Below are 115,343 nucleotides of genomic sequence, written 5' to 3'. Positions count from 1 at the left end.
TTATTGTTATGCGAGTGTGGGATTTTTAGAACAAGAAAAAGAAAAAGCCAAAAACGAAAAACGCCCTTTCAGGTATTTAGATGAATGGGCGGCTTTAGAGAAAAACCAGCACAATACCCCTGTGGTGCGTTTAAAAGCCCCAAATCATGCGGTGTCTTTTAACGATGCGATTAAAAAAGAAGTGAAATTTGAGCCTTATGAATTGGATTCTTTTGTGCTTTTAAGAAAGGATAAGAGCCCTACTTATAATTTCGCTTGTGCATGCGATGATTTGCTTTATGAAATCAGTCTTATTATTAGGGGCGAAGATCATGTGAGTAACACCCCTAAACAAATCTTAATCCAACAAGCTTTAGGCTCCAACAACCCTATTATTTATGCACATTTGCCCATTATCTTAGATGAAGCAAGCGGTAAAAAGATGAGCAAAAGGGATGAAGCCTCTAGCGTGAAATGGCTTTTAAATCAAGGGTTTTTGCCGGTTGCTATTGTGAATTACCTCATCACTATTGGTAATAAAGTGCCTAAAGAAGTTTTTAGCCTTGATGAAGCGTTAGAATGGTTTAGTTTAGAAAACCTTTCTAATTCCCCAGCTCATTTTAATTTAAAATATTTAAAACACTTAAACCACCAGCATTTAAAGCGTTTAGATGATGAAAAATTATTAGAGCTTTCTCAAATAAAAGATAGGAATCTTTTAGGGCTTTTAAGATTATTCATAGAAGAATGCGATACGCTTTTAGAATTGAAAGAAAAAATTTCGTTGTTTTTAGAGCCAAAAGATATTGTTAAAACTTATGAAAACGAAGATTTTAAAGAGCGCTGCTCAATACTTTTTAACGCCCTAAAAAGCATGGATTTTCAAGCGTATAAGGATTTTGAAAGTTTTAAAAAAGAAGCCATGCGATTAAGCCAGCTTAAAGGTAAAGATTTTTTTAAACCTTTGCGCATTCTTTTAATTGGGGATTCGCATGGCGTTGAATTGCCTTTGATTTTCCCTTATATTCAAAGCCATTATCAAGAAATTTTAAGGCTAAAAGCATGATATTTTCCACTCTTCTTAATGCGATAGCCGTGATTTTAAGCTCGCTCATTACAATTTATATATGGGTAGTGATCATTTATTCGCTCATAAGCTTTGTGCAGCCCAATCCGAATAACCCCATTATGCAAATCCTCGCTCGCTTGTGTGAGCCGGTGTTTTATTTTTTGCGCTCTAAATTCAAGTTGGTGTTTAACGGGTTGGATTTCGCTCCTTTAGTGGTGGTCATTGTTTTGAAGTTTTTAGATTTGACTTTAATCCAATGGCTTTTTATGCTCGCCAAAAGTCTCTAAAGAAAAGCATGCGTTTTTTTATTTTATTTTTTATGGGTGTGCTTGGCGTTGGTTTTTCTCAAACCGAGTTGAATTTAAAAGATTTAGAGAAAAAGCCCATTGGGATTGTTAGGGATTATTATTTATGGCGTTATATTAGTGATAAAAAAACTAGTTTAGAAAACGCTAAAAAAGCCTATGAATTGACTCAAAATAAAAATAGTGCCCTGCAAAAAGCCATGCAAGAAAAAGGCTCGGACAATTCAGAGAAGATCCCTGATGCCAAAATGCCTGAAGATATTTATTGCAAGCAAATTACTTTAGAAAGCATGCTAGAAGAATTAGACACTTTCCAAAATAGCTGTATCGCTATCGCTTTAAAATCAAAAATCAAGGATTTTGATAAAATCCCTATTCAAACCCTTAAGCCCTTACAAGCTAAAATCAAAGAGGCTTATCCTGTTCTTTATGAAGAATTAGAAATTTTGCAAAGTAAGAATGTGAGCGCTTCTTTGTTTAAGGCTAATGTGCAAGTGTTTAGTGCGCTTTTTAATCATTTGAGTTACGAAAAAAAGCTCCAACTCTTTGAAGAGCATATCCCTATTAAGGAATTAAACCGCCTTTTAGATGAAAATTACCCAGCATTTAACCGCTTGATTTATCAAGTTATATTAGATCCTAAATTGGATCATTTTAAAGACGCTCTAGCTAAAAGTAACGCCACCCACAGCAACGCACAAACCTTTTTTATTTTAGGGATTAATGAAATTTTACGCAAAAAACCCTCTAAAGCGCTCAAATATTTTGAACGATCCGAAGAAGTTGTCAAAGACGATGATTTTTCAAAAAATAGAGCCATCTTTTGGCAATACCTAGTCTCTAAAAAGAAAAAAACTTTAGAACGCCTTTCACAAAGCCCTGCCTTAAACCTTTATAGCTTTTATGCAAACCGCAAACTCAAAGCTGCACCTAATTACCGCATCATTTCGCATATCCAAAATTTAAGCCAAGAAGCCCCTCCCTTTAACACTTACGATCCTTTTTTATGGCAAATTTTTAAGGAAAAAACTTTGAGTTTGAAAGATGAGGGGGCGTTTAATGCGATGCTAAAGAGCTTGCATTATGAAAAAAGCGCTCCTGAATTAACCTATTTTTTAAGCCAACGCAATAAAGAAAAGCTTTATTATTATTTATCCCCTTATGAGGGTATTATTGAGTGGCAAAGCGTGGATGAAAAGGCGATGGCGTATGCGATCGCTAGGCAAGAAAGCTTTTTGCTCCCGGCGGTCATTTCGCGCTCCTTTGCTCTAGGACTTATGCAAATCATGCCCTTTAATGTAGGGCCTTTCGCTAAAAGCCTTGGCATGGATAATATTGATCTAAACGACATGTTTAACCCCAATATCGCCCTTAAATTTGGCAATTATTATTTGAACCGTTTGAAAAAACAATTCAACCACCCCCTTTTTGTCGCCTATGCTTATAACGCTGGGCCGGGGTTTTTAAGGAGATGGTTAGAAAGCTCCAAACGATTCAAAGGAAAAAATCGCTTTGAGCCTTGGCTTAGCATGGAGCTTATGCCTTATAGCGAAACCCGTATGTATGGCTTTAGGGTCATGCTCAATTACTTGATTTATCAAGAAATTTTTGGGAATTTCATCCCCATTGATGCATTTTTAGAACAAACTCTTACAAAGGACAACTCATGATTAAAAAATGCCTTTTTCCTGCCGCCGGCTATGGCACACGCTTTTTGCCGATCACTAAAACCATCCCTAAAGAGATGCTACCCATTGTGGATAAACCTCTCATGCAATACGCTGTGGAGGAAGCGATGGAGGCAGGCTGTGAAGTGATGGCGATTGTGACAGGAAGAAACAAACGCAGTTTGGAAGATTATTTTGACACGAGCTATGAAATAGAGCACCAGATCCAAGGCACCAACAAAGAAAAAGCGTTGCAAAGCGTTCGTAACATTATAGAAAAATGCTGTTTTTCCTATGTGCGCCAGAAACAAATGAAAGGTTTGGGGCATGCGATTTTAACCGGAGAAGCCCTTATAGGCAATGAACCTTTTGCAGTGATTTTAGCCGATGATTTATGCACTAGCCACAACCACCCAAGCGTGTTGAAGCAAATGACTTCACTGTATCAAAAATACCAATGCTCTATCGTGGCTATTGAAGAAGTGGCGTTAGAAGAAGTTTCAAAATACGGCGTGATTAAGGGCGAATTGTTAGAAGAGGGGGTATATGAAATTAAAGACATGGTGGAAAAACCAAGCCAACAAGACGCCCCAAGCAATTTAGCCGTGATAGGGCGCTATATTTTAACCCCGGATATTTTTGAGATTTTGCACGAGACTAAACCGGGTAAAAACAATGAAATCCAAATCACAGACGCCTTGCTCACTCAAGCCAAAAGAAAACGCATCATCGCTTACCAGTTCAAAGGCAAACGATACGATTGTGGGAGTGTGGAAGGCTATATTGAAGCGACAAATGCCTATTATAAAGAACGCTTATAAACCTTAATCCATGGGCAGTTTGACTTATTACGCTTTCATGTATTTGATCCTGTTTGTATGCTTGCTCCCTGTGTTATTGTTGGGGCTTGTTTGGAGGCTTTTTCGCACCCCTTTAAAACAAGAAATACCCAATATAAGCGTCTCTTTAGAAAGTTTGAGCGAACAAGTGAAAAACCTCAAAAGCGAGTTAGCTTTGCAAAAACTTAAAAATAGCTTTAATGAGCGTTTTAAGATTTGCCCTAAAGATAAAGAGACTCTGTGGTTAGAAACGATCCAAAATTTAGTTTCTTCAGAGTTTTTTGAATTGGAAAGTGCCATCAATTTTGGGCAGGATTTAGAAAACGCTAACCCCAACTACGCGCAAAAAATCGCTAACACTACCGGTTTAGCCCTTAAAAATAAAAAAGAAAAAGGATAGAATTGGACTTTTTAGAGATTGTAGGACAAATCCCTTTAAAAGGGGGGGTAGAAATTTCTGGGGCTAAAAATTCCGCGCTCCCCATTTTAGCCGCCACGCTTTTAAGCCAACAAGAAGTCACAATCAGCGCTTTGCCCCAAGTGGCTGACATCAAGGCAATGGCGTCCTTGTTGCAAAATTTAGGTGCAGAGTTAGATTGGTTTAATTCTCACACGCTCAAACTTTGTGCTAAATCCCTACGCCATACCGAAGCCACTTATGATTTGGTGCGTAAAATGCGCGCTTCTATTTTGGTTTTAGGCCCATTACTAGCACGCTTTAAGGAATGTTTAGTGAGTTTGCCCGGTGGGTGCGCCATAGGGGCTAGGCCTGTGGATTTGCACTTAAAAGCGATGCAACAATTGGGGGCTGAAATCACGATTGAGCAAGGCTATATCCATGCAAAGGCTGCAAAGGGTTTAAAAGGCAATGATATTTTATTTGATAAAATCAGTGTTACAGGCACAGAAAATGCCCTTATGGCAGCAAGTCTGGCTAAAGGGATTACGCGCATCATTAATGCGGCTAAAGAGCCAGAAATCGCTCAATTGTGCACATTTTTACAAAGTGGGGGCGTAGAGATTGAAGGCATTGGCAGCAGCGAGTTGAAGATTAGAGGGGTAGAAAGCGATGCTTTGAATTTAAAAGACATTCAAATCATACCCGATAGGATTGAAGCAGGCACTTATTTATGCGTAGGGGCTATCACTAACAGCCAGCTTAAAATTAATCATATCATCCCTAACCACCTCCAAGCGATCACAGACAAGCTTATAGAAATTGGTTTCCCGCTAGACATCCAACAAAATTCCATAGAAATTTATCCGACCAAAAAACGCCAAGCTTTTGAAATCACCACGAAAGAATACCCAGGCTTTCCCACAGACATGCAAGCACAATTCATGGCGTTAGCCACGCAGTGTTTGGGGACGAGCGTGATTGAAGAAACGCTTTTTGAAAACCGCTTCATGCACGCAAGCGAATTGCAACGATTGGGGGCAAATATTAGCCTAAAAACCAATATTGCTACCATTCACGGATCCACAGAGCTTACCGGGAGCGATGTGATGGCAACCGATTTAAGGGCTTCTTCAGCTCTCATTTTAGCCGCTTTAGTGGCTAAAGGCGTGAGTAGGGTGCATAGGATTTACCACTTAGATAGGGGTTATGAGAGATTAGAGGATAAAATCAACGCTTTAGGGGCAAAAGTGTTGCGTTTAAAAGAAAAATAACCCAAGATTTGGCTACAATAACTAGAATATTTTTTAACGATACAAGGAGCTTTTATGCGTATTGAGCATGATTTCATTGGAGAGATGGAAATTAGCGATGAGGTTTATTATGGGGTTCAAACTTTAAGGGCGAGTGAAAATTTTTTCATCACCAACGACAAGCTTTGCAGTTATCCTATTTTTATCAAATCTTTCGCTCAAGTCAAAAAAGCGGCCGCTTTAGCAAATGCGCAATTAGGCTTGATTGATGAAAAGGTTAAGGTTGCGATTTGCCATGCGTGCGATCTATTGATTGATGGCAAGCACCATGATCAATTCATTGTGGATATGATTCAAGGGGGGGCTGGCACGAGCACGAACATGAACATGAATGAAGTCGTTGCTAATTTGGCTTTAGAATACATGGGGCATAAAAAGGGCGAGTATCAATTTTGCCACCCAAACGATCATGTCAATCGCTCTCAATCCACCAATGACGCCTATCCTAGCGCGTTAAAAATTGCGATTTATGAGCGTTTGAGTAATCTAGTCAATCCCATGAAAGCCTTAAGGGATGCTTTCACTCAAAAGGCTAAAGAATTTGCTCATGTGATTAAAATGGGGCGCACCCAGCTTCAAGACGCTGTGCCTATGACTTTAGGGCAGGAGTTTGAAACTTATGCTTTGATGGTTGATAGGGATATTGAGCATGTTTTAGATGCTAGAAATTGGGTAAGAGAGCTTAATTTGGGTGGCACCGCTATTGGCACAGGGATCAATTCGCATCCGGATTATCGCAACTTGATTGAAAAGAAAATCCAAGAAGTGACAGGTCGTCCTTTTATCATGGCTAATAATTTGATAGAAGCCACTCAAAGCACTGGGGCGTATGTGCAAGTGAGTGGGGTGTTAAAGCGTATTGCAATCAAACTTTCTAAGGTTTGTAACGATTTAAGACTGCTCAGTTCAGGGCCTAGAGCCGGACTGAATGAAATCAATTTGCCTAAAATGCAACCTGGAAGCTCTATTATGCCGGGTAAAGTCAATCCGGTGATCCCTGAAGTGGTCAATCAAGTGTGCTTTGCGGTCATTGGGAATGATTTGAGCGTGGCGTTAGCCGCAGAAGGGGGGCAGTTACAACTCAATGTGTTTGAGCCGGTTATCGCTTACAAGCTCTTCCATTCCTTTGTGATTTTAGGGCGTGCGATTGAAACTTTAACGACTAAATGCGTGGAAGGCATCACGGCTAATGAAAAGATTTGCAAAGATTATGTCTTTAATAGCATTGGTATCGTTACCGCACTCAACCCTCACATTGGCTATGAAAAATCCGCTATGATCGCTAAAGAAGCCTTAAAAAGCGGTCGTTCTATCTATGACATCGCTTTAGAAAAGAAAATCTTAACTAAAGAGCAGTTAGACGATATTTTTAAGCCAGAAAACATGCTAAGCCCTCACGCTTTCAAAAAGCATAAAGATTAAACGCTTTGCAACACTCACGCCTTCAAGTTTTACGCTCCCTTTATATGGAGCGTCTTTTAGGTGAAACTTACACTAACATCAATCTTACAAAACCCCAAAACAAGCCCCTTAACAAACAAGTCCATGAGGGCATAGAAAATTGCAATTTGTGCAAACGCTACCAACATTCAAAACCGGTAGTTGGGCTTTTAAACGCTCAATCTAAGATCGCTTTTATCACGCTCACCCCCATGCTGGATAGTCAATTAAATTTTTTAAACAATTTAAAAGCGCTCATGCTAGAGAGCATTATCCAAAAAGTGTTTGGCTATTCTTTAAAAGATTGTGCTATTTTATCGCTCCTTAAATGCGACTCTAACAGCCTCAATCTAGAAGAAGAAATCAACGCATGCCTGCCCCATTTAACCTGGCAATTAGACAACAGCACCTCAAAAATCATTATCATATTTGGCGAGATTTTGCTCAAACGCCTTTTAAACCTTTCTAAAGAAGAATCCTTTGGGCGCATCGTGTCTTTAAAAACAAAAAACTTTTTAAGCACCTATGCTTTAGAAGACATGCTCAAAAACACCACGCTCAAAAAAGAAGCGCTCACGCATTTTAAAATAGCACTCCAATTTCTTAATCGGTTTTAAAAATACGCCCTATTTTTTCAACCAACCTTCTTGCCGCGCGCAGTAAGGGTAAGGTTTTTTGGTAAGTTTTGTGATAGATTTTAAAAGAGGTGGTTTGAGACAATTCCAATAAAGGTAAGGCGCTCTTGAAGAGATGGTCATAATCATTCTTCAAACCATCATAATCATTCTTCAAACCATCATAATCATTCTTCAAACCATCATAATCATTCTTCAAACCATCATAATCATTCTTCAAACCATCATAATCATTCTTCAAACCATCATAATCATTCTTCAAACCATCATAATCATTCTTTAGCCGCAATAAATCCGCTCTCAAATTATCAATTGACACTAATGGCTCATGCAAATCACGATAAAGAGTGGAAGGGTTATTGTGGTAAATCGTGTCATTTTCTAAAATCGCTTTAAAAAAATCCAAGATTTTTTTAAAACTCAAATCTTGGTAAAAACAAGCTTTCCCATCAACCGCATTTAAAGGGTTTTCATAAAGCATCTCTAAATAAGCGTTTTCGTGGGTGTGCAAGTATCTTACATAATCAATCGCTTCATCAAAATCTTTAAAATCATGCACATTCACAAAACTTTTAGGGTTAAAGTCTTGCGCCACGCTAGGACTCCCCCAATAAATAGGGATAGTGTGGCTAAAATAAGCGTCAATGATTTTTTCAGTCACATAGCCATAGCCTTGAGCGTTTTCAAAACAGAGATTAAACTTGTGTTGGCTTAAAAACTCGCTCTTGTTTGTGACATTATAGCCTAGAGTGTTTTTCACTGCTCCTCCCCCAGTAACTGGCTCAACAGAATTTAAAGCCTCACAGAAAGCGTTCCTTATAGGGGCGTTAGCGTTACTCGCTACAAAACTTGCAAACCCTCTTTTAAAAGGGTCACTCTCGCCTTTCACTACAGAGCATAAATGAGGGTGGTATTCTTTAAAACGATGGGTAGGCTTTTTTAAAGCATAAAGGCTATCAGATTTAAGAGTGTAGGGTGCAGTGGTGTCATTCACGCTTTGAGCCTTATCATGCAAACGGGCATAATACAAAGGCATCCTTAAATAACGCTCTTTAAAATCCAATCCATCAAAGCCTATGGCGTAATCAAAGAGGTTGAAATTGGGCGCTTCATTTTCGCCGGTGTAAAACACTCGTTTAGTGTTTTGATACGATAGGATTTTTCTAGCTTGTCCAAGGGGGTTGCTAAAAACTAGGTCTGCAGGCTTTTTAGGGTTTCGGTGGTAAGTGATTTCGTAATATTGGCTTAAAATAAAATGCAAGATGAAACGCCTAAACCCTTTGGTTTCTTTTTTGTCTGAAGGCCACCAATTCGCTATGGCTATATTTAAGGGGGGCTTGTGGTCTAATGCATCCGAATAAGCGCTGTCTGTATAAGCGTCTAGTAGGGGTTGGAACATTTGTATGCTTGTGTATCCTTGTATTATAAAAGCTTTATTTTAATGAAATATGGCTTAAAACAACTTTATCTTTAATTTTTAAAAACAAATTGTGGTTATTTGATTTTAAATTTTTTTTAAGAAACTATCGCTTGACTGAAATCAAGCCCTTTACTATTGTAAAAAATGCTTTTAACCTTTTCAAATCAAAGGCTTGATTAGCGCTAAATCAGGCTCATTGATGCAATGCGTGGCGTGTTGTTTTAAGATTTCTTTAGCGTTGAAAGCGATTTTTATGCGGGCATGTTGGAACATGCTCAAGTCATTCGCCCCATCGCCCACGACTAAAGTGCGATCTTTACTGATATTTAGTAAGCGTTGTAAAGCGAGCAACATTCCGCCTTTAGAGTGCGAAAACATCATATGCCCAGTTACTGAGCCGTTTAAGGCGTCATTTTCCACGATGAGCGTGTTGCTAAAAGCCGCATCTAAATTTAATAAATCCCTATAATAATTCGTCGCTAGATCAAAACCCCCACTAAAGCAAACCACTTTGTAGTTTTTCTCTTTTAAAGCGCTAATGAGCTCAAGCGCCCCTTCAGATAAAGGCAGACTTTCACAAACTTCTTTGGCCAGTTTTAAAGGCATGTTTTTGAGTTTGGAGACCCTTAAAATAAGACTCTTGTGAAAATCTGTCTCGCCATTCATGGCTTTCAAAGTGATTGTATTCACTTCATCAAAAACCCCCCACGCCCTCGCTAAAGACTCAATCGTCTCAGCATTGATAAGCGTGGAGTCAAAATCAAAAACGGCTAGTTTTTGCACCCAATGACCCTAAAATTAAGATTTCCTGCCTTTAGCGATCCCTTTGATATACTGATCAGCCAAATACAAGCCGTGGTTTTCATTACCAATCAACTCAATTTTATCCAAAATATCCTTGAAAAGCACTTCTTCGTCATGCTGTTCAGCCACATACCATTGCAAGAAATTGAAAGTCGCATAATCGTTGCTTTTTAAAGCGTGATCCACGATGTTAGCGATAGACTTGCTGATGTCTTGCTCATGCTTGTAAGCTTTTTGGAAAATTTGAGTCAAGCTTTCAAACTTATGCTCAGGCGCGCTGATGCTGTTGAAATGTGCAGGCACATTGTTTTCGTTCAAGAAGACAATAAGCTTTTTAGCATGCTCGTATTCTTCAGCCGCATGGTCAAACAAGAAAAGCCCTGCACCATCTAAGCTATGGGTATAGCACCAAGAACTCATGCTCATATACAAGTTAGAAGAGTTCATTTCTTTATTAACTTGTTCGTTCAATAATTTAATGGTATCGTGTGATAACATAAAATCTCCTTTGTGTTGAATTAAATTTGTCTCATAATTATAGCATAAATGATAATAAAAAAGTAAACGAGTGCATGAAAATTTTCAAAATTCAGTAAAAATGAGAAAAATACAAGCCAATGGCTCAATAAGGCTTGGATTTTATCACAAAATGTAATCACAAAATGTATATGATTAAGAATTAGTTTTAACTAAAAAAGGAGGTTTGAATTTTAATTTTTCGCAAGCTTTTTATTGTTGATTATAAAAAATGCCTTTGAGCGTTTTTTAGATTTTATGATTAACGCTCAATGAGAGCAAAGCCAAAATCTTTATTTTTTCCAATAGATTTTAAAATCAAGTTTTTAACTTGATACTAAACCTATTCAATAATTTTAGGCACTACGAAGTAATGACCTTGGCTGTGTTTGTTCTGACTTAAAATATCTTTGGCTGTGTTTTGGTTGTTTGGCTCATCTTCTCTTAAAGGGGTGCATAGCTCTGTATCTGCTATCATCTCATTAGTCTCTAAAGTGAAAATATTTTCCACAAAGCCTAAAACCTCTGCCAAATGGCCTTTAACACTCTCTTTATGTTCGTCTTTAATTTCTAACATGCTCAATTTTTCCAAGCGTTGCAATAATTTATCATCAATTTGCATTGTTTTCCTTTAGTTTAAAATAAGGGTTCGTCCATCGTTGCTGGGGCTTTGATGCCCATGAGTTTCAACACGCTGCTAGCGATGTTATTTAAGGCTCCGTTTTTAATGGATTTTATTCCATTCCCTAAAACAAAGCAATACACGCTTCCGGCGGTGTGGTTGGTTAAGGGGTTTTGGTTTTCATCTTTCATGTGTTCGCAATTCCCATGATCGCTTGTTAAAAGCATGGCGTAATTTAATTCTTTAGCTAATGAAAGGATTTCCCCTAAACTCGTATCCACCGCTTCCACCGCTTTAACGCTCGCTTCAAAATTCCCCGTATGCCCCACCATATCGCCATTAGCAAAATTCACAATGATCAAATCTGTGCCTAAACGCATTTGCTCTAACACCGCAAGGGTGACTTCTTTAGCGCTCATTTCAGGCTTTAAATCATAAGTAGTGACTTTTGGACTTTGGATAAGCACTCTGTTTTCATTTTTAAAGGGGGTTTCCACTCCACCATTAATAAAAAAGGTAACATGCGCGTATTTTTCAGTCTCAGCGATATGGCTTTGGGTTAAGTTGCACTCAGAAACCACTTCAGCGAGCGTGTTTTGAATGCTTTCTTTAGGGAATAAAATAGGGTAGGGGAAGTTTTTATCATAAGGCGTCATGGTAGCGATATGAAGTTTTTTAAAAACTTGGCGTTTGAATCCATTAAATTCCTTTTGACCTAAAGCGCTCGTTATTTCCCTAGCCCTATCATTCCTAAAATTGATAAAAATAAAGCTTTCATCATCTTGCATGCCGCAATAATTTTTAAAACAAGTAGGCATGATAAATTCATCGGTAATATTTTTATCGTATTGGCTTTGAATATACTCGCTAGGGCTTAAAGGCGTGGGGTCAGTAAGCCCCATTAGGCTATTATACGCAAGCTTTATCCTTTCAAAGCGGTTGTCCCTATCCATCGCATAAAAACGACCGCTCATCGTAGCGATTTGAATGCTTTCATTGCAGATGTTTTGCATTATTTCTAAATAAGTTAAAGCGCTTTTAGGGGCGACATCACGCCCGTCGGTGATTAAATGCAAATAGACTTTTTTATGGAATTTTTCACACTCTAAAGCCAGAGCGATAAAATGCTCAATGTGTGAATGCACGCCTCCATCGCTCATTAAACCCATAAGATGCACCACAGAGCTTTTTTGGATCGCACTTAAAAAAGCGGTGTTGTTTTTTAATCCATCGTTTTGAAGGCTTAAAGAAATTTTGACTAAATCTTGATACAGCACCCTACCAGCCCCAATGCACATATGCCCCACTTCAGAATTCCCCATTTGCCCTTTAGGTAAGCCCACGCTCAAGCCATGCGTATCAATCAGGCTGTAAGGCAAGGTTTTAAACATCAAGTCATAAGTGGGTTTTTTGGCATGGAAGAAAGCGTTATAATCGCTATCTTTACGATACCCAATGCCATCAGTGATAATTAGAAGAGTTTTTTGCGCCATTTTTTAACTTTTAAAGCTCTTGCAAGATGGTGATGCGGTTAGCTAAAATCGCATTCCTTTGCCCTGGAGAGCAATTTTTGCACACTTCTTTATTTTTGGAATTTTTGGAAGCGGTTTTGGTGTTAGTTTTAGCGTTGCTTTTAGTATTGGTTTTTTGAGAGCGTTGGTTGGTTTTAGCTGATTTTTTGGGATTTTTAGGTTTGGTGTTTTCAAAATTAGCACTACTAGCTTGAGCTAAATACAAAGACTTATGCTCTATTTTTTTGGTTGCTTGGTTGTTTGTTAATTTGGTTGCCTCTTTTATCTCTTGAGTTTTTTGCGTTGTGTTTTCCATTTTGGCTAAAGTTTGGGGCATAGAATTGCCAACAGGGTCCAAATCCAAATTGCTGTTTGCACTCGTGTGCAAGGCTTCTTCATTGTTAGAATAAGAATCAAAGATTTTAGATTCTTTCAAACGCCTGATTTTATCTTGTATGTCTTCGTAATATTTTTCAGCTTCAGCGTTAGATTTTTCATTCCTTTCCCAGCGACTGCCCTTGTTGTAAGATTTAATCATGTTTTTTAAATTGTCGTGGTAGCGCGTTTTCCAATACATTAACTCTTTGAGGGCCACTTCAGAAGCGAAGGCATCGTTTTTGATGAGCAATTCCCCCATCACATTGCGTAAAAAGGGGCTGTTATTATGCCCATAGCTTTTTAAAACGCTAGGGATATACGCATGATAGACGCCCACACTCGGATCGGAAAAATTGATTTTATAAGTCCCTGCACATGATTCTTTCCACGCAATGCTTGCCATTTCATAGCCTAAATTTTCTTTAGAGCCGAACTGGTAGGCGGATTTTAAAACTTCTTTTTGCTTGGCGTTAAAGTCTTTAATGCTATCGCAATTAGTCATCATCACATCAGCAACAGGCGATTTGGACTTATTTTTAGCCCCTTTAGCGGAGCTTTCTCCTGCGGCTAAATTTATGCTTAAAAACACGCTTAAGGTTGTGCCTAGCAACAAGGCTTTAAAAGGGGTGTGAGTGAGTGGGGTTAAATGTTTCAAAACGCCTACCTTTTGTATTGAGAAATAAATTAAAATAAGAACAAAATCAAGTATAATTCTAACACAATTTAGCTGACTTAAAGAGTGATTTTGTTTTTAGGGAGAATTGAGGTTTTGCATTTAGATGAATTATTAGTAGAAATTTTGACTGAAGAATTGCCCGCACAAGCGTTATTGAATGAATATAAAGAGATGCCTAAAAAACTCCACGCTCTGTTTCAAAAACATGCCATAGAGATGCAAAATGAAGTGCAAAATATAGAGATTTTTTACACCCCTAGGCGTTTGTGTGTGTTTGTTAAAGATTTCCCCCTTTTAACTAAAGAAACCAAAGAAGAATTTTTTGGCCCTCCTGTTGAAATTGCATGCAACCATAAAGACAAAGCACAAGGGCTGAATGCATTAGGTTTAGGGTTTTATCAAAAATTAGGATTAAAAGATCACCAACATTTCCAAACCGCTTTTAAAAACAATAAAGAAGTGCTTTATCACGCTAAAATCAACCCTAAACAGCCCACAAAAAACTTAATCATGCCCATTGTTCTAGAGTTTTTAGAAAGTTTGAATTTTGGAAAATCCATGCGTTGGGGTAGCGTGGAAAAAAGCTTTATCAGACCCATTCATAATATTTGCGTGTTATTTAATGGGGAAAATTTTAATAATATTAAAATCAAAGGGTATGGTTTTAAAACCAAGCAAGCCACAAAAACGCACCGACAAGAGGGTTTTGATTTTATTGGAGTGGACAGCCCTAAAGAATATTTTGAAGTTTTAGAAAAAAACCATGTCATTTTAGACCCTAAAAAGCGCGAAGCGAAAATCTTACAAGAAATCAAAGAGCTAGAAAAAAAGCATCAAATTATTGTAGAGGTGGATAGGGATTTATTAGATGAGATCGTAGCGATCACTGAATACCCCACTGTGCTTTTGGGGGAGTTTGACAAGGCGTTTTTAAAATTACCCAGTGAAATTATCACCACTTCCATGAAAGAAAACCAGCGCTATTTTGCAACTTTCAATCAAGAGAGCCAAGAAGAAAGTCAAAAATTGCACAACGGCTTTATCGTGGTGAGTAACGCTATCAATAAAGACAAGCAAAAAATCATTGCAGGCAACCAAAAGGTTTTGAAAGCCCGCTTGAGCGATGCGGTTTTCTTTTATGAAAACGATCTTAAAAAGCCCTTAGACAACACCCCTTTAGAGAGCGTGGTTTTTGTGCAAGGTTTAGGGACTTTAAAGGACAAAATGGAGCGAGAACTAGTCATCGCTCAATATTTGACGCAAAAATACGCTCCATCATTGAATATGCCTTTAGAAAAAGCCCTTGAATTGATTGGTCGGGCTATCAAAATCGCTAAAGCGGATTTGCTCAGTGAAGTGGTGTATGAATTTACAGAGCTTCAAGGGATCATGGGCTATTACTACGCTTTGAAACAAAATGAAAACGAATTAGTCGCTTTGAGTTTGAAAGAGCAGTATTTGCCCACAAGCGAAAACGCCCCCTTGCCCTCTAGCGTTTTTAGTGCGATCGTTGCTTTGAGCTTGAAATTAGACAGCTTGTTTTCTCTTTTTAGTGTGGGTAAGATCCCTAGCGGTTCTAAAGATCCTTTTGCTTTAAGGCGCTTGAGTTTTGGGCTATTGAAAATCATCGTGCATTATGGATTAAAATTTGATTTAAAAATGGATTTAAAAAATCTCTTTGAAAAAGTGGGCGTTTATCAAAGCTTTGATTTAGAAGTTTTAGAGAAGTTTTTACTAGAGCGCTTTAATAACTTGATAGATTGTAACCCCTCTATTATAAGAAGCGTGTTAAACACTAACGAGCGAGATATAGTTGCAATCATTCAAAAAGTCAAAGCCCTAAAACGCTTTTTAGACGACCCTAAAAACGCCCAAAAAAAAGACTTGCTTTTTAGCGTTTTCAAACGCTTGGCCAATATCAATAAAGATCAAAACCCTAACCAAACAAGCGAATTTTCTACCAATCTTTTTAAAGAGCCGCAAGAGCATGCCCTTTTTAAGGCGTTCAACGCAATCACAACAAGCGCTTTTGAGAGTTTGGATAGCAAAATAGAGGCTTATTTTAGTTTGCATGCACCTTTGGAAGAATATTTTAAAAGCGTGTTAGTGATGGATAAAGATTTAGAAATCCAAAAAAATCGTAAAAATTTCTTATGGAATGTGTATCAAAGTTTCTTAGAAATTGGGGATGTTAAAGAAATTGCGATTTAAGGTTTTCAAACGCCATCAAACAATGAGGCGTTTTTGTTTGAGAGTCGCTTTTTTGATAAGCATGTGCAGTGGGAGTACAATTAGTGCTAAAACCTTTACTTTGCAAGAGTTTTTTAAAGAAGTAGAAACCAATTCTATGGAATTGATCGGTAAAAAAGCCGATTTTAAAAGCCGTTTGAATGAGCAACGATCCGTGAATGCGTGGGATTTCCCTTATATCTCAAGCGAAATCTCTATGGTGAAAAACTTTCAAGGCATTGTAGAAGCGCAACCTAGAACCGTTTTGATGGTAAGACCCAAGCTCCCATGGGTGAGCTCGCTTTTATCCAAAAGCCTTTCTATTAAGACCATTCAATACGACAAAAGCTATCAATTGAGTAAAAACCTCGCTTTTATTGGCGCTAAACGCCTTTATTTGACTTATGTGATGACTAAAGAAAAGTATCAAGTGTATGTGCAACGAGAGGCGAACTTTTATTCGCAGCTCAAAATCGCTAAAGAAAAGGTTAAAGCCGGCAGCATGAGTGAAAAAGATTATATTAATTTCAATAATTCTTATTTAGAATCCAAACTCGCTAAAACCAATGTGGAAACCAAGCTTATAGATTTAGAAAAGATGCTAGACACGATGCTTGCAATTGTGGAGCCGGTTAAAGAGGGGGCACATTTTGACACTTATTTGAACCATTTGCATGATGTTAAGGTGATTGGTTTGGATTTCCAATATGTGCATTTAGAACCTGAATCTTTAAACTTCAAATTGGATCGATCGTTGTATGTGGATATTTTGGATTTGAGCGCTAAAGATTATCAAGTGAATGCGAAATTAGCGACTAGGGGCGTGTTTAATGAATTTGAGTTTGGGCTTGGCGCTGAAAGCTATAACTCTTCAACCAATCTTTCTATGGAATTGCGTATCCCTTTGCCGGTCACGCCTAAAAATATCTATCAAAAGCGCAAATTCTTGGACTTGCAAAGTGGTGCACTCGCACAAAATGAAGTGATGAAGCGAAACATACGAATTAACGCCAAATCTTATTTAAACCAACTTAAAAATAAAGAAGAATACATCAAGATCCAAAAAGAAGCCATTGAAAACAAAAAGCGTTTGATGGAAATGGGGCGCATTGCTTATGAAGCCCAAAAAATAGGGCTTTTTGAATATTTGATTTATCAAAATTCTTACATGGACGCCCTCATCACTTTGGCTGAAGCTAAGATTGAATACATTAATATTAGTGCGCTTTTAGAAGAGACTTTAGGGGAGAGTTTGACAAAATTAGGAGAATTGCATTGAAGCATGCGTTATTGTGGCTCATTTTAATGAGTGTTTTTTTAAAAGCCAAAGAGTATTCAGAAATTGTGTTAGAAGAAAAAAACTTGCAACCCATGGGCTTAAAAGTTGTCAGCTTGGATAAGGGGATTTTTAGCAAAGGGCTTCCTTTTAACGCTTATATTGACTTTGACAGCAAAAGTTCTGTGGTGCAGAGCTTGAGCTTTGATGCGTCTGTGGTTGCGGTTTATAAAAGAGAGGGCGAGCAGGTGAAAATGGGGGATGCGATTTGCGAAGTGAGCTCTATTAATTTGAGCAATTTGTATTTTGAATTGCAAAACAATCAAAATAAATTAAAGATCGCTAAAGATATTACTAAAAAAGATTTAGAGCTTTATAAAGCTGGCGTGATCCCTAAAAGGGAGTATCAAAATAGCTTTTTAGCTAGCCAGGAAATGGGCTTGAAAGTGGAGCAATTAGAGAGCGCGTTTAAAAGCTTTGGCGTGGATCCCAAAAACCCTAAAGGGCAGTATGGTTTTAGGATTGTGGCTAGCGATAGCGGTCTTTTAGCGCTAGCGCCTAAAAATGTGGGCGAAAAGATTTTGGCTTTCAATAGTTATGTGCGCATTTCAAAAAGCGATGATTTGATCGCTCAAATCAAATTGCCTGTGGATATTTCTAAAACCATTAAAAAAGATTCGCTGGTGTATAATGAAGAGGGATCAGAGATTGGCAAGATCCAAAGCGTTTCGGTGGTGTTAGACAAAAGCTCTAACACGATTTTAGCCACCGCTCTATTAGATGAGGGCAATTACCATGTGGGAGAAATGGTGGAAATATATATCCAAGGCTCACAGCCTAAAGACTCTATTTTGATCCCTTCAAACGCTTTGATAAGGAATGGGAAAGATTATTTGGTGTTTGTTAGGACGCCTAAAGGTTTTAGACCTGTGGTGGTTCAAGTTTTAGAAGAGAGGAATAAGATTTTTATCGTGAGCGCTAAAAATTTGCACTCCAATGACAGCGTGGCAGTGGGATCTTTGATAGGGTTAAAAGGCATGATTAATAGTTTAGGGGAAGAGTGATGCTAGCCTCTATTATTGAATTTTCCTTACGCCAGAGGGTGATCGTGATTGTTTGCGCGATCCTTATTTTATTTTTTGGGACTTATAGTTTTATCAACACGCCCATAGACGCTTTCCCAGATATTTCGCCCACTCAAGTTAAAATCATTTTAAAACTTCCGGGCTCTAGCCCTGAAGAAATGGAAAACAATATCGTGCGCCCTTTAGAATTGGAGCTTTTAGGCTTGAAAGGGCAAAAATCTTTAAGAAGCGTTTCAAAGTATTCGGTTTCAGATATTACGATAGATTTTGATGACAGCGTGGATATTTATTTAGCGAGAAATATTGTCAATGAGCACTTGAGCAGTGTGATGAAAGATTTGCCTGTGGGGGTTGAAGGGGGCATGGCGCCTATTGTTACGCCGTTGTCAGACATGTTTATGTTCACCATTGATGGCAATATCACCGAAATAGAAAAACGCCAGCTTTTGGATTTTACTATCCGTCCGCAGTTAAGAATGATTAGCGGTGTGGCGGATGTCAATTCTATTGGAGGCTTTAGCAGGGCGTTTGTGGTGGTGCCAGATTTTGACGACATGGCAAGGCTTGGGATAAGCATTTCTGATTTAGAAGAAGCTTTAAGAGTGAATTTAAGAAACAGCGGAGCTGGGCGCGTGGATAGGGATGGCGAAACCTTTTTAGTCAAAATCCAAACCGCCTCTTTGAGTTTAGAAGATATTGGCAAAATCACCATTTCCACTAATTTAGGGCATTTGCACATTAAGGATTTTGCAAAAGTCATCAGCCAGTCTCGCACCCGTTTAGGGTTTGTCACTAAAGATGGAGTGGGTGAGACCACAGAGGGCTTGGTGCTTTCATTAAAAGAAGCTAACACGAAAGAAATCATCGCTCAAGTGTATCAAAAACTAGAAGAAATAAAACCCCTTTTACCGAATGGCGTGTCCATCAATGTTTTTTATGATCGTTCAGAATTCACGCAAAAAGCCATTGCGACCGTTTCTAAAACGCTTATTGAAGCCGTTATTTTGATTATTATCACGCTTTTTTTGTTTTTAGGGAATTTGAGGGCGAGCGTGGCTGTGGGGGTGATCTTGCCTTTGAGTTTATCGGTGGCGTTTATTTTTATCAAGATTAGCGATTTGACTTTAAACTTGATGAGTTTGGGGGGGTTGATCATTGCCATAGGCATGCTTATTGACTCAGCCGTGGTGGTGGTAGAAAACGCTTTTGAAAAATTGAGTGCCAACACTAAAACCACTAAACTCCATGCGATCTATCGTTCATGCAAAGAAATCGCCGTTTCAGTGGTGAGTGGGGTGGTGATTATTATTGTGTTTTTTGTGCCGATTTTAACCTTACAGGGTTTAGAGGGTAAGATGTTTAAGCCTTTAGCGCAAAGCATTGTGTATGCGCTTTTAGGCACTTTAGTTTTATCTATTACCATCATTCCTGTGGTAAGCTCTCTTGTCTTAAAAGTCACGCCCCATAGCGAAACCTTTTTAACGAGATTCTTAAATAAAATTTACGCCCCTTTATTGGAATTTTTTGTATATAACCCTAAAAAAGTGATTTTAGGGGCGTTTGTCTTTTTGATCGCTAGTCTTTCTTTATTCCCTTTTGTGGGGAAGACTTTCATGCCCGCTTTAGATGAGGGCGAAGTGGTCTTGAGCGTAGAAACCACCCCCTCTATCTCTTTAGATCAATCTAGGGATCTCATGTTAAACATTGAAAGCGCGATTAAAAAGCATGTCAAAGAAGTTAAGAGCATTGTCGCGCGTACAGGGAGCGATGAATTGGGGCTAGATTTAGGGGGGTTGAATCAAACCGATACCTTTATTTCTTTCATTCCTAAAAAAGAATGGAGCGTTAAAACCAAAGACGAATTGTTGGATAAAATTTTAGATTCTTTAAAGGACTTTAAGGGGATTAACTTTTCTTTCACCCAACCCATTGAAATGAGGATTTCTGAAATGCTTACAGGGGTTAGGGGGGATTTAGCGGTTAAGATTTTTGGAGATGATATTAGCGAATTGAACGAATTGAGTTTTCAAATCGTGCAAGCTTTAAAGGGGATTAAAGGCTCTAGTGAAGTTTTAACCACGCTCAATGAGGGCGTGAATTATTTGTATGTCACCCCCAATAAAGAAGCGATGGCGAATGTGGGGATTAGTAGCGATGAATTTTCCAAGTTTTTGAAATCCGCTTTAGAGGGTTTGATCGTGGATGTGATCCCCACAGGGATTTCACGCACCCCAGTGATGATCCGTCAAGAGAGCGATTTTGCAAGTTCTATCACTAAACTTAAAAGCTTGGTCTTGACTTCCAAATACGGCGTTGCAGTGCCTATCACTTCTATCGCTAAAATTGAAGAAGTGGATGGGCCTGTTTCTATCGTGCGCGAAAATTCAAGGCGCATGAGTGTGGTGCGCAGTAATGTTGTGGGGCGCGATTTAAACTCTTTTGTAGAAGAGGCTAAAAAAGTGATCAGCCACAATATCAAACTCCCCCCAAACTACTATATCACTTATGGGGGGCAGTTTGAAAACCAGCAACGGGCCAATAAAAGGCTTTCTACCGTTATCCCTTTAAGCATATTAGCGATTTTTTTCATTCTTTTTTTCACTTTTAAAAGCATTCCTTTAGCCTTGCTTATTCTTTTGAATATCCCTTTTGCGGTTACCGGAGGCCTTATTGCATTGTTTGTGGTAGGGGAGTATATTTCAGTGCCAGCGAGCGTGGGATTTATCGCTCTTTTTGGGATTGCGGTTTTAAATGGCGTGGTGATGATAGGTTATTTTAAAGAGCTTCTCTTGCAAGGAAAAAGCATAGAAGAATGTGTTTTATTAGGTGCTAAAAGGCGTTTGAGACCGGTTTTAATGACCGCTTGCATTGCAGGTTTGGGTTTGATACCATTATTATTCACCCATAGCGTGGGATCAGAGATTCAAAAACCTTTAGCGATAGTGGTGCTTGGGGGATTAGTCACTTCAAGCGCTCTAACCTTACTCTTACTACCGCCAATGTTCATGCTCATTGCTAAAAAGATTAAAATCGTGTGAGTTAAAAGGGATTAAAATGTTAGCTTTAGAAATTTATATTGATATTTGCCTGAAAGACGCTTTAATAGATTATTTATTTGAAAAAGGCTTTGATGATTTTTTTTATGTGGAATGCTATAAATACGCCGCTTCTTCGTTGCTTTTAAGCCAAAAAGAGCAGGTGAGCGGTCGTAAGGACTACGCTAAATTCAAGCTTTTTTTAAGCGATGAAACCGCTTTATCTTTAGCCCAAGCTTTAAAAAACCAATTCGCTTCTAAAGAAATAAAATTGTTTTGTTCTCAAACGCATGAGTTGTAATGCATGGGTTAATCAAACGAAATTCTAAGTAAAAATATGCTATAACACAAACAAATAAATGAGATAAGATATATGCTGTAACTTTTGATCTTGACGCAAATTGCTTGAATGAAAACGGAATGAATCTGTCAAAAGTTTATTCTGATATTCGTAAATTCATGGAACAACACGCTTTAAATGGCAACAAGGTGGCATGTGTTTTGGCGATGAGACAATCAACGCTGTTACTTGTGTCGCTACGGTGCAAATTTTAGCTAAGCAAATACCATGTTTTGCAAATTGTGTTAAAGATGTCAGAATGTTAAAAGTAGAAGAAAACAACGATTTAATGCCAGCTATTAAAATCGTTCTGTAAGCATGGCTTACTTGCGAGTTTTGACAAGCAAGAAGAGGATTCTTACACTATTTGACGCAATCAAAAAATAATTCATTCAATATTAAATCTAATCCGTAAAAATCAAGTCTAATACAAGCCATTAAATGGTGTTAGAAGCTTGTAATGGTTTTTATTCTTAAAAATTCGCCTTTTTTTAGGGATTTTTGCGTTTTTATTTAAATTTTAGTCATTAGAAAGGATTGATTGATGTTTTTACGAGCACAGACAAGTTTTGTAAAGTTTTTAGAACAGGTTTTAGAAGTTTTAAAAGAAGTAGAGATCAATAAACAAGAATGTTTTACTCTTTAGAGAGCGTTCAAAAACAACATCCTGTGATACCTATTGTGGGGAATTTAGTGCAGGCACAAGCTCGCTGTTAAACCGCTTTTTAGATAGGAGCATTTTGCTTACCGGTATCACGCTAGAGACTTCTTTAGCCGCTGAGTTGTACTATACGCGAATGAATATATAGAAGCTTTTTTAACTAATAATGAAAAAGCAGAAAGTTTTGAATTGAGTGAGCAAAGTTTTTAGACAATATTTGAAGAGCAAATCCAAGATCACCTTGATTTGACAATGCGCTTCATTTGTTCCAATAAAGACAATAACACCCTTTTAGAGGTTGCGGATAAAATAGACGCTGAAAGGCTTTTTAGCGATTTGTATTTGAAACGATTGAAATTTTTAAACGCCCAATTACAAAATAGCTTAAAAAGCGTGATTGAAAGCTTTGACTGCTCTAAAGAAAAGGCGTTAGAAGAAATCAAAGCTTTGGATTTAAGAATTAAAGACATTGAAAAAACCTATGAAAAATTAAGGGCTAATTTAGAAGAAGAATATTTTAGCGTGGCTGTAGGGGCTGTTATCAAGGAAGTGATAGAAGATGTTAGGGAGCAAAAGCCTTATTTAGCCACTTCAACCAACAAGCCTAACGAACTCAATAGCGAAATAGGAAGCGTCATGCAACAAAGCTTGATCAAAAACGATAAATTAGAGATTGAAAAAATCAATCTTTCCTTTTCAAAAGATTTTCATGTTGAATTTGCTAGATTGCAAAAACTAGACAACACGCAACTTTCTAACAAATTGTCTGTGAGTTTAGAGCATGCAATTGAATTGGGGACAACACTTTAAGTTTATTTTTATCCAAGAACCTTGCTACAAGACCGTTTGCACTGATTTTAAAAGGGTTAAAACCTCTTTTAAAAGATTTATTGACATTCTTGCCTAATATCATTTCTTCATTCTTTAAATAATGAGGAAAAAGAGCGAGAAAAATTAGAGTGCTTGATTGAAAAAAAGTGATACTAGAGGTTGAAAATAGTCTTAAAGAAGTTTTACCAAGCTTGTTTAATGAATGCTTGGAAAAAGCTCTCAAAACTTTAAAATATTAATGCGAATTAGAAATCATGCATAAAAAAGAAGAAATCGTGCTCGCTCAAAAAGAAAAAGAAAAACACCTAAACGATCTAGAAGATCAAAAACAAATCTTAAACAATAAGATCAACGCTTTAAGCGATCTAGAACAACAATATTTAAAGGATTGATGATGAACGAACAAGAACTTATCAAAAAAGCACCTTAATTGAAAAAGTCATCAAAGAGCAAGGTTTGAAAGAAAGAGCAGAGCCTTTTATAAGCGAACTGACTGTGAATAAAACAGAAGTTTTAGAGCAAACTCTAAAAGATATGCGGTCTAAAAATAGGGATCTTAAAGTCGGCATTATCGGGCGTGTGAAAGTGGGTAAAAGCTCGCTGTTAAATGCTTTGATTTTTGAGGGTAAAGAAGTCTTACCCAAAGCGACAACGCCCATGACTGTCAGTCTTACCATTTTAAAATACGTTGAAACTTTAAGCACTCAGGTAGAGCTTTACAATGAAAATGATATTGCAGAGCTTAAAAACGACTATGAAAGGTATGAAAGAGAGTTTAAAAGAATTGTTGATGAAAAAATGAACAAGATTAGAGAAAAGCAAAATCCTTTAAATAGGGTTAAAGCATGGGCTAAAATTCTATACATAAAGACAAAAAAGAAGCACTAAAAGAGAGAATTTAAGCGAAGAATAAATGTTAGCAAGTGTCAAAAGAATCGCTAAAAATGAATTAAAAAAGAATGACAAGCTCGTCTCATCGCATGATCAATACGAAAGAATGAAAAAAGTGGGGTCAATCTTAAAAGTATAGACACGCGCATTCAAGCCAATAGTTTAGGAGAGCTTAATCAAAAAATGCATCAATTCGTAGGCGCGAATGGGAGGTATATGCCCTACACTAAAGCGGTGCAAATTTTTTCAAATAACCCTAACCTCAAAAATTTAGAAGTGATTGACACCCTGGGCATGAATGATCCGATCGTTTTAAGAGAGGAGCGCACCAAAGCTTTATTGAAAGATTGCGATGTAGTGTTTGTGGTAAGCCCTTCTTCTCAGTTTTTAAGCGAAAGCGATATGGATTTGTTTGACAGGGTTTCTAATAAAGAAGGCATTCAAGAGATTTATTTTGTGGCAAGCTGTGGCAAGCTAGATAGATAGCGTTTTTTGTAACGATAGTGTAGTGCAAAATTCTAAACACCATCTCCCTACAGCTTTAGCAAATGTGCAAAAATCCCTTTCATCTCATTTGAATGAAACCATGAAAGCACTAAAACAAGAATACCCTAATCAAGAAAAGATTTTTGAAAATGCGATCAACGATGGCGTCATTGTAACTTCAGGGATTTGCTTTAGCATGCACAAAGATTTTAAAAATCAAGATTCTTGGGAAAAAGAAAAAGAAGAATACCAACTTGCGTTTAGAAATTTAAAAGGTGATTACCCTAACGCTTTTAATAGTAATAGCGAGTCTGAAGAAAGCCTACTATTTTTAAGCAATATGGACACGATTAAAGAGCGTTTAGAAAACGCTACCAAAGAAAAAGAAAGAATCATTTCTCAAAAATTGCAAGAATTTGTAGAGAAAAAAGCAAACGGTCTTCATTCATTAATAACGAAGCTATTAGAAGACATAGAAGAAGAAAAAACAAAATTCAAAGCACTGATAGTGGCAAGATCTGTAAGCAGATAGAGACTTATGAAAAACTCTCTGACAGGATTGAGGTGAATTTTAGAGACATATATGAAGATTTTATCGTTGAATTTATCAACAGTATTAAAGATGGCTTGAATGAGGCGTTAAAGGGATTTATCAAAGAGGCTAAAAAGGATAATAAAAACCAAGAAGGTGAAGAGAGCGAATATGAATTCAAAAAAGTTAAACAAGATTACTTGTGGGGAGGTGTTAAAAGATTTTTGGCTATGTGTTTAACGATAAGTGGTGTTATGATGAAAAGGATCCCATAAAAAAACAACAACCATTAAAGCCGGAGCGGTGGTTGATTACTTAACAGAGATGCATGATAATTGCCAAAAGGCTTTAAACGACAGCGTTGGATCTTTAAAAATTGGTTTTAAAGAAAAACTCTACGATAAAGTCTTTTCTCAATTGTGCGAGATTGTCCCTAATAAGGAAAAGATTGATGAGGTAGCTTTTAAAAAAAAGCGTGCATGCTGTCTTGGATCGCATTGAATTTAAAGAGTTTGATTGCACCGACAAAATCCCTAGCGAGATCAAAGAGAAAATGGGTAATTTAAAAGGCGATGAAGCCAATCAGTTTATAAAAAGCGTGGAAAATCATGTGAGGGGTTTTGAAGAAACAACTAAAAGCGATGTGAAAGACTATATCGCAGTTTTAAAAAAGAATTTAGAAAAACAAAATTTCGCCGATGGGACCTTTCAAAGCTTAAAGAAAGCATTCAAAAACTGCAAAATCAAGTGGAAAACAAAGAACAATCAATCGCTCAATTAGAAACACAAATTAAAGCTTTAAAGGAGATTCAATGAGTGTTGATTTTTTAAACGACAATGATAGGGACAAAAACCATCACAATCTAGGGAGATCAGAAGAGCGCTACGATTTAATCGCTCGTATTTTAAACGCCAAAATAAAAAATCAAGGGCTAATTAAATACCAACAAATCTTAAAACACGAGTTTTTAGAGTTCGCTAATGAAGTAAATTCGCTTAAAGAAGAGGTCATGGCGTTACTCATGCTCCAAGAGATTGAAAAAGAATTGCAATTAGTGGCGAGCTTCCCTAGTTTGTTTCAAAAAAATATGATTGCGGTAGGGGGAGAGTTTAGTGCGAGCAAATCCACTTTTTTAAATAATTTGTTAAAATTGAATTTAAAACTCTCCGAAAGTATCAACTCTACTACAGCTATCCCTACTTATTGCTTAAAGGGTGAAAAACAAGTTTTGATGGGGCGTTCTCAAAATGGGGGCATGGTGGAATTACCCAATCTCCCTTTATAATCATGAGTTTTTAAAAGACTTTAACCTTAAAGAGATCATGCCTTTCATGCTTTTAAGCGCTCCCAGCATGCCCTTTGAATTTCTATGCCTTATAGACACCCCTAGCTATAACTCCCCTAATCAAGGCTATACTGCTGAGGACAAACAAGCCTCTAAAGAATACTTAACTCACGCTAAACACATCCTATGGCTCATTAGGTGCGAGGATGGGGGCATTCAAGGTGATGATTTAGGCTATTTGCAAGAATTATACGACGAAGAAGGCAAGAAAGTTTTTATCGTATTGAGTATGGTTGATGATATACGCGAAAAAAGCCAATTAGAAAAAATCGCTACTAGAACTAAAGAAAAATTAGAAGATAAGGGCATTGAGTTTTTGGGGATTTGCACTCACAGCTCTACAAGGTATCAAGAATATAAAGAGTTTAGTGAAAAAGCCCCATTTTTGATTCGCTTGAAGAATTTTTGCATTCTTTAAATAAAAGGAGTGAAAAACAAAAGGAAATTTTAAAATATTTATATAGAGTGTATTCTCATGTATGAAGACGCTATTAAACAAGATGCTAGAAAGTTTAAACACTACCAAAAAACTTTGAAGTCTATCAGATTGGATTTAATGCAAAAAGGTCTTGATGATTTCAATGATAAAATCTTTAATAAAATTGAAACGCTCAAAGATAAATTTTCTCAACAAGAACAATCCAAAAAAGAAAATTTAGAGCGACTAGACCTAGTGATTAATCTGTTTAAAGAAAGCATTGATGTAGTCTTTAATAGCGTGAGCTCTTTTACTTTGAAAAAATACAAAGAAGAAAACAATAAAGGAGAGAACGATGAATAAAATTACAAAGAGTTTGAAGAAATCAAAGAAATGATATTATTCTTCAGAGATTTTCAAAAGTTTTCTATGCAGTGCAACTATAACCTAAGCAGAAAAGAAATCCGAGACAATTTAGAAAGAATAGCTCGCCATGATGTCATGCTCCAACTAGACTATTCACTAGAAAATTTTTATGAATTTAAGAGATTTAAAAAAGTTAATGGGAAAGATTATCAAAACCTCTTAAACGATAAAAAGCTTCAAAACAAGTTGCAAAGATGGAGGAAGTCAAAAAACACACCAAACTACAAAGAGTTTGAATCGGAGATATTTTAGGAGAAAATTATGAAGAGTTTGGATGGAGTAAGGAAGAGAAAGTAAATATTACTTCTTATTATTAGTAAAAAAGTAGAAAAGATTGCGTTAAGTAGCAATTAATTAAGAATTTAAAAATTAAAAAATTTTTTAAACCACCCTTTTTAATCAAAAATAGACTTATTATTGTAAAATGACAAGTTATACAATCAATTAAATTAGGAATTTAATGGAAATTTCAGTGTTTGGTGGCGGAGCGTGGGGGAGGGCTTTAGCCTTTGCTTTTGGAGAAAAGAATGAAGTTAAAATCATTTCAAGGCGGGATTTAAACGAGCCGTTAAAAAAGCTCAATGACGCCTTGATCTCTAAAGGCTCTGCTCCTATAGAGCAAGTAGATTTAGAAACAGGCTTAAAAGCATCCCTATATGTCGTAGCCATTAGCGTGCAGCATTTAAGAGAATGGTTTCAAAACGCTTCTTTACCCAAAAACGCTAAAGTTTTAATCGCCTCTAAAGGGATAGAAGTTTTAAACAAGGCGTTTGTGAGCGAGATCGCAAAGGATTTTATTGAGCCTAACCATTTGTGTTTTTTAGCCGGTCCGAGTTTTGCGGCTGAAATCATTCAAGGCCTGCCTTGCGCGCTAGTCATCCATTCTAATAACCAGGCTTTAGCGCTAGAATTTGCCAATAAAACCCCCTCTTTTATCAGAGCTTACGCCCAACAAGATATTATAGGAGGTGAAATCGCTGGAGCGTATAAAAATGTGATAGCCATTGCTGGGGGGGTTTGTGATGGCTTGAAACTAGGCAATAGCGCTAAAGCGAGTTTGTTGTCTCGTGGTTTAGTGGAAATGCAACGCTTTGGGGCGTTCTTTGGGGGGAAAACAGAGACTTTTTTAGGTTTGTCTGGGGCTGGGGATTTGTTTTTAACCGCTAATTCTATTTTATCTAGGAATTATCGTGTGGGTTTGGGACTAGCCCAAAACAAGCCTTTAGAGGTGGTGTTAGAAGAATTAGGCGAAGTGGCTGAAGGGGTGAAAACGACGAACGCCATTGTAGAAATCGCTAAAAAATACGGCATTTATACGCCCATTGCGAGCGAATTAGCCTTGCTTTTAAAGGGTAAAAGTGTGCTAGAGAGCATGAACGATTTGATTAGACGCGCTTAAAGGAGAGAGCATGCAAGATTTTTCAAGTTTATTATTAAAATTACAAGAATATTGGAAGAATCAAGGGTGTTTGGTGATCCAGCCTTATGATATCCCTGCAGGTGCGGGGACATTCCACCCGGCTACGCTTTTAAGGAGTTTGGATAAAAAGCCTTGGAATGTGGCGTATGTTGCACCCTCTAGAAGGCCTACTGATGGGCGTTATGGGGAAAACCCTAACCGCTTGGGGAGTTATTACCAATTCCAAGTGGTCATCAAGCCAAGCCCCTCTAATATCCAAGAATTGTATTTAAAGAGTTTAGAGGTGTTAGGGATAAACCTTAATGAGCATGATATACGATTTGTAGAAGACAATTGGGAGAGTCCCACTTTAGGGGCATGGGGGCTTGGTTGGGAAGTGTGGCTTGATGGCATGGAGGTAACGCAATTCACTTATTTCCAACAAGTGGGTGGCATTTCTTGTAACCCTATCCCTGTAGAAATCACTTACGGATTAGAAAGATTGGCGATGTATGTCCAAAAGGTGGAAAATATTTTAGAGATTGAATGGGCTAAAAAGGATAATGAGAGCGTGCGTTATGCACAAGTGCATTTAGAGAGCGAATATGAATTTAGCAAGTATCATTTTGAAGTAGCGAGCGTCAAAAGGCTATTAGAAATGTTTAAAAACGCTCAAACAGAAGCCTTGCATTGCTTGGAAAACAAGCTCCCTCTACCGGCTTATGATTGGGTGGTGTTATGCTCGCATTTTTTCAATATTTTAGACGCTAGAAAGGCGATTTCTGTGGCTGAAAGGCAAAATTATATCTTACAAATTAGGGATTTGGCTAAAGGGTGTGCAATTCTTTATAAAGGGCAAGAAGAAGAAAGAGAAGAGCGCTTGAAAAACGCTCTCTCAAAGGCTTAAAATGGCGTTAGTCAAAGAAGTGTTGGAAGTTTTAGGGTGTGTTTCGCCTTTTGAACTTCAGGAATCATGGGATAATAGCGGGCTGAATTTAGGGAGTGAAAATAATGAATTTAGCCGCATTATCGCATGTTTAGAAATCACGCTTAACATCGCTCTAAACGCCCAAGAAAACGCTTTAATCATCACGCACCACCCCTTAATTTTCAAGCCCTTAAAAATGCTAGATTATGAGACTTATCCGAGTAACATTTTAAAAATCTTGATCCAAAAAAATATTTCAGTCATTAGCATGCACACCAATTTTGACAAAACGCATTTAAACAAGTATTTTGCCCACACGCTTTTAGGGTTTGATGATTTGATAGAAAAAGGTCTTATGTTAATGAAAGAAGATGTTAATATAGAATTTGATGCGTTGGTAGAAAAAATTAAATCTTCTTTGGGGGTGGAAAAATTAGCGTGCACTAAAGGCTCTGAAATCATTAAAAATTTAGCGTTTGTGTGTGGGGCGGGAGCGTCCATGTTTTATTCTTTAAAGGTGCAAACTTGTTTAATTACAGGCGATGTGAAATACCATGAAGCTATGATCGCTCAATCTTTAGGCATAAGCTTGATTGACGCCACGCATTATTATAGCGAGAGAGGGTTTGCACTCATTGTGGCTGAAATTTTGCATTCTTTTGATTATTTGGTTACAATAGAAAGCTTTAAAAACCCCTTGCAAATCATTTAAAGGAAAGCTATGAACACCCATCTCAAACAATTGATTGAAATTTCGCATTTGGATAAAGAAATTGACTCTTTAGAGCCATTGATTAGAGAAAAACGAAAAGACTTAGACAAGGCATTGAATGATAAAGAAGCCAAGAATAAAGAAGCCTTGAATTTAGAAGAAGAAAAATTAGCCCTAAAATTACAAGTTTCTAAAAACGAGCAAACCTTACAAGACACCAACGCTAAAATCGCTAATATCCAAAAGAAAATGAGCGAGATCAAATCTGAAAGGGAATTGCGTTCTTTAAACATTGAAGAAGACATTGCTAAAGAGCGCTCCAATCAAGCCAATAAAGAAATTGAAAACTTGCAAAATGAAATCAAGCATAAAAGCGAAAAACAAGAGAGTTTGAAAAAAGAAATGTTAGAGCTTGAAAAATTAGTGCTTGAATTAGAAAGCTTAGTAGAAAACGAGGTGAAAAACATCAAAGAAACCCAACAAATCATCTTTAAAAAGAAAGAAGAATTAGTGGAAAAAACCGAGCCTAAAATCTATAGCTTTTATGAAAGGATTAGAAGATGGGCAAAAAACACTAGCATTGTGACAATCAAAAAACAGGCTTGTGGGGGTTGTTTTATCCGCTTGAATGACAAGATTTATACTGAAGTGCTAACGAGTGGGGATATTATCACTTGTCCGTATTGTGGGCGTATTTTATACATTGAGGGTGCGTATGAAAACAGCACTCAACTTCCAAAAGAAAGCCAAAAAGAAAGCCAAGAATCAGTTTGATTGTTTAAGTTTTTCTATCTTTTATGTTTGACTTTAGGGCATCTTGTGGGTGTGCCTTTCATCTTTTTTTGGAGTTTTAAAGAAAAATACCGCCATTCTTTAAAGGCTCGTTTTTTTTTAAAAGACAATCTTTTAAAAAGCGAGCCGGTTTTTTGGTTCCATGCATGCTCTTATGGGGAAGTCAAATCATTAGAGCCAATCATTCAAGCTTTAAAAGAGCCGATTTTAATTAGCGTTACCACTAATACCGGTTTTCAATTAGCCGTTCAAACTTATCAGCATTCCAAACATATAGAAGTGCATTATCTGCCTTTTGAAACTTTATTATTTGCATGGAAAAAAAACTTAAAACGCTTAAAAACTTTAGTGGTTACAGAAGCAGAGTTGTGGTTTAATGTGTTTGATAGCGCTCAAAAATTAGGGGCAAAAACCATGCTCATTAACGCTCGCATCAGCGTTCGCTCTTACCCTAAATACCAGCGTTTTTCGTTTTTTTATGTGCTTTTATTCAAACGCATTGATTTGATTTTAGCGCAAAGCAAGGATGATAAAAAACGACTATTGAATTTAGGGGCTAAAAAAGTGGTGGATTTTTTGAATATCAAGCGTTTTTCAAAGCCTGTGATCACTTCGTTTTACCCCAAAAACCCTAGCGTTTTAAATGTTATCTTAGCCAGCACGCATGAGGGTGAAGAAGAGTTAGGATTAAAAGCGTTTTTGGAATTTAAAAAGACTTTTAAAAACGCAAGACTGATCGTCGTGCCGCGCCACCCAGAGCGTTTTAAAAGCGTGCAAAATTTATTGCAAGATGCTTTAAAAACGACACCTTTTAGTTTGGAATGCTTTTCTTTAAAGGGTTTTGTAGAATGCGATATTTTGTTGGTGGATAGCTTGGGGGAATTGAATAACTTTTATGCGATCGCTGATGTGGTGATCTTAGGGGGTTCGTTTGTCAAAATGGGGGGGCATAACCCTTTAGAGCCGGCGTTTTTTAACACGCGCTTGATCACAGGGGAATATCTTTTCAACCAAGTAGCGTTGTTTGAATTGGTTAAACCTTATAAAATCGTTCAAAAAGAGAATCTTTTAGACGCTCTTTTGGATTATGAAAATTTGGGCGTGGTGCGTTTTTTAGAAAATGGGCATGATTTAAACGAATTGCTCGCATTCATTAAAGGATAATATTAAAAAGGATAAATATGGAAAAAGCTTATAAATTATTGAGCGTTCAAGAAAACATTTCGCACAAAAAAGCTAAAGCTTTGATTGATTTGGGGTTAGTGAGCATAGGGGGAAAAAAATTGAGCGTTGCTAGAAAGGAATTACCCCAAAACATGCACTTTAATGTCCAAAAAATTGAAAAGCCCAGCGTGATTTTTGAGGATGAAAACATTCTAGCCCTTTTTAAACCCCCTTTTATAGAGAGCTATGATTTAGTTTCTTTTTTCAAGGATTGGACGCTGTTGCACCGCTTGGATAAAGAGACAAGTGGGGTGATTCTATTGGTGAAAGAAAATTCAGAATTCCACTTGAAAGCTAAAAAGGCTTTTAAAGAAAGGGCTGTTAAAAAAGAATATTTAGCACTCGTTCAAGGGATTGTAGGAGAAGAGAAAGAAATCAACGCCCCCATTCTTACCATCAAAACCACTAAAGCGTTTAGCAAGATCTCTAAAAAAGGGCAAGAAGCGATCACAATAATCACGCCCTTAAAAATCATCAATAAAAAAACCCTTTTAAAAGTGGAAATCAAAACCGGAAGAACCCACCAAATTAGAGTCCATTTAAAGCATATCAACCACCCCATTATGGGCGATACGCTCTATAATAATGAGCCAAGTTCAGCCAAACGCTTGATGCTCCATGCACATAAAATTGCGTTATTGGGGTATGAATTTGAAGCAATCGCTCCTAAAGAATTTGAATTTTAAGGATTATCATGAACGCTTGGAATACGATTTATGAGCGCTTTAACCCCATCGCTTTTAGTCTTGGTAGTATTGAAGTGCATTGGTATGGTTTGGCGTATGCGTGCGCGATTGTGATCGCATTTTACATGGCGTTAAGAATGATCCAAAAAGATCCCAAACGATTCCCAGTTGCAAGAAAGGATTTTGAAAGCTATTTTTTATGGGCGGAGCTTGGCATTGTGTTAGGGGCAAGGATAGGATACATTCTTATTTATGAGCCTAATTCTAGTTATTATTTGACGCATTTTTGGCAAATCTTTAACCCTTTTGATAGTCATGGGAATTTTATTGGTATTCGTGGGATGAGCTATCATGGGGGGTTGGTGGGGTTTTTGATCGCTTCATATCTTTATAATCGCAAGGATTTGAAAAAGCTTTTAATTTATTTGGATTTGATTGCGATTAGCCTGCCTTTAGGGTATGTTTTTGGGAGGATTGGGAATTTTTTAAACCAGGAGCTTGTAGGAAGGATTGTCCCTAAAGATAGCCATTTAGGGCAAATGATAGGCATTGTGGTGGATCATGAATTGCGTTATCCTAGCCAATTGATTGAAGCGTTTTTAGAGGGGGTTATTGTGTTTTTAATGGTAATGTGGGCTAAAAAACACACCAAAACGCATGGGTTGCTCATCGTGGTTTATGGCTTGGGGTATTCCTTGATGCGCTTTATTGCGGAATTTTATAGAGAGCCGGACAGCCAATTAGGGGTTTATTTTTTGAATTTGAGCATGGGGCAAATTTTGAGCCTGTTTATGGTAATTGTTTCTTTAGGGATTTTATTGTATGCTACAAAAAATTCTAAAAAAATAAAGGAAAATTAATGAAGTTTTTGAATCAAGAAAAACGGAAACAATTATTAAACGAGCGCCATTCTTGCAAAATGTTTGATAAACATTACACATTTTCTAGCGAAGAATTAGAAGAAATCGCTGAGATCGCTAGACTATCGCCAAGCTCTTACAACACACAGCCATGGCATTTTGTGATGGTTACTAACAAAGATTTAAAAAATCAAATTGCAGCACACAGCTATTTTAATAAAGACATGATTGAAAGTGCTTCAGCGTTGGTGGTGGTGTGCTCTTTAAAACCTGTTGAATTATTGCCTAACGGTCATTACATGCAAAACCTTTATGATGAGCCTTATAGATCTCGGACGCTTCTCTCTTTTGCTCAAATGCTTGATTTAAGGTTTAATCACAGCATGCAAAAACTAGAAAGCTATATTTTGGAGCAATGCTATATTGCAGTGGGGCAAATTTGTTTGGGCGTGAGCTTGATGGGATTGGATAGTTGCATTATTGGGGGTTTTGATGCGTTAAAAGTGGGGGAGGTTTTGAGTCAGCGTATCAATGATCCCAAAATCGCATGCTTGATTGCATTGGGTAAGAGGGTGAAAGAAGCGAGTCAAAAATCACGAAAACCCAAAAATCATGCAATCACTTGGCTATAATTTTAGGCAAATCATAAGTTTTTTAGCTACAATCACAAAAAATTAAGGGGTGGTATTTTGTTAAAGAGAATTATATTAAGCGTTACTTTAGGGGTATTTTTAGGCGTTTCGTTGAACGCTAAAGGCTTGTTAAGAGACGATGAGATCTTAGTCTCTGATTTAAAGGGCATGCGATCACAATTGTCTGACGCACCTGCTTGGGTTTTTGAAGACCCTAAGGTCCCTTATGAAGAAATGGGCGTGGCGTATATCCCTGTCAATAACAAGTATTTAGGGATTGAGCAGGCGACCTTAAACGCTAAATTGAACCTTATCGTGGATTTTAATGAAATCATGGTAAGGTATAGAAAACGCTTTGCAGAGCAATTCCATGAGAGCGATGAAGCGGTTAGGAATATCAACTATGCTCTTTATAATTACCTAGCGACTAAGATTCAAGTGTCTGACACTTACACGAATTTAAAAGCTCAAGTGGCTGTGGTGAAAATCAAGCTAGAGGGTTGCCAGATTGAGCAAATCAAAAGGTATTTGAAAGCGAGCGTTGAAAACCTTAACGATAATGAAATCGCTTATATCACTAAAGTGGTTCAAAAAGAGCTTGGTCATGTTTGTGTATTAAGGTAGTTTATAAAATCCTAGTGAGCATGTTTAGAGCATGCTCTACGCTTTTATTTTGGATACTCTCTCTATCGCCTTCAAAAAAACAACGATCAATCAGAGCGTGAGATCCTAATCTTTGCACACCGATATAGATTGTGCCTACCGGATTAGCCTTGCTCCCCCCATTGGGGCCAGCCACCCCACTGATCGCAAGCGCTAGATCCACTTTAAAGTTTAAAAACACGCCGGATAGCATTTCTTTCACGCATTCTTCACTATAAACCCCAAAGACTTTTAAAGTTGTGGCATTGACCTTTAATAATTCGCGCTTGACTTCTTCATTGTAACACACAACGCCCCCCATAAAAACCGCTGAAGCCCCACTAATGGAAGTGAATGCATGCGATAATAACCCCCCAGAGCAACTTTCAGCCACTGCGATTTTTAAATTTAAAGATCTCAAGCGCTCTATTAAAGCGTTTGTACTCTTTTTATTGTCGTCTAATTCCACAATGTTAGAGTTAAAAAGCGTTTTAAGATAAACCCTTGCTCGCTCTACATTTTCGCCTTCTAATTCAATACAATCTTCTTTGACTTGAGAAAAAAGTTTCAATCGCTTCAATTCCTTTTCAATCAAAATAAAACCGCTCTCATTATCCATATTCAAAAATTTAAATTTCATTTTCAACCTTTTAAAACCCTAAATTAAGCGTGTACCACAATTCTTCCACTTCTTCTATTTCTAAAAAAATCGTGCTTTGAGTGCGAAAAAAAGCTTGGATTTTTTCTAAATCCAAGCTTTTAGCTTTCAAACAAGAGGGGTGCGCTAAAATAAACCCTTGCGCTAAAGCGACAGAATTTTCTAATTTCTTGCCGCATAAAAAACAAGAATTTTGACTTTGCAAGCGCCCTTCAAAATTCAAAAGCACCGCATACATTTCTAAAATCACTCTTAAGGGGTGCTGTTTAGAGAGTTTGTTAGCTCCATCATCTAAAGTGTCAAAATAAATGCTATCCAAAGAATGCACGCCCTCTAAATGCTTGAATAATAAAAAACAAAAGCGTTGCCAAAAAAACAAGCACTCCATTTCTCTTTCCCAAATATAGCCTAAATGCAAAATATTCCTTAGTTTGGGTAAAAACTTATCATCGTTTTCTTCTTCAAAATCAATCTTACGCCCCACATTCAGCACGCTGTGGCGTTTGCCATAGAAACGATAGAGGGTTTTGAGTTGGTTTTTAGTCAAAACGCACACGATTAAATCTTCATCTCTTATGCTTTGTATTTGTAAAAGAAACCCTTGCATCACTACTCTTAAGCTAATTTTGTTTTATTATAAGCAAAACTTGGATACAATCACTAAGTAAAACTGCAAAATTAAGGAAAAACATGGGATTTGCAGATTTCTTTAAAAACTTTAAGATAAATAAATTGCGAGAAGTACCGAGTAAGAACGAACAACCAAGCCATTGGGTGAAATGCCCTAAATGTTATGCGTTAATGTATTATAAAGAAGTGTTTGGCAAGCATAATGTGTGCTTGAAATGCCATTACCATTTCCGCATGAGTGCGACTGAAAGGATTGATCTTTTATGCGATGTGGGGAGTTTTCAAGAGTGCGACAAGTATTTATGGCCTAATGACCCTTTAAATTTTATTGATAAAGAAAGCTACAAGCAACGCATTAAAAAATACGAAAAAAGGACTAACCGCCCAAGCTCCGTGATCAGCGGTGAGGCTAAAATCAACCGCATGCCTTTACAGATCGTGGTGTTTGATTTTAGCTTTATGGGGGGGAGTTTAGGCTCTGTGGAGGGCGAAAAGATTGTAAGAGCGATCAATCGTGCGGTCACTAAAAAAGAAGCGTTATTGATTGTTTCAGCGAGTGGGGGGGCTAGGATGCAAGAATCCACTTATTCGCTTATGCAAATGGCTAAAACGAGTGCGGCTTTGAATAGGTTAAGTGAGGCTAAGCTCCCTTTTATTTCGCTTTTAAGCGATCCCACTTATGGGGGCGTTAGTGCATCTTTTGCTTTTTTAGGGGATTTAATCATCGCAGAGCCAGGGGCGATGATAGGTTTTGCAGGGCCTAGGGTGATTAAGCAAACTATAGGGGCGGATTTGCCTGAGGGCTTTCAAACAGCGGAATTTTTACTAGAGCATGGCTTGATTGATATGATTGTGCACAGAAAGGATTTGAAGAAAACTTTGAGCGATTTAATCGCTATGATGATGCATAAGACTTCAAAGGTTTTTTAGAGTTTTAAGATTGATGCGTTGTGTGGTGTATTCTATCGCTAAAAGTTCGCCTTTAGAATTGGTGAAAATTTATCAAAAGCAATGCAAACAATTTGGTTGCGAGTTGGAATTAGTGGATTTATTCCCTAAAAACATAGCCAACGCTCAAAAAATTTCTAAAGAACTCGCTCAAAAAAGCTACTCTCTAGCCTTTGAGCCGTATTTAAACCCTAAAGCAATAAATATTGCCTTACACCCTAAAGCTGAGAGAGGCGATAGCTTTGCGTTTAGTAAAATGTTAGAAAATTATCTCAATATTAATTTCTTTATCGCTGGAGCGTATGGCTTTGAAGAAAAATTTTTAAAAGATTGTCAAGCTTGGAGTTTGAGCGAGATGACTTTTAGCCATGAAGTGGCTAAGATTGTTTTATGCGAGCAAATTTATAGGGCTTTAAGCATTATTTTTAGGCATCCATACCATAAATAGGAGGTGCACATGCGTTTTTACATTATCTTTGCATTTTTGTTTATTGTGGGTTTTGGCGTGTTTGTTTATAGTATTGATCCGCAAGCTTATGCTTTCAATTTAGGGAGTTATAGTTTTAACCTTCCCATAGCGGTATGGCTTATGGGTGTTTTGGGCATGTTCGCTTTTTTTTCATGGGTTTTTTTATTCAAACACAATATTAGCCAAAAAATCCGCCTATACCATGAAAAAAGGGATTTTGACAAATTGCTCAAACAAATTCTATCCCAAGACACTCAAAAGACTTTTTTAAAAACGAAATTTAAAAGCGATCTTGCTAAAAACCTTTCTCAAATCTTAGCCCGCTATGATTTAAAAGCTGATTTAAACACGCCAAATAGTGGGTGCGAAAAAGTGGATAACCTTTTTAAGCATTACCACAATATAGAAAACAACACCCTTGAGCCTAAAGATCACACCAAGCACTCTTTAGCTTATGAGCATGCTTATTTTTCTAAACGCTTGAAAGCTTTCATTGATAACGATTTAAAAAACGCCTTTGAGGTTTTAACAAACGAGCAAATCCCTTTAGACTTGCGCCGCTATGCATTCATAGAAATCGCTCAAAAAGGGGATAAAAAAGAGATTTTAAAGGCTTTGAAGACGATGCAAGATGACTTGAATAAAGAATGCGTGAAATCTTTTCTAAAAGCCTTTTTTGAAAAATCCTTAAACACAGATACTTTAAAGATTTCAGAGCTTTGCAAAAAGGTGGGTTATGATAAGAATGATTATTTAAAGCTCGCGCAAAAAGCGCAAAAATTCCTTGTCCCAGATAAATGGTTCCAGTTTTTTGAGATTTTAAGCCAAGAAGACGACAAGGCTCAAAAAGCTTTTTTGTTTGTGTTATTAGAATTAGAAATGAATGATCTAGCTAAAGAGCATCTAGAGATCTTGCCTTTTGAAGATTACATGCTTTTAAACGCTTATATGGATTTGAAAAAAGAATCTAAAAAAGCCTATAAATTAGAAGCGTTTTTGTAAAGGCTTTGTTTATTTTCTTTAAAAAAGTGTTAATCATGGATAAAAAGAGTGATTTTAAGGGTAAGCTTGCCTAAATTACACTAAAATAACAAGCGTTTTAACTTACTCCACGATAAAAGGATAATGAATGAAAAAAATGGTTTTGGGATCGCTTTTGTTAGCGGGGCTTTTGCAGGCGGTGAGTTTGGATCTCACTTCGGCTAAAACGACATGGACAGCCTTTAAAAATAAGTCTAAAGCACCGGTGAGTGGGACTTTTGATCACATCACTTACAAATTAGGCAAATCGCAAAGCAGTTTAAAAACCCTTTTAGAGGGGGCGAATGCGAGCATGGATGGCTTGAAAGTCAATTTGGGTGATGAATTGAAAAATAAGAATGTCCAAGAGGCTTTTTTCGCTCTTTTTAAAAGTACTCAGATTAAAGTCACTTTTAGAAATGTTGTAGAGGGCGATCATCTAGGTTCGCTCACCGCTTATGTGAGGATGAATGAAAAGTTGGTGAAAGTGCCTATGCAATACACCATCACAGACAATAAGCTCGTGATTAAAGGGGTGCTAGACATTTTGAATTTTGGCTTGAAAAACGAATTAGCGAGCTTAGCCAAACGATGCGAGAGTTTTCATGAGAGCTTGACCTGGTCGCAAGTGGAGATCCAATTTGAAAGCATGATCAAGGGATAATTTAAAATCATGGAGTTGTTGCATAGTATCAATGATTTTAATGAAGCCAAACAGGTGATCGTTGGGGGGGTCAATTCGCCTGTGAGGGCGTTTAAGAGTGTTAAAGGCACTCCGCCTTTTATCTTAAAGGGTAAGGGGGCGTATCTTTATGATGTGGATAACAACCATTATATAGATTTTGTGCAAAGTTGGGGACCTTTGATTTTTGGGCATGCTGATGAGGAGATTGAAGAAAATATCATTAAAGCGTTAAAAAAAGGCACTTCTTTTGGTGCTCCCACAGAGTTGGAAACCACTTTAGCTAAAGAAATCATTTCTTGTTATGATGGCTTAGATAAGGTGCGTTTAGTCAATAGCGGCACGGAAGCGACGATGAGTGCGATACGGCTCGCTAGAGCTTATAGCCAAAAAGACGATTTGATTAAGTTTGAAGGGTGCTACCATGGGCATAGCGATTCTTTGTTAGTGAAAGCGGGTAGTGGGTGCACTACTTTTGGCTCTCCTTCTTCTTTAGGCGTGCCGAGCGATTTTAGCAAGCACACTCTAGTGGCTCGTTATAACGATTTAAACTCTGTTCAAGAATGCTTTCAAAAAGGCAATGTGGGTTGTGTCATCATTGAACCCATTGCAGGAAATATGGGGCTAGTGCCAGCCCAAAAAGAGTTTTTGGTGGGGTTAAAAGCCTTGTGTGAAAAATACCAAGCGGTGCTAATCTTAGATGAAGTGATGAGCGGTTTTAGGGCGAGTTTGAGCGGTTCGCAAGAATTTTATGGCGTTGTGCCGGATTTAGTAACCTTTGGTAAGGTGATAGGTGCAGGGCTTCCTTTGGCGTGTTTTGGGGGGCGTGCGGAAATTATGGACTTGCTTTCGCCCATTGGGGGGGTGTATCAAGCCGGTACTTTAAGCGGTAACCCTTTGGCGGTGTGTGCGGGATTGAGCACGTTGTATAAAATCAAAAGAGACAAAACGCTTTATTCTCGCTTGAACGCTTTAGCCATTCGTTTGACTCAAGGTCTAAAAAAGAGTGCAAAATCTTACAACATCGCTTTACAAACGCTTAATAGAGGGGGTATGTTTGGCTTTTTCTTTAACGAAAATGCGGTGTGCGATTTTGATGATGCTTTAAAAAGCAATACAGAAATGTTTGCGAAATTCCATCAAAAAATGCTCTTTAAAGGCGTGTATTTGGCATGTTCAAGCTTTGAAACCGGCTTTATTTGTGAGCCTATGACTGAAGAGATGATTGATTTGGTGATCGTAAAAGCGAATGAGAGTTTTGATGAAATCATAAAGGGCGTGTGAATTTTTGAAAAAGCCAAAATACTACAAGTTTATAGAGGGGGCGAATTATTTGAGCTTGGGGCTTTCTATGGTTGTAGCGATCCTTATAGGTGTGGCTATAGGCTATGGGCTTGAAAAGCTCACTCGCATTTCGTGGCTTTTTTGGCTTGGGGTTGTCTGGGGCGTGTTAGCGAGCTTTCTCAATGTCTATAAAGCTTATAAAAACATGCAAAAAGACTATGAAGAATTAGCTAAAGACCCTAAATACACGCATAAAACTAAATAAATCAAAAAGCCTATGTGTCAAATCAAATGCCTGTTTATTTTGTTTGCTATTAATATAATTAGTGCGATCATTGTTTGTTTTTTTAAAGAATTTCATGGGGTTTTGAATTTTGAAGGGGGGTTTTTAGGGTTTTTTATCGTGGCGTTGTCTTCGTATTGTGGCGTTAAAAAGCGTTTGGATTTAAGAAAACAAAATTCAGAAAAAGAAGAAAAGCAAAAATTCCAAAAATTCGCCCTGGGTTTGGAAATGTCTTTCAATGTGTGGCGTTTAGGAGGGTATGGGGTTTTACTAGGCATTTTAGGAACGCTTCTAGCGTTTAATCTTTTTAATGGACTATTTTTTCTTATAGGCGTGTTTGTGAGTTCGCTCTCTAGTGCGTTATTACGATTTTTAAAAAATAGGTAAGTTTATCGCTGTTTTGATAAGTTTTGACACGAACTCATATTGATTTTAACCCCTTTAACCCTCTTTTAATTCCTCTTCTTATAGAATAAAACAAAAATGGGAGTGGATTTTGAAAGAACAGGACTCAGCCAAAATACCAAGAATCCTAAAAACCGCTGTGATTCAAATGCAATCCAAACCCTGCACTTTGAATGAAAACTTGCAACTAGCCCTTGATCTAGCCAAAGAAGCCCACAATAAAGGTGCAAATCTCATTGTCTTGCCTGAACTTTTTGATAGCGGATATTGCGTGAATGATAAAGATAGTGGATTAGGGATAGATTTTAAAGCCATAAAACATGGCGAGAAAACGCTAAAAAACGAGACTTTAAGAGCGTTAAGCGATTTTGCAAAGTCTAGTAAAGTGCATGTGGTGGCATGCAGTATTGAAAAAAATAATAGAAAACTTTATGACAGTGCTTATATCGTTTCACCAGAAGGTAAAATCGTTGGTAAACACCGTAAGATCTATTTGTGGGGCGATGAAAAATCGCACTTCAAAAGGGGCAAAAAATACGAAATTTTCACGCTTGATTTTGGGGATTTTAGTGCGAAAGTGGGTTTGCAAATTTGCTATGAAATCGGCTTTGGCGTGGGCGCGAACATTTTAGCGTTACAGGGGGCGGAGGTTTTAATCTATCCTAGTGCATTTGGAAGAGCTAGGGCTTATAATTGGGATTTATTGAGCAAAGCTAGAGCGTTAGAAAATGGCTGTTTTGTGTGTGCATGCAATCATAGTGGGGAAGAAACGAACCCTAAATTAAAACAAACGCTAGAGTTTGCGGGAGATTCACGCATCATCGCACCCAATGGAAAAATCATCGTGCAAGCTACTAAACCCAACGAAGTCATTATCGCCGATCTTGATTTAAACGAGGTCGCATCGCAACGCCAAAAAATCCCTTATTTACAAGATTTTGACACCAAACTCACTAAAAAGGGGTTTGGAAAACTCACTTAACAAGGAGTGGTTATGGCAAAAGAAATTTTAGTGGCTTATGGCGTGGATATTGATGCGGTGGCTGGTTGGCTAGGGAGCTATGGTGGGGAGGATTCGCCTGATGATATTTCGCGTGGGCTTTTTGCAGGGGAAGTGGGGATTCCACGGCTTTTAAAATTGTTTCAAAAATACCACCTTCCGGCGACTTGGTTTGCACCTGGGCATTCTATTGAGACTTTTCTAGAGCAAATGAAAATGATCGTAGATGCTGGGCATGAAGTGGGTGCGCATGGGTATTCGCATGAAAACCCTATCGCTATGACGGCCAAGCAAGAAGAAGATGTCTTGTTAAAAAGCGTTGAATTGATTAAAAATCTCACCAGCAAAGCCCCCACAGGCTATGTGGCACCGTGGTGGGAATTTTCTAATATCACTAATGAATTGCTTTTAAAACACGGCTTCAAATACGACCACTCGCTCATGCACAATGATTTCACGCCCTATTTCGTGCGCGTGGGGGATAGTTGGAGTAAGATTGATTATAGTTTGGAAGCCAAGGATTGGATGAAGCCTTTAATTCGTGGGGTTGAAACAGATTTAGTGGAAATCCCTGCGAATTGGTATTTGGACGATTTACCGCCGATGATGTTTATCAAAAAATCCCCCAATAGCTTTGGTTTTGTAAGCCCACACGATATAGGGCAAATGTGGATCGATCAATTTGATTGGGTTTATCGTGAAATGGATTATGCGGTATTTAGCATGACGATCCACCCTGATGTGAGTGGGCGTCCGCAAGTGTTGCTCATGCATGAAAAAATCATTGAACATATCAATAAGCATGAGGGCGTGCGTTGGGTAACATTCAATGAAATCGCTGATGATTTCTTGAAACGAAACCCTAGAAAAAAGTAACGATTGAATCGCATTGGTGCAATGCAATTTGCACCAATTGCTACAAATAAACTTTCAATTCATTTTCCATTAGTTTTATTGTTTTCTTTAAAACTTCTTCTTCTAAAGGTTTGAAATTTTTATGTATGGGTTTATTTATGTCTCTTTCGCCTTTTAGCAAAGTTACTATATTTAGATCTACATTTTCAAAATAGCTCATTATAGAATGCGTGGTTTTTGATCCAAATATGGTTTCTGGTAAGGCCGAATAATCGCCACCTAATTGGCTTTCTAGTTGGAACAAATAACAAGATATATTTGGATATAGAGTCTTAAGTAGATGAAAATCTACTAGGATTCGCTTTAGCATAGCGTTTTCTGTATATGCTTTACATTCTATTCCTATAACAAATTGATTATCCACAAATATATGCTTGTCAACGCTCAATCCGTAATGATAATCCATTTTATGCTTCAATATATATGCCCTTACTTGTTTGTCTGCTATGCTTTCTATGTAGCTATCTTTGATGGGAATTTTTATTTTATTAGAATTTATTTCAAGCCTATTAGCTTTACCACCAATATTTTGCCATGCTATTTTTACAATCTCTTCGCTGATATGTTCTTGCAATTTGCTTTTAACGCTTCTTATAACTCCGCCATACGCCCTACTATCTTGATTCCGAGCGTCTTTATCAATCACTTTAACCACAACACTATAATCTTGTATAATATCTTTTATAGAACTCAAATTATATCTCTCACATTAAATAAATCTGTTGCTTCTTTTAACCTTGCTTTTGCTACTTCACAATATTTCTCGCTAATGTCTATACCTATAAATCTGCGCCCTAATTGTTTGGCGACTTTTGTGGTCGTCCCTGCACCATTAAACGGATCGAGTATAATATCATTTTGATAGGAAAATAGTTTTAAACACCGTTTTACTAATTCTTCTGGGAACATTGCATCATGCCCATATTGCTTCATGTTGCGTTCTGGTGCAAAATTCCACTTGCCATAAACCCACTTTTTAAATTCATCATCGGTTATATCAATGTTGTTTTTATCGCCCTCTTTTTTTAGATTATTTTTGCAAAAGATTTCTATAAACTCCCACGAATATTTTAAATATGGGGCAGCAGGGCTTTTCCAGCTTCCCCAAGTGCAGTATTTGCAATTGTAGTTATTCTTTTCCCATAAAATTTCGCCTTTCCAAATGAGCCCACTATCTATAAAAGATTTGCTTATAAAATGGTGCGTAGGGATATAATCGCTAAACATAGGTTGGATATTGACAATGATTCGCCCTCCACTTTTAAGCACACGAATGCACTCTGTAAAAATGGCAAAAAGTGTGTTGAAATACTCTTGCCAAAGATTTGCATCCTGCGTTGCGTTGTAATTGATGCCAAAGTTGTAAGGCGGTGAAGTTAGCACTATATCTATGCAATTATTTGGGAGCTTTTTTAAAAACTCCAAGCTATCCGCACAATAGATTTGATTAAGATAGCTTTGAATTTCATTAGTCTCTTTGCTAAACTCTTTTTTGTAAGTTTCGTAAGCCAATCTTGTTTTTGTATTTTGTTTTTTATGGGCGACTTTTTTGGCTTTGTTGAAGCTCTTAAATACGATTTTGCCATTTTGACTAGAAAACGAGCGGATCTTATATAATTCCTCTAATGTCTTTTGAATCAGCGTGTTTGGTGCAGTCAATTCAAGCTTTTTTAAATCCACAATGTCAAAATAAAGCGTGATATTTGAAGTACTGACAACCGATTCAATACCGCAGGATTGCAACAACGAAAGCGCGTCTGTTATCTCATTTGGCGCGTAAATATTTTCTAGCGTAAGAGTTCTATAATCCTGCATCAAATTCCCCATAATAAAAAAGTGCAATTATAATCAATATCATACTTAACTACAAATTTTTTGCACTTTGTGTTATGTTTCCTCACCTAATCTGTAATTGTCTGTGAGAAAGCTTTGGATTTTCAGTAGAATTGTAGCATGATTTAGTTTTTGGAGGTTGAAAATGTGCGTTTTGTGTGGGGAGCTTATTAACTCTTTTCATTGGACCGATGCGAACGATGGGAGTAGTGGGAGTTTGAGAGTGCAAAATGCACTTATTAGTGCTAATGAAAACGTCAGAGAACGCAAAAGAGCGAGGCTCAAATGGGTGGGATTGCTCAATAAAGTCTTGGCGTTTTATGGGCTAAAAATCCATGATTGGCAAGGCACTAAATTGATGCTGTGCGATCAAAAAGGGCAAAGCGTGATTGTCAATGATCTAGGCGATTTGTGGGATAAAGCGCAAAATTTAGCCAAAAAAGAGATGGACGCCTTAGATTCTAATCTATTGGCGTTTTTAAACCACTATACAAACACCATTTACTAATGCCAAAAATCCCTATCACGCTCATCACAGGTTTTTTAGGGAGCGGTAAAACGAGTTTTTTAAGCGAATATTTAAATCAATTTAACCACCAAGGCGTAGCTTTAATTATCAATGAAATCGGTCAAGCCGCCTTGGATCAACGTATTTTAAGCGTGCATTATTGCGATGAAAAAATGCTTTATCTTAACGCAGGGTGTGTGTGTTGTAACAAACGCTTAGATTTAGTGGAGTCTCTAAAAGATACGATCAATCTTTATGAATCACGCGGCGAAATTTTAAGGCGTATCATCATTGAAACCACCGGCTTAGCCAACCCAACACCGATTTTATGGATGATTTTGAGCGACACCTTTTTAGGGGCACATTTTGAAGTTCAAAGCGTGATCGTTTGCGTGGATGCATTGAACGCTAAAATGCACCTAACAAACAACGAAGCTAAAGAGCAAATCATTTTTGCTGATAGCGTTTTATTGACCAAAACGGACTTACAAAACGATAGTGCGGCTTTAGCAAAATTAAGAGAACAAATACAAGCCATCAACCCTAGCACGGAAATTTTTGACAAGAAAAATATAGAGAAAAGCATAGATTATGAAAATCTTTTCTCGCACGAAAAAGGGGAGCGAAAATTTGTGCTGCCAACACTAAAAAATCCGCACTCGCAAGGCTTTGAGACTTTAAGCATGAGTTTTGAAGAGGCGATGGAATGGAGCGCGTTTGGGATTTGGCTGAGTTTGTTATTGTATAAATACGGCACACAGATTTTACGCATAAAGGGGATTATTGACATTGGGGAGGATTTTTTAGTGAGCATTAACGGCGTGATGCATGCAATTTATCCGCCCAAACACATTTTAAAGGATACTAGCGGCTCCACTCTCGTTTTTATCACACGCCATTTAGAGCGTGAAAAAATCTTAAATTCCTTAAAGGGTTTTAAAAATTTGCTTGGTATCAAGGGTTTTGAAACGCAATAATTTTTAATTTTATTAAAATGTAAAAAATGCTTTTATAATTTTTAAAATAAATATATAAAAGAGTTTGAAAGTAATATTTTCTTAAGGTGATCTTGTGGGGGTTGTAGGAGAGGGTTTTTCAAAATACCCCTATCCCCTTATGGGTTTTATAAAAAATAAAATCTAAAAAATTTAAAAATCCTATTTTTGCTATTTGTTTATAGTTGTTTGCATTTTAATAGGGAAAAGCACGATAAAGCTTAAAACCAAACACACCCCACAAATAGCAAAAATCAAAAGATAGCCCAAATCCCCTAAAAATATCGTAAAAAGATACGAAAAAAGCGCTTGGAAAATCCCAAAAGAAAACACCACCCAAGAAGAGGCTTTAGCAAAATGTTGTGTGCCTGCGATCTTTAAAGCCATCATGCTAAATAAGTTGATATTAGCGGTTGTGGCCGCTCCCATTACAAAGATGCTTAAATTGAGTAAAGAAATTTGGTGGAAAAAAATGGGTAAAAAACATGCGATGGATTTTAAAATAAGGATAAAAATATTGGCATTTTTAGCCCCTAGCTTTTGAGCCATCGGACCACTGATTAAAGAGCCAAGCGTAGCGCCAAAGCCAAAAAACGCCCATGAAGTTCCAGCGATAGTGGGAGAGATATTTAAATGACGGATCAAATAATCCACCCAAAAAAGCGTGTGGGGTAAAAAACCAATCGCATTGAGAGCACAAGAAATAAGCAGTAACCACAAATGCAAAGAGATTTTAAGCCTGCTCTCTTCTTTTTTAACGGACTTGTTTTTTAAAGAATGGTTTTTTAAGCCTACCAAGGAAAGGATAAAGGCTATCAAACAACTGCCCCCTAAAAAAATCCACGCCCATTTGATATTATAAGAGCTAATGATTGGCAAAATAAAGCCGCTAAAAACAGCACCAATGCCTACGGCACTAAAAATAAACCCCCCCACTGAAGCTCTTTTATTTTCCTTAACATAGGGTAGAGAGAGGGGGGCGACTAAAATCATTAAAGCACTGCTAGCTACACCGGCGATAAAACGCCAGATCCAAAGCCAAAAGAAAGGGATACTATCAAAATAACAAACTAAAAAACTCAAAGCAATCAAACAAAAACTGATTTTAGCGATGCTTTCTAATGATATTAATGGGCTTAAAAATTGGATTAAAAAACTTCCAAAAACATAGCCCATCAACACCGCAATGCCTAGTTGGAAGCTTTGGTTTGGGGTCAAGCTCCCTGATAGAATGAGTAGGGGGATTAAGACCACATAGCCAAAACGAGCCAAACCGTTAGACACAAAAACCCCTAAAAAGCAAACAAACACGCGCATTTTTATCCTTTATGAGATCTCAAACAATATTATAATTATATGGTTTTTTGAATTTTCTGCGTCGTTTGATTTTAGTGTTATTGCCTATAATACAAGCGGTGGGATTAAAAATGAGAAAAAGTTAAAAACTTTATGAGTGAAAAAAGTTAAAAAATAAGTGAAAAGTCAGCAGTGAAAACTAAACCCCCCAACAAGAGGGGCTAAAAGGGAGCTTAAATCAATACGCAAACACATAATTCAATAGATGCTTTAAAGCCTAGCGGTATTGCAATGGAGTGCCTTATAAAGAATAGTGGCTCGTGTTGATCGCGGGGATTTTCACGCCCAGTTCAATGCCATGTTGTGTTGCATGATCGCTTTTTCCTTATTTTTGGCGGGATTCACCCTCAAGCCCGAGTTGGATAAAAACGGAAAATCCGCCGCATCCACTTGGCGTTATAGAAATGGTTAAAAGCCGCTGAATGCATGGATTGAGCGTTAAGCCATGGAGCGCTAGCTATTGCGATACCGCAAAAGAAATCTTGTTGTTTTGAGTGGCTTTATCGTTGGTAAAGTTATAGAGTGCACCCGCTCCCACCCCATAAGGGAAAACATCAGAAGCGGGATTGAAAAAACTAAACTTGATATAAGCGTGGTTATCGTCTAAAAAGCCATAATCCCTTGCACCCCAAGTTTTCTTTCCGCCAAAGAATTGTTTGTAACCCGCTTGCACGCCAATCAAATGCATCGCGCCGTTATGGGTTTGAGAGACGAAGGGGTTATGACCCTATTCTCTCGTGATGTTTTGCAATTGAGTGGAAGCGTTCAAATCAGGCGTGTCATTGGTTTTGCTTGCCGCTAAATCAGATAAAGAATTGGGGAAATTAGGGAGCGCTTTAGGGGTGGCTTGATAGCCGTTCCCCAGTTTAGTGCATTCACTGCTGAAGCCCGCTGAAGTGCAGGCGAGTTTTTGTGCATGATTGATTCGCTCGGCTTGGTTACCAAAACAAGCGAGGCTGTTTTTGAGATGCGTGATGGCCTCTTCCCCATACGTGCAAAGCCTGCCTCCTAGGTGTTAGAAGCCGTCTCTCTTGGATTGGTGCCCTATGAGCACCGCCTTCCTTGATAGCGCACGCCTAAAGAGTCCGCTACGAAGTTTTTAGGGAATTTGTCAAAGTTTTTCACCACTTGCTCGGCTTGGCTTAAAATCCGTGCTTGGCTTTGCGCGTTTTTTAATAGCGTTTGAGCGAAAGCTGTATTGGCGTTGGTGTAGGGGTTGTCATTGGCTGGCGCATTTTGGGCTTGGTGTTCAAAGCGTTTTTAATGCAATTCGTTTCCGTTACGACTTTTTGAGCGCGGCTGATCATGTTTTAGACAGCAGTGAAATAAGCGCCAAAAATCTTGTGCATGTTATTGCTATTTCCTGAAATGCCCCATGGAGAGCCATTACCTGGATGATTACCGCTTTGCGGGCGCGCATACGGGCAAGTGTCTTGGAGTGCTCTAACCATCGCGCTCGCCTGTTTTTTGAAGCCGCTTGGATGATTTGACAGGCTTCATTGAGTTTCTTAAAATTCTCAATGCTCATGGATTTGTCTTTTCCTATGGCTTCATACCGGTTGCATTGAACAGCCGCGCTTTCTTGTCTTGGCTGGTCTTCAAAATTCATGTTACTAGACCCACTACCATTCCCCTTTCTGCACATTACCGCATAGCCTATCCCATTCCACAACCCCACCGCTGCATGGAGCGCTAAAAGCGCCGCTTGATATGCAAGAGAATTGGTTTTTTCATCTGGCAAACTCCTAGCGCTTGAGCCTAAATTGCCCCTTGCACTTATTGATGGCGTTTGGGCTGTTGGGCTGATTGATAAGGTTGTTTAAGGGTGAAACCGAGCAGCTAGGTTGTTTAAATTTCCATAAGCGTCAGAGGGTTTTTGTAACCCACCGGTGCTTTTAACGCTTTGCGTGGCCCCACCGATTTGATAGCTTGCGCTTACAAAAAGCCGTTGCCTTCAGCGTTTAAGAGCGATGAAGAGAGAGTAAGAAAGTCTTTTTCATTGGTTTTGCTTTTGGTTGGATTGATTTTGAAGTTTGATGCATAGAACATGCATTCGTGCGGTTTATAGTATAAAAGCGTTTTTTTTGAATTTTTGAAAAAATTCTTTCATTACCTTTTTGTGTTACTTTTGAATGTTACTGAAACGATGATCAAATCTTATTTTAAACTCATTTTCTTAAGGGGATAAGAGTATTTTGTAATGATCCTCCCCTAACCCCCAAGATCGCCTTCTCTAAGAGATGATCGCTTGATTAAAATCAAGCTTTTTTGCATTTTATCTCAAAAAATGCTTTAGCATTTTTACTTTTTGTGGGGGAAATTGTGTGGGTTGCCTTTATCTCCAACATAAGCGACTTTATCGCCCAAAATATCATAAGCTTGACCAAAGCCTTTCACAAAGCGCCCTTCTTTAAAATCCAAAGCGATCAAATGGAAATCTTGCATGGTGCGAATGGTTTTAATGCCCCCAGCACCACCGGTTTTTTCAATGAATGCATCAAAGACTTTGTCAAACTCTGCCCCTCTTTCAATAAAACGAGCGTTGGTTTTATAACGCAAGCGTTTTCTTAAAATGGCTGATTTAGCCTTGCTTTCATCTTCTAAAAACATCACTTCCACATTGTTTGGGTTGTGTTTAAGACCCGCAAAATGCTCAGCCACTTCACTCACATAAATGTAGTATTGTTTGCCATCATGCATCAAGCTCGCATAAGAGCATACCACATGCCCATTAGGGTGTAAAGTCGCTAAACAGATGGAATCAAAGCTTTCTCTAAAGGCTTTAATTTCTTCTTCCACGCCTTTTAAATCATGGGTTTTTTCTACGCTTTGGCACAATTCAATGATGGCGTCTTTGTAGTCTTTAGGGTCTTTAACTTCTTGGTTAAATTCAATCCTTAAGGTTTGATTGTCGTTGTAACCAATCACAACGCCTTGGGGATCCACGCTCTTAAATGCAACATTTTCAGCGTGATGGACTTGTCCGAATTTTTTCAATAAACCTTTCATGTCTTCTACATGGTGGGTATTCATGTGCTCTATAATACGATTAAGCATAATATTCTCTCCTTAGTTTTTAAAAACCATGGAATATTATAACAAAAACCTAAATTTAAGCTTAATCTTCGATCGTTTTTGTAGCAAAAATTCAATTTTCTTAAAGGGGGTGCTTATCGCTTGATGGAATCAAACTCTTTATTGTTTGATTGCAAAAATGCTTAAAGCATTTTTAAAATCAACGCCCAATGGGAGAAAAACTGCATTCAATCTTTGGCTGAAATTTTGGTTTTTATCTCTATGCCTAAAAGTTTAAAGGCGTTAGTCAAACTCAAGCTCACCATTAAGCAAATTTTTAAAAGTTCTTTGGTTTTAGGGGTGTCTAAAATCTTGCCGGCGTTATAGAAGCGGTGGAACTCTGATGCAAGAGTTTTTGCATATTCGCACATTTTTTGCAAGCCATATTCTTCAAAAGAGGCTTCAATGATTTTAGGTAAGCTTAAAGCGCTAAAGAGAAGATATTTTTCTTCGGCGTTTAGGTTTTTTAAAGGGGTTTGTAAAATTTCTTCTTTAGAAAAAGGGGATTTTTCCAGCATGGTATGAATGCGCGAGTTAGCGTAATGGATGTAATAAATAGGGTTTGAGCTATCTTGCTTTTTTAAAGTATTGACATCAAATTCTAAATGGGTGTCAAGCCGTTTGCTTAAAAAAATAAACCTTAGAGCGTCTTTACCAATATCATCAACAACATCTTTAATCAAAATAAAATTACCCGCCCTTTTACTCATCTTGTAAGGTTCGTTATCTTTGAGTAATCCCACCATTTGAGCGAGTAAGACTTCAAGCTTATTAGAATCATAGCCTAAAAACTTAAGGCTGGCCTTTACTCTAGCGATATAGCCGTGGTGATCTGCCCCCCAAATGTTGATATACTTGGTGTAGTTTTGCTTGAATTTTTCATTATGATAGACAATATCGCCGGCTAAATAAGTGTAATTTTTGTCTTCTTTGACAAGCACCCGATCGCTTTCATCTTGGTATAGGGAAGATTTGAGCCAGATTTTAGAATCTTTTTCATAAAGGGCGTTCGCTTTTTCTAAGTTTTTAAACACCGCATCTTTATGTTTAAAAATTTCTTTTTCGCTCGCATAAGAATCAAAATGAATGCCCAAAGAATCCAAATTGTCCTTGATTTCTAAAAGCATTAGATCTTTAGCATAGGAGCTTAAAACTTCAATAATAGTTTCTTCGTTTTCTTTAAAAAGGCTAGGTTCTAAATCGTTGTGAGCTTTTTTGGCGATTTCTATGATATACTCGCCCTTGTAGAAGACTTCTGGGTAAGTTACGCCCTCTTTTAAAACATGCTCTCTATAAGCGAGCCACACTGAAAGCCCTAACAAGCGGATTTGAGATCCCATGTCATTAACATAATATTCGCACAAAACCTCATGCCCTAAAAAGCGAGCGATTTTAGCCAAACTATCGCCAAACACCGCCCCCCTAGCATGCCCTATGTGTAAAGGTCCTGTGGGGTTAGCACTCACGAATTCTAAAAAGATTTTTTGAGAATTTTCGCTTTTAAATTTAGAGCCAAATTTTTCTTTTAATTCCAAAGCCTTTTGGGTGAAACGCTCCAAAAAATCCAAAGAAAGCGTGAAATTGATATAACCCTTACAAGCCACCACGCTGTCAAAAAACCCTTGAGTTTTAGCATGCGTGCTGATTTTAAGGGCTAATTCCTCAGCAATAACTAGTGGCGATTTTTTAAAAATTTTAGCGAGATTGAAAGCAATGGGCGTAGCGTAATGCCCATGTTCTCGGTCTTTAGGGTGTTCAATAATGACTTCAGCTTCTAAAATCTCTTCTAAAACGCTCTTAATGAGAGTGTGCATTTTTAACCTTCTTGTTTGTTTTTAATTTCACTACTCTCATGCACTTTGGCTTGTGTTACTTGAGCGTCTAGGGTTTTAGGCTCATTTTTAGCCTCTTCTTCATCGTCTTTCACGGCTTTTTTGAAATTTTTAATCCCACTGCCTAAACCTTTAGCCAATTCAGGGATCTTCTTAGCCCCAAACAACAACACAATCACTAATAAAACAATGACCCAATGCCATATACTTGTAAATCCACCCATCTATTACTCCTTGAATTTATTGGTTGGTTTGCTTTGAATTATAGCTTGTTTAAAAAAGAATTGATAAACTTTATAAGGATTCGTTTTTCCAAGCCTTGCATATTTTTTCAAAATTAAACGCTTTTAAACGATGGACGAGAGTTTTGGCGATGCTTAAGATGATTTCTTTGGATTTTTCTAAATCTTCATTGATGATGAGGTAGTCAAAACTCTCCAAGCTTTGCATTTCCTTATAAGCATTAATCAAGCGTTTTTCTATCGTCTCTTTAGAATCTGTCCCCCTTAAAAGCAAGCGCTCTTTTAAAATCTCTTGGTTTTTGGTGCTAATAAAGACTGAGCATGCGTTAGGGTAATGCTTTTTAAGACTCTCATGCCCTTGCACATCAATATCAAAAATCACAATCTTGCCCTCTTTTAAGGCTTTTTCCACAAGGGCTTTAGAAGTGCCATAATAGTGGTTATGCACGATCGCCCATTCTAAAAATTGCCCTTTTTCTATGCCCTGCTTAAACTCTTCTTCGCTGACAAAATTGTAATGCAAGCCATCAATTTCGCCCTCTCTAGGCTTTCGTGTGGTGGTGGAAAGAGAAAAATAGGTTTTTTGGATCTTTTCTTGCAAATACTTTGTAAGGGTGCTTTTACCAGCCCCACTAGGACCTGAAAGAATGAGCAAATTAAAATCATTATGCATGCGGATTTTTATTCTCTAGAGTGATTTTAATGCTTAAGGTTTTGTTTTCTAAAAGGCTTTTTAAGGACTCTTGATTGAGGCTTTTTAATAAGTCTTGCAAATTCAAGCGCAATTCTAGGGAGCTAGAAGTTTCATCGCTTTTTTGGGGGTTTTTTGCGTTTTCTTGTGGGGTCTCTGTAACGCTTTCTTTAGGTTTTTGTGTGGCGTTTTCATTGCTAGAGCTTTCCATCAAAGCTTCATCAACAAGAGGTAACGCTTCCCCCATCGCTTTAGCCATCACCGGTTCAGGAATGTCTTCAATGGTTTCGTAGTTGTCTTGGGTTTCTTCTTGGGTTTTTTGCGGCGTTTCTGTTTCTTGTGCTTGGGGGGTTTCTAGTTCTTTAGGAATTTCTAATTCTTGCGTTTCTGTTTCTTGCGGTGTTGCTGCGATTTCTTGGTTTTCTAACTCTTGTGCTTGTGTTTTTTCAGTAACAACTTCTTGCACTTCTTCTTTATCCTCTTGGTGGTTGGAGTTTTCTTGGATTTCTTTGACTAATTCTTGCATGGCTTCTAATTCTTGTGCGTTTGAGGGATCTTGTGTTTTTTTTGGTGCTTTCTCTCCTTGCACCCCCTCTTGTTCTTGTGTTTCTTCTTGGGGGGTTTCTAGTTCTTGGGGCGTTTTTGCACTCTCTTGCGTGTTATCGTCTTTAGGAATTTCTTCTTCTCTTGTGGTTTCTTCATCTTGGGGCGTTTCTGCAACTTCTTGCGTTTCTTCTTGTGCTTCTTTTTCAATTTCTTTTTCTTCTTTCGTGTTTAAAGTGGGGAGTAACCGCTCTTCAGCGTTAGGATCTTCTTTGGCTAGGGCTTCTAAATCGCCTAAATTTTCTAACGCATCCCAATTGGCTTCTAATGTTTCTTGAGTGGGACCTAAAGCTTCGGTTGGGTTAGGTTCTGATTTGCCAGGTTGGAAACCCAACTTTTTTTGAAGGATTTTTAACATTTCAGTGGGCAAAAAAGGTTTTTTGATTTTCATCTCAAAGCCTTCTAAAAAGGGTTGCACTTCATTGCCTTTTCTATGCATGCACACGCTGTTTTGGTTTTGAGAGATCATTTCTTTCAATTCTAGCCAATCCGCTTGATCCAGTTTTTCCAAACACTCATCATCGGCTATTAAAAGCCATTCTAGATCTTTTTTAAGGCGTGCTGATAACTCTTCATAGCGTTCAAAACACTCTATAAGCAACTCTAATTTTTTAGAAACGCTTTCAAGCAGCTTTTTGATCATAGGGTTTTGGCTAAATAGAATCATTGTCATTTTAAGAACTCCTTATTTTTTATTAAAAACGCTTTTTAAGCTGTCAATCTTTACCACTTTTTTTAAATCTTTTATTATAATCAAAAATACGCTTAATAAGGAACATTGATGTTAGATAAATTTAAAAAAATCGTTGGCGTGGGTGTGTTGGTGGGCTGTTTAGGGGTTTTGCAAGCTAAAAATAGCCTATTTGTCTTACCTTATGAGCAAAGAGACGCTTTGAACGCTTTAATTTCTGGGATTAGTAATGCTAGAGAGAGCGTGAAAATCGCTATTTATAGTTTCACGCACAGAGATATTGCAAGAGCGATTAAAAGCGTAGCGAGTAGGGGGGTTAAGGTGCAAATCATTTATGATTATGGGAGCAATCACAATAACAAGCAATCCACTATCGGCTATTTAGACAAATACCCTAACACTAAAGTGTGTTTGTTGAATGGGCTTAAGGCGAGAAAGGGGAGTTATCATGGCATCATGCACCAAAAAGTGGCGATCATTGATGATAAAATCGTGTTTTTAGGATCGGCGAATTGGAGCAAAAATGCTTTTGAAAACAATTATGAAGTGCTTTTAAAAGCCGATGACACAGAGACGATACTCAAAGCCAAGAGCTATTATCAAAAGATGCTAGAAAGCTGTGTGGGGTTTTAAAACCCTTTAGAAGTGGTAATTATACCCCACATAAAAGGCAAAGACCCTACGCATTTGAACATTGATCGTATCGCTTGTGTAGTATTTGTTGTTGATGGTGGGGAATTTAAAACCAATTTCAAACTCATGCTCATCCACAAATAAGGCTCTCATGCCAAAGTTAAAAAGGAATTGAAAAGAGGTATTATTCACCTCTCTATTGGCAATGCCTAATAATTCCCGTCCTTTATCGCCTATATACCAACTATTCCCAGCAATCGCAATCCCCCCAAACATGCCAATATCCACACTAATATCATCTTGATAGAAACTCCCTTGGAAGAAATTCCATATCGCATCCACGCCCACGCCATAAGTGATCATGTTATTGCCACCATAATAACCTTTAGGGTATCTCATGCCATAGCCTTGCCAATCTAAAAAAGCAAAATAGCGCAAGCCAAGGACCTTATCCGTATGGAAAAAATGCTTATAGCCCATAACCAAGCCAATCCCATTGGCTCCCATGTTGGTGAGTTTTTTAATGCCATTGACACTAGAGATGGTGCGGATGTAACCGTTTTGATAGTCAATGATTTGTTGCACTTGATGTATATTGGTTAGTAAATTAATCGATCCTGTTTGGTAATTGAATCCCATATACAAATTTTTTGTCCAAGAAGGTGCAGCGCTTTGTTCATAAGCCCCTAAAGCGTGCACTAACAAGCTTGTGCCAACCATCATTTTTAATAAGGTCTTCAAATTCATCTCCTAATGTGGGTTTAAGGTTTGTTGTTATCTGATAGATTTTACAATAACTTGCTCCAAATTAAGCATTTATTTCTTATAAGAGAGTATAATTTAAGACTTAAAATAGTAAATAAGGCTAGTGAATGAAAAAAGCGCTTTGTATAGGGGCTATTTTGTTGAGCATGTCAGCCAATGAGCCTAAAATTGATTTTAACCCTCCTAATTATGTAGAAGAAACCCCCTCTAAAGAGTTTATCCCAGAATTGAATAAGTTAGGGAGTTTGTTTGGGCAAGGCGAGCGCCCCTTATTTGCGGATAGGAGAGCGATGAAGCCTAATGATTTGATCACAATCATTGTCTCTGAAAAAGCGAGTGCGAATTATTCTAGCTCCAAAGATTATAAAAGTGCATCAGGGGGTAATTCCACGCCCCCAAGGCTCACTTATAACGGTCTAGATGAGAAAAAGAAAAAAGAAGCAGAGTATTTAGACGATAAGAATAATTACAATTTCACTAAATCTAGCAATAACACGAATTTTAAAGGTGGTGGCTCGCAAAAAAAGAGCGAAGATTTAGAGATCGTGTTGAGCGCTCGCATTATTAAAGTGCTAGAAAATGGGAATTATTTCATTTATGGCAATAAGGAAGTGCTAGTGGATGGGGAAAAGCAAGTCCTTAAAGTGAGTGGGGTGATCCGCCCTTATGATATTGAAAGGAATAACACCATCCAATCCAAGTTTTTAGCCGACGCTAAGATTGAATACACGAATTTAGGGCATTTGAGCGATTCTAACAAAAAGAAATTCGCTGCTGATGCGATGGAAACCCAAATGCCTTATTGAAAAGAGCGTTTAAAAATATAACTATGAGAGTGATCGCTATTGTTTTGGCTAGAAGTTCTAGTAAAAGGATCAAGCATAAAAATACTATAGATTTTTTCAATAAACCCATGCTCGCTTACCCTATTGAAACGGCACTAAACTCCAAGATCTTTGAAAGAGTGTTTGTTTCTAGCGACAGCATGGAGTATGTTGATCTAGCCAAAAATTATGGGGCGAGTTTTTTGAATCTACGCCCTAAAGTTTTAGCCAATGATAGGGCTACGACTTTAGAAGTGATGGCCTATCACATGGAAGAATTAGAATTAAAAGATAATGATATAGCGTGTTGTTTGTATGGCACTTCAGTTTTTTTACAAAAAAAGCATTTACAATGCGCTTTTGAGACTTTAAAAGAAAATCAAAATGCGGACTATGTTTTCACATGCTCTCCATTTAGCGCTTCGCCCTATCGTTCTTTTAGCCTTGAAAATGGCGTTCAAATGGTCTTTAAAGAGTATTTAAACACATGCACGCAAGATTTAAAAACGCTCTATCATGACGCAGGGTTGCTCTATATGGGGAAGGCTCAGGTCTTTAAAGAAATGCGACCTATTTTTAGCCAAAATTCTATCGCTTTAGAATTATCGCCATTAGAAGTCCAAGACATTGACACTTTAGAAGATTTGGAATTAGCCAAGCTCAAATACAGCCGTTTAAAAAATTCATGCCAGTAAAAATTTTGTGCGATGCGTTTGTAACAAGCGGTTTAGGGCATGTGAGGCGTGGTGAAAAAATCCTTTCTTATGTAGAAAAATTAGGCGTTGAAGCGAGCCTTTATTTGCATAAGCAAAACGATATAAGCGCTTTTTTAGAGGGCGTTAGCGGTGATGATTTTTTGATTACAGACAGCTATTATTTGGATTCAAAAGATTTTTATCTTTTGAAAGAAAAATCTCAAAACCTTATGGTGATAGAAGATAAAGAGCATGCCAAAGGGTTTTACCCTAAAAACACTAAAATCATGAATTTCATGCTTAATGCTTTAAATTATTATAATTATTTTTCTAAAGATTATTATTTGGGGGTGGAGTTTTACCCTGTTGATATTCGTTTTATTTATGATCGCCCTATCAATGCAGAAAATAAAGAAGTGTTGATCACGCTAGGGGGGAGCGAGCCAAGAATATTAAAAGAGATAGTTAAAATTTTAGAGAATAATGAGATAAATTTGCATATCATTTCATTTAATATCCCTAAAAACCCTCCCAAAAACACGCATTACTACAACCATTTAAGCCCTTTAGAGTTTAGTTCTTTAATGAAATCTTGCGCTTGCGCCATTAGTGCTGCTGGTCAAACTTTGTATGAATTAGCCCTTTCTCAAACACCCTCGCTCATTATCCCCATTGTGCCTAATCAAATCCTTCAAAGCAAAGAATTTGAAAATTCAGGCATTTTCAAACAAACGAGTTTAAAAACTTTAGCTAAAGATTTTGAAAAGTTGCAAATTCAAAAAAACCAACCATGGGCAAAAAACCTAACCTTTGGGAGCAAATTAGAGGGTGCGTTAAGGGAGTTTTTAGAGGTTTGAAAAAAAATTATTGTTATCAAAATATCCAAGCGATTGATTTTATCCGTTTAAGCGATGAAGAAAAGTTGTTGGTTTTAGAGTTTCGTAACCACCCAAACACTTCCTTATGGATGTATAGCACTTTTATTCCTTTGAAAACGCATTTGCAATTCATAGAAGATTTAAAAAACTCACCCAACCACCGCTATTTTTTGTTTAAAGAAGAAGGCGTTTATTTGGGGGTTGGCTCTATCACTAAAATCAATCTTTTCCATAAGCATGGGTATTTGGGGATTTATAAAAACCCTTTTTTAAAAAATAAGGGGGATACTATTTTAAAAGCCTTAGAATTTATCGCTTTTGAAGAGTTTCAATTGCATTCTTTACACTTGGAAGTGATGGAAACTAATTTCAAAGCGATCGCTTTTTATGAAAAAAACCATTATGAGTTAGAGGGGCGTTTGAAAGGCTTTATCTCTAAAGACAAGGAGTTTATAGATGTTCTTTTGTATTATAAGGATAAGAAAAAATATAATTGTCAATCTTTTCTAAAACTTTAGGGTCAATTTCTAATCTTAAATCCAGTACGCTTAAAGGCAATTTACAATCTTGTAATTTGACTAAATCTTTTGAAGTAACCAACAAGGAAGTGGCGTTATTTTTATGAAACTCTTTTTCTAAAAGCTTCAAATTAAAAGGGGCATGGTCTTTAAAATAGATTTTTTTAACCACTTCTTTGGGCAAGAATGCGTTTAAGCGGCTAGGGTTAGCGATAGCCGTTACTAAAAGCATGCGTTTGGTGGGGTGGGTAGTAGAGGTGATTCTTTTATAATCCTTATCTTCTGTAATGACTAAATGGGCTTCTTTATAGCTTTTAATGCTTTCTCTATACAACCCACTAGGCAAACAAAAGGGGTAGTAGGGGGGGACTTTGGGTTTTAAAAGCAAGTTGAATTGGTTGAAGTTAAACCTAAAACCATCGTCTAAAAACACGATCTTTGATCCTAATTCAAGGGCTTTTAAAATGCCTAGCTCTCTTTTTTCGCTCACAATCACGCTCGCTTGTTTTAGATTTAAGGCTAAAAGATAGGCTTCATCGCCCGCTGTGTTTTGAGAAACTAGAATTTTCCCTTTAACGCTCACCACCACTAAACCTTTAGAATTTCGCTGATACCCCCTAGAGATGATCGCTACTTCTTGGTATCTTGGAGCGATTTCTAAAATAAAGGGCGTTTTACCGCTTCCTCCAGCGATTAAGTTACCTACGCTAATAATAGGGATTTTAAAGTCATGTTTTTTGGCGGTTTTTCGTTTAAAAGTGGCGATGCATTGATAGATTAAAGAAAAAGGATAGAGTGCAAAAATCAACCCTTTTTGCAAAAGAGTGGGGGTGTAAAAATAGCGTTCTAAAAAGGGTTTATCGCTTTTCATTTAGGATCAAATCGTTTGGCGATGGTGGGTAATTCTAACTTAAAAGCGTTTTTTTGGATACGGCTTATGGTGTTTTTAACTAAAGTTTCATCATAGCCTAATTGAGTGAGCGTCTCTAAATGGATAGGCTTTGTTCGAAATAACGCTTCAATATCCTTTAATAAAGGATCAATCACGCTATAGGGATAGCCCAAATCCTTTTCATCGCTTTGACCTACAAATAAATCCGCACTAGGGGGTTTGTCTAAAATCTTTTTAGGGATATTTAAATGTTGAGCGAGTTCATAAACTTCAGTCTTAAATAATTCCCCAATCGGATTGATCGCGCACGCCAAATCCCCAAATAAAGTGCCATAGCCTAGCATTCTTTCGCTTTTATTGCTCGTGCCAATGACTAAAGAATTACTTTTTAAAGAATAATCGTATAAAAAAGCCATGCGCAACCTTGAGCAAAAATTCCCCTTTCTGGTAAGGCTTGCGTCTTTAAAATAAGAGCAAAAGATTGCATCATAGGGTGCGATAGAATATTCTGTATAGGGGATAGAAAAGGTTTCGCACAGATCCAAAGCATCTGATTTGCTTTCTGGCATAGAAACTAGAGAGGGCATTAAAAGGGCATGGGCGTTTTCTTTAAAAACCTTTTGAGACAGCACCCCAACGACCGCACTATCTAGCCCCCCACTCAATCCATAAACGACTTTTTTAAAGCCTCTTTTTTGCGTTTCTTTTTCTAAAAAATCACATAAATAAGATATGAGTTTGTGGTAATGTTTTTGCATGCTTTGAATTATAATAGAAAAAATGTATCCTTTAAGTAAAAAATTAGTTTTTCTTGCTATAATCTTTGTTCCACTTCTTTAGAAGTGCTCGTAGCTCAGCTGAATAGAGCAACAGGTTGCGGTCCTGTAGGTCGGGGGTTTGAATCCCTCCGAGCACACCATTTAATGAGTTTTTAATATTCTGCATGTTTTTAAATATTATCGCTCCCATTATGGTAAAATAATTATCTGCTTAAACACGCTAGGAGATTTGATTTGGCATTATCCGTTTATTACGATAAAGACATTGATTTAGGCGTTATCCAATCCTTACAAGTGGGCATTATTGGTTATGGCACTCAAGGAGAAGCCCAAGCACTCAATTTAAGAGATTCTAAAGTGAAAGTGCGTGTTGGCTTGTATCAAGGGAGTTTGAGCATTCCAAAAGCAAAGGCAGAGGGCTTTGAGGTGTTGGAAGTCAAAGAATTAGTCCAAAAGTCTGATGTGATCATGGCGTTACTTCCGGATGAATTGCATAAGGAAGTTTTAGAAAAAGAAGTGATCCCTTTTTTAAAAGAGGGCCAAATTGTGGGCTTTGCTCATGGTTTTAGCGTGCATTTCAATCAAGTCTCTTTTAAAAAAGGCGTGGGCGTGATTTTAGTCGCACCAAAAGGACCGGGGAGTGCTTTAAGAGAAGAATACCTTAAAAACAAGGGCTTATACCATTTGATTGCCATAGAGCAAGAAAATTCAAAAAACAACGCTAAAGCCGTGGCTTTAAGCTATGCAAAGGCGATGGGTGGGGGGAGAATGGGGGTTTTAGAAACGAGCTTTAAAGAAGAATGCGAGAGCGATTTGTTCGGCGAGCAAGCGGTTTTGTGCGGAGGGTTGGAAGCGGTTGTAAGAATGGGGTTTGAAACTTTAATCAAGGCAGGATACCCTGAAGAATTAGCCTATTTTGAATGCGTGCATGAAGTGAAATTAGTAGCGGATTTACTGCATTATAAGGGGGTGGAGGGTTTGAGAAAACACATTTCTAACACCGCTGAATTTGGGGCGATTAAAGCGAGAGAGCCTATGGAAAATTTATTAGAAAAACGCATGCAAAAAATCTTAAAAAAGATTCAAAACGGCTCATTCGCTAAGGATTTTTTACTAGAAAAGAGCTTGAATTACCCCAGGTTAAACACAGAAAGAAAAGCCCTAAAAGAGACTAAAATAGAGCAAGTTGGGGAAATTTTACGCACCCCATTCAATCATGAAAAATAAATCATTAAAATAAAGGAATCATATGGCAATAGTAGTTACTATCACTTCAGGTAAGGGGGGCGTAGGTAAAAGCACCACCACGGCTAATTTGGCGATCGGATTGGCTGAAAGCGGTAAAAAAGTCGTAGTGGTTGATTTTGATATAGGCTTGAGAAACTTAGACATGATTTTAGGATTGGAAAATCGCATTGTTTTTGATGTGGTAGATGTGATGGAGAAAAATTGCAACCTTTCGCAAGCGTTAATCGTGGATAGAAAGACTAAAAACCTTTCTTTTTTAGCGGCCTCACAAAGTAAAGATAAAAATATTTTAGATAAAGAAAAAGTAGCGACTTTAATCAACGCTTTAAGGGTGGATTTTGACTATATTTTGATTGACTCGCCCGCTGGGATTGAAAGCGGTTTTGAGCATGCGATTTTGCATGCGGACATGGCGTTAGTGGTGGTAACGCCGGAAGTGAGTTCTTTAAGGGATAGCGATAGAGTGATTGGCATTATTGATGCGAAGTCTAACCGGGCTAAAAGGGGCGAAGAAGTGCATAAACATTTAATCATCAACCGCTTAAAACCTGAATTAGTGGAAAGTGGTGAAATGATTTCTATTGAACAAGTGTTAAAGATTTTATGTTTGCCTTTGATTGGGATCATTCCTGAAGATAGCCACATTATTTCAGCAACCAACAAGGGCGAGCCGGTGATTCGCACTGATTGTGAGAGCGCGAAAGCTTATCAGCGCATCACCAGAAGGATTTTAGGCGAAGAAGTGGAATATGTGGAATTTAAGGCTAAAAGAGGTTTTTTTAGGGCTTTAAAAGGGATGTTTTCATGAGTTTGTTTGATTTTTTTAAAACTAAAGGGAGTGCGGCTACTGCAACGGATAGATTAAAATTGATTTTAGCTAAAGAGCGCACTTTAAATTTACCTTACATGGAAGAAATGCGTAAAGAAATCATCGCCGTCATTCAAAAATACACTAAATCTTCAGACATTCACTTTAAAACCCTAGATAGCAATCAAAGCGTGGAAACGATTGAAGTAGAGATTATATTGCCTAAATAGTTTAAAATGAAAAGTAACTTCCAATATAGTGCACTAGAAGGTATCCCTAAAGTTTTTGACATTCTTAAAGACCCCCCTAAAAAGCTCTACTTTATAGGCAATACCGTTCTCTTAAATGCACCTTTAAAAGTGGCTATCATAGGCACAAGAAGACCCACCCCTTATAGCAAGCAACACACGATCACTCTAGCTAAAGAGCTTGCTAAAAATGGTGCGGTTATTGTGAGTGGGGGAGCGTTAGGCGTGGATATTATCGCTCAAGAAAACGCCTTACCGAAAACGATCATGCTTTCGCCTTGCAGTTTGGATTTGATCTATCCTACTAATAACCATAAAGTGATCCAAGAAATCGCACAAAACGGCTTGATTTTAAGCGAATATGAAAAGGATTTCATGCCCATTAAAGGCTCTTTTTTAGCGAGAAACCGCTTAGTGATCGCTTTAAGCGATGTAGTGATTATCCCTCAAGCGGATTTACAAAGCGGTTCTATGAGCAGCGCGAGATTAGCCCAAAAATACCAAAGACCCTTATTTGTTTTACCCCAACGCTTGAATGAGAGCGATGGCACTAATGAGCTTTTAGAAAAAGGGCAGGCTCAAGGGATATTTAACATTCATCATTTTATAAACACCCTTTTAAAAGATTATCATTTACAAGAAATGCATGAAAATAAAGATGAATTTTTAGAATATTGTGCGAAAAACCCTAGTTATGAAGAAGCGTATCTCAAATTTGGGGATAAACTTTTAGAATACGAGCTACTAGGCAAGATTAAGCGCATCAATCATATCGTAGTGTTAGCATGATTTTAGCATGCGATGTGGGGCTAAAACGCATTGGCATAGCCATGCTTTTAAATGGCATTATCTTACCTTTAGAAGCGATTTTACGCCAAAATAGGAATCAGGCTTCTAGGGATTTGAGCGATTTATTGAAAGAAAAAAACATTCAAGTGCTAGTGGTGGGCAAGCCTAGTGAAAATTATGCGGATACGAATATTCGCATTGGGCATTTTATCAAGCTTGTAGATTTTAAGGGCGAAATCGTTTTTATCAATGAAGATAGCTCTAGCATAGAAGCTTATGAGAATTTAGAGTATTTGGGCAGGAAAAATAAGTGGCTCGCTATTAAAGACGGCCGTTTGGACTCTTTGAGCGCTTGCAGGATTTTAGAGCGCTATTGCCAGCAAGTTTTAAAAAAGGGCTAGGGATAAAATTCTAGTATAAAAAATGCTCAAAGATATTTTTTAAAATAAATATAATAAAATAGATTGACATTGGTCAAGCGATAATTTCTTGTAATGCGGTCTTTAGGGGATTTAAGCACAAAATACCCCCCCTATCCCCTCATGATTTTTACTATAAAATAACCAAAACCTCATTTTTGAAAATTAAAAGGTTTTAGTCATTAATATTTGGTTATAATAAAGTCTGAATTTTTTAATAAAAGGGAGAGCGTCATGTTAGGGAATTTCAAAAAAGCTATTTTTAGGGTTTTATGCTTGGGTTGCGCGGTTATGGGGGGGGGTTAATGGCAAGCCAAACCCCTAAAGAGCTTTTTGATTGGGGTGTAGAGAGTAACAAAGCGAGAAATTTTACTCAAGCTAAAAAATACTTTGAAAAAGCGTGTAATTTAAACTATGCTGAGGGGTGTTTTGGTCTAGGAATTTTATATATTCATAAAGACTTTGGAGAAAAGAATTATAAAAAAGCTCTTGCTTTAATGACTAAAGGGTGTGAATTAAACTATGCTGTAGGGTGTTCTTTTTTAGGGACTTTATATCAAAATGGGAATGGAGTAAAAAAGGATTTAAAAAAAGCTTTTGCTTCGTATACTAAAGCGTGTGGTTTAAAAGAAGGTTATGGGTGTCTCAGACTAGGAGAGATGCAGCGTTCTGGCGAAGGCGTAGTCAAAAATCTAAAACAAGCGATGAAAACGCTAAAAAAGGGTTGCGAATTAAAAAATGAGATGGCATGCATGGGATATGGAGTGGTCGAATTGGAGATTAGGCAAGAGCGTTGCAAACTAGGAGATGAGGTGGCATGCTATACACTTGAACCACTACTAGATTCAATGGATTCAAAATAAATGCTGTTTTTTGGCTGACTTTCATGCTTTTGTAACCTTAACCAGAGAGTTTTAATCTTTTTTTGGTATTCTTTTAAGGGTCATTAGTCTTAAAAACTCTTTAAAAACGGATAACCATGAAAATTATGCATCAAGTCAAGGATTTTTTAGATTTTTGCAAACAAACGATCCACAAAAATTCCAATGAAGCGTTTCAAAAAACGAAGCGGGCGTTTTTTAAAGAAAAATCTCAAAAAATCAGAGAGCAGGCGGTTAAAATCGTAGAAAAACGCTTGACAAAAGAGAACATGCAATTGAGCGATTTTAGTGAAGAAGAATTAAAAATCATGTTTGAAGCTGAAGAAAAAAGGTTGTTAGAGCAAATCCACGCTAAAGAATTGAAAGAAAAACAAGAAAAAAACACCAAGCATTTTAAAGAAGTTTGGGAAAAGGGCGAAAATGAACAAGAAAAATAGCGTGTTTTCTAGCTTAATGAATTTTTTTAGTGAAAAGAATGAACGCTGGTTGTTAGCCCACAGGCACACGAGAGGGTTTGTGATAGTGGCATGGCTTTTTAGGTTTAAAAGCATTGCGTTTTCTATTTTGATCACTTTGCTGATTATTTTGGTGGATATTTGGGTTTATAGCGATGTGCGCCAATTTTTATTGGACACTTCTAGCTCTTTTATTTTGCTTTTAATCGCTTTATTGATCAAGTGGGGCGTGATTATTTTTAGTGTACATAAATGCTACCAATTCAGCAAAAAAATGTTTGCACTCATTCAAAGAAAAAGGCAAATTAGAGAGAATTTAAGAAACCGCTTCAGTCAAAAAGACGCTAAAAATGTGGAAAAACTCTCTAATATCGCTGAAGAAATCATTTCAAAAAAACAAGAAGAGTTCCACCACCAAGAAGATCTTAATAATAAATCTCATAAAGACAAGCTTTCTAACATTACCGAAGAAATGATTCTTAAAAAACAAGAGGAATTGAAAGCTAAAAAGGATAAAGAGAATTAAAGAAGTGTTGAATGCTTTGTCTTAGTAGATATGCATGGTATAAAAATTTAGACGCCATGAGAAAAATGGTCATTTTAGATTTGAGTTATAATGTAGGGTTAAATGGGTTGCTTCAATTCAAACGATTCATTAAGCTATGGAGAGTAAAAATTATGCTTTAGCGGTAGAAAGATTGCAAAAGAGTAAAAGTATGCTGATCAAGTGAAAAAAGAGCGTCAAGGAATAGGGAAATTTTGAAATTGGGGGGTTGCAAAAAGCATTGCAATAAAGAAATACACGATAGAAAAAGTAATTAAAGAAGTGGGTCTTAAGTTTAAATCAAGATCTGTCATGCCGTATTTTTTCAGTGAATACGATTTGACAAAAAACGCCAACAGAGAAGATGCTAAAAAACTAAGAGAGCGAACGATATTGATTTTATCAAGAACCCATAAAGGGTGAGAAATCTTAAAAGAATATTTAAACGAAAGTTGTATTTTGCTTGAAGAATAGGGGTTTTAGAGTGGTTTTAGTTTTGTATAAAGCAAGCGGTAATTTAAAAAGAATAAAAGCTACGATTTAATATTATTGTGCTAAAGTCCTTAGGCTAAATTTTTGTAAAGGAATGAATTTGAGAATTAATCTTTTGTCTTCTCTCTAAAAAGCCAAGTAACAGTGTTTGGGTTGTTAAAACACTCTTAAGGTGGTAAGAGTGGAATTTTTTTCTATTATTTACTTGGTCATAATCAATAGTTTGATTTTTATCATCATGGCAATGGATAAAAACTCAGCTGAGCAAAAGATGTGGTGTATTCCTGAAAAAGCTTTATGGGTTTTATCTATTTTGGGCGGATCTGTTGGGTTTTAGTCGCCATGCTGATATACCGACATAAAATTTTAAAGCCTAAATTTAGATACGGAATTTTACTCATTTGCTTGATAGAGAGCGCGATCCTTTACTTTATCAATCAAACTTATTTTTGGATGGTATTTTTAATCATGATCTTACTATCCTTAATAATAGTAGCACTCAAAATCTTTCTTCTTACCGATAACCTTAACAACCGCTTAAACACCACAAAAGGAGTCAAAAATGAATATACCCCATTTTTTTAAAATCATTATAGAGACGAGCGTTATTGTAGGGGTGCTATTAGGTTTATGGTGTTTGACTTACGATAAGTTTTGTTTTTCCTTACTCTTTGTGTTGCTGATATTAGGGATTGTCGCTTATAGCTATATTTCTTTGAAAATGCATCAAAGAAAATGCTTTGCTAAATGTTTTTTGAATAGTCAATCTTGGTTAGCAAAGTTGTTACACTCTCCAATAATGGTAACTATCTTTTATTTTGTTTATTCTATTCTCATATCTATATCCATTGCTTATAGCGTGCTAGATTATAACTTGATGATGTGGGGGGTTGTGTTTATCAACATTGTTTTTTGCACTGTGGTCTTTAGCATGTTTGAAAAAATATTTAAAAATATCGTTAATGAAGAATATTTAATGCTAATGTCTAGAGAAATGAGCGCTATGGTAGGGACTTTTTTCTTTGTCTCAATTAGCTGTTATGTTATTTATCACAATAACATGCCCAATTATTTACAACCAAATTTATGGGACACCATTAAGGCAGCAAGCAACTCCCTTTATTCAAGTTGTGATGATATAGATTATTTTTTAAAATCTAAAAAAATGTTAGAGGGGTTTGCTTGGTGGGGCATGCTTAAAGCAGAAACCTTTGGAATAAATGGAAGGCTTGAGGTTATGGGTTGGGCAGCGTTTATTTTTTATAACGCTCTTAGTGGGATAGCTATCGTTAGATTGAGCGTTCAAATCATTTATGTTTTATCAAAGTATTTTAAGGAGCAATTATGAGTGATAAAGACTTAGAAATACAAGAAAAAGAAAAAATTAAAAAAAAGAAAGGAAGAAAGTATATTTACATTTTTTTAGGAACTATTATTGGTTTATTTATAACTTATAATATTATAAGTATCATTTTATATAATGAACCTAGTCAAGAAATGAAAACGGCTCACACAAAAACAATCCTTAAGTATTTGCCAGATCTAATAAAAAACAATCTTGATAGCCATCAACTAGAAATAAGTGATTTACTAAATAGTGGTAAAGATAGAATGTATAGCGAGATAGACACTCAAGTAGATAATCTTTTTAATCCAATAGAAAATAATGTGGATAAGTTTTTAGACTGGCATTATTCTCTTAAGGGAAATTATACTGAGCTTGGTCTTTGGTTGGCTAAAGCAACCGGTTTGAGTGTAAAAGATGCGATAGCTAATAAATTGCAAGAAAAATTTTTAGGGACTGATTACGAACAAAGATTAAAAACGATGACAGACAATATTTCTGATACTTATATAAGCTTATTAACCCAACATAAAGAGGATGTAGAAAAGATCGCTACACAAGGAATGGATACAAATGATTCACAAATCGCAGAAATTTTAAAAAATATTGATGATGGAATAGATGATAAAATAAAAGAACATGTTAAATTAAAATCATACTTCATAGGGGCAGTAGGGGTAGTGGCTAGTGTGGGTGTTGGTGTGATTATGGGAAAGATAGCCCCAGAATTTTTGGCAAAACTTAGCACTAGATTCGGTGTTGGAATTCTTACAAAAGGTATAGGTGGTGGGCTTATCTCAGCTATTGGGGTTGATGTGGCTTTTAATTATTTTGATGAAAAGTTGAATAGAAAAAAGTTTAAAGAAGAGATTGAAAACAATATCAAAAAAGTGAAAGAAGATCTAAAAGAAAACCTCAAAGATGATTTTGATGATAGTATTGAAGAACTTGGTGATGATCTTAAAAATGCTTTTACAAATCCGCAAGCAATCGTTGGCGGTCAAACTCTTAAAGATCGCATGAAAGGTCTTGACCCAAACACTCAAGAAAAAGATTCTAAAAGAACAATTGAGATGTTCAATAAAATGCTTAATCAAAACATTCAAGAGAATTTTGAAAAAATAGAAATATTTGGGGTGCCACAAACCGAGACATTCAAAGATCTCAACCAAAACACCCCCAAAGAGAATAATCAAGGAGATAATCAATAAATGGGGGGTCAATCTTTTAAAAAAGGCATGAAGCGTTTGGGCATGGGGGAAGTAATTTTATAATGCGCCCCTTTAAATTCAAATTCTAAACTTAAGGCATGGAGCATGAGTAATGGGGCGTTATTTTCGCGCTTTAATTGAAGGTATTCTCTAGCGTTTTCATCTGCCACCCCATAAAGCCCTTCGCCCACGATCCTATGATTCATGCTGCTTAAATGCAAGCGGATCTGGTGCGTACGCCCAGTGAGTGGGGTTATTTTAAGTAAGCTCACATCTAAAAAAGAATTATAAGCTAACGGCTCAACAAGAGTGGTTGAAGGCTTGCCCAAAGGAGAAATTTTAGATCTAATGCGCAAATCTTTTTGAATGTTTTCTGGCGTTAGAATGGGCTTATCTATGGTGGTATTTTGATCCATTAACCCATGCACTAGCGCCAAATAAGTTTTCTTCACTTTTTTTTGCATAAAAAGCGCTTTTAAATCTTTGGTGCTTTGTGGAGTTTTGCCCACTAGAACTAATCCGCTCGTTTCATAGTCCAATCTATGGGCTGGGTGGGCGTTTTTGCCAAAATGAGATTGGATGCAATCTAATAAGCTTTCATGGTAAAAATAGCCTTTAGGGTGGGTATAGACTTGAGTGGGTTTGTCAAATATGCCAAAATCTTTAGTCTCAAAAACAAGTTTTCCTTGCTTTTCATTAGGCTTGAAATAAATCAAGCTAACGATCCCTTGAATGATTTGAGATTTACGCACGATTTGTTGATTTTGTTTTAAGCGTTGTTTGTCAAGGTGCCGTTGGGCTTCTTTTAAAGAGCATTTCAAAATATCACACACCAAAAATAAGGCTTTGGTGGGTTTTAAAATTTCAAATTCTTCTTCAACAAACGGCACTATAACAAACTTTTAACAAACATTTTAGGCTCATTAGAATACTCATCTAATTCCACGCTAAAAAGCACGCTCACCTTTTCGCCCACTTTTAAAAACCGCTCAGCGTTAAAATAAATAGCGTCTTTGACGCTTTCTTCATCCTTAAAACGCAACGCTTGATGGCTTTCTTTGATGATTTTTTCTTCTATGACTTCTAAATTTTGTGCTTGGAATAAGGGTTCAGGGTTTTCTTGCCCATAAGGTTCGCCCATTTCTATAATCTCTAAAAGCTCTTTGTCAATGTCTTTTAAGCGTAATATCAAAGGGGGTTCTTTTTCACAAAAAGGCAAGACTTTAAAATCAAAATTTTCTAAAGTTTCAAAGAGTGAGACCATATTATTTTTTTCAACGCTCAAACCGCATGCTTGTCTATGCCCCCCATAGCCCAATAATAAAGAAGAAACCCCATTCAAAGCGTCAATCAAATCAACATTTTGAGAGCTGCGCCCACTCCCCTTATACGCCCCTTCTTTAAAAGTAAAAACTAGGCTTGGCTTTTGAGTGGCTTCCACTAATTTTGAAGCCACAATCCCAAGCACGCCCTCATGCCAATTATCCTTAAGAGCGATGATGATTTTTTCCCCAACCAACGCATGCTTAAAGGCTTCTTCAAAAACCTGTTGTTGGGTTATTTTTCGTTCATTATTGCATGCTTTCAAGCGTTCATACAAAAAACAACAATCTTGCAAATTATTCGTGCTTAAAAAATCTAGGGCCACTCTAGCATCTTGCATGCGCCCTGCGGAGTTGATTAAGGGGGCAATATTAAAAGAAATATCGCTTGTTTTTAAAGAGCGTTTTCTAAAAACTTCTTTTTGGCGCAAAAACCCTATCGCTCCTAAAGGTTCTTTTTGTAAAAAATACAAGGCTTTAGAAACCAAAAAGCGGTTAAAAAAAGTCAAAGGCATCATATCAGCGATAGTCGCCACGCCCACTAAACACAATAACTCACTAGAATGGCTTTTTTCTTTTTTTAAAAGTTGGTGGATACCATAGCACAAATAAAACGCTACTAACGCCCCACACACTTCTTTTTGGATAAAATGACAATCTGGTTGCTGGGGGTTGATTACAGCATAAGCGTCTGGGACTTCATTATTTTGTAAGCAATGGTGATCCGTGATGATAAGGGTGTAGTTTTTTTCTTTGCAAAATCGTGCGGCTTCAAAGGCATTGATCCCATTATCCACCGTGATGATCAAAGGGGCATGGTATTTTTCTAAAAATTGTTTAGAAATCCCATAGCCATCCATAAAACGATTGGGGATCGCAACATGGACATGCTTATAATTTAAACTCGCAAAGAATTTTGCCATGATAGTGGAGCTAATCACGCCATCAGCGTCATAATCGCCCACGACTAAAATCTCTGTATATTTTTCCATCGCTTCTATGATTTTGAGTGCGGCTTTTTTCAAGTCTTTAAACAAAAAGGGGCTAGGAAACCCTTTTTCACTATAAGCGATAGAAGCCACTCGCTCTTTAATTTGAGCTTCAAGCTTTTGTTTCATTGTTTAGGTTAGGATTTAAAAAGAGTGCTCTTAATGAAATCCAAAATAATAGGGTTAGGGCTTTGCAGCCTAGAAGTGAATTCTGGGTGGAATTGCACCCCTACAAAGAAAGGGTGATCTTCTAATTCAATCGCTTCAATCAAATGATTTGCCCCAAAACCCACCACTTTCAAGCCTTTATTTTCCCACTCTTGGCGGTATTTGGGGTTGATTTCATAGCGATGGCGGTGTCTTTCTTTAATGCTTGGTTTTTTATAGGCTTTTTCCAGTAAGCTGTTAGGCATAATTTCGCATTCGTATTCGCCTAATCGCATGGTGCCACCCAAAGGCGAATTATAGGTACGCACTTGTTTTTGGTGGTTTTGATCCATAAAATCTTCAATCAAATACACTACAGGATATTCGCAGCGTTGGTTAAACTCCGTAGAATTAGCCCCTTTTAAACCCAAAACATTCCTACAAAATTCAACAATCGCTAATTGCATGCCCAAACAAATCCCTAAAAAGGGGAGTTTTTCTAATCTCGCTCTTTGAATGGCGCAAATTTTGCCTTCAATCCCCCTTTCTCCAAAGCCCCCCGGCACTAAAATCGCATCAACGCCCTCTAAATTGGTCTCTTCATTAAAATTCTCGCTATCTAGCCATTCAATATTGACTTGCGTATCCAAATGCGCCCCTGCATGGATTAAGGCTTCAATCAAGGATTTATAAGATTCTTTCAAGCTTAAATACTTACCCACAAAACCGATTTTGACTTTGTGTTTAGGAGCGATAATCTTTTCTACTAGAGTGTTCCATGCCGCCATTTTAGGGTGCAACTTATTCAAATTAAAGCGTCTTGCAATGGGAGTTAAAATGCCTTCTTGTAAGAAAAGAATAGGGCATGCGTAAATGCTTTTAGTGTCTGTGGCCACAATCACGCTGTCTTGCTCCACATCGCAACTCAAGGCGATTTTCTTTTTTAATTCTTTACCCAAAGGTTTTGGCGATCTAGCTAAAATGATTTGAGGGGTTACGCCAAGGCGTCGTAATTCTTGGACAGAATGCTGCGTGGGCTTGGTTTTCAATTCGTTAGTGGTTTGGATATAAGGGATTAAGGTTACATGCACATTGATGACTTTTTCATTCCCTAATTCTAGTTTAAGCTGACGGATCGCCTCTAAATAAAACATGCCCTCCATATCGCCCACAGTACCACCCACTTCCACGATTAAAAAATCCAACCCTTTAGCCGTGCTTTTAATACGCCTTTTAATCTCATCGGTAACATGGGGGACGATTTGAATGGTCTTGCCTAAATATTCCCCTTTCCTTTCATTCTCTATCACGCTTGAAAAAATCTGCCCAGTAGTGAAATTATTCAACCGGGTTAAATTCCTGTTTAAAAAGCGCTCATAATGCCCTATGTCTAAATCCGTTTCAGCACCATCGCTTGTCACAAACACTTCCCCATGCTCTAAAGGGCTCATGGTGCCTGGGTCAATATTAATATAAGGGTCAATCTTTAAAATAGAAACCTGATAATTGCAATGCTGTAAAAGCGTAGCGATTGAAGAAGATGAAATCCCTTTCCCTAGAGAGCTTAACACACCCCCTGTAACGAATATAAATTTGGCTCTATCCATAAATTAATGCGTTCCTTTGATTTTATATCGCAAATTGTAATCTAAAAAGGGTTAAAAAGCTTTTAAAAAGCTTTAAAAGAGGGCAAAAACTAAAGCCATTTCAAAAAAAAAAAAAAAATAACCCACACAAGGGCGATTTTTCAGTTTCTTATTAGCTAGGTTTGACTAGAATTAAAGAGATCTTATGCGTTTAAATCCTTGTTTAAACCCTCTAAAGAGGCGTTTTTGTTCTTGGTGCTATAGTATAAGTTTTTGATTAGCTGGCTAAAAGGGTTTTAAGTAATGGCTGAAAATTCTTTCAAAAATGTTTCTATACAACCCAAACCATTCTTTTTATTGCAAGTGAAAGCCCTTTTTCTTTTAGGGGGATTTTTTAGCGTGCTTTTTACGATTATCATTGGCTTGGTTTTTTTTGATTACACCAATTCAATGGATAATGCCATTTTTAATTTAGTGCATTCAAGCTCTGTTAATTCCGGCTCCGCATTAGATTTTATACTCCAACGCATCGCTTTTTTAGGCTATTCTCAATTCGTGTTGCCCTTTAGCTTGTTAGTGGGGGTGTTTTTAAGTCTTTATCGCAGAAATTTAGCGCTTGGGGTGTGGTTAGTGTTAAGTGTGGTGATATTTGAAGCCCTTTTAGAATCTTTAAAACACCTTTTTACGCATTCCATTCAGTGGCTTTCGTACAGCACTAACTTGCCAAACTCCTATGCACTTTCTTTAGCCCTTTTTTATGGGTTGCTTATTTTATTGATACCTTATTTTATCGCCCACAAAACGCTCCAAAATATTCTGACTTATGGCTTATTTGGTTTGATTCTTTTAATAGGGTTGGTGCTGATTGTTTTAGGGGCGTCTTTTAGCAGTGTTTTAGGAGGGTTTTGTTTGGGGGCGTTAGGGGCTTGTTTTTCCATAGGGATTTATTTGAGCGTGTTTAAGAGAATTTGATTCCAACAAACGGCTTAAAAGAATGAAAAATTTATCGAGGTTTTAATATTGGATTTAAAGATATTATTGCAACGGATTGTTGATTTTTTCATCAAACTCAATAAAAAGCAAAAAATCGCCCTGATTGCAATGGGGGTTTTGATCACGGCTTTGATCGTGTTTTTATTGCTCTATCCTTTTAAGGAAAAAGGCTATGTACAAGGGGGTTATGGGGTTTTATTTGAAGGCTTGGATCCTAGCGATAACGCTCTAATCTTGCAGTACCTCCAACAAAACCAAATCCCTTATAAAGTCTCCAAAGACGACACTATTCTCATCCCTAAAGATAAAGTCTATGAAGAAAGGATCACTTTAGCTTCTCAAGGGATCCCTAAAACGAGTAAAGTGGGTTTTGAAATTTTTGATTCTAAAGACTTTGGGGCGACTGATTTTGATCAAAATGTCAAACTCATCCGCGCTATTGAGGGCGAATTGTCGCGCACGATTGAAAGCTTAAATCCTATCCTTAAAGCCAATGTGCATATTGCAATCCCTAAAGACAGCGTGTTTGTCGCTAAAGAAGTCCCTCCAAGCGCTTCAGTGATGCTCAAGCTTAAGCCTGATATGAGGCTCTCGCCCACTCAAATTCTAGGGATTAAAAACTTGATCGCTGCGGCTGTGCCTAAACTCACGATAGAGAATGTGAAAATCGTGAATGAAAATGGCGAGCCATTAGGCGAGGGCGATATTTTAGAAAATTCCAAAGAATTAGCCCTAGAGCAATTGCACTACAAACAAAATTTTGAAAACATTTTAGAAAGTAAGATCGTCAATATTTTAGCCCCTATTGTGGGGGGTAAAAACAAGGTGGTCGCAAGGGTCAATGCGGAGTTTGATTTCAGCCAAAAGAAAAGCACCAAAGAGACTTTTGATCCTAATAATGTCGTAAGGAGCGAGCAAAATTTAGAAGAAAAAAAAGAAGGTGCTCCTAAAAAGCAAGTCGGCGGTGTGCCTGGAGTTGTGAGCAATATCGGTCCTGTGCAAGGATTAAAGGACAATAAAGATCAAGAAAAATACGAAAAGTCCCAAAACACGACCAATTATGAAGTGGGTAAAACCATTAGCGAAATTAAGGGCGAGTTTGGCACTTTGGTGCGCTTGAATGCGGCGGTTGTGGTAGATGGCAAGTATAAAATTGCACTTAAAGATGGGACAAACGCTTTAGAATATGAACCCTTGAGTGATGAAGCGCTTAAAAAAATCAACGCCCTAGTGAAACAAGCCATTGGCTATAACCAAAATAGAGGCGATGATGTGGCAGTGAGTAATTTTGAATTCAACCCCATAATCCCTACGATTGATAACGCCACTTTTGGCGAAAAAATCATGCATAAAACCCAAAAAATATTAGGATCTTTTACGCCTTTAATCAAGTATCTTTTGGTGTTTGTGGTGCTCTTCATCTTCTATAAAAAAGTGATTGTGCCTTTCAGCGAGCGTATGCTAGAAGTGGTGCCTGATGAAGATAAGGAAGTGAAATCCATGTTTGAAGAAATGGATGAAGAAGAAGATGAAATGAATAAATTGGGCGATTTGAAAAAGAAAGTAGAAGATCAATTAGGGCTTAATGCAACCTTTAGCGAAGAAGAAGTAAGATATGAAATTATTTTAGAAAAGATTAGAGGGACCCTTAAAGAGCGCCCTGATGAAATTGCAATGCTCTTTAAACTCTTAATCAAAGATGAAATTTCTTCAGACGGCATCAAAGGTTAAAAAAGGCTAAAGTATAAAGGTTAAAGATAAAGGCTAAAAATGGCAATCAAGCTCACCCCTAAACAAAAAATGCAATTAGACGAACTTTCTATGAGTGAAAAAATCGCCATTTTACTCATTCAAGTGGGCGAAGATACCACAGGCGAGATTTTAAGGCATTTAGACATTGACTCCATTACAGAAATTTCTAAACAAATCGTGCAATTAAACGGCACAGACAAGCAAATCGGTGCGGCGGTTTTAGAGGAATTTTTTGCGATTTTCCAATCCAACCAATACATCAATACCGGCGGTTTAGAATACGCTAGAGAGCTTTTAACTAGGACTTTAGGGAGCGAAGAAGCCAAAAAAGTGATGGACAAACTCACTAAAAGCTTGCAAACGCAAAAGAATTTCGCTTATTTAAGCAAGATCAAATCTCAACAACTCGCTGATTTCATCATTAACGAACACCCTCAAACCATCGCCTTGATTTTAGCCCACATGGAAGCCCCCAATGCAGCTGAAACCTTGAGCTATTTCCCTGATGAAATGAAAGCCGAGATTTCTATTAGAATGGCGAATTTAGGCGACATATCGCCTCAAGTGGTTAAAAGGGTTTCCACTGTGTTAGAAAATAAATTAGAATCGCTCACCAGCTATAAAATTGAAGTGGGCGGCTTAAGAGCGGTAGCTGAAATCTTTAACCGCTTAGGCCAAAAGAGCGCTAAAACCACGCTCGCTCGCATTGAAAGCGTGGATAACAAACTTGCCGGTGCGATTAAAGAAATGATGTTCACTTTTGAAGACATTGTGAAATTGGATAATTTCGCCATCAGAGAGATTTTAAAAGTAGCCGATAAAAAAGACTTGTCTTTGGCTTTAAAAACTTCCACGAAAGATTTAACCGATAAATTCTTAAACAACATGAGTAGCAGAGCAGCAGAGCAATTTGTAGAAGAAATGCAATATTTAGGGGCGGTTAAAATCAAAGATGTGGATGTGGCTCAAAGAAAGATCATTGAAATCGTGCAAAGCTTGCAAGAAAAAGGCGTGATCCAAACGGACGAAGAGGAAGATATCGTTGAATAGCCGTAAAAATTTGATCCAAAAAGACCATTTGAATAAACATGACATTCAAAAATACGAATTTAAGAGTATGGCGAATTTACCCCCTAAAACTAACCCCAATCACGCTTCTTTAGAAACGCCTATCTCACAAGAGCCTTTGGAAAAAAAAGTGATAGAAAATGATTTGATAGATTGTTTATTGAAAAAAACCGATGAGCTTTCAAGCCATTTGGTGAAATTGCAAATGCAATTTGAAAAAGCTCAAGAAGAGAGCAAATCTTTGATTGAAAACGCTAAAAACGATGGCTATAAAATCGGCTTTAAAGAGGGCGAAGAAAAAATGCGTAACGAGCTCACTCACGGCGTGAATGAAGAAAAAAACCAGCTTTTGCATGCGATCACCGCTTTAGATGAAAAAATGAAAAGTTCAGAAAATCATTTAATGGCTTTAGAAAAAGAACTGAGCGCGATTGCGATAGATATGGCTAAAGAAGTGATCCTTAAAGAAGTGGAAGACAACAGCCAAAAAGTGGCTCTCGCTTTGGCTGAAGAGCTATTAAAAAGTGTTTTAGACGCAACGGATATTCATTTAAAAGTCAATCCTTTGGATTATCCTTATTTAAACGAGCATTTACAAAACGCTTCCAAAATCAAATTAGAGAGTAATGAGGCTATTTCTAAAGGAGGCGTTATGATCACTAGTTCTAATGGGAGCCTTGATGGGAGTTTAATGGAGCGCTTTAGAACGCTTAAAGAAAGCGTTTTGGATAATTTTAAGGTGTGATTTTGCAAAATAAAACTTTTGATTTAAACCCTAATGATATTGCAAGCTTGGAAGCAGTGTGCCAAACACTGCGGGAGCGTATTTTAGAAGTGGTGAGCACTAATGGGGGGCATTTAAGCTCCTCTTTAGGGGCTGTAGAGCTTATTGTGGGCATGCATGCCTTATTTGATTGCCAAAAAAACCCTTTTATTTTTGACACTTCGCATCAAGCTTACGCCCACAAGCTTTTAACTGGTCGTTTTGAAAGCTTTAGCACTTTAAGGCAATTTAAAGGTTTGAGCGGTTTTACTAAACCCAGCGAGAGTGCATACGATTATTTCATCGCTGGGCATAGCTCCACTTCGGTTTCTGTGGGCGTGGGGGTGGCGAAAGCCTTTCGTTTGAAACAAGAACTAGGCATGCCTATCGCTTTATTAGGCGATGGGAGTATTAGCGCTGGGATTTTTTATGAAGCCTTAAACGAGCTAGGCGATAGGAAATACCCCATGATTATGATATTAAATGATAATGAAATGAGTATCAGCACGCCTATTGGAGCCTTATCCAAAGCCCTTAGCCAGCTCATGAAAGGTCCGTTTTATCAGTCTTTCCGCTCTAAAGTGAAAAAAATCTTAAACACCTTACCTGAAAGCGTGAATTATTTAGTGAGCCGTTTTGAAGAATCTTTTAAACTCATCACCCCAGGCGTGTTTTTTGAAGAATTAGGCATTAACTACATAGGGCCTATTAATGGGCATGATTTAAGCACGATTATTGAAACCTTAAAATTAGCTAGAGAGCTTAAAGAACCGGTGCTTATTCATGCACAAACCTTAAAGGGTAAAGGCTATAAAATCGCTGAAGGGCGGTATGAAAAATGGCATGGGGTAGGGCCTTTTGATTTGGATACCGGCATGTCTAAAAAAACTAAAAGCGCGATTTTATCGCCCACTGAAATCTATTCTAACACCCTTTTAGAATTAGCCAAGAAAGATGACAAAATCGTAGGCGTAACCGCTGCGATGCCTAGCGGCACAGGGTTAGACAAGCTCATTGACGCTTACCCTTTGCGTTTTTTTGATGTCGCTATCGCTGAACAGCATGCCTTAACCTCTAGCAGCGCTATGGCTAAAGAAGGGTTTAAACCTTTTGTGAGCATCTATTCTACTTTTTTACAGAGAGCTTATGATTCCATTGTGCATGACGCTTGCATTTCTAGTTTGCCGATTAAATTAGCTATTGACAGAGCTGGGATTGTGGGTGAAGATGGTGAGACGCACCAAGGCCTTTTAGATGTGTCGTATTTGCGCTCTATCCCCAACATGGTCATTTTTGCCCCACGAGATAATGAGACTTTAAAAAACGCCGTGCATTTTGCTAATGAATACGATTTAAGCCCTTGCGCGTTCCGCTACCCTAGGGGATCGTTTGTATTAAAAGAGGGGGTTTTTGAGCCTAGCGGATTTGTTTTAGGGCAAAGCGAATTATTACAAAAAGAGGGCGAAATTTTGCTCATTGGCTATGGTAATGGCGTAGGGAGGGCTTATTTAGTCCAATTGGCTTTAAAAGAAAAAAACATAGAGTGCGCTCTTTTAGACTTGAGATTCCTTAAACCTTTAGATCACAATTTAAGCTCAATTGTCGCGCCTTATAAAAAGCTCTATGTTTTTAGCGATAATTACAAGCTTGGGGGGGTGGCTAGTGCGATTTTAGAGTTTTTGAGCGAACAAAATATATTAAAGCCTGTTAAAAGCTTTGAAATTGTTGATGAATTTGTCATGCATGGGAACACCGCTTTAGTGGAAAAATCCTTAGGCTTAGATACAGAGAGTTTGACTGACGCCATTTTAAAAGATTTAGGACAAGAGAAATGAAACCAACGACGCCAACGCCTATGAAAAATATCCGCAATTTTTCCATTATCGCTCATATTGACCATGGTAAAAGCACTTTAGCGGATTGCTTGATCGCTGAATGCAATGCTATTAGTAATAGAGAAATGACAAGCCAAGTGATGGATACTATGGATATTGAAAAAGAAAGGGGTATTACGATTAAAGCTCAAAGCGTGCGCTTAAATTACACGCTTAAGGGGGAAGATTATGTGTTAAACCTCATTGACACTCCAGGGCATGTGGATTTTAGCTATGAAGTGTCTCGCTCTCTGTGTTCGTGCGAGGGGGCGTTATTAGTGGTAGATGCCACTCAAGGCGTGGAAGCGCAAACCATTGCAAACACTTATATCGCTTTAGACAATCATTTAGAAATTTTACCGGTGATCAATAAAATTGATTTGCCGAATGCGAATGTTTTGGAAGTCAAACAAGATATAGAAGACACCATAGGGATTGATTGCTCTAGCGTTAATGAAGTGAGCGCTAAAGCTAAGATTGGCATTAAAGATTTGTTAGAAAAAATCATTACGACTATTCCTGCTCCTAGCGGTGATGCTAGCGCTCCTTTAAAAGCGCTCATTTACGATTCATGGTTTGATAATTATTTAGGGGCGTTAGCGTTGGTGCGTATCATGGATGGGAATATCAACACAGAGCAAGAAATTTTAGTGATGGGAACGGGTAAAAAACACGGCGTTTTAGGGCTATATTACCCTAACCCTTTAAAAAAAATCCCTACTAAGAGTTTAGAATGCGGTGAGATTGGCATTGTGAGTTTGGGGCTAAAGAGCGTTACTGATATTGCTGTGGGTGATACGCTCACAGACGCTAAGAACCCTACCTCTAAACCCATTGAAGGCTTTATGCCGGCTAAACCCTTTGTGTTTGCGGGGATTTATCCTATAGAAACGGACAGGTTTGAAGATTTGAGAGAGGCGTTATTAAAACTCCAGCTTAACGATTGCGCTTTAAATTTTGAGCCTGAAAGCTCGGTGGCGCTTGGCTTTGGTTTTAGGGTGGGCTTTTTAGGACTATTGCATATGGAAGTGATAAAAGAAAGGTTAGAGAGGGAATTTAGCCTTAACCTCATCGCTACCGCTCCCACGGTGGTCTATGAAGTGCATTTAACCGATAATAGTATTAAATATGTCCAAAACCCTAGCGAATTACCCCCTGAAAATCATATCGCTTGCATCAAAGAGCCTTTCGTGAGAGCCACAATTATCACGCCTAGCGAATTTTTGGGTAATTTAATGCAGTTATTGAATAATAAAAGAGGTATTCAAGAAAAAATGGAATATTTAAACCAGTCTCGTGTCATGCTCACTTATTCCTTACCTAGCAATGAAATTGTGATGGATTTTTATGACAAGCTCAAATCTTGCACTAAAGGGTATGCGAGCTTTGATTATGAGCCCATAGAAAACAGAGAAGCTAACTTGGTGAAATTAGATGTGAGGGTGGCAGGCGATATAGTGGATGCACTTTCTATCATTATAGATAAAAATAAGGCGTATGAAAAGGGGCGAGCTTTAGTGGAAGCGATGAAAGAGCTTATTCCGCACCAACTTTTTGAAGTCGCTATCCAGGCGAGCGTGGGGAATAAAATCATCGCTAGAGAGACAATCAAATCCGTTGGTAAGAATGTAACGGCTAAGTGTTATGGGGGCGATATTACACGAAAAAGAAAACTTTTAGAAAAGCAAAAAGAAGGCAAGAAACGCATGAAAGCTATCGGTAAGGTAGAGCTTCCCCAAGATGTATTTTTGGCGATTTTAAAGATTGATTAGGGTGTTTGATGGAAGTAGGCTCACTTTTTGCTGGGATTGGAGGGTTTGAATGCATGTTTTTGCAAGCAGGCTTTGAAATTGGCTGGGCGAATGAATTGGACAAAGACGCATGCAACACTTATAGGGCTAATTTCAAACACAAGCTTTTAGAACAAGACATTAAAGATTTAAACCCTAATGAATTAGAAGATGTTGGGTTAATAAGTGCAGGGTTTCCTTGTCAAGCGTTTAGCATTGCTGGGTTACAAAAAGGGCTTAATGATGAAAAAGGGGCGATCGTTATGGAAATGTTTTGCATCATTCAAGCTAAAAAACCTCATGTTTTATTATTGGAAAATGTAAAAAATTTAGCGAGCCACAACAAAGGGAAAACCTTACTAAAATCCGCTCCCCTTATTCAAATCGCCACTAAGCAGATCGCCTCAAATCCCCATCAACCCCCTAAAATAGGGCATATAGCGTTTTTACGCATTATAAGGCATCATACAGCGAAACAATGCCAAAAGAATACCGAGAGTACACCCCATATCGTTGAAATTTGACCACTTTACGGCTCTTTAAACGCTATGTTTAGTTTTGAGGGTTGGAAAAGTCTGTTTTTGAGCGACCGCAATTGGGTTAAAAAATGACTTTTAATTTAAAAAACTAAGAAGATTAAAGCCCAACAAGATTTTATTTATTATTGTTTTTCATCCGCATTATAATCGCTTGAATAGGATCCTTAAGAATATTGCCAAACAATGGCCCCTCATTCAACTTGTTGAATACCTTGTTTATTATTTTAATAGCTGTCTTATTTGAGTTTTTAAGATACTTAGGGAACTGCACTCTAATGTCTCTATCAACTATAGTTCTCCACTTTTTATAGCGAAATTTAATCCTAATATTCAGTCTTTTGTATCCACTCCACATCGTAACTCTTGAAAGAAACCCCCAAATAATCCCTAACCAATCGCTCAATACTATAAGGCTCTTTATTCAAAAAACGCTTGATATTTGTGGAATTGGTTTCATAGTATATTGTTAGGTTCGCTATTTTCAAGCAAATAAACTTATCATTAAAAACATCAATGATTTTATAAGAGCTACCATATCCATAATAGATCGAATTAGGTTTCTGTGGTTTTTTATTAGCCTTTAATTCATTAAATTCATCAAAAATATCTGACATGAAACCATAATCATTTGCAGAATCTAAAGCGGTTTTACTATTCAATCTAACAATCTTTTCCTCACTCAATTTTATCCACTCTTTTACTCAATTCGTTACACAACAAACCATGTAACTCCTTGTTTTTTAATTTCTTAACAATAAAATCATTCGCTAACATAAAAACTCCGAATTAATTGAATCCTCATCTTTAAATCTCTCTTTAAACCCTTTAAGCAAAAATCCCAAATTAAGCGTTTCTAATAAATGCTTTTTCTAATGACTCCATGAAATTATAGTGTGATCACTAAATCTAGGGGTTATTAAACTTATGTGGTTGCAGATGATCTGCAAAGAAGTCTTACAAACTACTTTTCCAAAAACAAATCTTTCTCTTGGATTTCTTTTTCTTCGCTTAAAATCGCTGCCCTTTCCACTACGCCTAAAAGCTCTCGCACATTCCCATGCCAAGAGTATTCTAAAAGGCGTTGAGCGGCGTTTTTTGAAAAAGATTTTTCCCCTAAATGATACGCATCGCACACTTCTTTAAGCTTGATTTCAGCAATGGGTAAAATCTCTTCTATTCTCTCTCGCAAGGGTGCGATGGTTATAGGTACAATTTGTAAGCGGAAAAACAAATCTTCTCTAAATTCTTTTGAAGCGATTTTTTCTTTCATGTTGGCGTTGGTGGCTGAAATGAAACGCGCATCAATTTTAATACTCTTATTATCGCCAAGGCGTGTGATTTCTTTTTCTTGAACCACTCTTAAAAGTTTGCTTTGCAATTGAAGGGGCATTTCAGCGATTTCATCTAAAAAGATCGTGCCTTTATTCGCGCTTTCAAAAAGCCCCATTTTAGGAGCTGTGGCGTCCGTGAATGCACCTTTTTGATACCCAAAAAGCTCGCTTTCTAATAAATGCTCTGGGATAGCGGACATGTTGATCGCAATAAAAGGGTGTTTAGAGCGTTGGGAATGTTGGTGGATAAAATGAGCAAAGACTTCCTTACCCACCCCACTTTCGCCTAATAGCATGACATTAGCGTCCGTGCTTGCGACTTTTAAGGCTTGTCGTTTGCTCTCTTCTAACGCTTTTGAAGTGGCTAAAAAGCTGTGTTTGTGTGGTTTTTTTAAAGGCTTTTCTAAAGGGTGTTTTTTTTGAAATTCTAAAACTTTTTTGGTGCGATAGATGGATTCTAAAAGCAATTCTGGTTTAAAAGGTTTTTGGAAAAAGTCTTTCACGCCTAAACGAATGGAATCAATGGCTTTATTTAAGGTCGCATTACCGGTAATCACGATGGATTCATACTTGCCTTCTAAAAGGCGTAAAAATTCCAAGCCGTCCATATGGGGCATGTTAATATCCGTGATGACTAAATCAAAGCTTTCATCAAGTTTCGCTAACGCGTCTTTAGGGTTTTTAAAACTCACAATCTCTAAATCATCTTGAAGCTCAAAAAAAAGCTCCAGGCTTTTACGCATGTTAATATCATCTTCTACAATGGCGATTTTCATTCTTCTTCCTTTCTAAAAATATCTAAAGACAGTACATCCCCCACTAAACTCGCTTTAACGCTTAAGGCTTTGAGGTTAAGAATGCTCGTGGTGGTCGTGCCATTTTTATAGCTACGATCATAATGCGTGATAGCTACTTGGCTTTTTAAAATGCAATCAATGACTTGCTCTTTTTCTTTTTTTAACGCTATTTCTAAAAGGAAGCGTTCTAATTGTGTTTTAAGTAGGGGGTCTTTCAAATTGGGTAAGTTGTGGGTGGTGATGGAGCAATGATAATCTAAAACATAGGGGGCTGTTTGAATGCGGCTAACGATAGGTTTAGAGACAAAATACTCTTCGCCCATCACTCTAGAATCAACGATTTTCAAGCGATACGAAATTAAAAATTCTTGATCTTCTAGGGGGCTAAAAGCATGCAAAAAAGCCCCAAAAAAATAAAATAAAGAACACAAGAATAAAAGAAAACGCATCACTCAAACAAATTTTGTGGTTTTTGTGTAGAAGGGGTTTCTAAATTTTCTGGCTCTTCTTCTTTAGGGCAAGAATTGACATACACGACTTTATCAGCAGCGTCTATGAGTTTTACCCCACTGGCATTTCTTCCGGTTTCTCTAATATCTTTAATAGAGACCCTAATCATTTTCGCGCTCGCAGTAAGAATCATGAGATCTAAGTTTTCATCATCTACGCTGATAATACCCACTAGATTACCGGTTTTTTTATTGAGTTTCATGCCAATGACACCCTTACCCCCACGAGCTTGCTCTCTGTAAGATTCTGCTAAGGTTTGCTTCCCAAGCCCGTTTTCACTCACACTCAAAAGCTTGTTGTGATCATCGCTAATAACGACCGCACCGATAACAAAATCATTTTCATTTAGTCTAATGCCTCTAACCCCACGAGCACTCCTTCCTATTTCGCGCACATCTTCTAAAGGGAATTTAATGAAAGTGCCAGAATGCGATGCGATGAGCAAATGCTTGGAGTTTTTATCCACAATCTTTGCACTAACCAATTCATCATATTCATCTAAAACGATCGCTCTAATCCCGCTATAACTCCTGTTGCTCCCAAATTCGCTCAAATTGGTGCGTTTGACTACCCCATTTTTAGTGAAGAAAGCTAAAGAGCGTTCATCGCTAAAGTCTTTAGTGCTTAGAGTCGCCATGATCTTTTCATCCGGAGCGAGCGAGATTAAATTCACAATGGCTTTACCCATAGCGATCCGGCTCGCTTCTGGGATTTTATAAACTTTCAAATGATACAACTGACCTTTATTAGTGATAAAGAGCAAAATATCATGCGTGTTAGCCACAAAAAAGCTTTCAATAAAATCGCCTTCATAAGTGCTGCCTGAAAGCTTGCCCTTACCACCACGATTTTGCCTTTCATAAGCTTTTAAATCCACTCTTTTCACATAGCCTTTATAGCTCATGCTCACTACCATAGGCTCATTAGCGATTAAATCCTCTATGTCAATATTTTCATAAGATTCTTGAATTTCAGTGCGTCTTGGAGAAGAAAATTGCTCTTTAACTTCTAAAAGCTCTGTTTTAACGACTTCATTCAAGCGATCTTCGCTCTTTAAAATGCCATTCAATTCATCAATAAGCTCTAGCAAGTTTTGGTATTCTTCTTTGATTTTATCTCTTTCAAGACCTGTTAGGCGTTGCAAACGCATTTCTAAAATGGCCTTGCTTTGGATTTCGCTCAAAGTAAAACGCTCCATTAAGGTGTTTTTAGCCATTTCTGGGCTTTCGCTTGTTTTAATGAGTTGCACGATTTCATCAATATTATCTAGTGCGATCAAATAACCCTCTAAAATATGCGCTCTGGCTTTAGCCTTTTCTAATTCAAAGATAGTGCGTCTTATAATAATGGTTTTTCTGTGGTTTAAGAAAAGGTGCAACAACTCTAAAAGCGTGAAAATTTTAGGCTCTTTGTTGTAAATCGCTAGTAAGATGATGCTAAAAGTGGTCTCCATGGCGGTGAGTTTGTAGAGGTGGTTTAAGACAATTTCGCTCATCGCATCTCTTTTTAATTCAATCACCACTCTAATGCCTTCTCTATCGCTTTCATCGCGCACTTCACTAATGCCTTCAATTTGTTTTTCTCGCGCTAGATCGCTGATTTGTTCCACTAATTTGGCTTTGTTGGTTTGGAAAGGCATTTCATCTAAAACGATAACCTCTTTATTTTTTGTCTTTTCCACATGCACTTTGGCTCTCACTTTCACGCGCCCTCGCCCTGTTTTATAGGCTTCAATAATTCCCACCTTGCCATAGATGATCCCACCGGTGGGAAAGTCAGGCCCTTTGATAAATTCCAAAACCTCATTCAATTCAGCGTTAGGGTTTTCTAAAACATGCACTAAAGCGTCTATGATTTCATCAATCCTATGGGGGGGTATAGAAGTGGCCATCCCTACAGCAATCCCATTAGCGCCATTGACTAAAAGGTTAGGCAGACGGCTTGGTAAAATATCTGGCTCTTTTAAAGTGTCATCATAATTAGGCACAAAATCTATGGTGTCTTTGTCAATATCCCTTAAAATTTCTTCACTCGCCTTGGTCATTCTGGCTTCAGTGTAACGCATCGCCGCAGCGTTATCGCCATCAATAGAGCCAAAGTTGCCTTGCCCATCTACTAATTCCAAACGCATGGAAAAATCTTGTGCCATTCTCACTAGTGCATCATAAACCGCATTATCGCCATGGGGGTGGTATTTACCAATCACATCACCCACAATCCTAGCGCTTTTTTTATAAGCGACTTTAGAAGTAAGACCTAATTCATTCATCGCATACAAAATGCGTCTATGCACAGGCTTTAAGCCATCTCTAGCGTCCGGTAAAGCGCGCCCTATGATCACGCTCATAGAATAAGCCAAATAACTCTCTTCAATAGAGCAATCAATACCCACTTCTACAATATTCTTTGTTTCATTGATTAAATAATCTTGCATGTGTCTCCCTAAAATTTAATTACTTCAAATAAAGCGTTAAAAGATAACGCCCCCAAATAAAAGCCCAAAAAATAAGCCCTATCAACTGGGCTGAACTGGCTATGTCTTTGGCCTTTTTAGCTAAAGGGTGAAACTCTGTGCCTGTAAAATCCACAGCCTTTTCAATAGAGCTATTAATCAATTCAATGACCACCGATAAAAAGCAAGGCACAATCAATAGTCCCCATTCTAAAAAATCTTTGGCTAGATAGCTCGCTAGAATGATGCAAAAAAGAGCCAAGATGACAATTTGTCTGAACGCGCTCTCTTCAGCCCATGCACATTTAAGCCCATCTTTAGAATAAAAAAGGGCTTTAAAAAGGCGTTTGAAACCTTTAGCTTTAGGGGGGACTTTGAAATCACTCATGACTTATTTTATAAGTTTTAAAGAAATTTGTGCTAAGACTTTCCAACAGGGCGTTAAAAGTCAGCTTGGTGTTGTCTTTTATTTGGGCGTTAAGAACGATTTGAGATCGTTTGTCTTTAGCCATAGAGACAAAGGCTTGTAAAAATTCTTTAAAATTTTGTTGGAGCTCTGTGTCATCTTTAAAATGGGATTGGAATAAAGCCATAAAATAGTTTTCTAAAGAAGCTAACACGCTTTCATAAGAAACGCTAGGGGTTTGAGCGTGCAAGCTAAAATAGGGGGAAAAAAAGCCCAAACTCTCCTTATTTTGGTTATAAAAGGCTTCTAAAAGATTTTTAAAGTGGTGTGCTTGGATAGAAACCCCTAACTTTGGTGCTAAAAAACGCAGTTTGTCTTGCAACTTTTCTATGGCTTTAGTGTCTTTAGAATTTAAGGTTTTAAAAAGAGTTTTAAGAGAGAGATTTTTTGGCGTTTCCATTAAACCCTCTTGAAAAAAAGTGTAAGAAAGGACATTGTCGGTATTAGTCAAATCGCATTTTAAATTGTCGTTTAAGGTTTTTTCGTCTAAAGCGTTAAATTTTAAAGAGCAATTCAAGTGCGTGGGTTTAATTTTTTCTAATAAGATATTCAAGTTTTTTAAAGGGATTTGATGGATTTTTTGTTGGATAGATTGTTCTAAAATAGGGGATTTTACTTGAGAGTTGATAGAAAGGATAAGAGAGCTTTTATCTAAAGAATTGAGTTTGATATTTAAATCTTTAAAACCTACAATAGGGGAGTTTTGAGAATCTAAAAAACTCATTTCTTTAGAAACGCATGCAATTTTAAAAAACCCCCTACATTCAAAAGGAGTGCCTGTAATTCCCATGTCTTTGATATTTGGGCGTTGCTCTAAATAAGCGTTAAGATAAGCGGCTAAAGATTTTTTAACCGACATGCTAGTAAAAAAAATAAACGCTCCTAAAAGTGCACAAATCAAAGCCCCAATAATCAAAATCCAAGACATGAATTTTTTAGTCAAAAAACACCCTTTGTTGAAAACATTACTGAACGAGATTATAACACAATCGTGCTTAAATTTAAGACGATACCCACCCTTTTTATAAGACTATTTAAGAATGCCATGATGCGAAATAATGATGAAACGATAAGAATAATATTTTTGTGAAAAAAATAAACGGATCGCTTTCAATACAAGACAAAATCTCAAACAAAATAAAATAGGTTAGGGCGCTAATTATCTAAAAGTGATACTATGACTGAGTAGATTAACTTAAAGGCAAAGATATGAATGAAGTGGTTGTAGTAGCGGCAAAGCGTAGCGCTGTAGGGAGTTTTTTAGGCTCTTTGAAAAATGTGAGCGTTAGGCAAATGGGTGTTAGCGTGCTTAAAGACGCTTTAAAGGCGAGCGGACTTGATCCTAACGATGTAGATTCAGTTATTTTAGGCAATGTCTTATCCGCTGGTTTGGGTCAAAATATCGCTAGGCAAATCCAACTGGATGCAAGCATACCTAATGACAGGCATGCTTTTAGCGTTAATATGGTTTGTGGGTCGTCCTTGAAAGCCATTCAGTTAGCACATGATAGCATCATGCTTGGGCGCGATGAAGTGGTGGTGTGCGGTGGCGTGGAGAACATGAGTGCAGCACCTTATTTGTCGTTTGACATGCGAGAGGGAAAAAGAATGGGGAATGCGAACATGATAGATTCTATGGTTTATGACGGACTATGGGATGCGTTCAATGATTACCACATGGGGATCACCGCAGACAATATCGCTAAAGCATACCACATAAGCCGAGAAGAACAAGACGCATTTGCACTCCAATCGCAACTCAAAGCAAGAGTTGCTATCAATGCAGGGAAATTCCAAGAAGAAATCACTCCCATTGAAATAGTAAATAAAAAAGGCACGATTGTTTTCAAAGAAGACGAATACCCTAGAGACACGACGCTAGAATCCCTTGCAAAGCTCAAACCTGCCTTTAAAAAAGACGGATCGGTAACGGCAGGGAATTCATCAGGAATCAATGATGGTGCTAGCGTAGTGATTTTATGCAGTGCTAAAAAAGTGCAAAAGCTAGGGTTAAAAGTAATGGCGGTTATCAAGGGGTTTGGTTTGGGCGGTTGCAGTCCGGACATAATGGGTATATGCCCAAGCATTGCGATTAAAAACAACCTTAAAAATGTCAAAATGCATCTTGACGACATCAATCTTTTTGAACTCAATGAAGCCTTTGCCGCTCAAAGTATAGCCGTGTTAAAAGAGCTTGAACTCAACCCCAATATCGTGAATGTGAATGGCGGTGCAATAGCGATTGGCCATCCTATTGGGGCGAGCGGTGCTAGGATATTGGTTACCCTTTTGCATGAAATGAAGCGAAGTGGGCATGGTATTGGTTGTGCATCATTGTGCGTGGGTGGTGGGCAAGGAATATCAGTGATTGTTGAACAAAAATAAGGAGAATGAGATGAATAAGGTTATAACGGATTTAGACAAAGGATTGAATGGGTTAAAAGATGGGGATACTATTTTAGTGGGTGGTTTTGGGTTGTGCGGGATACCCGAATACGCCATTGATTATATCTATAAAAAGGGCATCAAGGATTTGATTGTCGTGAGCAATAATTGCGGTGTTGATGACTTTGGGTTGGGTATTCTTTTAGAAAAAAAACAGATTAAAAAAATTATCGCTTCGTATGTGGGGGAGAATAAGATTTTTGAATCACAGTTATTGAATGGGGAAATTGAAGTCGTTTTGACTCCGCAAGGCACGCTCGCTGAAAATCTGCGTGCTGGAGGGGCTGGGATACCCGCTTACTACACCCCAACAGGTGTTGGGACTTTGATCGCTCAAGGCAAGGAATCAAGGGAATTTAATGGCAAAGAGTATATTTTAGAAAGAGCGATAACAGGCGATTATGGGCTTATTAAAGCTTATAAAGGCGATACTCTTGGGAATTTGGTGTTTAGAAAAACGGCTAGAAATTTCAACCCCTTGTGTGCGATGGCGTCAAAAATATGTATCGCTGAAGTGGAAGAAATCGTTCCGGCTGGGGAATTAGACCCAGATGAAATACACTTGCCAGGGATTTATGTGCAACACATTTATAAGGGCGAGAAATTTGAAAAACGGATAGAAAAAATCACAACAAGGAGCACAAAATGAGAGAGGCTATCATTAAAAGAGCGGCGAAAGAATTGAAAGAAGGCGTGTATGTGAATTTAGGGATAGGTTTGCCCACGCTTGTAGCCAATGAAGTGAGTGGGATGAATATCGTATTCCAAAGCGAAAATGGGTTGTTAGGGATTGGTGCTTATCCTTTAGAGGGGAGCGTTGATGCGGATCTTATCAATGCAGGAAAAGAAACCATAACCGTGGTGCCGGGTGCTTCGTTTTTCAACAGTGCAGATTCGTTTGCCATGATTCGTGGGGGGCATATTGATCTAGCGATTTTAGGGGGCATGGAAGTCTCGCAAAATGGCGATTTAGCGAATTGGATGATCCCTAAAAAACTCATAAAAGGCATGGGAGGGGCTATGGATCTTGTGCATGGTGCTAAGAAAGTGGTTGTCATCATGGAGCATTGCAACAAATTTGGGGAATCCAAAGTGAAAAAAGAATGCTCATTGCCTTTAACAGGAAAAGGGGTGGTGCATCAATTGATAACGGATTTAGCGGTGTTTGAGTTTTCAAATAACGCCATGAAATTAGTGGAGTTGCAAGAGGGTGTGAGCGTTGATCAAGTCAAGGAAAAGACAGAAGCTGAGTTTGGAGTGCACTTGTAACTTATAAAAAAGGGGTGTGCTTATGTTTTTATTAAGGCATTTGACTTCAGCGTGCGTGTTTTTGGCTTCTAAATGCTTGCCAGACTCCTTTGTTTTAGTGACTCTTTTATCGTTCATTGTGTTTATTCTTGTTTATTGTTTGACAGGACAAGACGCGTCGTCTGTTATTTCTAGCTGGGGGAATGGTGCTTGGACGCTTTTAGGCTTTTCTATGCAAATGGCTCTTATTTTGGTGCTAGGTCAGGCTTTGGCTAGTGCTAAATTGGTCCAAAAACTCTTAAAATATCTAGCGTCTTTACCTAAAGGGTATTATGCGGCTTTATTGTTGGTTACTTTTTTATCGTTAATCGCTAATTGGATCAATTGGGGTTTTGGCTTGGTGATTAGCACGATTTTTGCAAAAGAGATTGCAAAGAATGTTAAAGGAGTGGATTATAGGTTGCTTATTGCTAGTGCTTATTCGGGTTTTGTGATTTGGCATGGAGGTTTGTCAGGCTCGATCCCTTTAAGCGTTGCAACCCAAAATGAGAATTTGTCTAAAATCAGTGCTGGGGTGATTGAGAAAGCTATCCCCATTAGCCAAACGATTTTTTCCACCTATAATTTAATCATTGTGGGGATCATTCTTATAGGATTACCCTTTTTAATGGCGGTAATCCACCCTAAAAAGGACGAAATTATTGAAATTGACACAAAGCTTTTAAAAGATGAATACAAAGAGACTGAACTCATTGATCACCAAAAAGACAAAACGATCGCTCATTTTTTGGAAAACAGCCCCTTGCTTTCTTATCTTTTGGTTTTTTTGGGTTTGGGGTATCTTGGTCTTTATTTTTTTAAAGGGGGCGGACTTAGTTTAAATATCGTCAATACGATTTTCCTTTTTTTAGGGATCTTGCTCCATAAAACCCCTTTAGCTTATGTGAAAGCGATCAATCATTCCACTAGGAGCGTGGCTGGGATTTTGCTCCAATTCCCTTTTTACGCTGGGATTATGGGGATGATGGCAGGGCATAGTGAAGGGGGGCATTCTTTAGCGCAAATGCTTTCTTTAGCTTTCACGCACATCGCTAATGAAAAAACTTTCGCGCTCATGACTTTTTTGAGTGCGGGGATTGTCAATATTTTCATTCCGTCTGGTGGGGGGCAATGGGCGATTCAAGCTCCTATCATGCTCCCTGCAGGGCAAAGCTTGGGGATAGATCCGGGCGTGGTTTCTATGGCTATCGCTTGGGGGGACGCTTGGACGAATATGATACAGCCTTTTTGGGCTTTGCCTGCATTAGCTATCGCCGGTTTGGGCGCTAAAGACATTATGGGTTATTGCGTTTTGACTTTAATTTTTGTCGCTTTAGTGGTGTGTGGGGTGTTTTATTTTTTAGTGTGAGTTTTTCTAAACCCACGCTCATTTGCACTTTTTTGATGGAGTAAAAAGTTTTTTCTTTTTATTCCTTAAACGCTCTTACAATCAAGCCTTATTTTGCTACAATAACCCCTTAATCACCTATTCAAGGAAGTGCTTTGGTTTTTAAATTTATCTTGTGTTTATTGCTAGGAATGTTTGCATGGGCAAAAGAGGTTATTCCAACCCCTTTAACGCCATCCAAACGCTATTCTATCAATTTGATGACTGAAAATGATGGCTATATCAACCCCTACATTGATGAGTATTACACAGCAGGCACTCAAATAGGATTTTCTACCAAAGAATTTGATTTATCTAAAAATAAAGCGATGAAATGGGCTTCGTATTTAGGGTTTTTCAATAAAAGCCCTAGGGTCACTCGTTTTGGCATTTCGCTTGCGCAAGACATATATACCCCTTCGCTTAAAAACAGAAAATTGGATCACTTGCATGACAACCACCCTTATGGGGGGTATTTGAGAGTGAATTTGAATGCGTATAACCGCCATAAAACTTTTATGGAATTATTCACGCTTTCTTTGGGCACCACAGGGCGAGCTTCTTTAGCTGCTCAAACGCAACAGCTCATCCACAAATGGGGTCATTACCCTCAATTTAGTTGGGATACGCAAATTAAAAACGAATTCATTGTGGAATTGCATTACCAATTACTCAAAAAAGTCCCTCTTTTAACCACTCGTTTTTTTTCTATGGAGTTAATGCCTGGGTTTAATGTGGAGCTAGGCAATGCGAGGGATTATTTCCAACTAGGATCGCTCTTTAGGGCTGGGTATAATTTGGATGCTGATTATGGTGTCAATAAGATCAATACCGCTTTTGATGGGGGCATGCCTTATAGCGATAAGTTTTCTATCTATTTTTTTGTAGGGGCTTTTGGGCGCTTCCAGCCTCTTAATATCTTCATTCAAGGCAATAGCCCTGAAACTAGGGGTATTGCTCATTTAGAATACTTTGTTTATAGCAGTGAAATAGGAGCGGCTATGATGTGGCACGGTTTTAGGGTGGCTTTCACGATCACTGATATTAGTAAAACTTTCCAATCCCAACCCAAGCACCATCAGATCGGCACTTTAGAATTGAATTTCGCCTTTTGATTTGGTATAAATTTAATTTTTTCTTTTTATTTTATTTTATTTGATACTTTTTAGCGGTTTTGATGGGTATTACTAGCGTTTATGGAGCGATTTTACTACTATTCTTCACTTTATGATACCAAATTTTCACATTGTCATTGACTATTCTTGAAATAAACGATCTTTATTTAGAAATCCACTCTATACTTTGAATAGGTTGCTTTTAGCAACACATTAAATACTAAGGAGGAAAAGATGAAAGTCTCAAAAGTTCAGGTGATGGGTATTGATGCCGGTGGCACCATGACGGACACGTTTTTTGTTAAAGAAAATGGTAGTTTCGTAGTTGGTAAAGCCCAAAGCAACCCAGAGGATGAGAGTTTGGCTATTTACAACAGCTCGCAAGACGCTTTGATGCATTGGAAGTCAGATGTAAATCAGGTCTATCCAGAACTAGTCACTTGTGTGTATTCAGGCACTGCAATGCTAAATAGGGTCGTGCAAAGACGAGGTATGGAAGTGGGGCTAATTTGCAATAAAGGGTTTGAGCAGATGCACTCTATGGGTAGGGCGTTGCAATCCTACCTTGGGTATGCACTAGAAGAAAGGCTTCATATCAACACGCACAAATATGACGATCCATTAGTCCCTTTAAAAAGGATTAGAGGCATTACAGAAAGAACCGATGTTAAAGGGCAAGTGGTTATCCCAGTGCGTCAAGAAGAGGTGAAAGCGGCTGTTAAGGAGCTTGTAGAAGTGGGTGCAGAAGCTGTTGTCATTTGCTTGTTACAATCTCATAAAAACGCTGAAAGCGAGCGGATCGTTAGAGATATTGTGCTCAAAGAACTTGAAAAATTAGGTAAAAATATCCCTGTATTCGCTTCTGTGGATTACTACCCTCAAAGAAAAGAAAGCCACAGGATGAACACCACCATTTTAGAAGCTTATGCGGCTGAGCCAAGCAGACAGACTCTCTCTAAAGTCAGCAACCACTTCAAAGAGCATGGTGCTAAATTTGACTTGCGTGTGATGGCAACGCATGGAGGCACCATTAGTTGGAAAGCTAAAGAGCTCGCTAGGACGATTGTGAGCGGTCCCATTGGAGGGGTGATTGGATCTAAATTGCTTGGCGAAACGCTTGGTTATGAAAATATTGCATGCAGTGATATTGGTGGCACGAGCTTTGATATGGCGCTTATCGTTAAGAGCAATTTCAATATCGCTTCTGACCCTGATATGGCACGCCTTGTTCTCTCTCTGCCTCTTGTTGCTATGGATTCTGTTGGTGCTGGTGCAGGGAGTTTTGTGCGCATTGATCCGCATAGCCGATCGGTCAAACTAGGGCCTGATAGTGCAGGGTATAGGGTTGGCACTTGTTGGAAAGATAGCGGTTTAGACACGGTTTCAGTGACGGATTGCCATATTGTTTTAGGCTATTTAAACCCGGATAATTTTTTAGGCGGTTTGATCAAATTGGATGTGGAAAGGGCTAAGAAACACATTAAAGAGCAAGTCGCTGATCCGCTAGGCATTAGCGTAGAAGATGCGGCTGCAGGTGTGATTGAGTTGCTTGATTTGGAGCTTAAAGAATACTTGCGATCCAATATTAGCGCTAAAGGGTATAGTCCGTCTGATTTTGTGTGCTTTTCATATGGTGGTGCGGGGCCTGTGCATGCCTATGGCTATACAGAAGGTTTAGGGTTTAAGGATGTGGTGGTGCCTGCGTGGGCGGCTGGGTTTAGTGCTTTTGGTTGTGCTTGTGCTGATTTTGAATACAGATACGACAAGAGCGTTGATATAGCCATTCCGCAGTATTCTTCAGACGAGTCCAAAATAGAAGCATGCAAGATCATCCAGGATGCATGGGATGAATTGACTTTAAAAGTGATTGAAGAATTTAAGATCAATGGATTTTCTCAAAAAGATGTGATTTTAAGACCTGGATACAGGATGCAGTATATGGGGCAGTTGAATGATTTAGAAATAACCTCTCCTATATCAAAGGCTGAAAGCGTGGCTGATTGGGAAGAGATTGTCAAAGAATACGAAAAAACTTACGCTCGGGTTTATTCTGAATCCGCTTGTTCTCCAGAGCTTGGTTTTAGCGTGACTGGGGTGATTATGCGTGGTGTTGTGGCTACACAAAAACCCGTAATTCCGGTTGAAAAAGAGCATGGTGCTACGCCTTCAAAAGAAGCCAAAATAGGCGTTAGGAAGTTCTATCGCCATAAGCAATGGGTGGATGCAGATGTGTGGCGAATGGAAAAATTACTGCCCGGAAATGAAGTGATAGGGCCTGCGATCATAGAATCAGATGCGACCACATTCGTGGTGCCTAAAGGCTTTGCGACAAAGTTAGACAAACACAGATTGTTCCACTTGAAAGAAGTTAAATAATAGTAAAGGAGTTCTAAATGGCAAATTTATTGAAAAACGGCAAAACTTTAAAACAAGCTAGAGATGAAATCCTAGCTAGGACAGAAAAAACAGGTTATTACAATGGGCTTGAAAAATTAGAGTTCAAAGAAAGCGATCCGATCGGTTATGAAAAAATGTTCTCTAAATTGAGAGGCGGTATTGTGCATGCCAGAGAAACAGCCAAAAGGATTGCTGCAAGCCCTATTGTTGAGCAAGAGGGGGAATTGTGCTTCACGCTTTATAACGCTTTGGGCGATAGCGTGCTGACTTCTACGGGTATCATTATCCATGTGGGCACTATGGGATCGGCTATCAAATACATGGTAGAGAATGGTTGGGAAGATAACCCTGGCATCAATGATAAGGATATTTTCACCAATAATGACTGTGCGATTGGGAATGTGCATCCATGCGATATTATGACTCTTGTGCCTATCTTTCACGATGAAAAATTGATTGGGTGGGTAGGCGGTGTTACGCATGTGATTGATACTGGGTCGGTTACTCCAGGATCGATGAGCACTGGACAGGTTCAAAGATTTGGGGATGGATACATGATCACTTGCCGTAAGACAGGGGCGAATGATGAGAGTTTTAAAGATTGGTTGCATGAATCCCAAAGATCAGTAAGAACGCCTAAATATTGGATTTTGGATGAAAGGACTAGGATTGCAGGATGCCACATGATTAGGGATCTTGTGATGGAAGTGATTAAAGAAGATGGCATCGATTCTTACATGCGATTCATTGATGAGGTGATTGAAGAGGGAAGAAGAGGTCTTATCTCTAGGATCAAGTCCATGACCATACCGGGCAAGTATAGAAAGGTAGCGTTTGTGGATGTGCCTTATGCACATAAGGATATTGGCGTGTGCTCTGAGTTTGCTAAACTAGACACAATCATGCATTCTCCGGTAGAAATCACTATCAATAAGGACGCTACATGGAAATTAGACTTTGATGGTGCATCTAGGTGGGGGTGGCATTCCTTTAATTGCAACCAAGTGTCCTTTACTAGCGGTATTTGGGTGATGATGACTCAAACATTGATCCCCACTTCTCGCATCAATGATGGTGCTTATTTTGCGACTCAATTCAGACTCAAAAAAGGGACTTGGATGAATCCAGACGATAGGCGCACTGGGCATGCTTACGCATGGCATTTCTTGGTATCCGGTTGGAGTGCTTTGTGGAGAGGCTTGTCTCAAGCGTATTATAGCCGAGGGTATTTAGAGGAGGTCAATTCTGGAAACGCCAACACTTCTAATTGGTTGCAAGGCGGTGGTATCAACCAAGATGGAGAGATCCATGCGGTGAATAGCTTTGAGACGAGCTCTTGTGGGAGTGGTGCTTGTGCGATCAAAGATGGCTTGAACCACGCAGCAGCTATTTGGAACCCAGAAGGTGATATGGGTGATATTGAAATCTGGGAAATGGCAGAACCTCTTCTTTATTTAGGTAGGAATGTCAAGGCCAATACCGGTGGGTATGGGAAATATCGAGGCGGTAATGGGTTTGAAACCTTAAGAATGGTGTGGGGTGCACATGATTGGACCATGTTTTTTATGGGTAATGGCTACATGAATAGTGATTGGGGTATGATGGGGGGTTATCCAGCGGCTAGTGGTTATAGGTTTGAAGCGCACAACACTGATTTGAAAAATAGGATTAAAAATAACGACAGCTTGCCTTTGGGTGGTGATTTTAACCCAATTGATTGCGATTATGAAAAGCATATCTCTCGTGCCTCTCAAGTCAAAAGGGATAAGCAATGCATCACCACAGAAAATTGCTTTGATAATTATGACTTGTATTTGAACTACATCAAAGGCGGTCCTGGATTTGGCGATCCGATTGAAAGGGATTTGAGTGCCATTTTAGAAGACCTAAACAGCAAACAGCTATTGCCAGAATACGCCTACAAGGTTTATGGTGCGGTTGTGAGTCAAAATAAAGACGGCGTTTGGGTAGGGGATGAGACCAAAACTGAAGCTAGAAGAAAAGAAATTCTTGAAACTAGGAAATCTAGATCCATACCTGTAAAACAATGGATGGAGCAAGAAAGAAGCGCTATCCTTAAAAAAGAGGCTTCCAAACAGGTTAAACACATGTATGCGACTAGCTTTGATCTTTCGCCGAAGTTTTTGAGCGACTTTAAAAAATTTTGGAACTTGCCGGATAGTTGGACTATGCAAGAAGATGAGCTTGGCGTATTCACTTATGGTTCTAAATACAGAATGGATTTGAGCAAATTGCCTGATGTGCACACGGTTGTGTTGGTTGATGAAAAATAAGTTTTTAAAAAAATAGAGGAGAATGGTTATGTCAAAATACACACAAGAACAAATCAAAAATTTAGTAGAGGGGAGCTTGGATTGGAGCACGATCTTAAAAATGCTTAGCATGCCTAAAGATCATGAGAGGTTTCAAATGTATTTGAATGTGTTGCAAGACAAGGTGGGTTTTGATGACAAGATAGTCTTACCTTTGGGACCGCATTTATTCGTGGTGCAAAATTCTCAAAAAAAGTGGGAGATCAAATGTTCATGCGGTCATGTGTTCTGCACTCCAGAGGAAAATTGGAAGTTGCATACAAACATTTATGTGCGCGACACAGCAGAGAAAATGGAAGAGGTGTATCCTAAACTCTTAGCCAGCGACACCCATTGGCAAGTGTATAGAGAGTACATTTGTCCGGATTGCGGTATTCTTTTAGATGTGGAGGCACCGACTCCTTGGTATCCTGTTATCCATGATTTTGAGCCGGATATAGAGACATTCTATAAAGATTGGCTAGGGATACAGCCCCCAGAAAGACGATAAGATCGCTCACTCCTTTTTGAGAGGCTTTATGCCTCTTGCCCCAAATCTTGCCCCAAATAAAAAGCAAGGTTTAAATTAAACGGATTTTTATCCGTTTAATTTGTGCTATAAGATCGCTTTCTAAAAGATTTATCGCTTGCTTATGGAGTTCTTTGAGGATTAGCAATTAATGAGAGTAAAATTACCCTCTCATCTTTAGTGCTTCAAACCACTAAAAAAGGTTTTAATACTCTTCAAATATTTCTTGGATTTTTTCTCTATTGTTCGTTTTGGTTAAAGCGAGTTGTAAAAGCACTCTAGCTTTTTGGGGGTTTAAATTATCGCTTGTGATAAAGCCATAAGCCTTGTCATCAATCTCGCCTGAAGTCACCTCGCCACTGCCTACCCTACTTGATCGCACAACGATTACCCCCATTTGGTTCGCTTTTTGCATGGCTTTTAAAAATTCAGTGCTCACATTCCCATTACCCACACCGGCGATAACAATGCCTTTTGCATGCGATATTAGGCTTACTTGGAGCAAATCAGGGGTCATGCCGACATGCGTATAAATAATATCCACCTTGGGTAGGGGTTTTTTAAGCTCTAAAATGGAAAATTCACTATTTGTTGTGTGCTTTCTTAAAGGTTGCATGTAATAGCGCGTTTTGCCATAATACACGCTCCCTATCGCACCGCTATTTGGGGCTTTAAAAGTGGAAGTGTGGGTGGTGTGCGTTTTAGTCACTTCTCTAGCGCTAAAAATATTATCATCCATCACCACCAGCACGCCTTTATTTGCACTTTTTTCGTTGATCGCCACGCTCACGGCGTTATATAAATTCAGCACTCCATCAGCGCTTAAAGAAGAAGAATTACGCATCGCTCCCACTAGCACCACCGGTTTTGTGGAGTGTAAAACCAAATTCAAAAAATATGCACTCTCTTCTAAAGTGTCCGTGCCATGCGTGATCACCACGCCTTGGATATGGCTATCATTGAGCAATTCTTGAATGCGTTTAGCGAGTTTGAACCACACCTCTTCATTCATGTCTTGTGAGCCGATATTAGAAATCTGCTCCCCTTGAATGCGAGCGAGCTTATTGAGGTTAGGGATAGCCTTCAAAAGCTCTTTGACACCTAATTCAGCGCTTTTATAATTTCCTGAACTCGCATTCGCACCACTCCCAGCAATCGTCCCCCCTGTTGCTAGTAAAGCAATGGTGGGTAAATTTTGAGCCATAACTTGCCCCTTCAAACAAAGTAAAAGAATGATAAATTTCAAAAACATTCTCATTATAGACCACCTTTTGAAATTTAAAAGATTTTGTAGTATAGTAAAACATCGTTAAAATAAATTTAAAAAGGGTTAATGATGGATACCTTTTTTCAAATTATCGTGTTACTTTTTTCGCTTTTTTTAGGGGCAAGGCTAGGGGGTTTGGGGGTGGGCTATGTGGGGGGCTTGGGAGTGTTTGTTTTGTGCTTGTTTTTAGGGCTAAATCCGGGCAAAATCCCCTTTGATGTGATTTTAATCATCATGGCAGTCATTAGCGCTATTAGCGCGATGCAAAAGGCTGGAGGGTTAGATTATTTAGTCAAAATCGCTGAAAGAATTTTAAGAAAACACCCCAAGCAAATCAACTATTTAGCGCCTAGCGTGGCGTATTTTTTAACGATACTAGCGGGCACTGGGCATACGGTTTTTTCTTTGATCCCAGTGATTGTAGAGGTGAGTCAAAGCCAAAACATCAAACCCAAAGTGCCGTTGAGTTTAGCGGTCGTCTCTAGTCAGGTGGGCATTACTGCAAGCCCAGTGAGCGCGGCGGTGGTGTTTATGAGTGGTATTTTAGAGCCTTTGGGGGCAAATTACTTAACTCTTTTAATGATCTGGATCCCTACGACTTTTTTAGCATGCATGTTCACGGCGTTTATTATGGGTTTTACCAATTTAAAGTTAGACAGCGATCCCAACTATTTAGAGCGCTTGAAAATGGGCAAAATTTCGCCTCCTAAAATCAAAGAAGAAAAAGAAGTTTCAAAAAACGCGAAATTATCGTTATGGATTTTTATTGGTGGGGTTGTGGCGATCGTTTTTTATGCGAGTGCGATTTCTAAAAATATCGCTTTAATTAGCCCGGTGATTTTAGGAAGAGATCAAGCGATCGTGTCTTTCATGCTAAGCGTGGCGGCTTTAATTGCGATTTTTTGTAAAATCAATGCCAATGAAATCGCCCATTCAAGCGTGTTTAAATCCGGCATGCAAGCGTGCGTGTGCGTGCTGGGAGTGGCGTGGTTAGGCGATACTTTTGTGAGCAATCATTTAAATGAAATCGAGCGCTACGCTTCTTTTTTGATCGCAGATTATCCGTTTTTATTGGCTGTGGCGCTCTTTTTTGCTTCTATGCTTTTGTATTCGCAAGCTGCCACTTCTAAAGCACTCATCCCAAGCGTGATCACAGCTTTAGGCATTGGTGCTAATCACACGGAGCATTTGTATATTATCGTGGCTTCTTTTGCAAGCGTTTCAGCGCTATTTGTGTTACCCACTTACCCCACTTTGCTAGGAGCGATCGCTATGGATAACACCGGCACCACCAAAATGGGCCGTTATGTGTTTGATCATGCGTTTTTGATCCCTGGGGTTTTAGTCGTGGCTTTGAGCGTGGCGTTAGGGTTTGTTGTCGCACCGTTGGTTTTGTAGTTTTTATTATGATTTTTATAATTTAATATTTTATAAAAACTCCAAAAAACTTTTTTTGAAACGCAAAAATATTATTTTGCTTGAAAATTCAATAAATTTATCGTAAAATTTAACTGATTGTAAATCAATCCTTATTCTGAATTTGCAAAAAATTACTTTTAAGGACCTTTCAATGAAAAAACGATTTTTACTTTCTTTATCCCTATTAGCGTCATTACTGAGCACTGAAGACAACGGCTTTTTTCGGCGTGAGTTAGCAAATCGGTGAAGTGGCACAAATGGTGAAAAACACCGGCGAATTGAAAAACTTGAACGACAAATACGAGTAATTAAACTCATCTTTAGCCCAAGTGGTTGCCTTAAGGCAAAGCATCTAGAATGCGAACAACTGTGAATTGGTCAAATCCTCTATATCTAATTTGTAAGCTTTTGCGAATAACGACTCCACTAACAAAGATTTATCGCCCATTTATAGCAACACGCAAGCCGTTCTCACTTCTATACTAGCTTTTGGTTGCTTTATGCGGAGAACTACCTTACTTTTAATATAGGGAATCAATACACCAATAATGCCATGGGCGATCCCCAAGCATACAGGTGCAATCGCACAGATCCTAATCCTAAAAATTGCATGCCTATAGCGACTTATAACGAAATGAAAAATCTTGCCGAAAAGCTCCAAAAAACTCAAGGCATTCTTTGCGCTCTATCCGGATGCCCTAGCAACCAAGCCGATCAAACAAAACAAGGCGCGACTATAAGCGAAGCCCTTGAAACCGCACAAAAGCTTATGGATTTGATCCACAAAACCAACACCAACATGAATTGGGGGAATATCACTATCAAGGGGCTTTCAAAACTGGCCGTCGCTTATGGAGGCGGTAAAGTGGGCGGGCACCTAGAAAACCATGTGATCTATGAAGGCAACATAATCTCCAATAACCCCATAATCTCTTATGTAGTGTTTCAAAACATTTACAAAATGCTCACCCTTTTGCAAGAAGCACTCAAACTCTCTCAAAACAACACCGCTAATTCAAACACCTTGCAAGCTCAAGCTACCGTGTGATAAAAACAACCATATCATTTGCAAGAGATATTTATACTTTCGCTCAAAACCAAAAAACGATCCTTTCTAACGCTCAAAGCATTTTCAACCTCTTTTTAATTCCATCCCCAAAAATGAGTTTGAATATTTACAAAAAGCTTATTTGAAACAGCCCTTTTTAGGCACGACTCCCAATCCCAATGATATCCCTTTCAAAGGGAATGTCAATCTAAACGCTGAAATTAATGCGATCCAAAAGAATGTGAGAAATTTCTCAACTCGCGTACAACAAGCTCAACACAAAAGACATTATCTTGCCCCATGAAAAGTCTAACGCCCCTAAAGCAGGAAAATACGAATATAGGATCAATCAAGTGCAACAATCCCAACTCTCTTTAGCACTAGAGTTTATAAGCCGTAACCCTTTTAAAAATATCGGCATGATTAACTCTCAAAACAATAACGGCATCTTAAATAGTATTGGCGTTCAAATAGGCTATAAGCAATTTTTTTGGCGAAAATAAACGATGGGGTGCTAGATATTATGGCTTTGTTGATTACAACCATGGCTTTATTAAATCCAAATTTTTTAACTCCAACTCTGATGTTTGGATTATGGGGTAGGGAGCGATTTATTGGTGAATTTCATCAACGATAAGGAGCTTAAAAAAGTAAGATTCCTTTTGGACTTTTTGGCGGTATCGCATTCGCTGGCACGACATGGCTTAATTCTCAGCATGTGAATCTAACGACTTTTAACAATACTTATAGTGCTAAAGTGCATAATTCCAATTTCCAGTTCTTAATCAATTTAGGTTTAAGGACTAACCTCGCTACCGCCAAAAAGAGATATGATGCGCATTCTGCACAACATGGCATGGAATTAGGCGTGAAGATCCCTACCATCAACACGAATTATTATTCTTTTGTGGGCACTCAATTGCAATACCGCAGGCTTTATAGCGTGTATCTCAATTATGTGTTTGCTTACTAAACCTTTCTTTTTTCTTTAAACCCTCTTTTTAACTTCCTCTTTTGTGGGGTATTGCGTTTAAAAATGCTTTTAGGGTTTTTAAAATTTTATTACCACCAACAAAGCTTTTTATTTTATTTTTAATAGAGAGAGACTTTGGGAGTTTTAAGTCATTTTACATTACAATACCCCTAAACAAATTTAAGGATTAAAACCAATATGCAAGTTTTAGCGTTAAAATACCGCCCCAAACATTTTAGCGAGCTAGTCGGACAAGAGAGCGTGGCTAAAACGCTTTCTTTAGCCTTAGACAACCAGCGTTTGGCTAACGCTTATTTATTCAGTGGGTTAAGAGGTTCGGGTAAAACAAGCTCTTCTAGGATTTTTGCAAGGGCTTTAATGTGTGAAGCAGGGCCAAAAGCCATGCCTTGTGATACTTGCATCCAATGCCAGAGCGCTTTAAATAACCACCATATAGATATTATAGAAATGGATGGGGCGTCTAATAGGGGGATTGATGATGTCCGTAATCTCATAGAGCAAACCCGCTACAAACCAAGCTTTGGGCGCTATAAAATCTTTATTATTGATGAAGTGCATATGTTCACTACCGAAGCATTTAACGCGCTTTTAAAGACTTTAGAAGAGCCTCCTAGCCATGTGAAATTCCTTTTAGCGACAACGGACGCTTTGAAGTTACCCACTACCATACTCAGTCGCACCCAGCATTTTAGGTTTAAAAAAATCCCTGAAAATTCTGTTATTTCTCATTTAAAAACCATTTTAGAAAAAGAACAAGTGTATTATGAAGAGAGCGCGTTAGAAAAACTAGCTCACAGCGGTCAAGGGAGCTTGAGAGACACGCTCACCCTTTTAGAGCAAGCCATCAACTATTGCGATAACGCTATCACAGAAAGCAAAGTGGCTGAAATGTTAGGGGCGATTGACAGAAGCGTTTTGGAAGATTTTTTTCAAAGCTTAATCAACCAAGATGAAGCTAAATTGCAAGAGCGTTATGAAATTTTAGAAAATTATGAAACCGAGGGCGTTTTAGAAGAAATGATGCTTTTTTTGAAAGCGAAGTTGTTAAGCCCTGATACTTATTCAATCCTTTTGATAGAGCGCTTTTTTAAAATCATTATGAGCGCTTTGAGCCTTTTAAAAGAGGGAGCAAATTCTGGTTTTGTGCTACTATTATTGAAAATGAAATTTAAAGAAGCTTTGAAACTCAAAGCATTAGATGATGCGATTTTAGAATTGGAGCAAACAAAAGAAAGTGCTTTGAAACCTTTAAATCAAAACGCTAACGCCATCCAACAAGAAAACCAAACACTAAAAACCCCACCACTAAAAACCCCAATAGTGGAGGCCCCACAAACGCCAATGCTTTCAGCTAAAGATCGTATTTTCTACAACCTTTTTAAACAAGTCCAAAAATTGATTTATGAGCGCAACTACGAGTTAGGGGCTGTGTTTGAAAAAAATATCCGTTTCATTGATTTTGATAGCCACACTAAAACTTTGACTTGGGAGTCTTTAGCGGTTGATAAAGATAAGGAGCTTTTAAGAGAGTGTTTTAAAATCGTGAAAAATATCGTTGATAGCGTTTTTGGCAAGGGTGAAAGTATCAAAATCGCTTTAAACAATCATTTAGAAAATAAAAACGCTCCACTAGAAGAGATTAAAGAGTTTAAAATCTCTTCCTTAAGGGAAAAAATCTTACCCAAACCAACCACAGAAACGATGCCAACGGCTGAAATTGAAAAAAAAGAAGTGGTTGAAAAAAAAACAAAAGAAAACAAGAATAAAGAGAATAAAGAGAATAAAGAGAATAAACAACAAGAAGCCCCCACAGAATTGCAAGAATTTTTGGTCAATAACTCTGATCTTATTGAAGAAATTAAGGGCGAGTTTGAAATCAAAAGCGTGGAATTGTTATGAGAGCGAATTTAGACGAATTAGACAAAGTGGCTGTTGCAATTTTAAAAGATGATTTTAGGGGGGTGGTGTTTTTAAAAGGTGTTGTAGGGAGCGGTAAAACGACTTTAGTTCAAGCGTGCTTGAAACATTTGGGTTTAGACATTCAAGCGACTTCGCCCACCTTTAGCGTGATGCATGCTTATAGCGAGAGCGTGTTCCATTATGATTTTTACATGCGCGATTTAGAGGCTTGTTTGGAGCTTGGCATGTTAGAGTGTTTGTTAGAAAAAGGGATCCATTTTGTGGAATGGGGCGATGAAAAATTAGAAAAAATTTTAAAAAAATACGATTTAGCTATTAAGGTTGTAGAAATCAAAACAAAATCAAATAGCCGTTTTTATACAATAAAGATCGCTTGAAAGGTCGCTTGAATGGATATTTTAAAAGCAGAGCATTTAAACAAACAAATCAAAAAAACCAAAATTGTTTCAGATGTTTCTTTAGAGGTTAAAAGTGGCGAAGTGGTGGGGCTTTTAGGGCCTAATGGGGCGGGTAAAACCACCACCTTTTACATGATATGCGGGCTTTTAGAGCCTAGTGGGGGGAGCGTTTATTTAAACGATGTGGATTTAGCCAAATACTCCTTGCACAAGCGATCTAATTTAGGCATAGGCTACTTACCTCAAGAATCTAGCATTTTCAAAGAATTGAGCGTGGAAGAGAATTTAGCCCTAGCAGGGGAGACTACTTTTAAAAACTCTAAAGAGAGCGAAGAAAAAATGGAAAGTTTGCTTGATGCTTTCAATATCCAAGCCATAAGAGAACGCAAAGGCATGAGCTTGAGTGGGGGAGAAAGGAGGCGCGTAGAAATCGCTAGAGCTTTAATGAAAAACCCTAAATTCGTGTTACTAGATGAGCCTTTTGCGGGCGTGGATCCGATCGCAGTGATTGATATTCAAAAGATTATTGAAAGCTTGATTGAATTAAACATTGGCGTCTTGATCACTGATCATAATGTGCGAGAGACTTTGAGTGTATGCCATAGGGCGTATGTGATTAAAAGTGGCACGCTTCTAGCGAGTGGGAACGCTAATGAAATTTATGAAAACGCTTTGGTGCGTAAATATTATTTAGGGGAAAATTTTAAGGTGTGAATATGGCGGTTTTACGTGCAAACCTTAGCCCTAAAAACAAGTTAAACGCTACTTTAAAAGGGTGGCTACCTATTTTACAAAGCGAGCTTGAAGATTTAGAAGAAGTTTTAAAACAAAATGCCCTAGATAACCCCTTAATCAAAATTGAAAACAAACGCATTAAAAGCTTTAGCGATCGTTTTAACACTAAAAGTAGTAGCGATCATTTAGAAAATTTAACGATCGCATCAAAAAGCCTTTTTGAGACTTTAAAAGATCAAATCATTCCCCCCCTTTTTCCCACTGAAACTTCTCAAAAAATCGCTATGGATATTATCAATGGGTTAAATAATGAGGGGTATTTTGAAGAAAATGTTGAAGAAAGGGCTAAAATTTTAGGGGTAGAGAGCGAAATTTATGAGAAAGTGCACAAGCGTTTTAGTTACCTTAATCCAGCTGGTATTGGAGCTAGAGATGTGAAAGAGAGCTTTTTATTTCAGCTAGAGAGTAGGGAATTAGACAATAACGAGCTTTATGAAGAAACGCGAAAAATTATTTTGCATTTAGAAAAACACCATGAATTTTCTAAAGATTTTTATTATGAAAAGGCTTTAAAAATTTTAAAATCCTTTAAAAACCCTCCAGCTATTGAGTTTTTAGAAAAAGAAATAGAAGTCATTCCTGAGCTTTTTATTATGGAAGTGGATAATGAAATCATCGTTCGTTTGAATGATGAGAGCTATCCGACGATTAGTTTGGAAGAAAAGCGTTTTAAGAATAGCGATTATTTGAAAGATAAATTAAAAGAGGCTAAAGATTTGATTGACGCTTTAAATTTAAGGAAAGCCACGATTTATAAAATCGGACTCATGCTTTTGGAGTATCAATACGATTTTTTTAAAGGAAAGGAATTGCGCCCTTTAAAATTATTGGATTTAGCCAATGAGTTTAACCACTCTGTAAGCACGATTTCAAGGGCAATTTCTAATAAATATTTAGCATGCGAGAGAGGGGTTTTCCCTATTAAGCATTTCTTTAGCATCGCTTTAGACAATAGCGAGACTTCAAACGCCGTGATTAAAGACTACCTTTTAGAATTGATTAAAAACGAAGACAAAAAAGAGCCTTTGAGCGACGCTAAGATTTTAGAACTCATTGAAGAAAAATTCCACTTGAAAATGGTAAGAAGAACGATCACCAAATACCGCCAATTACTCAATATCGCTTCATCAAGCGAAAGGAAAAAGCTCTATTTGATGCACGCTTGAAATCTTAAAACATGATTTAGGGTTTAATTATTTGTCTTTCTTTAAAGATAGCAGTATATCGTTTTATTTTTTCTAACTCTATTTTTTGTCAATCCTTAATAATGCCGACTAAAGCGTTAGCATCTTGTTCTCTCATAGCATTCATGTATTCGCTGTATTCGCTTCTAGCAGTTACTTCGATCACAAAAAGGGCGTTAAATTGTATTGTATCGTTTGGTAAAACATCAAGGCTCTCCCTGTGCGTCCGTTGCCATCGCTAAAAGGGTGGATTTCTTCAAATTCTATGTGGTGTTCTGCTATCTTTTTTAATTTTTCTTCGTTGCTTAATTTTAACGCCAAGTCATTTTGTATTTTTAAACACAAATCATTAATTCTAGGTTGCACCATAGCTGGACTTGCAGTAGGTTTTTTAGCCCCTATGATTTCATTATAAGTGTTTTTAAATTTTCCAAAATCAGGCAAGGTATTACGCATTAAAACAGAATGAAAATGACAGATCAAATGTTCATCTATATCCCTATTTCTCTCTAAAAACTCTAAAATAAAGGGAATAAAGTTGCGATAATTTTCTATCTCATGCACTTCATATAAGCTTACAGACTTACAGATTCAATAGGGGTCTTTTTCTATCTATGAGAATGCTTATCGTATCGCCCAAGGTCAAGCTATTGCCTTCCATAGCGGAGTTATGGTATGCCATGTGAATCGTTAAATTCTAGTAATTCGTTATAGTTCATTACTTAAAATCTCTAAACAACTTCCCTAAATCCACATCAAGTATTTGAGCGTGGGATCGCAATTTTAAAAGATTTTCTGCCCCTTTGATTAAATCGCTACTAGAAATGCCATGAGAAAGAGAGATTTTAGCTTCTAAAAACGCGCTCAAATGATCGCACACCTTTAAAAGCTCCCCACAAACTCCAAAATACGCATCGCTATTGTAAAGCGTAAATAATTCTTTAGCGTTTTTGGTGAAAATGATTTGATGGGACTTGTCTTTATAGCGGTTTTTGAACTCGTTTTCGGTGAAATATTTTAAATCTTCTTGAACACCCAAAGAAACAAAAGAATAGACCTTGTTTTGCATTTCCTTTTTTTCAATCTCTTTAATACAATAATCAAGCCCTGCAACACTTTGTTTAATAGGCGTGATAATGTCTCTAGTTAGAATCTCGGGTAAGTCATGGAAAAGCCCACCCAAAAAATGATTGATCCGCATGCTTTTACAAGCTTTTAAATCAAAACTCAATAAATACCCCATAAGCGCCACGCATAAGGTATGCCCTAAAACGCTCGTTTGTGGCACCCGTGGGGTTTGGCTCCAGCGCTTTTGGAAACGCAACTGCCCAAACATGCTCACCAATTTTTTCAAATCTTCTTTTTCCCCAAAAAGCCCTTCAAACAAATGCTCGTTATTGTGGAGTTGCTTATCAATCTTTTCTTTAATTTCTTTCACGCTATACATGCTGGGGTTAAAATGATAAATAATATCAAACTCCCATTTAGACGCATAAAAATGTGCACTCTCTAAAATTTGAGTTTCTAAAATTTGGGGTTTGTGGCTTAAATACTCTTCTAATTCTTGCAAAGAAAAATACGCACCAATTTCATCTTGCAAATTTTTGGCGACATAGGAGGCTAATTCCTTGCTATGGGTTTGTTGGAGGGCGTAAAAAATAGGAGGTTTAATATCGGTTAAAACCAAGCGCTCCAAAAATTCAAAGCAAAAATACTTGATTAAAAGATCCAAATCTAAATCTCTACCCCTATCTTTTAAATCTTTAGCGAGCAAATAGGCGATCATCGCCTTATGAGCTTGTTTGTCTAATTCCACCAAATCCAAAGGGCATGCTTGGTCATTCCAACGCCTAATGGACGCACCCACAAACACACGCCTTAAAAATTTTATTTGGAGTTTAGGGGTTCTTAGGGGTTTGAAAGGGCTGAAAGAATTAACCCTTACTGGATGCGCACCATACATGATTGTCCTTCTACGATCTCGTATTTAGCTGTTGGGGTGTTTCACGCCCCTTAATTTTTCTAAAAAACGCTTTACTTAGCACACTTCTTCGCTTCAATATTCCAGTCAGCACCAGATTTAATTTGGTGTTTTTGTGCGAAATTATCCATATTCAGCGCTACGGAAACATTCAACAAGCTGTTAAGATAGACCAAGGGCTGACCTTTTGGCACACCGCCAAAGCTTGCAACATACGGCATTTTCCCTTCGTATTTTTTCTTAGAACCTTTAAAAATAGTTACACACAGCGTGTCATTGAGTTTGATCCCTGCTTGATTTAATAATTTGTCGCTGATATTGCTCCAAACATTGCCGTATTGAATATCCAAAATTGGGATATTGCCTTTCACCTCCCCTTTTGCCGCTTTCGCTTTTTGATAAGGGAGTTCGACAACTTTTGTGGGAAGTTTTGGTCCAACCTGCTCAAATGTGATCGCCCCAGAAGCCAAGTGCGCACCGGTGTAAGCATACACATCACGACCATGGAAAGTGTAGGATTTTTCAGAACCTTTCAAGCGGTTAGCTTTTTCATCAATTTCTCGCACGCTATCAATACCCAAAGTTTGTGCCACTAAAGTCAGCGTACCGTTATCCGGCGAGACAAAATACTGATTGTTTTTAGTTTTCAGCACCACCGATTTACGCTTAGTGCCTACGCCCGGATCAACCACGCTCACAAATACCGAACCCTCTGGCCAATAACTAGCGGTTTGATACAAGCGGTAAGCACCTTCCCAGATGTTATACGGAGGGATTTCGTGCGTTAAATCAAAGATCTTAAGGTTATGATCAACGCTGAATGCAACGCCTTTCATTGCTGAGACGGCCCCATCTTTCAAGCTAAAATCTGTTTGTAAAATCAAAGCGTTATCAGCATAAACGGATGATGACCCTATATGCACTACTAAAAACAACGCTAAAATCGTTTTTCTCATGGTTACTCCTTGATTAACTTTTATGGGCTTTTAGCCTTTTGATTATACCATATTGAGAGGGTGTGTTTTCTAAAATCAAGGGTTTAAAAGGGTTTTGTATTTCAAGTAGAAAACAAATTTTAAAAATAAGCACTTGTTTTAGGGGCTATTTACTATTAGTTAAAACGCAATATTGCCCACTTTTTCGTTGTTTTGGATGTAGTGTTTAAAGTGCTCTTTTTCCAGTCGGTCTTTTAAGACTTGCTGTTCTTCTATAAGTAGGCGTTTTCGATCTTCTAGGGCGTTGAGTTTGCGACTGATATAATAAATATTGTTGCTCAAATAGATTTTTGGCACTAACAAAGCTAAAAACGCACCCCCAAAAACCAGCACCCCTATTAAAGCCGTTAAAGAAAGCCCATGCTCTTCTTTGGGTGCTATTGTATCAAATAGGGCGTTTTTTTCGCCCTCTTCAATACGCATCAAATGATCTTTTTGGTGGTTTAAAGCGTTTTCGGTGTTCATGTTTTCTGTATGGTGGCTTTCTATGGTTTGAATTGAAACACTCTCATTTTAGCGCTTCGTGAACGCCTATTGTGTTTGATTTCTTCTAGGCTTGGAGTGATGGGTTTTTTGGTTAAAATTTCGCCTAAAGCGTGGTTATTGGAGCAAGTGCATTTAAAATTTAAGGCATCGCAAATGCAATTTTTAGCGTAATTTTTAAAAGCGTTTTTCACTAACGCGTCTTCTAAAGAATGGAAAGAAATCACGCACAAGATCGCCCCCTTAAGCTTCATGGCGTCTTGTAAAAACTCTTTTAATTCTTCTAATTCGCGATTGACTTCTATGCGGATAGCTTGAAACACTAAGGTGGCTGGGTGGATTTTTTTATTTTTAGAAAGAGAACTTAAAAAATCGCTCAAATCCTTAGCGTCTTTAAAGGGTTTTTTCGCACGCCTTTCTACGATGTGGTGGGCGATTTTTTTGTATTCTTTGATTGCACCATAGTCTTTGAAGATTTTTTCTAAAGCCACTATGCAGTAAGAATTGATGACTTTTTGAGCGTTTAATTCGCTCTCTAAATCCATGCGCATATCCAAAGCGTGCGAGTGGAAATTAAACCCTCTATTATCATCATCAAGTTGCAAGGAGCTCACTCCTAAATCCACTAAAACCCCTTTAATTTGCTCACCATGCGTTTCTAGGGCTTCTTTAAAGCGTTTGGCAAACCCTCCGCTCAAAATATGATAACACCCTTCAAAGGCCTTCAATCGTTCTTTAGCGATTTCTTGAGCGTGCTTGTCTTTATCAATGCCAATGAGTTTTAGGTGGGGTTTTTGAGATAGAAGGGCTTTAGAATGCCCTCCTAACCCTAAAGTGCAATCTATAAAAACCCCTTTTTCTAAAGGGGCGAACGCTTGCAAAACTTCTTGCAATAAAACGCTTTTATGCAGATTTTCTATTTCTTGCAAAAAACCCCTTTGAATTGGTTTGAGTGGTTAAATTTACAGAATTAGCCCTAAAAAAGGGCTTAAAGAGAGCCTAAAAAACTTAAAAAGTGTAGTTATACCCTAAATAGAGCGAATAATCGCGCTTCAAATGGTAATAAAGATTAGTAGCGTTAGGACCAGCACTCAAAAACTTGTTGATGAGTAGGGGCACTCGCACGCCAAATTCCACGCCGTTATGCTTGTAAATGTTAGTCCTTACGCCAAAATTCAACCACACTTGAAAATCCACGGTGGAAGTGTTGGTGCTATAAGGGGCGTTAGGGTTGCAATAATCCATGTTGCAAACATTAGGACCTTTGGCTTTTCTGATTTGATCTTTCCAATAATTCGCTGCAGAGCTTTTCCATGTATTACCACCGATAGCGACGCCGCCAAAAAGCCCAAAAGAAGCGTTGTCTTTGTCAATAATGTTGGCTAGTAAATCGCTCCCCACACCCCAAGAAACCATATCCAATTGGATTTTATTGGGTGCATAAACTTGTTTGCCTAAATCAGCATGCCCATAATCAAAAAGCCCATAAACCCTAAAACCAAACCACTTGCTCGTCATGTCCAACGACTTGAATTGGAAAAATTTTTTATAGCCCATATTCAGCCCAAAACCATTCAAAGCCCCATTGGCGTATTTGGCATGCCAATTGATATTCGTGCCTCCTGGATTTACCTTATTGGCGGTAAGACCTGGGGGGCAACCCACCACGCTCCCTCTACAATCGCCGGTGTTATAAATATTGCTATTCAAACGAGCTTGACCAATCTGGTAATTAGTCCCCATATAAAAGCCATCGCCCTCAGCCAATAACGAAGAGCTTAAAACCGATGACAGAAGCCCTAAAGCTGCAAACTTTTTCATAAATTCCATTCCTTTACATTCCTATCTTTAAAATTTTCTCGCAAAATAATAGCATGTTTATCCTTAATTCAAGCAAGTATTTTAACGCTTATAAACAAGAAATGGTAATAAAACCATTCTTTTTGAAGTATAATAGCTCCTTTATAATCTACACTCTTTCATAATTTAAGGAAATTTAAGGAAACTCTTGCGAGATAAAACCATTATGGATAAAATCATTATTCAAGGGGCTAGGGAAAATAATCTCAAAAATATTTCTTTAGAAATCCCCAAAAACCAATTTGTTGTTTTTACCGGATTGAGCGGATCGGGTAAATCCACTTTGGCGTTTGACACTTTATACGCTGAAGGGCAAAGGCGCTATTTAGAGAGTTTGTCTAGCTATGCAAGGCAATTTTTAGACAAAGTGGGTAAGCCTAATGTGGATAAGATTGAAGGGCTAACCCCTGCGATCGCCATCGATCAAAAGACCACTTCTAAAAACCCTAGATCCACTGTAGGGACGATCACTGAAATTTATGATTATTTAAGGTTGTTGTTTGCAAGGGTTGGGGAGCAATTTTGCCCCACATGTTTAGAGCCTATTACCTCTATGAATGCGAGCGATATTATTTCTCAAATCTGTCATTTAGAAGAAAATTCTAAAATCATTATTCTAGCCCCTATCATTAAGGATAAAAAAGGTGCATTTAGTGATAAATTAGAGAGCTTGCGTTTAAAGGGGTATGTGAGGGCTTTTGTTGATGGGGTGATGGTGCGTTTAGATGAAGAAATCCATTTACACAAAACCAAAAAACACACCATTGAAGCGGTGGTGGATAGGGTGGTTGTCAATAGTGAAAACGCTTCACGGATCGCTAGTGCGGTAGAAAAAGCCCTTAAAGAGAGCTATGGGGAATTAGAAGTGGAAATCTTACAAGACAATGCACCAAGTATTAGGAAGCATTACAGCGAGCATAAGGCATGCTTTAAGTGTAAGATGAGTTTTGAAGAATTAGAGCCTTTGAGTTTTTCATTCAATTCGCCTAAAGGGGCGTGCGAGAGCTGTTTGGGTTTGGGGACAAAATTTAGCTTAGATGTTAGTAAGATTTTGGATCCTAACACGCCTTTAAATCAAGGGGCGATCAAGGTGATTTTTGGGTATAACCGCAATTATTACGCTCAAATGTTTGAAGGCTTTTGTGTGCACAATGGCATTGACACCACGCTTTGTTTCAATGAATTGAATAAAGAGCAACAAGACGCTCTTTTGTATGGGAATGGCACTGAAATTAGCTTTCATTTTAAAAATAGCCCTTTAAAACGCCCCTGGAAAGGCATTATCCAAATCGCTTATGACATGTTTAAAGAGCAAAAGGATTTGAGCGATTACATGAGCGAAAAAACCTGTCCTTCGTGTAAGGGGCATCGTTTGAAAGCGTCAAGTTTAAGCGTTCAAGTCGCTGGCTTGAAAATGGCGGATTTTTTAAATAAACCTATTGAAGAAGTCTATCACTTTTTTAATAATCCTACACATTTCAGTTATCTTAACGAGCAAGAAAAAAAGATCGCTGATCCTATTTTAAAAGAAATTTTAGAAAGGGTGTTTTTTTTATACGATGTGGGGCTAGGGTATTTGACTTTAGGGAGGGATGCGCGAAC

104 protein-coding genes, 1 tRNA gene and 10 pseudogenes (2 of these 115 cut by a window edge) are annotated in these 115,343 nt (G+C 37.9%); 77 read left to right on the top strand and 38 right to left on the bottom strand.

The window, feature by feature from the left end; all coding sequences use genetic code 11:
• The 8 genes in view from gltX to DYI00_RS03480 are tightly spaced (at most 54 nt apart) and all read left to right on the top strand, a layout consistent with a single transcriptional unit that may run on beyond the window.
• Positions 1–1,045 carry the 3' portion of a glutamate--tRNA ligase gene (gene gltX / locus DYI00_RS03515; RefSeq protein WP_011577944.1) on the top strand. 275 nt of this gene lie to the left of the window's left edge, so 1,045 of the gene's 1,320 nt are visible here — the last part of the coding sequence; the start codon falls outside the window, past its left edge; its stop codon occupies positions 1,043–1,045.
• Complete coding sequence (locus tag DYI00_RS03510) at positions 1,042–1,335, top strand: YggT family protein (protein ID WP_011577943.1); 294 nt, start codon at positions 1,042–1,044, stop codon at positions 1,333–1,335. Before gltX ends, DYI00_RS03510 begins: the two co-directional genes overlap by 4 nt.
• Positions 1,336–1,343: 8 nt before the next feature.
• Positions 1,344–3,023 carry a lytic transglycosylase domain-containing protein gene (locus tag DYI00_RS03505; RefSeq protein ID WP_011577942.1) on the top strand — a complete coding sequence of 560 codons (1,680 nt, stop codon included), beginning with the start codon at positions 1,344–1,346 and terminating at the stop codon, positions 3,021–3,023.
• The gene (galU, locus tag DYI00_RS03500) at positions 3,020–3,841 is read left to right on the top strand and encodes a UTP--glucose-1-phosphate uridylyltransferase GalU (RefSeq protein ID WP_011577941.1); all 822 of its coding nucleotides are present in this window, start codon (positions 3,020–3,022) and stop codon (positions 3,839–3,841) included. Before DYI00_RS03505 ends, galU begins: the two co-directional genes overlap by 4 nt.
• Before the next feature lie 10 nt (positions 3,842–3,851).
• Entirely contained in the window at positions 3,852–4,259 is a 408-nt protein-coding gene (locus DYI00_RS03495) for a hypothetical protein (RefSeq protein ID WP_011577940.1), read from the top strand.
• A 2-nt stretch (positions 4,260–4,261) separates the two neighbouring features.
• Positions 4,262–5,530: a UDP-N-acetylglucosamine 1-carboxyvinyltransferase gene (murA, locus tag DYI00_RS03490; protein WP_104709278.1), complete on the top strand. Its 1,269-nt coding sequence runs from the start codon at positions 4,262–4,264 to the stop codon at positions 5,528–5,530.
• Positions 5,531–5,584: 54 nt separating this feature from the next.
• Positions 5,585–6,991, top strand: a complete 1,407-nt coding sequence (aspA, locus tag DYI00_RS03485; RefSeq protein WP_011577938.1) for an aspartate ammonia-lyase — start codon at positions 5,585–5,587, stop codon at positions 6,989–6,991.
• A gap of 44 nt (positions 6,992–7,035) precedes the next feature.
• On the top strand, positions 7,036–7,626 hold the full coding sequence (locus DYI00_RS03480) for a uracil-DNA glycosylase family protein (RefSeq protein WP_104709279.1): 591 nt from the start codon (positions 7,036–7,038) through the stop codon (positions 7,624–7,626).
• Here the strand turns inward: DYI00_RS03480 and DYI00_RS03475 are convergent.
• From DYI00_RS03475 to DYI00_RS03450, 6 genes are all read right to left on the bottom strand, one after another.
• Positions 7,613–9,043 (bottom strand): glycosyltransferase family 10 domain-containing protein, encoded by a 1,431-nt coding sequence (locus DYI00_RS03475; protein ID WP_115365290.1) that lies wholly within the window; start codon positions 9,041–9,043, stop codon positions 7,613–7,615. The genes DYI00_RS03480 and DYI00_RS03475 overlap by 14 nt on opposite strands.
• A 180-nt stretch (positions 9,044–9,223) precedes the next feature.
• A complete protein-coding gene (gene serB, locus DYI00_RS03470) occupies positions 9,224–9,847 on the bottom strand; it encodes a phosphoserine phosphatase SerB (protein WP_104709353.1) in 624 nt (207 codons plus the stop codon).
• 15 nt (positions 9,848–9,862) lie between these two features.
• Positions 9,863–10,366, bottom strand: a complete 504-nt coding sequence (locus DYI00_RS03465) for a ferritin (RefSeq protein ID WP_011577426.1) — start codon at positions 10,364–10,366, stop codon at positions 9,863–9,865.
• A gap of 361 nt (positions 10,367–10,727) precedes the next feature.
• A complete protein-coding gene (gatC, locus tag DYI00_RS03460; RefSeq protein WP_011577934.1) occupies positions 10,728–11,006 on the bottom strand; it encodes an Asp-tRNA(Asn)/Glu-tRNA(Gln) amidotransferase subunit GatC in 279 nt (92 codons plus the stop codon).
• A 14-nt stretch (positions 11,007–11,020) separates the two neighbouring features.
• Positions 11,021–12,499: a 2,3-bisphosphoglycerate-independent phosphoglycerate mutase gene (gene gpmI, locus DYI00_RS03455; RefSeq protein ID WP_011577933.1), complete on the bottom strand. Its 1,479-nt coding sequence runs from the start codon at positions 12,497–12,499 to the stop codon at positions 11,021–11,023.
• Between the two features lie 10 nt (positions 12,500–12,509).
• Positions 12,510–13,550, bottom strand: coding sequence for a hypothetical protein (locus DYI00_RS03450; protein WP_104687561.1), 1,041 nt, complete (start codon positions 13,548–13,550; stop codon positions 12,510–12,512).
• Between the two features lie 114 nt (positions 13,551–13,664).
• Between DYI00_RS03450 and glyS the strand changes: the two genes are divergently transcribed.
• The 18 genes and pseudogenes from glyS (at position 13,665) to DYI00_RS03355 (ending at position 34,984) form a co-directional block, all read left to right on the top strand.
• Positions 13,665–15,782: a glycine--tRNA ligase subunit beta gene (gene glyS, locus DYI00_RS03445; protein WP_104687771.1), complete on the top strand. Its 2,118-nt coding sequence runs from the start codon at positions 13,665–13,667 to the stop codon at positions 15,780–15,782.
• Positions 15,754–17,079 (top strand): TolC family protein, encoded by a 1,326-nt coding sequence (locus DYI00_RS03440; protein ID WP_172460801.1) that lies wholly within the window; start codon positions 15,754–15,756, stop codon positions 17,077–17,079. The genes glyS and DYI00_RS03440 overlap by 29 nt, the downstream gene beginning before the upstream one ends.
• A complete protein-coding gene (locus DYI00_RS03435; protein ID WP_104709325.1) occupies positions 17,076–18,140 on the top strand; it encodes an efflux RND transporter periplasmic adaptor subunit in 1,065 nt (354 codons plus the stop codon). Before DYI00_RS03440 ends, DYI00_RS03435 begins: the two co-directional genes overlap by 4 nt.
• On the top strand, positions 18,140–21,199 hold the full coding sequence (locus DYI00_RS03430) for an efflux RND transporter permease subunit (protein WP_172460800.1): 3,060 nt from the start codon (positions 18,140–18,142) through the stop codon (positions 21,197–21,199). Before DYI00_RS03435 ends, DYI00_RS03430 begins: the two co-directional genes overlap by 1 nt.
• A gap of 16 nt (positions 21,200–21,215) precedes the next feature.
• The gene (locus DYI00_RS03425; RefSeq protein ID WP_011577927.1) at positions 21,216–21,497 is read left to right on the top strand and encodes a DUF3240 family protein; all 282 of its coding nucleotides are present in this window, start codon (positions 21,216–21,218) and stop codon (positions 21,495–21,497) included.
• A gap of 68 nt (positions 21,498–21,565) precedes the next feature.
• Positions 21,566–21,852, top strand: a pseudogene (locus tag DYI00_RS03420) (virulence factor).
• Between the two features lie 228 nt (positions 21,853–22,080).
• Positions 22,081–23,420 (top strand): annotated as a pseudogene (locus tag DYI00_RS08420) (hypothetical protein).
• Positions 23,421–23,422: 2 nt separating this feature from the next.
• Positions 23,423–25,753 (top strand): annotated as a pseudogene (locus tag DYI00_RS03410) (dynamin family protein).
• A pseudogene (locus DYI00_RS03405) lies at positions 25,750–27,379 on the top strand (dynamin family protein). The pseudogenes DYI00_RS03410 and DYI00_RS03405 overlap by 4 nt, the downstream one beginning before the upstream one ends.
• Before the next feature lie 208 nt (positions 27,380–27,587).
• Positions 27,588–28,526, top strand: a complete 939-nt coding sequence (locus DYI00_RS03395) for an NAD(P)H-dependent glycerol-3-phosphate dehydrogenase (RefSeq protein ID WP_011577911.1) — start codon at positions 27,588–27,590, stop codon at positions 28,524–28,526.
• Positions 28,527–28,536: 10 nt separating this feature from the next.
• A complete protein-coding gene (glyQ, locus tag DYI00_RS03390; protein WP_011577910.1) occupies positions 28,537–29,433 on the top strand; it encodes a glycine--tRNA ligase subunit alpha in 897 nt (298 codons plus the stop codon).
• Between the two features lies 1 nt (position 29,434).
• A complete protein-coding gene (locus tag DYI00_RS03385; protein ID WP_011577909.1) occupies positions 29,435–30,166 on the top strand; it encodes a GTP cyclohydrolase I in 732 nt (243 codons plus the stop codon).
• A gap of 9 nt (positions 30,167–30,175) precedes the next feature.
• On the top strand, positions 30,176–30,940 hold the full coding sequence (locus tag DYI00_RS03380; protein ID WP_104709323.1) for a zinc ribbon domain-containing protein: 765 nt from the start codon (positions 30,176–30,178) through the stop codon (positions 30,938–30,940).
• Positions 30,941–32,122 carry a lipid IV(A) 3-deoxy-D-manno-octulosonic acid transferase gene (waaA, locus tag DYI00_RS03375; RefSeq protein ID WP_104709322.1) on the top strand — a complete coding sequence of 394 codons (1,182 nt, stop codon included), beginning with the start codon at positions 30,941–30,943 and terminating at the stop codon, positions 32,120–32,122.
• 17 nt (positions 32,123–32,139) lie between these two features.
• Entirely contained in the window at positions 32,140–32,868 is a 729-nt protein-coding gene (locus DYI00_RS03370; RefSeq protein WP_011577906.1) for an RluA family pseudouridine synthase, read from the top strand.
• Between the two features lie 8 nt (positions 32,869–32,876).
• Positions 32,877–33,728, top strand: coding sequence for a prolipoprotein diacylglyceryl transferase (gene lgt, locus DYI00_RS03365; RefSeq protein ID WP_011577905.1), 852 nt, complete (start codon positions 32,877–32,879; stop codon positions 33,726–33,728).
• Positions 33,728–34,360, top strand: coding sequence for an NAD(P)H-dependent oxidoreductase (locus DYI00_RS03360; RefSeq protein ID WP_011577904.1), 633 nt, complete (start codon positions 33,728–33,730; stop codon positions 34,358–34,360). Before lgt ends, DYI00_RS03360 begins: the two co-directional genes overlap by 1 nt.
• Positions 34,361–34,417: 57 nt before the next feature.
• Positions 34,418–34,984: a hypothetical protein gene (locus tag DYI00_RS03355; RefSeq protein ID WP_011577903.1), complete on the top strand. Its 567-nt coding sequence runs from the start codon at positions 34,418–34,420 to the stop codon at positions 34,982–34,984.
• Position 34,985: 1 nt separating this feature from the next.
• Here the strand turns inward: DYI00_RS03355 and DYI00_RS03350 are convergent, their stop codons facing one another.
• Together DYI00_RS03350 and recO are read right to left on the bottom strand one after the other, a co-directional pair.
• Positions 34,986–35,642, bottom strand: coding sequence for a CinA family protein (locus DYI00_RS03350; protein ID WP_011577902.1), 657 nt, complete (start codon positions 35,640–35,642; stop codon positions 34,986–34,988).
• 10 nt (positions 35,643–35,652) lie between these two features.
• A complete protein-coding gene (recO, locus tag DYI00_RS03345) occupies positions 35,653–36,267 on the bottom strand; it encodes a recombination protein RecO (protein ID WP_011577901.1) in 615 nt (204 codons plus the stop codon).
• Positions 36,268–36,350: 83 nt separating this feature from the next.
• Between recO and accD the strand changes: the two genes are divergently transcribed.
• The 9 genes from accD to DYI00_RS03300 all read left to right on the top strand — a co-directional run bounded on the left by accD (position 36,351) and on the right by DYI00_RS03300 (position 43,257).
• The gene (accD, locus tag DYI00_RS03340; protein WP_011577900.1) at positions 36,351–37,220 is read left to right on the top strand and encodes an acetyl-CoA carboxylase, carboxyltransferase subunit beta; all 870 of its coding nucleotides are present in this window, start codon (positions 36,351–36,353) and stop codon (positions 37,218–37,220) included.
• A gap of 13 nt (positions 37,221–37,233) precedes the next feature.
• A complete protein-coding gene (gene rlmH, locus DYI00_RS03335) occupies positions 37,234–37,686 on the top strand; it encodes a 23S rRNA (pseudouridine(1915)-N(3))-methyltransferase RlmH (RefSeq protein WP_011577899.1) in 453 nt (150 codons plus the stop codon).
• A gap of 9 nt (positions 37,687–37,695) precedes the next feature.
• A complete protein-coding gene (locus DYI00_RS03330) occupies positions 37,696–38,709 on the top strand; it encodes a LapA family protein (protein WP_011577898.1) in 1,014 nt (337 codons plus the stop codon).
• A 127-nt stretch (positions 38,710–38,836) separates the two neighbouring features.
• Positions 38,837–39,391 (top strand): YceI family protein, encoded by a 555-nt coding sequence (locus DYI00_RS03325; protein WP_011577897.1) that lies wholly within the window; start codon positions 38,837–38,839, stop codon positions 39,389–39,391.
• Positions 39,392–39,400: 9 nt separating this feature from the next.
• On the top strand, positions 39,401–40,693 hold the full coding sequence (hemL, locus tag DYI00_RS03320; protein ID WP_104709320.1) for a glutamate-1-semialdehyde 2,1-aminomutase: 1,293 nt from the start codon (positions 39,401–39,403) through the stop codon (positions 40,691–40,693).
• 4 nt (positions 40,694–40,697) lie between these two features.
• The gene (locus DYI00_RS03315) at positions 40,698–40,958 is read left to right on the top strand and encodes an AtpZ/AtpI family protein (RefSeq protein ID WP_011577895.1); all 261 of its coding nucleotides are present in this window, start codon (positions 40,698–40,700) and stop codon (positions 40,956–40,958) included.
• 12 nt (positions 40,959–40,970) lie between these two features.
• Positions 40,971–41,363, top strand: coding sequence for a hypothetical protein (locus tag DYI00_RS03310; RefSeq protein WP_011577894.1), 393 nt, complete (start codon positions 40,971–40,973; stop codon positions 41,361–41,363).
• A gap of 109 nt (positions 41,364–41,472) precedes the next feature.
• Positions 41,473–42,363: a carbon-nitrogen hydrolase family protein gene (locus DYI00_RS03305; RefSeq protein ID WP_041600203.1), complete on the top strand. Its 891-nt coding sequence runs from the start codon at positions 41,473–41,475 to the stop codon at positions 42,361–42,363.
• 12 nt (positions 42,364–42,375) lie between these two features.
• On the top strand, positions 42,376–43,257 hold the full coding sequence (locus tag DYI00_RS03300; RefSeq protein WP_104687555.1) for a polysaccharide deacetylase family protein: 882 nt from the start codon (positions 42,376–42,378) through the stop codon (positions 43,255–43,257).
• A 40-nt stretch (positions 43,258–43,297) separates the two neighbouring features.
• On the opposite strand, the gene DYI00_RS03295 is transcribed toward DYI00_RS03300, so the two are convergent.
• Positions 43,298–43,990 (bottom strand): hypothetical protein, encoded by a 693-nt coding sequence (locus DYI00_RS03295; RefSeq protein ID WP_011577891.1) that lies wholly within the window; start codon positions 43,988–43,990, stop codon positions 43,298–43,300.
• The gene (locus tag DYI00_RS03290) at positions 43,987–45,111 is read right to left on the bottom strand and encodes a DNA-methyltransferase (protein ID WP_011577890.1); all 1,125 of its coding nucleotides are present in this window, start codon (positions 45,109–45,111) and stop codon (positions 43,987–43,989) included. The genes DYI00_RS03295 and DYI00_RS03290 overlap by 4 nt, the downstream gene beginning before the upstream one ends.
• 163 nt (positions 45,112–45,274) lie before the next feature.
• Here DYI00_RS03290 and DYI00_RS03285 point away from each other — a divergent pair, with 163 nt between their 5' ends.
• Positions 45,275–45,637, top strand: coding sequence for a hypothetical protein (locus tag DYI00_RS03285; RefSeq protein ID WP_104709319.1), 363 nt, complete (start codon positions 45,275–45,277; stop codon positions 45,635–45,637).
• Positions 45,637–46,614: a CobW family GTP-binding protein gene (locus DYI00_RS03280; RefSeq protein ID WP_104709318.1), complete on the top strand. Its 978-nt coding sequence runs from the start codon at positions 45,637–45,639 to the stop codon at positions 46,612–46,614. The genes DYI00_RS03285 and DYI00_RS03280 overlap by 1 nt, the downstream gene beginning before the upstream one ends.
• 189 nt (positions 46,615–46,803) lie before the next feature.
• Here the strand turns inward: DYI00_RS03280 and DYI00_RS03275 are convergent, their stop codons facing one another.
• From DYI00_RS03275 to DYI00_RS03240, 9 genes and pseudogenes are all read right to left on the bottom strand, one after another.
• Entirely contained in the window at positions 46,804–47,949 is a 1,146-nt protein-coding gene (locus tag DYI00_RS03275; RefSeq protein ID WP_104687552.1) for a YbfB/YjiJ family MFS transporter, read from the bottom strand.
• Positions 47,950–48,205: 256 nt separating this feature from the next.
• Positions 48,206–48,715: pseudogene (locus tag DYI00_RS08905) on the bottom strand (outer membrane protein); the annotation flags it as partial.
• A gap of 445 nt (positions 48,716–49,160) precedes the next feature.
• Positions 49,161–49,295 carry a hypothetical protein gene (locus DYI00_RS08900; protein WP_411697125.1) on the bottom strand — a complete coding sequence of 45 codons (135 nt, stop codon included), beginning with the start codon at positions 49,293–49,295 and terminating at the stop codon, positions 49,161–49,163.
• Positions 49,292–49,729, bottom strand: coding sequence for a SabA family sialic acid-binding adhesin (locus DYI00_RS08895; protein WP_104709354.1), 438 nt, complete (start codon positions 49,727–49,729; stop codon positions 49,292–49,294). The genes DYI00_RS08900 and DYI00_RS08895 overlap by 4 nt, the downstream gene beginning before the upstream one ends.
• Before the next feature lie 560 nt (positions 49,730–50,289).
• On the bottom strand, positions 50,290–51,045 hold the full coding sequence (locus DYI00_RS03260; RefSeq protein WP_011577883.1) for a HugZ family heme oxygenase: 756 nt from the start codon (positions 51,043–51,045) through the stop codon (positions 50,290–50,292).
• A gap of 206 nt (positions 51,046–51,251) precedes the next feature.
• Positions 51,252–52,877 carry an arginine--tRNA ligase gene (gene argS, locus DYI00_RS03255; RefSeq protein ID WP_011577882.1) on the bottom strand — a complete coding sequence of 542 codons (1,626 nt, stop codon included), beginning with the start codon at positions 52,875–52,877 and terminating at the stop codon, positions 51,252–51,254.
• Positions 52,878–52,879: 2 nt separating this feature from the next.
• Positions 52,880–53,119: a twin-arginine translocase TatA/TatE family subunit gene (locus DYI00_RS03250; RefSeq protein WP_011577881.1), complete on the bottom strand. Its 240-nt coding sequence runs from the start codon at positions 53,117–53,119 to the stop codon at positions 52,880–52,882.
• 70 nt (positions 53,120–53,189) lie between these two features.
• The gene (gmk, locus tag DYI00_RS03245) at positions 53,190–53,810 is read right to left on the bottom strand and encodes a guanylate kinase (RefSeq protein ID WP_041600202.1); all 621 of its coding nucleotides are present in this window, start codon (positions 53,808–53,810) and stop codon (positions 53,190–53,192) included.
• Positions 53,803–55,104, bottom strand: coding sequence for a midas domain-containing protein (locus DYI00_RS03240; protein WP_011577879.1), 1,302 nt, complete (start codon positions 55,102–55,104; stop codon positions 53,803–53,805). The genes gmk and DYI00_RS03240 overlap by 8 nt, the downstream gene beginning before the upstream one ends.
• Positions 55,105–55,212: 108 nt before the next feature.
• Here DYI00_RS03240 and DYI00_RS03235 point away from each other — a divergent pair, with 108 nt between their 5' ends.
• Positions 55,213–55,755, top strand: coding sequence for a phospholipase D-like domain-containing protein (locus DYI00_RS03235; protein WP_011577878.1), 543 nt, complete (start codon positions 55,213–55,215; stop codon positions 55,753–55,755).
• A gap of 6 nt (positions 55,756–55,761) precedes the next feature.
• Here DYI00_RS03235 and DYI00_RS03230 read toward each other — a convergent pair whose 3' ends face one another.
• Positions 55,762–56,496 carry an outer membrane protein gene (locus DYI00_RS03230; RefSeq protein ID WP_162465377.1) on the bottom strand — a complete coding sequence of 245 codons (735 nt, stop codon included), beginning with the start codon at positions 56,494–56,496 and terminating at the stop codon, positions 55,762–55,764.
• Positions 56,497–56,627: 131 nt separating this feature from the next.
• Here DYI00_RS03230 and flgH point away from each other — a divergent pair, with 131 nt between their 5' ends.
• The 4 genes from flgH to pseH are packed head-to-tail and all read left to right on the top strand — an operon-like array spanning position 56,628 to position 59,435.
• The gene (gene flgH / locus DYI00_RS03225) at positions 56,628–57,326 is read left to right on the top strand and encodes a flagellar basal body L-ring protein FlgH (RefSeq protein ID WP_011577876.1); all 699 of its coding nucleotides are present in this window, start codon (positions 56,628–56,630) and stop codon (positions 57,324–57,326) included.
• 23 nt (positions 57,327–57,349) lie between these two features.
• Positions 57,350–58,039: a pseudaminic acid cytidylyltransferase gene (pseF, locus tag DYI00_RS08415; RefSeq protein ID WP_011577875.1), complete on the top strand. Its 690-nt coding sequence runs from the start codon at positions 57,350–57,352 to the stop codon at positions 58,037–58,039.
• Positions 58,030–58,896: a hypothetical protein gene (locus DYI00_RS08410; protein ID WP_041600201.1), complete on the top strand. Its 867-nt coding sequence runs from the start codon at positions 58,030–58,032 to the stop codon at positions 58,894–58,896. The genes pseF and DYI00_RS08410 overlap by 10 nt, the downstream gene beginning before the upstream one ends.
• Entirely contained in the window at positions 58,893–59,435 is a 543-nt protein-coding gene (pseH, locus tag DYI00_RS03215; protein WP_011577873.1) for a UDP-4-amino-4,6-dideoxy-N-acetyl-beta-L-altrosamine N-acetyltransferase, read from the top strand. The genes DYI00_RS08410 and pseH overlap by 4 nt, the downstream gene beginning before the upstream one ends.
• On the opposite strand, the gene DYI00_RS03210 is transcribed toward pseH, so the two are convergent.
• On the bottom strand, positions 59,368–60,306 hold the full coding sequence (locus DYI00_RS03210) for a tetraacyldisaccharide 4'-kinase (RefSeq protein WP_011577872.1): 939 nt from the start codon (positions 60,304–60,306) through the stop codon (positions 59,368–59,370). The two genes, pseH and DYI00_RS03210, sit on opposite strands and share 68 nt — an antisense overlap.
• Positions 60,303–61,085, bottom strand: coding sequence for an NAD+ synthase (locus tag DYI00_RS03205; protein ID WP_011577871.1), 783 nt, complete (start codon positions 61,083–61,085; stop codon positions 60,303–60,305). Before DYI00_RS03205 ends, DYI00_RS03210 begins: the two co-directional genes overlap by 4 nt.
• A gap of 84 nt (positions 61,086–61,169) precedes the next feature.
• Here DYI00_RS03205 and DYI00_RS03200 point away from each other — a divergent pair.
• The 13 genes and pseudogenes from DYI00_RS03200 (at position 61,170) to DYI00_RS03135 (ending at position 69,546) form a co-directional block, all read left to right on the top strand.
• Positions 61,170–61,246, top strand: a tRNA-Arg gene (locus tag DYI00_RS03200).
• A 94-nt stretch (positions 61,247–61,340) separates the two neighbouring features.
• On the top strand, positions 61,341–62,333 hold the full coding sequence (gene ilvC / locus DYI00_RS03195; protein ID WP_011577870.1) for a ketol-acid reductoisomerase: 993 nt from the start codon (positions 61,341–61,343) through the stop codon (positions 62,331–62,333).
• A gap of 22 nt (positions 62,334–62,355) precedes the next feature.
• Complete coding sequence (gene minD, locus DYI00_RS03190) at positions 62,356–63,162, top strand: septum site-determining protein MinD (RefSeq protein WP_011577869.1); 807 nt, start codon at positions 62,356–62,358, stop codon at positions 63,160–63,162.
• Positions 63,159–63,392: a cell division topological specificity factor MinE gene (minE, locus tag DYI00_RS03185; RefSeq protein ID WP_000051430.1), complete on the top strand. Its 234-nt coding sequence runs from the start codon at positions 63,159–63,161 to the stop codon at positions 63,390–63,392. Before minD ends, minE begins: the two co-directional genes overlap by 4 nt.
• Positions 63,393–63,398: 6 nt before the next feature.
• Complete coding sequence (gene dprA / locus DYI00_RS03180; RefSeq protein WP_011577868.1) at positions 63,399–64,199, top strand: DNA-processing protein DprA; 801 nt, start codon at positions 63,399–63,401, stop codon at positions 64,197–64,199.
• Entirely contained in the window at positions 64,196–64,600 is a 405-nt protein-coding gene (ruvX, locus tag DYI00_RS03175) for a Holliday junction resolvase RuvX (protein ID WP_011577867.1), read from the top strand. Before dprA ends, ruvX begins: the two co-directional genes overlap by 4 nt.
• Before the next feature lie 323 nt (positions 64,601–64,923).
• A complete protein-coding gene (locus DYI00_RS03170; protein ID WP_041600282.1) occupies positions 64,924–65,481 on the top strand; it encodes a cysteine-rich Sel1 repeat protein in 558 nt (185 codons plus the stop codon).
• A 116-nt stretch (positions 65,482–65,597) separates the two neighbouring features.
• The gene (locus DYI00_RS03165; RefSeq protein WP_011577865.1) at positions 65,598–65,936 is read left to right on the top strand and encodes a hypothetical protein; all 339 of its coding nucleotides are present in this window, start codon (positions 65,598–65,600) and stop codon (positions 65,934–65,936) included.
• Positions 65,920–66,480, top strand: coding sequence for a hypothetical protein (locus tag DYI00_RS03160; RefSeq protein ID WP_041600200.1), 561 nt, complete (start codon positions 65,920–65,922; stop codon positions 66,478–66,480). Before DYI00_RS03165 ends, DYI00_RS03160 begins: the two co-directional genes overlap by 17 nt.
• A gap of 20 nt (positions 66,481–66,500) precedes the next feature.
• Positions 66,501–66,921: pseudogene (locus DYI00_RS08405) on the top strand (lysozyme family protein); the annotation flags it as partial.
• Between the two features lie 250 nt (positions 66,922–67,171).
• Positions 67,172–67,575, top strand: a pseudogene (locus DYI00_RS03145) (DUF1294 domain-containing protein).
• A complete protein-coding gene (locus tag DYI00_RS03140) occupies positions 67,559–68,338 on the top strand; it encodes a hypothetical protein (RefSeq protein ID WP_041600281.1) in 780 nt (259 codons plus the stop codon). The pseudogene DYI00_RS03145 and the gene DYI00_RS03140 overlap by 17 nt, the downstream one beginning before the upstream one ends.
• Positions 68,335–69,546: a hypothetical protein gene (locus DYI00_RS03135; protein WP_011577859.1), complete on the top strand. Its 1,212-nt coding sequence runs from the start codon at positions 68,335–68,337 to the stop codon at positions 69,544–69,546. Before DYI00_RS03140 ends, DYI00_RS03135 begins: the two co-directional genes overlap by 4 nt.
• Before the next feature lie 8 nt (positions 69,547–69,554).
• Here the strand turns inward: DYI00_RS03135 and DYI00_RS03130 are convergent, their stop codons facing one another.
• From DYI00_RS03130 to pyrG, 3 genes are read right to left on the bottom strand one after another with little or no spacing between them, the layout of a single operon-like run.
• A complete protein-coding gene (locus DYI00_RS03130) occupies positions 69,555–70,436 on the bottom strand; it encodes an RluA family pseudouridine synthase (RefSeq protein ID WP_011577858.1) in 882 nt (293 codons plus the stop codon).
• A complete protein-coding gene (recJ, locus tag DYI00_RS03125; protein WP_104709317.1) occupies positions 70,436–71,986 on the bottom strand; it encodes a single-stranded-DNA-specific exonuclease RecJ in 1,551 nt (516 codons plus the stop codon). The genes DYI00_RS03130 and recJ overlap by 1 nt, the downstream gene beginning before the upstream one ends.
• Positions 71,987–71,994: 8 nt before the next feature.
• Positions 71,995–73,611, bottom strand: coding sequence for a glutamine hydrolyzing CTP synthase (gene pyrG / locus DYI00_RS03120; RefSeq protein WP_011577856.1), 1,617 nt, complete (start codon positions 73,609–73,611; stop codon positions 71,995–71,997).
• A gap of 282 nt (positions 73,612–73,893) precedes the next feature.
• Here pyrG and DYI00_RS03115 point away from each other — a divergent pair, with 282 nt between their 5' ends.
• The 7 genes and pseudogenes from DYI00_RS03115 to dcm form a co-directional block, all read left to right on the top strand.
• Positions 73,894–74,562, top strand: coding sequence for a phosphatase PAP2 family protein (locus DYI00_RS03115; protein ID WP_011577855.1), 669 nt, complete (start codon positions 73,894–73,896; stop codon positions 74,560–74,562).
• Between the two features lie 48 nt (positions 74,563–74,610).
• Positions 74,611–76,314, top strand: a complete 1,704-nt coding sequence (gene fliF / locus DYI00_RS03110) for a flagellar basal-body MS-ring/collar protein FliF (protein WP_011577854.1) — start codon at positions 74,611–74,613, stop codon at positions 76,312–76,314.
• A gap of 39 nt (positions 76,315–76,353) precedes the next feature.
• On the top strand, positions 76,354–77,385 hold the full coding sequence (fliG, locus tag DYI00_RS03105) for a flagellar motor switch protein FliG (RefSeq protein ID WP_011577853.1): 1,032 nt from the start codon (positions 76,354–76,356) through the stop codon (positions 77,383–77,385).
• Positions 77,372–78,148 (top strand): flagellar assembly protein FliH, encoded by a 777-nt coding sequence (gene fliH, locus DYI00_RS03100; RefSeq protein ID WP_081430806.1) that lies wholly within the window; start codon positions 77,372–77,374, stop codon positions 78,146–78,148. Before fliG ends, fliH begins: the two co-directional genes overlap by 14 nt.
• Positions 78,149–78,150: 2 nt before the next feature.
• Positions 78,151–80,001 (top strand): 1-deoxy-D-xylulose-5-phosphate synthase, encoded by a 1,851-nt coding sequence (gene dxs / locus DYI00_RS03095; RefSeq protein ID WP_011577851.1) that lies wholly within the window; start codon positions 78,151–78,153, stop codon positions 79,999–80,001.
• A 20-nt stretch (positions 80,002–80,021) separates the two neighbouring features.
• Positions 80,022–81,812: a translation elongation factor 4 gene (gene lepA / locus DYI00_RS03090; RefSeq protein ID WP_041600279.1), complete on the top strand. Its 1,791-nt coding sequence runs from the start codon at positions 80,022–80,024 to the stop codon at positions 81,810–81,812.
• Between the two features lie 8 nt (positions 81,813–81,820).
• Positions 81,821–82,189: pseudogene (gene dcm, locus DYI00_RS03085) on the top strand (DNA (cytosine-5-)-methyltransferase); the annotation flags it as partial.
• A gap of 503 nt (positions 82,190–82,692) precedes the next feature.
• On the opposite strand, the gene DYI00_RS08890 reads toward dcm, so the two are convergent.
• From DYI00_RS08890 to DYI00_RS03055, 6 genes are all read right to left on the bottom strand, one after another.
• Positions 82,693–83,028, bottom strand: coding sequence for a hypothetical protein (locus DYI00_RS08890; RefSeq protein ID WP_225236249.1), 336 nt, complete (start codon positions 83,026–83,028; stop codon positions 82,693–82,695).
• 302 nt (positions 83,029–83,330) lie between these two features.
• Positions 83,331–84,476: a transcriptional activator FlgR gene (gene flgR / locus DYI00_RS03075; RefSeq protein WP_104687545.1), complete on the bottom strand. Its 1,146-nt coding sequence runs from the start codon at positions 84,474–84,476 to the stop codon at positions 83,331–83,333.
• Complete coding sequence (locus tag DYI00_RS03070; protein WP_011577846.1) at positions 84,473–84,946, bottom strand: hypothetical protein; 474 nt, start codon at positions 84,944–84,946, stop codon at positions 84,473–84,475. The genes flgR and DYI00_RS03070 overlap by 4 nt, the downstream gene beginning before the upstream one ends.
• A complete protein-coding gene (gene gyrA / locus DYI00_RS03065; protein ID WP_011577845.1) occupies positions 84,946–87,441 on the bottom strand; it encodes a DNA topoisomerase (ATP-hydrolyzing) subunit A in 2,496 nt (831 codons plus the stop codon). The genes DYI00_RS03070 and gyrA overlap by 1 nt, the downstream gene beginning before the upstream one ends.
• A gap of 19 nt (positions 87,442–87,460) precedes the next feature.
• Entirely contained in the window at positions 87,461–87,847 is a 387-nt protein-coding gene (locus DYI00_RS03060) for a diacylglycerol kinase (protein WP_011577844.1), read from the bottom strand.
• Positions 87,840–88,868 (bottom strand): hypothetical protein, encoded by a 1,029-nt coding sequence (locus tag DYI00_RS03055; RefSeq protein ID WP_011577843.1) that lies wholly within the window; start codon positions 88,866–88,868, stop codon positions 87,840–87,842. Before DYI00_RS03055 ends, DYI00_RS03060 begins: the two co-directional genes overlap by 8 nt.
• A gap of 266 nt (positions 88,869–89,134) precedes the next feature.
• On the opposite strand from DYI00_RS03055, the gene DYI00_RS03050 reads away from it, so the two are divergent.
• The 8 genes from DYI00_RS03050 (at position 89,135) to DYI00_RS03015 (ending at position 99,379) form a co-directional block, all read left to right on the top strand.
• Positions 89,135–90,310, top strand: a complete 1,176-nt coding sequence (locus tag DYI00_RS03050) for an acetyl-CoA C-acetyltransferase (RefSeq protein ID WP_011577842.1) — start codon at positions 89,135–89,137, stop codon at positions 90,308–90,310.
• 10 nt (positions 90,311–90,320) lie between these two features.
• Complete coding sequence (locus DYI00_RS03045) at positions 90,321–91,019, top strand: CoA transferase subunit A (protein WP_011577841.1); 699 nt, start codon at positions 90,321–90,323, stop codon at positions 91,017–91,019.
• Complete coding sequence (locus DYI00_RS03040) at positions 91,016–91,639, top strand: 3-oxoacid CoA-transferase subunit B (RefSeq protein WP_104709316.1); 624 nt, start codon at positions 91,016–91,018, stop codon at positions 91,637–91,639. Before DYI00_RS03045 ends, DYI00_RS03040 begins: the two co-directional genes overlap by 4 nt.
• A 22-nt stretch (positions 91,640–91,661) precedes the next feature.
• Positions 91,662–93,026, top strand: a complete 1,365-nt coding sequence (locus tag DYI00_RS03035) for a TIGR00366 family protein (RefSeq protein WP_104687543.1) — start codon at positions 91,662–91,664, stop codon at positions 93,024–93,026.
• A 134-nt stretch (positions 93,027–93,160) separates the two neighbouring features.
• Positions 93,161–94,159: a lipid A deacylase LpxR family protein gene (locus tag DYI00_RS03030; RefSeq protein ID WP_011577838.1), complete on the top strand. Its 999-nt coding sequence runs from the start codon at positions 93,161–93,163 to the stop codon at positions 94,157–94,159.
• Between the two features lie 234 nt (positions 94,160–94,393).
• Positions 94,394–96,535, top strand: coding sequence for a hydantoinase/oxoprolinase family protein (locus DYI00_RS03025; RefSeq protein ID WP_104709315.1), 2,142 nt, complete (start codon positions 94,394–94,396; stop codon positions 96,533–96,535).
• A gap of 17 nt (positions 96,536–96,552) precedes the next feature.
• Complete coding sequence (locus tag DYI00_RS03020) at positions 96,553–98,850, top strand: hydantoinase B/oxoprolinase family protein (RefSeq protein ID WP_104687541.1); 2,298 nt, start codon at positions 96,553–96,555, stop codon at positions 98,848–98,850.
• Between the two features lie 28 nt (positions 98,851–98,878).
• Complete coding sequence (locus DYI00_RS03015; protein WP_011577835.1) at positions 98,879–99,379, top strand: acetone carboxylase subunit gamma; 501 nt, start codon at positions 98,879–98,881, stop codon at positions 99,377–99,379.
• Positions 99,380–99,602: 223 nt separating this feature from the next.
• Here DYI00_RS03015 and DYI00_RS03010 read toward each other — a convergent pair whose 3' ends face one another.
• Entirely contained in the window at positions 99,603–100,655 is a 1,053-nt protein-coding gene (locus DYI00_RS03010) for a type II asparaginase (protein WP_011577834.1), read from the bottom strand.
• 75 nt (positions 100,656–100,730) lie between these two features.
• Here DYI00_RS03010 and DYI00_RS03005 point away from each other — a divergent pair, with 75 nt between their 5' ends.
• The 6 genes and pseudogenes from DYI00_RS03005 to DYI00_RS02980 all read left to right on the top strand — a co-directional run bounded on the left by DYI00_RS03005 (position 100,731) and on the right by DYI00_RS02980 (position 108,404).
• Positions 100,731–102,062 carry an anaerobic C4-dicarboxylate transporter gene (locus DYI00_RS03005; protein ID WP_104687539.1) on the top strand — a complete coding sequence of 444 codons (1,332 nt, stop codon included), beginning with the start codon at positions 100,731–100,733 and terminating at the stop codon, positions 102,060–102,062.
• Positions 102,063–102,234: 172 nt separating this feature from the next.
• Positions 102,235–104,104: pseudogene (gene sabA / locus DYI00_RS08395) on the top strand (Hop family adhesin SabA/HopD).
• A gap of 198 nt (positions 104,105–104,302) precedes the next feature.
• Positions 104,303–106,024: a DNA polymerase III subunit gamma/tau gene (locus DYI00_RS02995; protein WP_104687537.1), complete on the top strand. Its 1,722-nt coding sequence runs from the start codon at positions 104,303–104,305 to the stop codon at positions 106,022–106,024.
• The gene (gene tsaE, locus DYI00_RS02990; protein ID WP_011577826.1) at positions 106,021–106,422 is read left to right on the top strand and encodes a tRNA (adenosine(37)-N6)-threonylcarbamoyltransferase complex ATPase subunit type 1 TsaE; all 402 of its coding nucleotides are present in this window, start codon (positions 106,021–106,023) and stop codon (positions 106,420–106,422) included. Before DYI00_RS02995 ends, tsaE begins: the two co-directional genes overlap by 4 nt.
• A 12-nt stretch (positions 106,423–106,434) precedes the next feature.
• Entirely contained in the window at positions 106,435–107,157 is a 723-nt protein-coding gene (lptB, locus tag DYI00_RS02985; protein WP_011577825.1) for an LPS export ABC transporter ATP-binding protein, read from the top strand.
• A 2-nt stretch (positions 107,158–107,159) separates the two neighbouring features.
• Positions 107,160–108,404, top strand: coding sequence for an RNA polymerase factor sigma-54 (locus DYI00_RS02980; RefSeq protein ID WP_104709267.1), 1,245 nt, complete (start codon positions 107,160–107,162; stop codon positions 108,402–108,404).
• A 91-nt stretch (positions 108,405–108,495) separates the two neighbouring features.
• On the opposite strand, the pseudogene DYI00_RS08390 reads toward DYI00_RS02980, so the two are convergent.
• From DYI00_RS08390 to DYI00_RS02950, 6 genes and pseudogenes are all read right to left on the bottom strand, one after another.
• Positions 108,496–109,104: pseudogene (locus DYI00_RS08390) on the bottom strand (Fic family protein); the annotation flags it as partial.
• A gap of 36 nt (positions 109,105–109,140) precedes the next feature.
• A complete protein-coding gene (locus DYI00_RS02970) occupies positions 109,141–110,385 on the bottom strand; it encodes an HD domain-containing protein (RefSeq protein ID WP_011577820.1) in 1,245 nt (414 codons plus the stop codon).
• Positions 110,386–110,456: 71 nt separating this feature from the next.
• Positions 110,457–111,359, bottom strand: a complete 903-nt coding sequence (locus tag DYI00_RS02965) for an SAM hydrolase/SAM-dependent halogenase family protein (protein ID WP_104687536.1) — start codon at positions 111,357–111,359, stop codon at positions 110,457–110,459.
• Between the two features lie 159 nt (positions 111,360–111,518).
• Positions 111,519–111,863: a hypothetical protein gene (locus DYI00_RS02960; RefSeq protein ID WP_011577818.1), complete on the bottom strand. Its 345-nt coding sequence runs from the start codon at positions 111,861–111,863 to the stop codon at positions 111,519–111,521.
• Between the two features lie 20 nt (positions 111,864–111,883).
• Positions 111,884–112,810, bottom strand: a complete 927-nt coding sequence (rsmH, locus tag DYI00_RS02955; RefSeq protein ID WP_011577817.1) for a 16S rRNA (cytosine(1402)-N(4))-methyltransferase RsmH — start codon at positions 112,808–112,810, stop codon at positions 111,884–111,886.
• 79 nt (positions 112,811–112,889) lie between these two features.
• Positions 112,890–113,711 carry an outer membrane protein gene (locus DYI00_RS02950; protein WP_158652400.1) on the bottom strand — a complete coding sequence of 274 codons (822 nt, stop codon included), beginning with the start codon at positions 113,709–113,711 and terminating at the stop codon, positions 112,890–112,892.
• A 178-nt stretch (positions 113,712–113,889) separates the two neighbouring features.
• On the opposite strand from DYI00_RS02950, the gene uvrA reads away from it, so the two are divergent.
• On the top strand, positions 113,890–115,343 hold the 5' portion of the coding sequence (uvrA, locus tag DYI00_RS02945) for an excinuclease ABC subunit UvrA (RefSeq protein WP_011577815.1). 1,372 nt of this gene lie beyond the right edge of the window; 1,454 of the gene's 2,826 nt are visible here — the first part of the coding sequence; its start codon is at positions 113,890–113,892; the stop codon falls past the right edge of the window.

The organism is Helicobacter acinonychis, from assembly GCF_900461455.1.
In the GTDB taxonomy this organism is placed as follows: domain Bacteria; phylum Campylobacterota; class Campylobacteria; order Campylobacterales; family Helicobacteraceae; genus Helicobacter; species Helicobacter acinonychis.
The sequence above is the reverse complement of the archived record's forward strand: the minus strand, read 5'-3'. Positions and strand labels throughout refer to the sequence as shown.

What these genes read in the sequence shown, in the direction of transcription:
- DYI00_RS03510 (WP_011577943.1), top strand. Translation starts at nt 1,042, where the DNA reads ATGATATTTTCCACTCTTCTTAATGCGATAGCCGTGATTTTAAGCTCG.
- DYI00_RS03505 (WP_011577942.1), top strand. Translation starts at nt 1,344, where the DNA reads ATGCGTTTTTTTATTTTATTTTTTATGGGTGTGCTTGGCGTTGGTTTT.
- galU (WP_011577941.1), top strand. Translation starts at nt 3,020, where the DNA reads ATGATTAAAAAATGCCTTTTTCCTGCCGCCGGCTATGGCACACGCTTT.
- DYI00_RS03495 (WP_011577940.1), top strand. Translation starts at nt 3,852, where the DNA reads ATGGGCAGTTTGACTTATTACGCTTTCATGTATTTGATCCTGTTTGTA.
- aspA (WP_011577938.1), top strand. Translation starts at nt 5,585, where the DNA reads ATGCGTATTGAGCATGATTTCATTGGAGAGATGGAAATTAGCGATGAG.
- DYI00_RS03480 (WP_104709279.1), top strand. Translation starts at nt 7,036, where the DNA reads ATGGAGCGTCTTTTAGGTGAAACTTACACTAACATCAATCTTACAAAA.
- DYI00_RS03475 (WP_115365290.1), bottom strand. Translation starts at nt 9,043, where the DNA reads ATGTTCCAACCCCTACTAGACGCTTATACAGACAGCGCTTATTCGGAT.
- DYI00_RS03465 (WP_011577426.1), bottom strand. Translation starts at nt 10,366, where the DNA reads ATGTTATCACACGATACCATTAAATTATTGAACGAACAAGTTAATAAA.
- gatC (WP_011577934.1), bottom strand. Translation starts at nt 11,006, where the DNA reads ATGCAAATTGATGATAAATTATTGCAACGCTTGGAAAAATTGAGCATG.
- gpmI (WP_011577933.1), bottom strand. Translation starts at nt 12,499, where the DNA reads ATGGCGCAAAAAACTCTTCTAATTATCACTGATGGCATTGGGTATCGT.
- DYI00_RS03430 (WP_172460800.1), top strand. Translation starts at nt 18,140, where the DNA reads ATGCTAGCCTCTATTATTGAATTTTCCTTACGCCAGAGGGTGATCGTG.
- DYI00_RS03425 (WP_011577927.1), top strand. Translation starts at nt 21,216, where the DNA reads ATGTTAGCTTTAGAAATTTATATTGATATTTGCCTGAAAGACGCTTTA.
- DYI00_RS03395 (WP_011577911.1), top strand. Translation starts at nt 27,588, where the DNA reads ATGGAAATTTCAGTGTTTGGTGGCGGAGCGTGGGGGAGGGCTTTAGCC.
- glyQ (WP_011577910.1), top strand. Translation starts at nt 28,537, where the DNA reads ATGCAAGATTTTTCAAGTTTATTATTAAAATTACAAGAATATTGGAAG.
- DYI00_RS03385 (WP_011577909.1), top strand. Translation starts at nt 29,435, where the DNA reads ATGGCGTTAGTCAAAGAAGTGTTGGAAGTTTTAGGGTGTGTTTCGCCT.
- DYI00_RS03380 (WP_104709323.1), top strand. Translation starts at nt 30,176, where the DNA reads ATGAACACCCATCTCAAACAATTGATTGAAATTTCGCATTTGGATAAA.
- DYI00_RS03370 (WP_011577906.1), top strand. Translation starts at nt 32,140, where the DNA reads ATGGAAAAAGCTTATAAATTATTGAGCGTTCAAGAAAACATTTCGCAC.
- lgt (WP_011577905.1), top strand. Translation starts at nt 32,877, where the DNA reads ATGAACGCTTGGAATACGATTTATGAGCGCTTTAACCCCATCGCTTTT.
- DYI00_RS03360 (WP_011577904.1), top strand. Translation starts at nt 33,728, where the DNA reads ATGAAGTTTTTGAATCAAGAAAAACGGAAACAATTATTAAACGAGCGC.
- DYI00_RS03350 (WP_011577902.1), bottom strand. Translation starts at nt 35,642, where the DNA reads ATGAAATTTAAATTTTTGAATATGGATAATGAGAGCGGTTTTATTTTG.
- recO (WP_011577901.1), bottom strand. Translation starts at nt 36,267, where the DNA reads ATGCAAGGGTTTCTTTTACAAATACAAAGCATAAGAGATGAAGATTTA.
- accD (WP_011577900.1), top strand. Translation starts at nt 36,351, where the DNA reads ATGGGATTTGCAGATTTCTTTAAAAACTTTAAGATAAATAAATTGCGA.
- rlmH (WP_011577899.1), top strand. Translation starts at nt 37,234, where the DNA reads ATGCGTTGTGTGGTGTATTCTATCGCTAAAAGTTCGCCTTTAGAATTG.
- DYI00_RS03330 (WP_011577898.1), top strand. Translation starts at nt 37,696, where the DNA reads ATGCGTTTTTACATTATCTTTGCATTTTTGTTTATTGTGGGTTTTGGC.
- DYI00_RS03325 (WP_011577897.1), top strand. Translation starts at nt 38,837, where the DNA reads ATGAAAAAAATGGTTTTGGGATCGCTTTTGTTAGCGGGGCTTTTGCAG.
- hemL (WP_104709320.1), top strand. Translation starts at nt 39,401, where the DNA reads ATGGAGTTGTTGCATAGTATCAATGATTTTAATGAAGCCAAACAGGTG.
- DYI00_RS03310 (WP_011577894.1), top strand. Translation starts at nt 40,971, where the DNA reads ATGTGTCAAATCAAATGCCTGTTTATTTTGTTTGCTATTAATATAATT.
- DYI00_RS03300 (WP_104687555.1), top strand. Translation starts at nt 42,376, where the DNA reads ATGGCAAAAGAAATTTTAGTGGCTTATGGCGTGGATATTGATGCGGTG.
- DYI00_RS03290 (WP_011577890.1), bottom strand. Translation starts at nt 45,111, where the DNA reads ATGCAGGATTATAGAACTCTTACGCTAGAAAATATTTACGCGCCAAAT.
- DYI00_RS03285 (WP_104709319.1), top strand. Translation starts at nt 45,275, where the DNA reads ATGTGCGTTTTGTGTGGGGAGCTTATTAACTCTTTTCATTGGACCGAT.
- DYI00_RS03280 (WP_104709318.1), top strand. Translation starts at nt 45,637, where the DNA reads ATGCCAAAAATCCCTATCACGCTCATCACAGGTTTTTTAGGGAGCGGT.
- DYI00_RS03275 (WP_104687552.1), bottom strand. Translation starts at nt 47,949, where the DNA reads ATGCGCGTGTTTGTTTGCTTTTTAGGGGTTTTTGTGTCTAACGGTTTG.
- DYI00_RS08900 (WP_411697125.1), bottom strand. Translation starts at nt 49,295, where the DNA reads ATGATCAGCCGCGCTCAAAAAGTCGTAACGGAAACGAATTGCATTAAA.
- DYI00_RS03260 (WP_011577883.1), bottom strand. Translation starts at nt 51,045, where the DNA reads ATGCTTAATCGTATTATAGAGCACATGAATACCCACCATGTAGAAGAC.
- argS (WP_011577882.1), bottom strand. Translation starts at nt 52,877, where the DNA reads ATGCACACTCTCATTAAGAGCGTTTTAGAAGAGATTTTAGAAGCTGAA.
- DYI00_RS03250 (WP_011577881.1), bottom strand. Translation starts at nt 53,119, where the DNA reads ATGGGTGGATTTACAAGTATATGGCATTGGGTCATTGTTTTATTAGTG.
- gmk (WP_041600202.1), bottom strand. Translation starts at nt 53,810, where the DNA reads ATGCATAATGATTTTAATTTGCTCATTCTTTCAGGTCCTAGTGGGGCT.
- DYI00_RS03240 (WP_011577879.1), bottom strand. Translation starts at nt 55,104, where the DNA reads ATGACAATGATTCTATTTAGCCAAAACCCTATGATCAAAAAGCTGCTT.
- DYI00_RS03235 (WP_011577878.1), top strand. Translation starts at nt 55,213, where the DNA reads ATGTTAGATAAATTTAAAAAAATCGTTGGCGTGGGTGTGTTGGTGGGC.
- flgH (WP_011577876.1), top strand. Translation starts at nt 56,628, where the DNA reads ATGAAAAAAGCGCTTTGTATAGGGGCTATTTTGTTGAGCATGTCAGCC.
- pseF (WP_011577875.1), top strand. Translation starts at nt 57,350, where the DNA reads ATGAGAGTGATCGCTATTGTTTTGGCTAGAAGTTCTAGTAAAAGGATC.
- DYI00_RS08410 (WP_041600201.1), top strand. Translation starts at nt 58,030, where the DNA reads ATGCCAGTAAAAATTTTGTGCGATGCGTTTGTAACAAGCGGTTTAGGG.
- DYI00_RS03210 (WP_011577872.1), bottom strand. Translation starts at nt 60,306, where the DNA reads ATGAAAAGCGATAAACCCTTTTTAGAACGCTATTTTTACACCCCCACT.
- DYI00_RS03205 (WP_011577871.1), bottom strand. Translation starts at nt 61,085, where the DNA reads ATGCAAAAACATTACCACAAACTCATATCTTATTTATGTGATTTTTTA.
- minD (WP_011577869.1), top strand. Translation starts at nt 62,356, where the DNA reads ATGGCAATAGTAGTTACTATCACTTCAGGTAAGGGGGGCGTAGGTAAA.
- minE (WP_000051430.1), top strand. Translation starts at nt 63,159, where the DNA reads ATGAGTTTGTTTGATTTTTTTAAAACTAAAGGGAGTGCGGCTACTGCA.
- dprA (WP_011577868.1), top strand. Translation starts at nt 63,399, where the DNA reads ATGAAAAGTAACTTCCAATATAGTGCACTAGAAGGTATCCCTAAAGTT.
- ruvX (WP_011577867.1), top strand. Translation starts at nt 64,196, where the DNA reads ATGATTTTAGCATGCGATGTGGGGCTAAAACGCATTGGCATAGCCATG.
- DYI00_RS03170 (WP_041600282.1), top strand. Translation starts at nt 64,924, where the DNA reads ATGGCAAGCCAAACCCCTAAAGAGCTTTTTGATTGGGGTGTAGAGAGT.
- DYI00_RS03165 (WP_011577865.1), top strand. Translation starts at nt 65,598, where the DNA reads ATGAAAATTATGCATCAAGTCAAGGATTTTTTAGATTTTTGCAAACAA.
- DYI00_RS03160 (WP_041600200.1), top strand. Translation starts at nt 65,920, where the DNA reads ATGAACAAGAAAAATAGCGTGTTTTCTAGCTTAATGAATTTTTTTAGT.
- DYI00_RS03135 (WP_011577859.1), top strand. Translation starts at nt 68,335, where the DNA reads ATGAGTGATAAAGACTTAGAAATACAAGAAAAAGAAAAAATTAAAAAA.
- recJ (WP_104709317.1), bottom strand. Translation starts at nt 71,986, where the DNA reads ATGAAACAAAAGCTTGAAGCTCAAATTAAAGAGCGAGTGGCTTCTATC.
- pyrG (WP_011577856.1), bottom strand. Translation starts at nt 73,611, where the DNA reads ATGGATAGAGCCAAATTTATATTCGTTACAGGGGGTGTGTTAAGCTCT.
- DYI00_RS03115 (WP_011577855.1), top strand. Translation starts at nt 73,894, where the DNA reads ATGGCTGAAAATTCTTTCAAAAATGTTTCTATACAACCCAAACCATTC.
- fliG (WP_011577853.1), top strand. Translation starts at nt 76,354, where the DNA reads ATGGCAATCAAGCTCACCCCTAAACAAAAAATGCAATTAGACGAACTT.
- lepA (WP_041600279.1), top strand. Translation starts at nt 80,022, where the DNA reads ATGAAAAATATCCGCAATTTTTCCATTATCGCTCATATTGACCATGGT.
- flgR (WP_104687545.1), bottom strand. Translation starts at nt 84,476, where the DNA reads ATGAAAATCGCCATTGTAGAAGATGATATTAACATGCGTAAAAGCCTG.
- DYI00_RS03070 (WP_011577846.1), bottom strand. Translation starts at nt 84,946, where the DNA reads ATGCGTTTTCTTTTATTCTTGTGTTCTTTATTTTATTTTTTTGGGGCT.
- gyrA (WP_011577845.1), bottom strand. Translation starts at nt 87,441, where the DNA reads ATGCAAGATTATTTAATCAATGAAACAAAGAATATTGTAGAAGTGGGT.
- DYI00_RS03060 (WP_011577844.1), bottom strand. Translation starts at nt 87,847, where the DNA reads ATGAGTGATTTCAAAGTCCCCCCTAAAGCTAAAGGTTTCAAACGCCTT.
- DYI00_RS03050 (WP_011577842.1), top strand. Translation starts at nt 89,135, where the DNA reads ATGAATGAAGTGGTTGTAGTAGCGGCAAAGCGTAGCGCTGTAGGGAGT.
- DYI00_RS03045 (WP_011577841.1), top strand. Translation starts at nt 90,321, where the DNA reads ATGAATAAGGTTATAACGGATTTAGACAAAGGATTGAATGGGTTAAAA.
- DYI00_RS03040 (WP_104709316.1), top strand. Translation starts at nt 91,016, where the DNA reads ATGAGAGAGGCTATCATTAAAAGAGCGGCGAAAGAATTGAAAGAAGGC.
- DYI00_RS03035 (WP_104687543.1), top strand. Translation starts at nt 91,662, where the DNA reads ATGTTTTTATTAAGGCATTTGACTTCAGCGTGCGTGTTTTTGGCTTCT.
- DYI00_RS03025 (WP_104709315.1), top strand. Translation starts at nt 94,394, where the DNA reads ATGAAAGTCTCAAAAGTTCAGGTGATGGGTATTGATGCCGGTGGCACC.
- DYI00_RS03020 (WP_104687541.1), top strand. Translation starts at nt 96,553, where the DNA reads ATGGCAAATTTATTGAAAAACGGCAAAACTTTAAAACAAGCTAGAGAT.
- DYI00_RS03015 (WP_011577835.1), top strand. Translation starts at nt 98,879, where the DNA reads ATGTCAAAATACACACAAGAACAAATCAAAAATTTAGTAGAGGGGAGC.
- DYI00_RS03010 (WP_011577834.1), bottom strand. Translation starts at nt 100,655, where the DNA reads ATGAGAATGTTTTTGAAATTTATCATTCTTTTACTTTGTTTGAAGGGG.
- DYI00_RS03005 (WP_104687539.1), top strand. Translation starts at nt 100,731, where the DNA reads ATGATGGATACCTTTTTTCAAATTATCGTGTTACTTTTTTCGCTTTTT.
- DYI00_RS02995 (WP_104687537.1), top strand. Translation starts at nt 104,303, where the DNA reads ATGCAAGTTTTAGCGTTAAAATACCGCCCCAAACATTTTAGCGAGCTA.
- tsaE (WP_011577826.1), top strand. Translation starts at nt 106,021, where the DNA reads ATGAGAGCGAATTTAGACGAATTAGACAAAGTGGCTGTTGCAATTTTA.
- lptB (WP_011577825.1), top strand. Translation starts at nt 106,435, where the DNA reads ATGGATATTTTAAAAGCAGAGCATTTAAACAAACAAATCAAAAAAACC.
- DYI00_RS02980 (WP_104709267.1), top strand. Translation starts at nt 107,160, where the DNA reads ATGGCGGTTTTACGTGCAAACCTTAGCCCTAAAAACAAGTTAAACGCT.
- DYI00_RS02970 (WP_011577820.1), bottom strand. Translation starts at nt 110,385, where the DNA reads ATGTATGGTGCGCATCCAGTAAGGGTTAATTCTTTCAGCCCTTTCAAA.
- DYI00_RS02965 (WP_104687536.1), bottom strand. Translation starts at nt 111,359, where the DNA reads ATGAGAAAAACGATTTTAGCGTTGTTTTTAGTAGTGCATATAGGGTCA.
- DYI00_RS02960 (WP_011577818.1), bottom strand. Translation starts at nt 111,863, where the DNA reads ATGAACACCGAAAACGCTTTAAACCACCAAAAAGATCATTTGATGCGT.
- DYI00_RS02950 (WP_158652400.1), bottom strand. Translation starts at nt 113,711, where the DNA reads ATGGAATTTATGAAAAAGTTTGCAGCTTTAGGGCTTCTGTCATCGGTT.